At 71.3% G+C, this 114,102-nt stretch carries 100 protein-coding genes and 1 pseudogene (1 of these 101 only partly in view); 49 read left to right on the top strand and 52 right to left on the bottom strand.

What is annotated here, in order from left to right:
- From ACZ7OU_RS25690 to ACZ7OU_RS25660, 7 genes are all read right to left on the bottom strand, one after another.
- Positions 1-264, bottom strand: the start of a protein-coding gene (locus ACZ7OU_RS25690; protein ID WP_470257040.1) for a proline racemase family protein. The gene continues 711 nt to the left of window position 1, outside the view; the window shows 264 of its 975 coding nt (coding positions 1-264); it begins with the start codon at positions 262-264; the stop codon falls past the left edge of the window.
- Positions 261-1,184 carry a threonine ammonia-lyase gene (locus ACZ7OU_RS25685; RefSeq protein WP_470257039.1) on the bottom strand — a complete coding sequence of 308 codons (924 nt, stop codon included), beginning with the start codon at positions 1,182-1,184 and terminating at the stop codon, positions 261-263. Before ACZ7OU_RS25685 ends, ACZ7OU_RS25690 begins: the two co-directional genes overlap by 4 nt.
- A complete protein-coding gene (locus ACZ7OU_RS25680) occupies positions 1,177-2,583 on the bottom strand; it encodes a serine hydrolase domain-containing protein (RefSeq protein ID WP_470257038.1) in 1,407 nt (468 codons plus the stop codon). Before ACZ7OU_RS25680 ends, ACZ7OU_RS25685 begins: the two co-directional genes overlap by 8 nt.
- A complete protein-coding gene (locus ACZ7OU_RS25675; protein ID WP_470257037.1) occupies positions 2,580-3,422 on the bottom strand; it encodes an alpha/beta hydrolase in 843 nt (280 codons plus the stop codon). The genes ACZ7OU_RS25680 and ACZ7OU_RS25675 overlap by 4 nt, the downstream gene beginning before the upstream one ends.
- 14 nt (positions 3,423-3,436) lie before the next feature.
- Positions 3,437-4,651 carry a copper resistance D family protein gene (locus ACZ7OU_RS25670; RefSeq protein ID WP_470257653.1) on the bottom strand — a complete coding sequence of 405 codons (1,215 nt, stop codon included), beginning with the start codon at positions 4,649-4,651 and terminating at the stop codon, positions 3,437-3,439.
- 179 nt (positions 4,652-4,830) lie between these two features.
- Positions 4,831-5,733, bottom strand: coding sequence for a MurR/RpiR family transcriptional regulator (locus ACZ7OU_RS25665; RefSeq protein WP_470257036.1), 903 nt, complete (start codon positions 5,731-5,733; stop codon positions 4,831-4,833).
- Between the two features lie 34 nt (positions 5,734-5,767).
- Positions 5,768-6,595 (bottom strand): alpha/beta hydrolase family protein, encoded by an 828-nt coding sequence (locus ACZ7OU_RS25660; RefSeq protein WP_470257035.1) that lies wholly within the window; start codon positions 6,593-6,595, stop codon positions 5,768-5,770.
- A gap of 144 nt (positions 6,596-6,739) precedes the next feature.
- On the opposite strand from ACZ7OU_RS25660, the gene ACZ7OU_RS25655 reads away from it, so the two are divergent.
- From ACZ7OU_RS25655 to ACZ7OU_RS25640, 4 genes are read left to right on the top strand one after another with little or no spacing between them, the layout of a single operon-like run.
- The gene (locus ACZ7OU_RS25655; protein WP_470237546.1) at positions 6,740-7,477 is read left to right on the top strand and encodes an amino acid ABC transporter ATP-binding protein; all 738 of its coding nucleotides are present in this window, start codon (positions 6,740-6,742) and stop codon (positions 7,475-7,477) included.
- A 23-nt stretch (positions 7,478-7,500) separates the two neighbouring features.
- Positions 7,501-8,442: a transporter substrate-binding domain-containing protein gene (locus ACZ7OU_RS25650; protein ID WP_470257034.1), complete on the top strand. Its 942-nt coding sequence runs from the start codon at positions 7,501-7,503 to the stop codon at positions 8,440-8,442.
- A 12-nt stretch (positions 8,443-8,454) separates the two neighbouring features.
- A complete protein-coding gene (locus ACZ7OU_RS25645; RefSeq protein WP_470257033.1) occupies positions 8,455-9,099 on the top strand; it encodes an amino acid ABC transporter permease in 645 nt (214 codons plus the stop codon).
- Positions 9,096-9,953: an amino acid ABC transporter permease gene (locus ACZ7OU_RS25640; RefSeq protein ID WP_470257032.1), complete on the top strand. Its 858-nt coding sequence runs from the start codon at positions 9,096-9,098 to the stop codon at positions 9,951-9,953. Before ACZ7OU_RS25645 ends, ACZ7OU_RS25640 begins: the two co-directional genes overlap by 4 nt.
- A gap of 61 nt (positions 9,954-10,014) precedes the next feature.
- Here ACZ7OU_RS25640 and ACZ7OU_RS25635 read toward each other — a convergent pair whose 3' ends face one another.
- From ACZ7OU_RS25635 to ACZ7OU_RS25625, 3 genes are read right to left on the bottom strand one after another with little or no spacing between them, the layout of a single operon-like run.
- Entirely contained in the window at positions 10,015-10,941 is a 927-nt protein-coding gene (locus ACZ7OU_RS25635) for an ornithine cyclodeaminase family protein (RefSeq protein ID WP_470257031.1), read from the bottom strand.
- A complete protein-coding gene (locus tag ACZ7OU_RS25630) occupies positions 10,938-11,759 on the bottom strand; it encodes a MurR/RpiR family transcriptional regulator (protein ID WP_470257030.1) in 822 nt (273 codons plus the stop codon). Before ACZ7OU_RS25630 ends, ACZ7OU_RS25635 begins: the two co-directional genes overlap by 4 nt.
- A gap of 7 nt (positions 11,760-11,766) precedes the next feature.
- Positions 11,767-12,735, bottom strand: coding sequence for a threonine/serine dehydratase (locus ACZ7OU_RS25625; protein ID WP_470257029.1), 969 nt, complete (start codon positions 12,733-12,735; stop codon positions 11,767-11,769).
- Between the two features lie 40 nt (positions 12,736-12,775).
- Between ACZ7OU_RS25625 and acnA the strand changes: the two genes are divergently transcribed.
- From acnA to ACZ7OU_RS25600, 5 genes are all read left to right on the top strand, one after another.
- Positions 12,776-15,340, top strand: coding sequence for an aconitate hydratase AcnA (gene acnA, locus ACZ7OU_RS25620; protein WP_470257028.1), 2,565 nt, complete (start codon positions 12,776-12,778; stop codon positions 15,338-15,340).
- Positions 15,333-15,971, top strand: coding sequence for an MBL fold metallo-hydrolase (locus ACZ7OU_RS25615; RefSeq protein ID WP_470257027.1), 639 nt, complete (start codon positions 15,333-15,335; stop codon positions 15,969-15,971). Before acnA ends, ACZ7OU_RS25615 begins: the two co-directional genes overlap by 8 nt.
- Positions 15,968-18,172 (top strand): aminotransferase class III-fold pyridoxal phosphate-dependent enzyme, encoded by a 2,205-nt coding sequence (locus ACZ7OU_RS25610; RefSeq protein WP_470257026.1) that lies wholly within the window; start codon positions 15,968-15,970, stop codon positions 18,170-18,172. Before ACZ7OU_RS25615 ends, ACZ7OU_RS25610 begins: the two co-directional genes overlap by 4 nt.
- Positions 18,173-18,276: 104 nt before the next feature.
- Complete coding sequence (locus tag ACZ7OU_RS25605; protein WP_470257025.1) at positions 18,277-18,945, top strand: GntR family transcriptional regulator; 669 nt, start codon at positions 18,277-18,279, stop codon at positions 18,943-18,945.
- A 301-nt stretch (positions 18,946-19,246) separates the two neighbouring features.
- Positions 19,247-20,824: a hypothetical protein gene (locus tag ACZ7OU_RS25600; RefSeq protein ID WP_470257024.1), complete on the top strand. Its 1,578-nt coding sequence runs from the start codon at positions 19,247-19,249 to the stop codon at positions 20,822-20,824.
- Between the two features lie 9 nt (positions 20,825-20,833).
- Here ACZ7OU_RS25600 and ACZ7OU_RS25595 read toward each other — a convergent pair whose 3' ends face one another.
- The 19 genes and pseudogenes from ACZ7OU_RS25595 to ACZ7OU_RS25505 all read right to left on the bottom strand — a co-directional run bounded on the left by ACZ7OU_RS25595 (position 20,834) and on the right by ACZ7OU_RS25505 (position 43,194).
- The gene (locus tag ACZ7OU_RS25595; protein WP_470257023.1) at positions 20,834-21,133 is read right to left on the bottom strand and encodes a nitroreductase family protein; all 300 of its coding nucleotides are present in this window, start codon (positions 21,131-21,133) and stop codon (positions 20,834-20,836) included.
- A 199-nt stretch (positions 21,134-21,332) separates the two neighbouring features.
- Entirely contained in the window at positions 21,333-23,780 is a 2,448-nt protein-coding gene (locus ACZ7OU_RS25590; RefSeq protein ID WP_470257022.1) for a glycoside hydrolase family 3 N-terminal domain-containing protein, read from the bottom strand.
- 354 nt (positions 23,781-24,134) lie between these two features.
- Positions 24,135-24,374, bottom strand: coding sequence for a hypothetical protein (locus ACZ7OU_RS25585; RefSeq protein WP_470257021.1), 240 nt, complete (start codon positions 24,372-24,374; stop codon positions 24,135-24,137).
- A gap of 437 nt (positions 24,375-24,811) precedes the next feature.
- Entirely contained in the window at positions 24,812-25,411 is a 600-nt protein-coding gene (locus ACZ7OU_RS25580; RefSeq protein ID WP_470237561.1) for a TetR/AcrR family transcriptional regulator, read from the bottom strand.
- A 42-nt stretch (positions 25,412-25,453) separates the two neighbouring features.
- On the bottom strand, positions 25,454-26,395 hold the full coding sequence (locus ACZ7OU_RS25575) for a quinone oxidoreductase family protein (protein ID WP_470257020.1): 942 nt from the start codon (positions 26,393-26,395) through the stop codon (positions 25,454-25,456).
- Between the two features lie 41 nt (positions 26,396-26,436).
- Complete coding sequence (locus ACZ7OU_RS25570) at positions 26,437-27,300, bottom strand: alpha/beta fold hydrolase (RefSeq protein WP_470257019.1); 864 nt, start codon at positions 27,298-27,300, stop codon at positions 26,437-26,439.
- Positions 27,301-27,524: 224 nt separating this feature from the next.
- Positions 27,525-28,552 (bottom strand): annotated as a pseudogene (locus ACZ7OU_RS25565) (NAD(P)-dependent alcohol dehydrogenase).
- 21 nt (positions 28,553-28,573) lie between these two features.
- Positions 28,574-29,665 carry a sugar ABC transporter substrate-binding protein gene (locus ACZ7OU_RS25560; RefSeq protein WP_470257018.1) on the bottom strand — a complete coding sequence of 364 codons (1,092 nt, stop codon included), beginning with the start codon at positions 29,663-29,665 and terminating at the stop codon, positions 28,574-28,576.
- Positions 29,666-29,706: 41 nt separating this feature from the next.
- Entirely contained in the window at positions 29,707-30,681 is a 975-nt protein-coding gene (locus ACZ7OU_RS25555; RefSeq protein WP_470257017.1) for an ABC transporter permease, read from the bottom strand.
- Complete coding sequence (locus ACZ7OU_RS25550; RefSeq protein ID WP_470257016.1) at positions 30,678-32,171, bottom strand: sugar ABC transporter ATP-binding protein; 1,494 nt, start codon at positions 32,169-32,171, stop codon at positions 30,678-30,680. The genes ACZ7OU_RS25555 and ACZ7OU_RS25550 overlap by 4 nt, the downstream gene beginning before the upstream one ends.
- 37 nt (positions 32,172-32,208) lie before the next feature.
- Positions 32,209-32,952 carry a hypothetical protein gene (locus tag ACZ7OU_RS25545; protein WP_470257015.1) on the bottom strand — a complete coding sequence of 248 codons (744 nt, stop codon included), beginning with the start codon at positions 32,950-32,952 and terminating at the stop codon, positions 32,209-32,211.
- A 3-nt stretch (positions 32,953-32,955) separates the two neighbouring features.
- The gene (locus ACZ7OU_RS25540; RefSeq protein WP_470257014.1) at positions 32,956-33,876 is read right to left on the bottom strand and encodes an acetamidase/formamidase family protein; all 921 of its coding nucleotides are present in this window, start codon (positions 33,874-33,876) and stop codon (positions 32,956-32,958) included.
- Between the two features lie 26 nt (positions 33,877-33,902).
- Positions 33,903-34,577 (bottom strand): class II aldolase/adducin family protein, encoded by a 675-nt coding sequence (locus tag ACZ7OU_RS25535; protein WP_470257013.1) that lies wholly within the window; start codon positions 34,575-34,577, stop codon positions 33,903-33,905.
- Positions 34,578-34,932: 355 nt separating this feature from the next.
- On the bottom strand, positions 34,933-36,264 hold the full coding sequence (locus tag ACZ7OU_RS25530) for an MFS transporter (protein ID WP_470257012.1): 1,332 nt from the start codon (positions 36,262-36,264) through the stop codon (positions 34,933-34,935).
- A gap of 30 nt (positions 36,265-36,294) precedes the next feature.
- Complete coding sequence (locus ACZ7OU_RS25525; protein WP_470257011.1) at positions 36,295-37,518, bottom strand: xanthine dehydrogenase family Fe-S subunit; 1,224 nt, start codon at positions 37,516-37,518, stop codon at positions 36,295-36,297.
- Positions 37,515-38,405 (bottom strand): FAD binding domain-containing protein, encoded by an 891-nt coding sequence (locus tag ACZ7OU_RS25520; protein ID WP_470257010.1) that lies wholly within the window; start codon positions 38,403-38,405, stop codon positions 37,515-37,517. The genes ACZ7OU_RS25525 and ACZ7OU_RS25520 overlap by 4 nt, the downstream gene beginning before the upstream one ends.
- A gap of 9 nt (positions 38,406-38,414) precedes the next feature.
- Entirely contained in the window at positions 38,415-39,194 is a 780-nt protein-coding gene (locus ACZ7OU_RS25515; protein WP_470257009.1) for an enoyl-CoA hydratase/isomerase family protein, read from the bottom strand.
- Positions 39,195-39,196: 2 nt separating this feature from the next.
- Positions 39,197-41,635, bottom strand: coding sequence for a xanthine dehydrogenase family protein molybdopterin-binding subunit (locus ACZ7OU_RS25510; RefSeq protein WP_470257008.1), 2,439 nt, complete (start codon positions 41,633-41,635; stop codon positions 39,197-39,199).
- 5 nt (positions 41,636-41,640) lie between these two features.
- Positions 41,641-43,194, bottom strand: a complete 1,554-nt coding sequence (locus tag ACZ7OU_RS25505; RefSeq protein ID WP_470257007.1) for a class I adenylate-forming enzyme family protein — start codon at positions 43,192-43,194, stop codon at positions 41,641-41,643.
- A gap of 77 nt (positions 43,195-43,271) precedes the next feature.
- On the opposite strand from ACZ7OU_RS25505, the gene ACZ7OU_RS25500 reads away from it, so the two are divergent.
- Positions 43,272-43,844 carry a PadR family transcriptional regulator gene (locus tag ACZ7OU_RS25500; RefSeq protein WP_470237576.1) on the top strand — a complete coding sequence of 191 codons (573 nt, stop codon included), beginning with the start codon at positions 43,272-43,274 and terminating at the stop codon, positions 43,842-43,844.
- A gap of 281 nt (positions 43,845-44,125) precedes the next feature.
- Positions 44,126-44,428, top strand: a complete 303-nt coding sequence (locus ACZ7OU_RS25495) for a putative quinol monooxygenase (protein ID WP_470237577.1) — start codon at positions 44,126-44,128, stop codon at positions 44,426-44,428.
- Between the two features lie 276 nt (positions 44,429-44,704).
- On the opposite strand, the gene ACZ7OU_RS25490 is transcribed toward ACZ7OU_RS25495, so the two are convergent.
- Positions 44,705-45,454: an IclR family transcriptional regulator gene (locus tag ACZ7OU_RS25490; RefSeq protein WP_470257006.1), complete on the bottom strand. Its 750-nt coding sequence runs from the start codon at positions 45,452-45,454 to the stop codon at positions 44,705-44,707.
- A gap of 74 nt (positions 45,455-45,528) precedes the next feature.
- On the opposite strand from ACZ7OU_RS25490, the gene ACZ7OU_RS25485 reads away from it, so the two are divergent.
- Genes ACZ7OU_RS25485 through dmpG form a run of 3 tightly spaced genes read left to right on the top strand, consistent with a single transcriptional unit; the run spans position 45,529 to position 48,241 of the window.
- On the top strand, positions 45,529-46,320 hold the full coding sequence (locus tag ACZ7OU_RS25485; protein WP_470257005.1) for a 2-keto-4-pentenoate hydratase: 792 nt from the start codon (positions 45,529-45,531) through the stop codon (positions 46,318-46,320).
- Positions 46,317-47,243 (top strand): acetaldehyde dehydrogenase (acetylating), encoded by a 927-nt coding sequence (locus ACZ7OU_RS25480; protein WP_470257004.1) that lies wholly within the window; start codon positions 46,317-46,319, stop codon positions 47,241-47,243. The genes ACZ7OU_RS25485 and ACZ7OU_RS25480 overlap by 4 nt, the downstream gene beginning before the upstream one ends.
- On the top strand, positions 47,240-48,241 hold the full coding sequence (gene dmpG / locus ACZ7OU_RS25475; protein WP_470257003.1) for a 4-hydroxy-2-oxovalerate aldolase: 1,002 nt from the start codon (positions 47,240-47,242) through the stop codon (positions 48,239-48,241). Before ACZ7OU_RS25480 ends, dmpG begins: the two co-directional genes overlap by 4 nt.
- Here the strand turns inward: dmpG and ACZ7OU_RS25470 are convergent.
- From ACZ7OU_RS25470 to ACZ7OU_RS25460, 3 genes are all read right to left on the bottom strand, one after another.
- Complete coding sequence (locus tag ACZ7OU_RS25470) at positions 48,238-49,224, bottom strand: LLM class flavin-dependent oxidoreductase (protein WP_470257002.1); 987 nt, start codon at positions 49,222-49,224, stop codon at positions 48,238-48,240. The two genes, dmpG and ACZ7OU_RS25470, sit on opposite strands and share 4 nt — an antisense overlap.
- Positions 49,221-50,528 (bottom strand): MFS transporter, encoded by a 1,308-nt coding sequence (locus ACZ7OU_RS25465; RefSeq protein ID WP_470237583.1) that lies wholly within the window; start codon positions 50,526-50,528, stop codon positions 49,221-49,223. The genes ACZ7OU_RS25470 and ACZ7OU_RS25465 overlap by 4 nt, the downstream gene beginning before the upstream one ends.
- Positions 50,529-50,600: 72 nt before the next feature.
- Positions 50,601-51,410, bottom strand: coding sequence for an alpha/beta fold hydrolase (locus tag ACZ7OU_RS25460; protein WP_470257001.1), 810 nt, complete (start codon positions 51,408-51,410; stop codon positions 50,601-50,603).
- 206 nt (positions 51,411-51,616) lie between these two features.
- Here ACZ7OU_RS25460 and ACZ7OU_RS25455 point away from each other — a divergent pair, with 206 nt between their 5' ends.
- From ACZ7OU_RS25455 to ACZ7OU_RS25440, 4 genes are all read left to right on the top strand, one after another.
- Entirely contained in the window at positions 51,617-52,450 is an 834-nt protein-coding gene (locus ACZ7OU_RS25455; RefSeq protein ID WP_470237585.1) for an IclR family transcriptional regulator, read from the top strand.
- A 61-nt stretch (positions 52,451-52,511) separates the two neighbouring features.
- Positions 52,512-54,044: a class I adenylate-forming enzyme family protein gene (locus tag ACZ7OU_RS25450; RefSeq protein WP_470237586.1), complete on the top strand. Its 1,533-nt coding sequence runs from the start codon at positions 52,512-52,514 to the stop codon at positions 54,042-54,044.
- Positions 54,045-54,116: 72 nt separating this feature from the next.
- Positions 54,117-56,237, top strand: coding sequence for a CaiB/BaiF CoA-transferase family protein (locus tag ACZ7OU_RS25445; protein ID WP_470257000.1), 2,121 nt, complete (start codon positions 54,117-54,119; stop codon positions 56,235-56,237).
- A gap of 11 nt (positions 56,238-56,248) precedes the next feature.
- Positions 56,249-57,016: an enoyl-CoA hydratase/isomerase family protein gene (locus ACZ7OU_RS25440; protein WP_470256999.1), complete on the top strand. Its 768-nt coding sequence runs from the start codon at positions 56,249-56,251 to the stop codon at positions 57,014-57,016.
- Between the two features lie 35 nt (positions 57,017-57,051).
- Here ACZ7OU_RS25440 and ACZ7OU_RS25435 read toward each other — a convergent pair whose 3' ends face one another.
- Complete coding sequence (locus tag ACZ7OU_RS25435; RefSeq protein WP_284748205.1) at positions 57,052-57,387, bottom strand: indolepyruvate ferredoxin oxidoreductase subunit alpha; 336 nt, start codon at positions 57,385-57,387, stop codon at positions 57,052-57,054.
- A gap of 17 nt (positions 57,388-57,404) precedes the next feature.
- Complete coding sequence (locus tag ACZ7OU_RS25430) at positions 57,405-58,382, bottom strand: NAD(P)/FAD-dependent oxidoreductase (protein ID WP_470256998.1); 978 nt, start codon at positions 58,380-58,382, stop codon at positions 57,405-57,407.
- A 198-nt stretch (positions 58,383-58,580) separates the two neighbouring features.
- On the opposite strand from ACZ7OU_RS25430, the gene ACZ7OU_RS25425 reads away from it, so the two are divergent.
- The 10 genes from ACZ7OU_RS25425 to ACZ7OU_RS25380 all read left to right on the top strand — a co-directional run bounded on the left by ACZ7OU_RS25425 (position 58,581) and on the right by ACZ7OU_RS25380 (position 69,197).
- A complete protein-coding gene (locus ACZ7OU_RS25425; protein WP_470256997.1) occupies positions 58,581-59,804 on the top strand; it encodes an aromatic ring-hydroxylating oxygenase subunit alpha in 1,224 nt (407 codons plus the stop codon).
- Positions 59,804-60,736, top strand: a complete 933-nt coding sequence (locus ACZ7OU_RS25420; protein WP_470256996.1) for a DODA-type extradiol aromatic ring-opening family dioxygenase — start codon at positions 59,804-59,806, stop codon at positions 60,734-60,736. Before ACZ7OU_RS25425 ends, ACZ7OU_RS25420 begins: the two co-directional genes overlap by 1 nt.
- A complete protein-coding gene (locus tag ACZ7OU_RS25415) occupies positions 60,733-61,986 on the top strand; it encodes a M20 family metallopeptidase (protein WP_470256995.1) in 1,254 nt (417 codons plus the stop codon). Before ACZ7OU_RS25420 ends, ACZ7OU_RS25415 begins: the two co-directional genes overlap by 4 nt.
- Positions 61,983-62,849 (top strand): alpha/beta fold hydrolase, encoded by an 867-nt coding sequence (locus ACZ7OU_RS25410; RefSeq protein WP_470256994.1) that lies wholly within the window; start codon positions 61,983-61,985, stop codon positions 62,847-62,849. Before ACZ7OU_RS25415 ends, ACZ7OU_RS25410 begins: the two co-directional genes overlap by 4 nt.
- A 106-nt stretch (positions 62,850-62,955) precedes the next feature.
- The gene (locus tag ACZ7OU_RS25405) at positions 62,956-63,810 is read left to right on the top strand and encodes an alpha/beta fold hydrolase (protein ID WP_470256993.1); all 855 of its coding nucleotides are present in this window, start codon (positions 62,956-62,958) and stop codon (positions 63,808-63,810) included.
- The gene (locus tag ACZ7OU_RS25400; protein ID WP_470256992.1) at positions 63,807-64,760 is read left to right on the top strand and encodes a quinone oxidoreductase family protein; all 954 of its coding nucleotides are present in this window, start codon (positions 63,807-63,809) and stop codon (positions 64,758-64,760) included. Before ACZ7OU_RS25405 ends, ACZ7OU_RS25400 begins: the two co-directional genes overlap by 4 nt.
- A 60-nt stretch (positions 64,761-64,820) precedes the next feature.
- Positions 64,821-65,591: an IclR family transcriptional regulator gene (locus tag ACZ7OU_RS25395; RefSeq protein ID WP_470256991.1), complete on the top strand. Its 771-nt coding sequence runs from the start codon at positions 64,821-64,823 to the stop codon at positions 65,589-65,591.
- Between the two features lie 51 nt (positions 65,592-65,642).
- Complete coding sequence (locus tag ACZ7OU_RS25390; RefSeq protein WP_470256990.1) at positions 65,643-67,250, top strand: carboxylesterase/lipase family protein; 1,608 nt, start codon at positions 65,643-65,645, stop codon at positions 67,248-67,250.
- 356 nt (positions 67,251-67,606) lie between these two features.
- A complete protein-coding gene (locus ACZ7OU_RS25385; protein WP_470256989.1) occupies positions 67,607-68,032 on the top strand; it encodes a hypothetical protein in 426 nt (141 codons plus the stop codon).
- A 175-nt stretch (positions 68,033-68,207) separates the two neighbouring features.
- On the top strand, positions 68,208-69,197 hold the full coding sequence (locus ACZ7OU_RS25380; RefSeq protein WP_470256988.1) for a Dyp-type peroxidase: 990 nt from the start codon (positions 68,208-68,210) through the stop codon (positions 69,195-69,197).
- A gap of 97 nt (positions 69,198-69,294) precedes the next feature.
- Here the strand turns inward: ACZ7OU_RS25380 and ACZ7OU_RS25375 are convergent, their stop codons facing one another.
- Together ACZ7OU_RS25375 and ACZ7OU_RS25370 are read right to left on the bottom strand one after the other, a co-directional pair.
- Positions 69,295-70,455: a serine hydrolase domain-containing protein gene (locus ACZ7OU_RS25375; protein ID WP_470256987.1), complete on the bottom strand. Its 1,161-nt coding sequence runs from the start codon at positions 70,453-70,455 to the stop codon at positions 69,295-69,297.
- 10 nt (positions 70,456-70,465) lie between these two features.
- Positions 70,466-71,983, bottom strand: coding sequence for a D-alanyl-D-alanine carboxypeptidase/D-alanyl-D-alanine-endopeptidase (locus tag ACZ7OU_RS25370; RefSeq protein ID WP_470256986.1), 1,518 nt, complete (start codon positions 71,981-71,983; stop codon positions 70,466-70,468).
- Positions 71,984-72,073: 90 nt separating this feature from the next.
- Here ACZ7OU_RS25370 and ACZ7OU_RS25365 point away from each other — a divergent pair, with 90 nt between their 5' ends.
- The 3 genes from ACZ7OU_RS25365 (at position 72,074) to ACZ7OU_RS25355 (ending at position 75,244) form a co-directional block, all read left to right on the top strand.
- Positions 72,074-72,733, top strand: a complete 660-nt coding sequence (locus tag ACZ7OU_RS25365; RefSeq protein WP_093954156.1) for a response regulator transcription factor — start codon at positions 72,074-72,076, stop codon at positions 72,731-72,733.
- Positions 72,730-73,917 (top strand): sensor histidine kinase, encoded by a 1,188-nt coding sequence (locus ACZ7OU_RS25360; RefSeq protein ID WP_470256985.1) that lies wholly within the window; start codon positions 72,730-72,732, stop codon positions 73,915-73,917. The genes ACZ7OU_RS25365 and ACZ7OU_RS25360 overlap by 4 nt, the downstream gene beginning before the upstream one ends.
- An 88-nt stretch (positions 73,918-74,005) precedes the next feature.
- Positions 74,006-75,244 carry an ROK family protein gene (locus tag ACZ7OU_RS25355; RefSeq protein ID WP_470256984.1) on the top strand — a complete coding sequence of 413 codons (1,239 nt, stop codon included), beginning with the start codon at positions 74,006-74,008 and terminating at the stop codon, positions 75,242-75,244.
- A 24-nt stretch (positions 75,245-75,268) separates the two neighbouring features.
- Here ACZ7OU_RS25355 and ACZ7OU_RS25350 read toward each other — a convergent pair whose 3' ends face one another.
- Complete coding sequence (locus ACZ7OU_RS25350) at positions 75,269-76,648, bottom strand: MFS transporter (RefSeq protein WP_470256983.1); 1,380 nt, start codon at positions 76,646-76,648, stop codon at positions 75,269-75,271.
- Positions 76,645-77,490, bottom strand: coding sequence for an alpha/beta fold hydrolase (locus tag ACZ7OU_RS25345; protein ID WP_470237605.1), 846 nt, complete (start codon positions 77,488-77,490; stop codon positions 76,645-76,647). Before ACZ7OU_RS25345 ends, ACZ7OU_RS25350 begins: the two co-directional genes overlap by 4 nt.
- A gap of 76 nt (positions 77,491-77,566) precedes the next feature.
- Here ACZ7OU_RS25345 and ACZ7OU_RS25340 point away from each other — a divergent pair, with 76 nt between their 5' ends.
- The 3 genes from ACZ7OU_RS25340 (at position 77,567) to ACZ7OU_RS25330 (ending at position 80,411) form a co-directional block, all read left to right on the top strand.
- Complete coding sequence (locus ACZ7OU_RS25340) at positions 77,567-78,517, top strand: LysR family transcriptional regulator (RefSeq protein ID WP_470256982.1); 951 nt, start codon at positions 77,567-77,569, stop codon at positions 78,515-78,517.
- 479 nt (positions 78,518-78,996) lie between these two features.
- Positions 78,997-79,422 carry a MarR family winged helix-turn-helix transcriptional regulator gene (locus ACZ7OU_RS25335; protein WP_470237607.1) on the top strand — a complete coding sequence of 142 codons (426 nt, stop codon included), beginning with the start codon at positions 78,997-78,999 and terminating at the stop codon, positions 79,420-79,422.
- 98 nt (positions 79,423-79,520) lie between these two features.
- Positions 79,521-80,411, top strand: coding sequence for an NmrA/HSCARG family protein (locus ACZ7OU_RS25330; protein ID WP_470237608.1), 891 nt, complete (start codon positions 79,521-79,523; stop codon positions 80,409-80,411).
- Between the two features lie 321 nt (positions 80,412-80,732).
- On the opposite strand, the gene ACZ7OU_RS25325 is transcribed toward ACZ7OU_RS25330, so the two are convergent.
- On the bottom strand, positions 80,733-81,632 hold the full coding sequence (locus ACZ7OU_RS25325) for an endonuclease/exonuclease/phosphatase family protein (RefSeq protein WP_470256981.1): 900 nt from the start codon (positions 81,630-81,632) through the stop codon (positions 80,733-80,735).
- A gap of 261 nt (positions 81,633-81,893) precedes the next feature.
- On the opposite strand from ACZ7OU_RS25325, the gene fabG reads away from it, so the two are divergent.
- The 8 genes from fabG to ACZ7OU_RS25285 all read left to right on the top strand — a co-directional run bounded on the left by fabG (position 81,894) and on the right by ACZ7OU_RS25285 (position 91,699).
- Entirely contained in the window at positions 81,894-82,655 is a 762-nt protein-coding gene (gene fabG, locus ACZ7OU_RS25320) for a 3-oxoacyl-ACP reductase FabG (protein WP_155542942.1), read from the top strand.
- A gap of 5 nt (positions 82,656-82,660) precedes the next feature.
- Positions 82,661-83,113, top strand: a complete 453-nt coding sequence (locus ACZ7OU_RS25315; RefSeq protein ID WP_284740217.1) for a MaoC family dehydratase — start codon at positions 82,661-82,663, stop codon at positions 83,111-83,113.
- A gap of 105 nt (positions 83,114-83,218) precedes the next feature.
- A complete protein-coding gene (locus tag ACZ7OU_RS25310) occupies positions 83,219-84,235 on the top strand; it encodes a phosphotransferase family protein (RefSeq protein WP_470256980.1) in 1,017 nt (338 codons plus the stop codon).
- Entirely contained in the window at positions 84,236-85,459 is a 1,224-nt protein-coding gene (locus ACZ7OU_RS25305; RefSeq protein WP_470256979.1) for an acyl-CoA dehydrogenase family protein, read from the top strand.
- Complete coding sequence (locus ACZ7OU_RS25300) at positions 85,456-86,640, top strand: acyl-CoA dehydrogenase family protein (RefSeq protein ID WP_470256978.1); 1,185 nt, start codon at positions 85,456-85,458, stop codon at positions 86,638-86,640. Before ACZ7OU_RS25305 ends, ACZ7OU_RS25300 begins: the two co-directional genes overlap by 4 nt.
- Positions 86,637-87,728 (top strand): acyl-CoA dehydrogenase family protein, encoded by a 1,092-nt coding sequence (locus tag ACZ7OU_RS25295; RefSeq protein ID WP_470256977.1) that lies wholly within the window; start codon positions 86,637-86,639, stop codon positions 87,726-87,728. Before ACZ7OU_RS25300 ends, ACZ7OU_RS25295 begins: the two co-directional genes overlap by 4 nt.
- Before the next feature lie 170 nt (positions 87,729-87,898).
- Positions 87,899-90,631, top strand: a complete 2,733-nt coding sequence (locus tag ACZ7OU_RS25290; RefSeq protein WP_470256976.1) for a hypothetical protein — start codon at positions 87,899-87,901, stop codon at positions 90,629-90,631.
- A gap of 180 nt (positions 90,632-90,811) precedes the next feature.
- A complete protein-coding gene (locus tag ACZ7OU_RS25285; protein WP_470256975.1) occupies positions 90,812-91,699 on the top strand; it encodes an alpha/beta fold hydrolase in 888 nt (295 codons plus the stop codon).
- Here ACZ7OU_RS25285 and ACZ7OU_RS25280 read toward each other — a convergent pair.
- The 4 genes from ACZ7OU_RS25280 to ACZ7OU_RS25265 are packed head-to-tail and all read right to left on the bottom strand — an operon-like array spanning position 91,696 to position 97,404.
- Positions 91,696-94,122, bottom strand: a complete 2,427-nt coding sequence (locus ACZ7OU_RS25280) for a hypothetical protein (RefSeq protein ID WP_470256974.1) — start codon at positions 94,120-94,122, stop codon at positions 91,696-91,698. The two genes, ACZ7OU_RS25285 and ACZ7OU_RS25280, sit on opposite strands and share 4 nt — an antisense overlap.
- Positions 94,119-94,742 carry a TetR/AcrR family transcriptional regulator gene (locus ACZ7OU_RS25275; RefSeq protein ID WP_470237618.1) on the bottom strand — a complete coding sequence of 208 codons (624 nt, stop codon included), beginning with the start codon at positions 94,740-94,742 and terminating at the stop codon, positions 94,119-94,121. Before ACZ7OU_RS25275 ends, ACZ7OU_RS25280 begins: the two co-directional genes overlap by 4 nt.
- A 41-nt stretch (positions 94,743-94,783) precedes the next feature.
- On the bottom strand, positions 94,784-95,752 hold the full coding sequence (locus tag ACZ7OU_RS25270; protein WP_470256973.1) for a phosphotriesterase family protein: 969 nt from the start codon (positions 95,750-95,752) through the stop codon (positions 94,784-94,786).
- Positions 95,752-97,404, bottom strand: coding sequence for an AMP-binding protein (locus ACZ7OU_RS25265; RefSeq protein WP_470256972.1), 1,653 nt, complete (start codon positions 97,402-97,404; stop codon positions 95,752-95,754). Before ACZ7OU_RS25265 ends, ACZ7OU_RS25270 begins: the two co-directional genes overlap by 1 nt.
- Positions 97,405-97,692: 288 nt before the next feature.
- Between ACZ7OU_RS25265 and ACZ7OU_RS25260 the strand changes: the two genes are divergently transcribed.
- A complete protein-coding gene (locus ACZ7OU_RS25260) occupies positions 97,693-98,511 on the top strand; it encodes a hypothetical protein (RefSeq protein WP_470256971.1) in 819 nt (272 codons plus the stop codon).
- A gap of 3 nt (positions 98,512-98,514) precedes the next feature.
- On the opposite strand, the gene ACZ7OU_RS25255 is transcribed toward ACZ7OU_RS25260, so the two are convergent.
- Together ACZ7OU_RS25255 and ACZ7OU_RS25250 are read right to left on the bottom strand one after the other, a co-directional pair.
- The gene (locus ACZ7OU_RS25255) at positions 98,515-101,562 is read right to left on the bottom strand and encodes a glycoside hydrolase family 2 TIM barrel-domain containing protein (RefSeq protein ID WP_470256970.1); all 3,048 of its coding nucleotides are present in this window, start codon (positions 101,560-101,562) and stop codon (positions 98,515-98,517) included.
- 98 nt (positions 101,563-101,660) lie between these two features.
- Positions 101,661-102,101 (bottom strand): MarR family winged helix-turn-helix transcriptional regulator, encoded by a 441-nt coding sequence (locus tag ACZ7OU_RS25250; protein WP_470256969.1) that lies wholly within the window; start codon positions 102,099-102,101, stop codon positions 101,661-101,663.
- A 90-nt stretch (positions 102,102-102,191) separates the two neighbouring features.
- On the opposite strand from ACZ7OU_RS25250, the gene ACZ7OU_RS25245 reads away from it, so the two are divergent.
- Together ACZ7OU_RS25245 and ACZ7OU_RS25240 are read left to right on the top strand one after the other, a co-directional pair.
- On the top strand, positions 102,192-103,409 hold the full coding sequence (locus ACZ7OU_RS25245; protein WP_470256968.1) for an amidohydrolase family protein: 1,218 nt from the start codon (positions 102,192-102,194) through the stop codon (positions 103,407-103,409).
- A gap of 58 nt (positions 103,410-103,467) precedes the next feature.
- The gene (locus ACZ7OU_RS25240; protein WP_470256967.1) at positions 103,468-104,265 is read left to right on the top strand and encodes an enoyl-CoA hydratase-related protein; all 798 of its coding nucleotides are present in this window, start codon (positions 103,468-103,470) and stop codon (positions 104,263-104,265) included.
- On the opposite strand, the gene ACZ7OU_RS25235 is transcribed toward ACZ7OU_RS25240, so the two are convergent.
- A complete protein-coding gene (locus tag ACZ7OU_RS25235) occupies positions 104,250-104,711 on the bottom strand; it encodes a hypothetical protein (RefSeq protein WP_470256966.1) in 462 nt (153 codons plus the stop codon). The two genes, ACZ7OU_RS25240 and ACZ7OU_RS25235, sit on opposite strands and share 16 nt — an antisense overlap.
- 158 nt (positions 104,712-104,869) lie before the next feature.
- Here ACZ7OU_RS25235 and ACZ7OU_RS25230 point away from each other — a divergent pair, with 158 nt between their 5' ends.
- Entirely contained in the window at positions 104,870-105,199 is a 330-nt protein-coding gene (locus ACZ7OU_RS25230) for a hypothetical protein (RefSeq protein WP_470256965.1), read from the top strand.
- Positions 105,200-105,310: 111 nt separating this feature from the next.
- Positions 105,311-105,538 (top strand): hypothetical protein, encoded by a 228-nt coding sequence (locus ACZ7OU_RS25225; protein WP_470256964.1) that lies wholly within the window; start codon positions 105,311-105,313, stop codon positions 105,536-105,538.
- 3 nt (positions 105,539-105,541) lie between these two features.
- On the opposite strand, the gene ACZ7OU_RS25220 is transcribed toward ACZ7OU_RS25225, so the two are convergent.
- On the bottom strand, positions 105,542-105,793 hold the full coding sequence (locus ACZ7OU_RS25220) for a hypothetical protein (protein WP_470256963.1): 252 nt from the start codon (positions 105,791-105,793) through the stop codon (positions 105,542-105,544).
- A 44-nt stretch (positions 105,794-105,837) separates the two neighbouring features.
- Positions 105,838-108,498 (bottom strand): lectin, encoded by a 2,661-nt coding sequence (locus ACZ7OU_RS25215; protein ID WP_470256962.1) that lies wholly within the window; start codon positions 108,496-108,498, stop codon positions 105,838-105,840.
- A 192-nt stretch (positions 108,499-108,690) separates the two neighbouring features.
- Between ACZ7OU_RS25215 and ACZ7OU_RS25210 the strand changes: the two genes are divergently transcribed.
- Complete coding sequence (locus tag ACZ7OU_RS25210; protein WP_470256961.1) at positions 108,691-109,206, top strand: dihydrofolate reductase family protein; 516 nt, start codon at positions 108,691-108,693, stop codon at positions 109,204-109,206.
- Here ACZ7OU_RS25210 and ACZ7OU_RS25205 read toward each other — a convergent pair.
- Genes ACZ7OU_RS25205 through ACZ7OU_RS25195 form a run of 3 tightly spaced genes read right to left on the bottom strand, consistent with a single transcriptional unit; the run spans position 109,203 to position 112,269 of the window.
- Positions 109,203-110,750 (bottom strand): acyl-CoA carboxylase subunit beta, encoded by a 1,548-nt coding sequence (locus ACZ7OU_RS25205; RefSeq protein ID WP_470256960.1) that lies wholly within the window; start codon positions 110,748-110,750, stop codon positions 109,203-109,205. The two genes, ACZ7OU_RS25210 and ACZ7OU_RS25205, sit on opposite strands and share 4 nt — an antisense overlap.
- Entirely contained in the window at positions 110,747-111,520 is a 774-nt protein-coding gene (locus ACZ7OU_RS25200) for an SDR family oxidoreductase (RefSeq protein WP_470256959.1), read from the bottom strand. Before ACZ7OU_RS25200 ends, ACZ7OU_RS25205 begins: the two co-directional genes overlap by 4 nt.
- Positions 111,517-112,269 (bottom strand): SDR family oxidoreductase, encoded by a 753-nt coding sequence (locus ACZ7OU_RS25195; protein WP_470256958.1) that lies wholly within the window; start codon positions 112,267-112,269, stop codon positions 111,517-111,519. Before ACZ7OU_RS25195 ends, ACZ7OU_RS25200 begins: the two co-directional genes overlap by 4 nt.
- Positions 112,270-112,595: 326 nt before the next feature.
- Between ACZ7OU_RS25195 and ACZ7OU_RS25190 the strand changes: the two genes are divergently transcribed.
- Positions 112,596-113,966: an SMP-30/gluconolactonase/LRE family protein gene (locus ACZ7OU_RS25190; protein WP_470256957.1), complete on the top strand. Its 1,371-nt coding sequence runs from the start codon at positions 112,596-112,598 to the stop codon at positions 113,964-113,966.
- The last annotated feature ends 136 nt before the right edge of the window (positions 113,967-114,102 follow it).

Raw genomic sequence — 114,102 nt, 5'->3', positions numbered from 1 at the left:
GCACGCCGTCGAGTAGCCGTCCTTGTGCCAGAACAGGACGCCGAACTCGGCGCCGTCGTCGTCGGGCGGGACGAGGAAGCAGCCGTACATGTCCGCGTGCCCGCGCGGCTCCCGCACCAGCAGCTGCCGGACGGCGTCGATCTCCGCCGACGTCTGCGCGGCGGCCCGGCGTTCGAGCACGGTCGTGCCGGGGATCTCCGGTACGCCCGCCGTGACGATCCGGAAGGGCTCGCCGGCGGTGTGGTAGTCGGTCGTCGTGATCATCGCTCTCCCAGGATGGTGGTCAGCAGGCCCAGGTCGATGTTGCGGCCGGAAACGACCAGCACCACGGGCCGGTCCAGCGGCACGAGCCCGTCGCGCAACGCCGCCAGCGACGTCGCCGAGGCGCCCTCGGCGACGAGCCCGGCGGTCGTCACGAACTCGCGGACCGACCGGCGGATCGACGACTCGGCCACGGCGACCATGGTCACCCCGCGGTCGCGCACGATGCCCGGCGTCCGGGACGACGGTTCGAGGTTGCCGGCCAGCCCGTCGGCGATGGTCTCCCCCATCTCCACGGGCACCACGCGCCCGGCCGCCACGGCGGTCGACAGCGCGCGGCACGCCTCGGCCTCGACACCGATGACGCGGACGTCCCGCGCCGCCCGGCGCGCGCCCAGCGCCACGCCGGACAGCAGGCCGCCCGCGCCGGCCGGGACGACCACCGTGAAGTCTTCGTCCAGCACGCGAGCCACCTCCGTGAGGAGGGTGCTCTGCCCCGCGATGACGTGCGGGTCGTCGTACGCGGACACGTACTGCCCGGGCAGCCCGAGCGCGTGCCGCTCGGCGCCGTCGAAGTCGTCGCCCGCCAGGACGAGGTCGATCGGGTACCGCCGCAGTGCCTCGACCTTCACCGCGGCCGCCGTCTTCGGCACCACCACGGTCGCCTCGCCCGACAGCAGCCGGGCAGCGTAGGCGATCCCGAGCGCGTGGTTGCCCGCCGACGCCGTCACGACCGGCTGGCCCGCGTACGCCGTGAGAGCCGCCAGCGCGCCCCTGATCTTGAAGGCACCGATCGGCTGGGCGCCCTCGTACTTCAGGTACACCGGCACGTCGAGCCCCGCCTGCGGGTACCGGATCAGCGGCGTCGGCGGCAGGTGCCGGGACACGACTTCCCACGCCCGGTCGAGGACGGCGTCAAGCACGGGCGGTCCCCCTCGCGGGCGGCAGCACCGTCGGGCCCGAGTTGCAGTTCACCCGGTGCTCCAGGACGACGTCGTCGCCCTCGAACCGCAGCGTCAGCCGGTCGATGAACGGGCCCTCGAGGAAGTGCCAGGTCAGCTCCAGCACGTCCGCCCCGGCCCACCGCGCGCCGGCCAGGACGGGCGCCGCGTCCTCCTGGTAGGAGTGGTGCAGCCGCCAGACGCTCACGCCGGTGCTCTGCCGCACCCACTCCCCCAGGCCGTGCTCGATCTTGTGCGTTCCCCGGTCGTCTTCGATCCCGAGCCGCACGACGCCGTCGCCGACCTCGACCGACAACGAGCCGACGCCTTGGTCGTTGGGCTCGAAATCGTACGCCCGCGGCGACCGCGAACCGTCCACAGCGGACTCGAGTGGTTCCGGTTCACGGGCCCGTGAGACCCAGTGCGAAAGGGACTCGACCTCATCCGCGGCGAATGCCCGGCGGAACGCTTCGCGCAGCATGCCCGGCAGATCGTGGTACGTCGGGTCCGGCATCGCGCCGGTGACCACGACGACCCCGTCGTGCTCCGGGAACACCATGCACTCCTGCCCGAACAGGCCGGACGCGGAGTAGACGCCGTTCTCGCTGGCCCAGAACTGGTAGCCGTACCCGGAGTCGGCGACGGCGTCCGGGCCGGGCGGAACCAGCTCGGTGCCGTTCCACTCCCCGCTGACCGCCTTCCGGACGTGCAGGCCCGACGCCTTGCGCACCCACCCGGCGGGCAGCACGCGACGACCGTCCCAGACGCCGTCCTGCAGGTAGAGAACGCCGAACGACAGCAGATCTCGCGGCCGCAGCGACAGCCCGTTGCCCCCGCTGGAGACGCCGGCCGGATCGCGTTCCCACGTGGAGTCCGTGATGCCCAGGGGCTCGAACAGCCGCGGCCGCAGGTACTCGTCGATCGGCTCGCCCGCGACCTCCTGCACGATCGCCGACAGGACGTGGCTGGTCGTGCTGCTGTAGCGGAACCCGCGCCCGGGCCGGTCGACGACGGGTTCTTCGAGGAACTCGCCGGCCCAGCCGGTCTTGCGCAGCCGGGTCGTCGCGCCGGAGAGCCCGCGCGCGTGCCCGGTCCGCATGGTCAGCAGGTCGCGCACGCGCATCCTGGTGTCGAGGTCGCGGCCGGGGAAGAAGTCCGCGACCGGGTCCTCGAGCTCGAGCAGTCCTTCGGCCTCGGCGAAGCCGACGGCGGTGGACGTGAAGCTCTTGGTGGCCGAGTGCAGCTTGTGCCGCAGCGACGGCTCGTGCGGCCACTGCCACAGGTCGTGCACCAGCTCGCCGTGCCGGTGCACCAGCAGGGAGTGCACCCGCATGCCGCGCGCGGCGAGGGTGTCCAAAAGGGACCCGAGGGTTCCGGTCACCGCGTGCTCCGGGCTTCGGCCAGCAGGCCGCCGAGGAAGTCCTGCACCACCGGCACGACGCCGGTGCCGCGGTGCGCGACGCCGGGAACCACGTCGAAGCGGACGGGGATGTCCTGCGAGACGAAGTTGTCGCGCAGGGTCTCCAGCCGCGCGACCCGGGTGTCGCCGGTCGCCTCGACGCCGTCCATCCAGTTGGGACCGCCGGGGTTCATGATCTCCCAGGTCTCGACGTCTTCGGCGCCGACGACCAGCTGCACCGGCACCCGGCGCAGCGCGTCGAGGTCGATGCGGATGCCGAAGCGCTCTTCGAAGCCGCCGGTGCCCAGCCACCAGGGCAGGCTGTCGTCGAGCTGGGTGATCCGGCCCGGCGCGCCGATCGACACGCCGGCGAGGCGGTCCGGGTGCGCGTAGAAGAAGCGGTGCGCGAACTGGCCGCCGCCGGAGAAACCGTGGAGGTAGAACCGGTCGCCGCGCGCGTTGAACGTGGCGGCGGCCTCGTCGACGATGTGCAGCAGCTCCTCGTCGAAGCGGATCCCCTGGTACTCCAGGAACTTGAAGCTGTGGAGCTCGCCCTTGTCGATCAGGCCCGCTGGGAACAGGGGCGTGAGGATCACGCACCGGTGCTCGATCGCGAACTCCTTCCAGCGGTCGCGGTAGAGCTCGGCCGACCGCCCGGTGCCGTGCTGGATGACCACGAGCGGCAGCGGATCGGCCTCCGGTGTGTGGTCCTTGGGCACGTACAGCGCGTAGAACAGGCGCTGGTCGTGCTGCGAGGCGAAGAAGGGCGTGCCCCCGACGAAGTGGGCGCGCTCGGAGGCGAGGTCGGTCGTGCCGGTCATGGAGAGGTGTCCTCCTAGGACGAGGGGTTCGAGTACTCGGGGACCGCTTCGGCGGCGGGCGCCGGGGCGGCGGGCCGGGACAGCCGTGCGCTCACCTTCGCCGTGGTGACGAAGGAGACCGCGAGCAGCACGGCCAGCAGGACGCCGATCCCGACGATGCCGCCGCTGAGCGTCGGGTCGGGCTCGCCGGCCTCGACGCGGGCCGAACCGGTCAGGAACGACAGGACGAAGAGCACCCCGACCGCGAGGACCACCTCGACGGCGACCAGGCCGGGGAACACGCGCAGGGCGAGCCGGAACACCGAACCGTCGTCCCCGGCCGCGCGCGCCCGGGCGATGCGGGGCATCAGCACGAACTCGTTCAGCCCGCCGACGGCGATCATGGTCGCCACCAGGCAGACCTTGACCAGCAGGAACCGGCCGAAGCTGGTGGTGAACAGCTCGCCGGGGCTGCCGACGAGGCTCCAGGCCAGGTACAGGCCGCTGATCAGCAGGCAGCCGACCGCGCACAGCGCGACGGTGCTGAACCGCGTCCAGATCTGCGCCCACGTCGCACCGGCGCGCGGGGTGAGCCGGCGGCGGGCCGTCGCGAGCACGACGAGGGCGGCGATCCCGCCGACCCACGTGGAGACGGCGGAGACGTGCGTGTGGTCCAGCAGGCCGTCGACGAGGGTGTCGGCCGTCTCCTTCGAGAAGTCGGTCGGCAGCAGGGTGACCTGGTAGGCGACGAAGTTGAGGACCAGCGACGTCAAGGCGACGCCGGTCAGGTGCGCGCGCACCCGCGGCGACCACAGGAGCATCAGCACGAGCGCCGACGCCGCCCAGAGCAGGTACTGGGTGAGCGTCTGGGCCCCGGTCGAGAGCCACTCCCCCTTCTTGGCGGGCACGGTGACGTACTTCCAGATGCTGCCCGGCTGCAAGGCCCGGCCGTAGGGGATCTCGACACCCTTGACGCGGGCGGCCTTGCCCGCGATCTGGAAGTACAGCGCGACGAGGAACCAGGAACCGGCGACGGCGAGCAGCAGGCTCGTCCGGCGGTGCAGCACCGTGCGGTCGGCCTCGTCGACGGACGGTCGCTTGAGGACGGGCCGCAGCACGATCAGATGGAGCATCGTGGCGCCGATCGTCCCGATGAGGCCGGCGAAGTAGGCCATCTTCGTGACGATCCGCCACAGCGCGGGCGTGGGGTTGGCGACGGCGGCCGGAACTTGCGCGAGCAGGAACGACATCACGGCGATCTCCTCGGCGGGGGCTGGGGTGATCCGATCGTAGCTGAAACTTCCACAATTGGAAGTACGAAGTATCCACTACATCGTTGGCGGGCAACGATCATCGTTCGTCCACTGTGGATCGAGCGCGCGCCGGCGGCACCGCCGGGCGGTCGCCCGGCGGTGTGCGGAAACCGGCGTCAGGCCCGCTTCTTGCGCCGCCGCTTCGGAATGGCCGAACGCTCGTCGCCCTGGACCAGCTCCGAACGCAGCGACGTCAGCAGCTCCGAGGCCCGCGTCGCCCGCGTCTCGTCGCCGGACCCCAGCTGCAGCAGCAAGGCGTCGGTCAGCACCTCGGCGCTGAGCATCTCGCCGGTGAAGTTGCTCGTCGACTGCGGCGCGGCGAGCGTGACGTCCACGCGGTCGGCGAACTGCGCCCCCAGCGAGCTGGAAACGAGCAAGACCCGGGCGCCCACGGCGTGCGCGTGGTCGAGCACGACCTCGATCTCGGCCAGCAGCCGGGCCGGGGTGTAGAGCACGACGACGTCGTCGGCGCGCAGGCCCAGCAGGTCGTCGGCGAGCTGGAACCCGGTGGCCCAGCTCGCGCGGGCGCGGCGGCCCATGCGCGTCAGCCGCAGCGCGAGGTAGCGGGCGAGCAGCCCGGACCCGCCGAGCCCGAAGGCGAGCACTTCGCGCGCTTCGTCGAGCAAGCCGACCGCGGCCGCGAAGTCGTCCTCCTCGACCAGCCGCCAGGTCGCGGCGAGCCGTTCGGCCGCCTCGGTGAACACCCGCGCGACCGCCGAGCCGCCGTTCTCGCGCTCGTCGTGGAACTGCCGCACCGGGCTGGTTTCGACCACGACCTCCGCGGCCAGGGTGCGCCGCAGGTCGAGCAGGCCGCTGAAGCCGAGCGACTTCGCGGTGCGGACGACGGTCGCGTCACTGGTCTTGGTCGCGCTGCCGATCTGCTCGGCGGTCGCGAAGATCGCGTGCCGGGCGTGGTCGCGCAGGTACTCGGCCACGATCCGCTCCGCCCGGGACATCCCGGCCAGGTTGCGGTTGATCCGGGCGCTCAGCGACAGGTCTTCGCCGGCCGGCTCGCTCATCTGGTCTCCCCTCGGCACCGCCGCATCGTAGTGGTCACCGCCCGGCGAGCACGCCGGCGAAGAACTCCTGGACGACCGGCTGCAGCAGCAGGCCCCGGTGCGCGAGCTCCGGCACGACGTCCAGGCGCACGTCGACACCGTGCGCCGCCCAGTTGTCGCGCAGGGAGGTGAGCCGTTCGACGCGGGTGTCGCCGCCGGCGTCGACGCCCGGCTCGGCGATCTCCCACGTCTCGGTGTCCTCGGCGCCGACGATCATCTGGACGGGCACCGCCCGCAGCGCGTCGAGGTCCAGGTCGGTGCCGAACCGCTCGCGCAGGTCGGCCGTGCCCGGCCACCACGGCACCTCCGGGTCGATCCGGGTGACCCGGCCCGGCGCTCCGACCGACAGCGCCGACAGCCTCCGCGCGTGCAGATAGGCGAAGCGGTGGACGAACTGGCCGCCGCCGGAGAAGCCGTGGAGCGCGAACCTCGTCGCGTCGACCCGGTAGCGCTGCGCCACCTCCTCGACGATGTCGAGCAGGACCCGGTCGAACCGGACGCCGCGGAAGCTCAGCCGCTTGAAGCCGTGCAGGTCGCCCGGTTCGCCGATGCCGGCCGGGAAGAGCGGGGCGAGCACCACCGTCTCGTTCTCCTCGGCGAAGCCGCGGTAGGCGTCGCGGTAGCGCTCGGCCATCCGCTGCGTCCCGTGGACCACGACGGTCAGCGGGAGCGGCTTCGTCGCCGTGCGGTGCACGCCGGGAACGTAGAGGCAGTAGGAGAAGCGCTGGTCCCGCTGCGAAGCGAAGAAGGCGGTCGGGCCCGAGTGGTAGTACTCGACCGGATCCAGGACGCGCGCGTCGGCGCTCGGGCGCGGACTCGACATTGACTGCTCCTCGGGTGTGTAGCGGCGGGTGTAGCGACTACGACAGGTGTTGACATCTCGGTAGCACCGTCTATCTTATCGGTAGCTGATGCTACAACAACTTGTGAACTGTAGCGAACGCTTCCAAAAACCCGGAGGAAGCCGATGACCCCGCTGGTGAGCATCCGCGGTCTGTGCAAGAGCTTCGGTGACATCGAAGTCCTGCACGACGTCGATCTCGACATCCACCACGGTGAAGTGGTCGTCGTCGTCGGGCCGTCCGGCTCGGGGAAGTCGACCCTCTGCCGGTGCGTGAACCGCCTCGAACAGATCAACTCGGGGACCATCACCCTCGACGGCGAACCCCTGCCCGCCGAAGGCCGCCGGCTCGCGCAGCTGCGGGCCGACGTGGGCATGGTCTTCCAGTCGTTCAACCTCTTCGCCCACCGCACGATCCTCGACAACGTCACCCTCGGCCCGATCCAGGTCCGCGGGCTGTCCAAACGCGACGCCGAAACCGAAGCGCGGCGGCTGCTCGACCGCGTCGGCGTCGGCGACCAGGCGGAGAAACGGCCCGCCGAGCTCTCCGGCGGGCAGCAGCAGCGCGTCGCGATCGCCCGCGCGCTGGCGATGAGCCCCAAGCTCGTGCTGTTCGACGAGCCGACCAGCGCGCTGGACCCGGAAATGGTGCACGAGGTCCTCGACGTGATGACCGCGCTCGCCGCCGACGGCACCACGATGGTCGTCGTCACCCACGAAATGGGCTTCGCCCGCAAGGCCGCCAACCGCGTCGTGTTCATGAGCGACGGCCGGATCGCCGAGCAGGGCACGCCCGAAGAGTTCTTCGACCGCACCGGCACCGCCCGGGCGCGGGACTTCCTGTCCAAGGTCCTCCAGCACTGACCGCCACGAATCCGGGAGCCATCATGAGAATCCGCACGACCACCGGCATCACAGTGGTCACCACCGCCCTGCTGGCCACGCTCACCGCGTGCGGCAGCGCCCCCAACCAGGCGCCCGGCGCCGCCGCCAAGCCGGCCGGCGCGGAGATCGCGGGCCAGATCGACCAGACGTCCGTGGTGGACGCGGGCCCGGTCGGGCAGAACCTGCCCAGCACGCCGATGCTGGACAAGATCCGCCAGAAGGGCGAGCTGTCGTTCGCGGGCAGCCGCAACACGATCGGCTTCTCCCAGCTCGACCCCGCGTCCGGCAAGCTGTCCGGCTTCGACGCCGGGATCGCCCAGCTGCTCGCGAAGTACCTGCTCGGCAAGCCGAACGCCAAGCTGCAGAGCGGCGGCTCGGACACACGGGAAGCGTTGCTGGGCAACCACACCATCGACACGGCGATCCAGACGTACACGATCACGGAGGACCGCGCGAAGCTCGTCGACTTCGCCGGGCCGTACTACATGGCGGCCAGCGGCATCGTCGTGAAGACGTCGGACACGACCACCAAGCAGGCGAGCGACCTCGCCGGCAAGAAGGTGGCCACCGAGTCCGGCGCCGCGAAGGACGCGCTCCTGAAGGCCGTGCCGACCGCGCAGCCGGTCCTGTTCGACACCGCCGCGCAGTGCGTCGCCGCCGTCGAGCAGGGCCGCGCCGAAGCGATGACGCTCAACAACGCGTCGCTCTACGGGGTGGTCGCCACGAAGAACGACGTCAAGCTGCTGGACGCGACGTTCGGGTCGAACCCGTTCGGCATCGGCCTCCCGAAGGACGACCCGGCGTTCAAGGACGTCGTCAACGGCTTCCTGAAGGCGATCGAGGCCGACGGGACGTGGACGAAGCTCTGGCAGGCCACGGTCGGCAAGCTCATCAAGACCCCCGCACCGCAGCCGCCGCAGATCGGCTCCGTGCCCGGTTCCTGAGAGGCCACCACCATGTCCGTCCTGTTCGATCACATCGGTGAGCTGCTCACCGGTCTGCTGGTGACCCTCGAGATCGCCGTGCTCGCCTTCCCGCTGGCGGTGCTGATCGGCACCGTGCTCGGCGTCTGCCGGGTCGGCCCGATCGGCCCGCTGCGGGCGGTGGCCGGGTGCTACGTCCAGTGCCTGCGCAACTCGCCGTTGCTGCTCGTCCTGGTCATGGTGGTGTTCGGGCTGCCCTACGTCGGGGCGACCGTGCCGTTGTTCGGCTCGGTCGTCCTCGGCCTGGGGCTGTACTTCGGCGCGTACGTCTGCGAGACGGTCCGCTCGGGGGTCGCGGCCGTCCCGACCGGGCAGATCGAGGCGGCCCGCGCGCTCGGGCTGACCTTCGCCGGCGTCCTGCGGCAGGTCGTGCTGCCGCAGGCGTTCCGGTCCATGGCCCAGCCGCTGGGCTCCATCTTCATCAACGTCTGCCTCGCGTCGGCGCTCGGCGCGGCCGTCGGCGTGCAGGAGCTCACCGGCTCCGCGCGGCAGTTCAACCTCGACCACGCGCAGCCCATCCCGAGCTTCGTCGCGGCGGCGATCGGCTACCTGCTGATCACGCTCACCGCGGGCCAGCTGACCGGGGTCGTCGAACGGAAGGTCCGGATCCGCCGATGAAGACCACGGTGTTGTTCGACGAACTCGGCCCCCGCGGGAAGAAGCGACTGCGGATCGCGACGATCGTCGCGGTCGTCGTCGTGCTGGGCGCGCTCGTCGGAGTCTTCCTGCAGCTGCGGCACGTCGGCCAGCTCGACGGCCGGCTGTGGGCGCCGCTGGCGTCGTGGCCCAACATCCGCTACCTGCTCGACGGCCTGGGCATGACGCTGCGGATCGGCCTGTCCTGCGCGGCGATGTCCCTGGTGTTCGGCACGGTCTTCGGCCTCGGCCGGCTTTCGCCGCGCCGCTGGCTGTCGGTCCCGGCCGCGGCGGCGATCGAGCTGTTCCGGGCGATCCCGCTGATCCTGCTGGTGTACTTCTTCCTGATCGGCCTGCCGGCGTTCGGCTGGAACCTGCCGCCGTTCTGGGTGCTGTCGATCCCGATCGTGCTGCACGCGGGCTCGGTGTTCGCCGAGATCGTCCGCGCGGGCGTGAACTCACTGGACCGCGGCCAGTTCGACGCGGCGGCGGCGATCGGCCTCCGCCGCGGCCAGGCCCTGCGCCTGGTGGTGCTCCCCCAGGTGTTCCGCGCGCTGCGGCCGGCGCTGGTGACGCAGGTGATCCGGACGCTCAAGGAGTCGAGCCTCGGGTACGTCGTGAGCTACCCCGAGCTGCTGCGCAACGGGCAGGTCCTGGGTGAGTACAACGCGAACTTCATCCAGGCGTACGCATTGACGGCGGCGTTCTACATCGTGATCAACTTCGGGCTGTCCCGGATCGCGGAGCTGATGGACCGGCCGCCGCGACGACGCCGCCGCCGGGCCCGGGTGGTTGCGGTGGACTCACCGGCACCCGAGCTTGAGAGCGTTTCCTGAGTCCCCTTCAGACCGGCCTCGCCGGGGCGGCTTGCCACCACCGCCCCGGCGAGGCTTTCCATTACGCGCGAAGCGAAGTGAACACCGCCGAGGCGACCGCGGCGTCCGCGACCCCCACCCCGGTCAGGTCGGCGATGCTCAGCCCCGACCGCACGATGCCGTCGCGCAGGACGGCGCCCGCGGCGATGTCCACTTCGGACCCGATCGTCCCGGCCCGGACCGCGTTGCCGAAGTCGCCGTGGTCGAGGCACTGCGCGTGATCGTCGGTCACCACCAGGCCGGCCCCGGCGAACAGCTCCGGCGGCAGCTCCCCCTTGCCCGGCAGGTCCGTGCCGATCCCGGTGACGTGCAAGGCCCCCGCGAACGCCGATGCCGGAGCGAGCGGGCTCGTGGCGGGCGTCGCCGTGATGACGCACGGCGAACCCGCCGCCTCCTCGACCGTCGCCGGGCGGGCGTCCAGGTCCAGCTCCGCGCACAGCTCCCGGACCGCCTCGGGCCGGCGGCCCCACACCCGGACCCGGGCCAGCGGCCGCAGCGCGTGCAGCCACTCCACCTGCAAGCGGGCCTGCAGGCCCGTGCCGAGGACGCCCACCTCGTCGACGTCCGGCGGCATCAGCGCGTGCGTCACGAGGGCGCCCGCCGCGGCCGTGCGCCACGCCGTCAGCCAGCCTTCGTCGGCCAGGACCGCCGCCGGGACGCCGGTTTCCGCTTCCAGCACCAGGATCAGGCCGTTGTTGCTGGGCAGGCCACGCTCGGCGTTGCGGTAGAAACCCGCGGCCACCTTCACCGCGAAGTACGGCGAGCCGGTCACGTGCCCGGCCTTCACGTGGCAGTCGCCGTCCACCGACGGGAACACCATGGCGATCGGCGGTGGGAGCTGCGTACGGCCCTCGGCGTGCGCGATCAGCGCGTCGCGGACCGCCGCGAACACGAGGTCCCGGGAAGCGACCTCGCGGATCCGGCCGAGGTCCACAGTGGACAACGTCATTGAAGGTCCTCACGCAGTTTCGTCAACAGGGCGTAGGTGCCGCCGTCGCCGAGGGTGCCGAGCACGAGCAGGTCGGCGACGAGCATCGAGCACAGCGGTTCGGCGGTGAGGCTGCCCGGCGAACCCGGGTCGCGCAGGACGACGTCAGCCGGGAGCTCGCCGGCGAGGTGTTCGGTGACGAGGATCAGCCGGGCGCCGACTTTCTGCGCGTGCGCGGCGAGCACTTCCAGCTCGGGCAGCAGCCGTCCCGGCGCGAAAGCCACGACGACGTGCCCCGGCGCGAGGTCGGCCAGATCGTCCGCGAAGGCCACGCCGGTGGCCCCGGAAGCGTCGGCGGGCTTGCCGGCGCGATCGAGCTTGAGGGCCAGGTAGCGCGCGCTCAGTTCGTTGACGCCCCAGCCGTAGCAGAACACCCGCGACGCCGAGCCGACGAGCCGCAGCGCCTCGGCCAGCTCCGCGGGGTCGAGGCCGCGACCGAACGCGCCGATCCGGCCCAGCGCGTCCCGCACCACGTGCGCGGACGCGCTTGGCAGGTCCTGGGCCAGCTGCAGCCGCAGGCCGAGCTGCGGCGCGGCCGCCGCCGGCCCGAGTGAGGCCTTGAGCGCCGTCAGGCCCGGGTACCCGAGCCGGCGCGCGGTACCGACGACGGCCGCGTCGCTGGTGCCGGTCCGGCGGCCGAGCTCGTCCGCCGTCGCGAACACGATCCGCCGCGGCGGCGCCGTGACGAGGTAGCGCGCGACGGCCTGTTCGGTCTCGCTCAGCCTGCTCCACTGGTGGTTGACGCGGCCGGCCAGCGAGAGCGGTTCCGGAGTTCCCATGGTGGGCTCAGCTCTCCGCGCGAGCCATCGCGTCCAGGAATGTCGCCAAAGTGACATTCCGGCCGCACAGCACCACCGCCACCTTCTTCCCGCGGTACCGCTCCGCGCTCCGCACCAGACCCGCGACCGCCACCCCCGCCGCCCCTTCGATCATCCAGCGCTCCCCCTCGGCGATCCGGCGCATCGCGCGGGCGATCTCGTCCTCCGACACCGTCAGGGTCTCGTCGATCACGTCCTGGCAGATCGGGAACGTCACCGATCCCGGCTCCACCGCGCCGGTCGAACCGTCCGACAGCGTCGGGAACTCCGGCGTCTCCACGATCCGGCCCGCCTTCAGCGAATCCAGCAGGCACGTCGACGCCTCGGGCCAGACGCCGACCACTCGCGTGTGGGGGCTCAGCGCCTTCAACGCCGTCCCCACGCCACCGATCAGCCCGCCGCCGCCGACGCAGAGGAACACCGCGTCCAGGTCCGGGGCCTGCTCCGCCAGCTCGACACCCAGCGTGCCCTGGCCCGCCACCGTGTCGAGGTCGTTGTACGGCGCCACGTACGGCTTCCCCCGCCGCTCGGCCTGCCGGCGCGCCTCCACCTCGGCGTCCAGCGCGCCGCCGGGGACCACCACCAGCTCCGCGCCCAGTGCCTCGATCGCGGCCATCTTCGCCCGGGTGGTCGTCTGTCCGACATACACCGTCACCGCGACGCCGGCCAGCTTCCCGGCGCGCGCGACGCCCTGGCCGTGGTTGCCCGTCGACGCCGTGATCACCCCGGTGCGCTTCGCCGCCTCCCCGAGCACACGGATCTTGTTCGCCGAGCCGCGCACCTTGAACGAGCCGGTCGGCATCAGGTGCTCGGTCTTCAGCCAGACGTCGCAGCCCAGTTCGTCCGACAGCAGCCTGCCGCGTTCGAGGGTGCTCACCGGCACGTCGGGGCGGATGCCGCGGTGCGCGTCCATGATCCGGTCCAGAAGAGAAGGCATGCTGATATTATAGCCTATAAGCTATGCGGAAGGGATCAGCGTGAAGACGACAAGCAGGGCGGACAGCTACGCCAGCCTCGCCCGGCTCGAGCTGGCCGGGGAGCGGTACCGCGTGCACCGCCTCGACGCCGTGCCCGGCTCGGAACGGCTGCCCCTGAGCCATAAGATCCTGCTGGAGAACCTGCTCCGCCACGAAGACGGCCACACGGTGACCGCCGGCCAGATCGCCTCGCTCGTGGACGGGAAGCGAGCCGTCGTCGCGTTCTCGCCGTCCCGGGTCTTCCTGCACGACACCAACGGCGTCCCGGTGCTGACGGACCTGGCCGCGCTGCGCGACGCCGTGGCCGAGGCGGGCGGCGACCCGGCGGCGGTGCGGCCCCGGATCCCCAGCCACCTGACGGTCGACCACTCGATCGCGACCGAGGTGTCCGGCCGGCCGGACGCGCTGCGCCGCAACGTCGAGATCGAGTACGCGCGCAACGCCGAACGGTTCCGCTTCCTCAAGTGGGGCGAGCGGCTCGACGGCGTCCACGTCGTCCCGCCCGGCACCGGGATCATGCACCAGATCAACCTCGAGTACCTGGCCACGGTGGTCGACCGCCGGGACGGCTGGGCGTTCCCGGACACCTGCGCCGGCACCGACTCCCACACCACGATGGTCAACGCGCTGGGCGTGCTCGCCTGGGGCGTCGGCGGGGTCGAGGCCGAGGTCGCGCTGCTCGGGCAGCCGCTGAGCCTGCTCGTCCCGCCCGTCGTCGGCGTCGAGCTGACCGGCGAGCTCGGCCCCGGCGTCACCGCGACCGACCTGGTGCTCACCATCGCCGAAACGCTGCGCGCGCACGGCGTCGTCGGGAAGTTCGTCGAGTTCACCGGCTCCGCGGTCGCCCGGATCCCGCTCGCCCACCGGGCCACCATCTCGAACATGTGCCCCGAGTTCGGGGCCACCGCGGCGATGTTCCCGATCGACGCCGCGACGCTCGGCTACCTGCGGCTCACCGGACGCGCGCCCGGCCACGTCACCGCCGTCGAAACCTATGCCAAGGAACAGGGCCTCTGGCACGACCCCGCCGCCCGCCTCCGCTACGACGAGCGGGTCTCGATCGACCTCACCGCCGTCACGCCGTCGCTCGCCGGGCCGCGGCGGCCGCAGGACCGCGTCGCGCTCGCCGGCGTCCCGGCGAACGCGCGAGCGGCCATCGGGTCCACATCGGACGGTCCGGTCCCGGACGGTGCGGTCGCCATCGCGGCGATCACGTCGTGCACCAACACGTCCAACCCGCACGTGATGGTCGCCGCCGGGCTGCTCGCCCGCAACGCCCGCGCCCGCGGCCTGACGGCCAAGCCGTGGGTGAAGACGAGTCTCGCGCCGGGCTCGAAGACCGTCACCGGGTACCTGCACCGGGCCGGGCTCGACGGGCCGCTCGACGAGCTCGGCTTCCAGCTCGTCGGCTACGGCTGCATGACGTGCATCGGCAACTCCGGGCCGCTGCTGCCGGAAGCCGCCAAGGCGGTCGCCGGGGGCACGGTCGTCGCGTCGGTGCTGTCCGGCAACCGGAACTTCGACGGCCGGATCAACAACGACGTCTCGCTCAACTACCTCGCCTCGCCGCCGCTGGTGGTCGCGTACGCGCTGGCCGGGTCCATCACCCACGACCTCACCACCGAGCCGCTCGGCCGCGACGCGCACGGCGAGCCGGTGTTTCTCGCCGACCTCTGGCCGGACGACGCCGAGGTCGACGCCGTCGTCACCGCCCACCTCACCCCGGAGCTGTTCCGCGACGCCTACGCGGACGTCTTCGACGGCGACGATCTCTGGGCCGGCGTGCCCGCGGCGGGCGGCGCCCGGTTCGAGTGGGCGGCCGGCTCGACGTACCTGCGGCGCCCGCCGTTCCTCGACGAGGTCGCGCCGCCACCGCAAGACTTCCGCGGCGCGCGCGTGCTGCTGATGCTCGGCGACTCCGTGACCACGGACCACATCAGCCCGGCCGGGCGCATCCCGCCGTCGAGCTGCGCCGGGAGGTACCTGACCGGGCTCGGCGAGCGGGACCTCAACACCTACGCCTCCCGCCGCGGCAACTTCGAGGTGATGGTGCGCGGCGGGTTCGCCAACCCGCGGCTGAAGAACCGGCTCGCACCCGGCGGCTCGACCCTCGACGCCGAGGGCGCCGCCGCGCCGGTGTACGAAGCCGCGAAGTCCTACGCGGGCACTCCTCTCCTGGTGATCGCGGGCCGGGAGTACGGCACCGGGTCGTCCCGCGACTGGGCGGCGAAGGCCACCGCGCTGCTGAAGGTGCGGGCCGTGCTGGCCGAGTCGTTCGAACGGATCCACCGGTCGAACCTCGTGCAGCTGGGCGTGCTGCCCCTGCAGTTCGCCGACGGGCAGAGCGCGGCTTCGCTCGGCCTGGACGGCACCGAGGAGTTCGACCTGCTCGGCATCCCCGAGGCCGTCGACGATCCGACCCGGCCGATCACCGTGCGGGTCCGGTCGCGGGACGCGCCCGCGTTCGCGTTCGAGGTCCGCGCCCGGCTGGACACCCCGCAGGAGGCGGTCTACTACGCCCACGGCGGCGTCCTCCCCTACATCCTCGGCGAGTTCCGTGCCTGACGTCGATCCCCTGCTCCACGGCCAGGGACAAAGCTCGGACCAGGGCAGCATCGGCTTCTGCGGGGTGTACCTGGTGCACGCCGGCGGACGGCGGATCCTCTTCGACTCCGGGCACGCCGGGCGGCGGCGAGCCCTGCTGCGCGCCCTCGACCGCCGCGGGCTGGCTCCGCGCGACATCGACCTCCTGGTGCTCTCGCACGCGCACTGGGACCACATCCAGAACGCCGACCTCTTCCCGGAGGTCCTCATCCACCCGGACGAAGACCTTGCGCCCCGGGGAAATCCCGTCCTGCCGCCGTGGACCAGGTTCATCCTCGGCGAAGTTGCGGTGCATCCCGCGTCGGACGGGCTCGAACTCGCCCCCGGCGTCACCGTCACTGCGCTGCCCGGGCACACCGCGGGCTCGATCGGGCTGACCGTCGCCACCGCCGCGGGTACCGCGCTGCTGACCGGTGACGCCGTGCCGTCCGCCGGTGCCCTGCGGCGGGGACGTCCCAGCAGCGCCGTCGACGACGAGGCCGCGGCGCGGTCGATGGCCCTGGTCCGCGCCCGCGCCGACGTCGTCTACCCCGGCCACGCCCGGCCGTTCACCCTGGAAGCCGGCACCCCCGGAAAGGACCTCCCCGCATGAGCACCTTCACCGAACCGGCCCCGGCGTTCTCCCCCGACAGCCTGCGCACCGCGTTGCGCGAGCACTGGCGGCTGACGGACCCGGTGCTGAAACCGCTCGACAGCGAGCGCGACCTCAACGTCCTCGTCGACGACCGGTTCGTGCTCAAGATCTCCAACCCCGCCGAGCGCGCCGACGTGGTCGACATGGAGGTCCGCGCGCTGGAGCACGTGCACGTCGCCGACCCCGGGCTGCCGGTCCCGGAGGCGGTCGGGGACGTCGCGCAGCTCACCGACGACACCGGCCGCGCCTGCCTCGCCCGGCTGATCACGCTGCTGCCCGGCCAGCCGCTCGAAGGGAGCTGGGTCGACGCCGCGACGGCCGCACGGGTCGGTGCCGTCGCCGCCCGGGTTTCCGTGGCGCTGCAGGGGTTCTTCCACCCCGCGGCGGGCCGGGAGCTGCTGTGGGACGTCCGCCGGATGCCGGCCGCGGTGGCCGGTTCGGGGCTCGCCGGCTTCGGCGAACTGGTCGCGCGGGTGACGCCGGCGCTCGCCGCGACCGCCACGCTGCCCGCCGGGGTGCAGCACGCCGACGTCACGCTCACCAACGTCCTGGCCGAGGCGGGCGCGGTCACCGGCGTCATCGACTTCGGCGACATGCACCACACGGCCGCCGTCACCGACCTGGCCGTCACGCTGACGTCGGTGCTGCGCCGGGCCGAGGACGTCTGGCACGCGACCGAAGCCGTGCTGCGCGGCTACCAGCGGCACCGCGAGCTGAGCGCGGCCGAGGTCGCCGTGCTCGGCGAGCTGGTGATCGCCCGGCTGCTCACGACGCTGGCGGTGTCGGCGACGCGGCGCGAGGCGCACAGCGACAACGAGCGGTACATCACGCAGTACGACGACACGAGCGAGCGCGTGCTGAACCTCCTCGCCGCGCTCACCCCGGCCGAGCTGGGCGAGCGGCTGGCCCGGCTGGCCGGCACGCGCGACCTCGCCGGGGCCATCCCCGCGCCCGAGCTACCGGGACGGCGCGCGGCGGCGATGGGCGGTGGCCTGTCCCCGCTGTTCTACCGGCGGCCCCTCGAGCTGGTCCGCGGCGAGGGCGCCTGGCTGTACGCCCGCGACGGCGCCCGCTACCTCGACGCGTACAACAACGTGGCGGTCATCGGGCACGCGCACCCCGCCGTCACCCGGGCCGTCGGGCGGCAGCTGGCGCAGCTGAACACGCACTCGCGGTACCTGCACGGCGGGATCGTCGGGCTCGCGGAGCGGATCCTCGCCACGATGCCGCCGGAGCTGGACACCTGCCTGTTCACGACGTCGGGCACCGAAGCGAACGAGCTCGCCTGGCGGCTGGCGACCGAGTACACCGGCGGCGACGCGGCGATCATCGCCGAGCACGCGTACCACGGTTCGTCGAAGTGGATGGCGGACCTCAGCTCGAACGAGTGGCCGCCGGGGTACCGGCCCGCGGGCGTGGGGACGTTCGCGGCACCGCGTGAACCCGGTGCGGTGCCCCGGATCGAGGCCGCCGGCCTGCGTCCGGCTCTGGTGCTCGCCGACTCGCAGTTCACCTCGGAAGGCATTCTCGACGTGCCCGCCGAGTTCCTGGCCGGGCTGGTCGACGGCGCCCACGCGGCCGGCGCGCTGTACCTGGCCGACGAAGTCCAGTCCGGCTACGGCCGCAGCGGACCCCAGCTGTGGCGGTTCGCGCTGGCCGGCATCACGCCCGACCTGGTGACGCTGGGCAAGCCGATGGGCGCGGGCTACCCGATCGGCGCGCTGGTGACCCGCCGCGAGATCGCCGACGTCCTGGCGGGCCGGTACGAGTACTTCTCGACGTTCGCGGCGACGCCGGCCGCCGCGGCCGCGGGCCACGCGGTCCTCGACGTCCTCGAGCTGACCGGCCTGCCGGAGCAGGCGGTGACGGTCGGCGAGCACCTGCGCCAGGGCTTGCGCTCACTGGCGGAGGGTTCGCCGGTGCTGGGCCCGGTGCGGGGAACGGGGTTGCTGGCGGGCGTCGACGTGCTCGCGTCCGGCGGTTCGACGTCCCGCGAGGTGGCGCGGAAGCTGCTGGACGACCTGGTCGGCCGCGGGGTGCTCGCGGGTCTCACCGGTCCCGGCGGCGACGTGCTGAAGGTGCGCCCGCCGCTCGTGTGGGAGCGGGCGCACGCGGACGAGTTCGTCGCGAGGCTGGCCGAAGCCCTTCCGCGGACGTGAGGAAGCGCCGGCTCTCGGCACCTTCGACAGGAAGGACCGCAGCCGCTCGGTCCGCGGGTCGGCAGGTGCGGGCGCCGCGAGGCTATGGGCTATAGGATCGGCCGATGAGCGCGCTCCCCCGCCCGGCCCTCACCAAGAACGCCTACGTCTACCAGGAGCTGCACCGCCGCATCCTCGCCGGCGAGCTGACCCAGGGACAGACCATCTCCCAGGAACAGCTCGCGGCGGAGCTCGGCGTCAGCACGACGCCGCTGCGGGAGGCGCTCCGGCGGCTGGACGCCGAGGGCCTGGTCACCCTCGACGCGCACCGCGACGCGCGGGTCACGCGGCTCAACGCCGAGGAAGCGCGCAGCCTGTTCGAGATCCGCGAGAAGCTCGACCCGCTCGCCGCCAAGCTCGCCGCGACCCGCCGGACCGACGCCGACGTCGCGGCCATCGGGTCGGCGCTGAAGGACCTCGAGCCGCTCAGCGCGTCGACCAGCTTCGAGTCCCTCCTCGTGCACCGCGCCTTCCACCGCAGCGTCTACACCGCGTCGCACAACCCGCTGCTGTCGTCGCTGCTGGAAGGCCTGTGGGACAAGGCCGACCGGTACCGCCAGGTCGGGCTGCAGTCCAAACCGGACTCCGCCGAGGACCGGGAACGCGTCCGCCGCGAGCACATCGCCATCGCCGAGGCCGTCATCTCCGGGGACGCCAAGGAAGCGGAACGGACGATGAAGAAGCACGTCCTCGGCAGCCTCGGCCGCCGGGCGATCGCCGCGCTGGAGGCCTGACCCGGCCGACTGCCCCGGCACGCGGGACGTCAATGGGTCTCCATGACGCCTCCCCGGACAAAGACGACTTTCCCGGATACTTCACCGACATCCGCCCAGTCGGCAGCACAGCAAAGTCAACCGGCCGCGCGACGAGTCAGCGGCACCCTTTCCCCGTCCGAAACTCCGTGCAACACCACTGGACACCCGGGCGCGGAAGCGCTACAGGCGAACGCACCCGGCGCCCGTTCAGCGGCTTGCCACCGGCAGCGAACCGAGGGACGGTGGCTGGTCCACCCCCGTCGAGCACCGCGGAACCCCGATGACGTCGACCTCCCAGCCGATCAGGCGCCGGCCCGCCCCGTCGTCTCCGGTTTCCGCGCGGGCTCGGGTCGGGTGGCTTCTGCGCGTCAACCGGACTCTCGGCACCCACTCGCGTCACAAAAGCCTCAACGGCTTCGCGCACGACTTCGCGCCGGACCAGCGCATCGCCCCCAGCACCCTCTCGCGCTGGGAAACGGGAAAGGTCACCATCCCCCACTGGGTGCCCGCGCGCTACGAAGCGACGCTTTCCCTGCCGCCCATGCTGCTCTCGGCCGCGGCGGACACGTCCTACCGGTACCACACGCGGCCTTCCGCGCCGACCCCGAACCGGGCACAGCGACGGCCCACGTCCGGACCCGTCCTGGACCAGCTGATGGACCGCGCGGTCGGCGACGACACGATGACCGCCGGCGACTGGGACCGGCTCAGCGAGCTCATCGCCCGGCGCCCGCACCTCGTGCTCTCACCCGCGACGACCTGGTCCCGGCTGACCGAGCGCTTGCTGACCGAGCTGAGCATCGCCGACGGCGTGCAGTGGATGGTCCGAGCCGAGGCCTACCACCGGCTCATCGCCCACCCCCACGGCCAGCAACCCGCGATCTTCACCGCGACCGCCGCCGCCGACGACAACTCGGCGCAGAGCATGATCGGGCACTTGTCGGTCTTCACGGCCAGCTCCCACCCGGCGGCCAGCAGCTCCGTCATCCGGCACGTCACCGATCCCGCCACGATCCGGACCTTCTACGGCGCCCTGCTGACCAGCGTCAAGAAGCTGCGCTACGGCCACTTCAGCCACGCGCAGGTCCGGTCCTTGCTCCCCGTCCTGCTCGAACTGCTCACCGGAAGCCAGGAGGAAGCCGGGCTCGCGGTGCGGATGGTCGCCACCCTGCCGAGTGACCTGCGCGCACAGCTGCCCCGGCGAATCCGCACGGCAGCCGGTCTCGCCGCGGCCGCCACTGCCGACGAATCAGTCGTCCGGCTCTGCGACAGCGTGGTCAGCGCCGCAGCCGGCGAAGACCCGCTGCCGCCGGATCCCGTACTCCCGCTGCTGGTCCACGAGATGCTGGCCGACCCGGTCTTCGACGTCCGGCTCTGCGCCATGTTCCTGCTCTACGCCAGCCCCTACCGACCACACCTCGCCCGGGCACTGGCCGCCGAACTGGTCACGCTGCTGCGTCGCCGCACCGACCGGCTTCGCACGCTTCGCATCCTCGAATCGTTACGCGTGCTCGGCGGGCCACCCCAGCGCGCGTTCGTCGAACGGCTGTTGCTCGCCCGGGACATGCCCGCCGAGATCCACGACATGGCCGCCTACACGCTCGGCCACATCGGCGGCCGAAGCACCGTCACCTTCTACCGCACGGCATTCTCGCGATACTCGACCCACTGGACCCGCGCGTCCGATGCGCACGACGCCAGCGTGCTCGACCGGCTCGTCTACGCCTTCGGAATTCACCACAACGACGGTTTGCTCCGCCGGGCGGCCACGGACCAGACGCTGCCGGGCAACGTCCGCACCGCGGCCGCGTGGTGGATCCGCCTGCCGCCGCACCTGCGGCACAGCGCGACACTGTGACCGGACCGTTCAAGGCGTGGACGACGCGGCGATGCCGCTCAACGGTGGCGCGGTGAGCTTGGTGGCGTCCCACCCGTCCCAGTGGATGATCTCGTCGGCGTCCGGCCGCTTGGCGGGGCTGAACTTCTCCCCTCGCGTGAACGCCAGAGGGGTCAGGCAGACCTGCTGCACGCTCTCGTACGGAATGCCCAGCAACTCGGCGACGTCCTTCTCGCGGGAGAGGTGCATCGTCGTCCAGCAGGTGCCCAGGCCGCGAGCGCGAGCCGCGAGCATGAAGCTCCACGTCGCCGGCAGCACGCCGCCGAGCATTCCCCCGTCGTCTCGACCCGGCCGATGTAGCCGGCCGACGCACGGTAGGAGTTCTGGTAGACGTCGGAGTAGATCGTCGCCACCGCCGCCCGCAGCCGCGGATCAGGTCCTCGGGAACGTCCCGGCCGGGGTCTGGCCGTTTCCGGACCGCCCGGCATCGCGGGGCGACGCGCCGCCGTCGCCCCGCAACCGAGCCCCGCTACCGGATCACGAACGGCGCCGACACGTCCACCGCGTACGGTGTCGTGCCGTTCTTGTCCAGCTGCAGCACATAACTGCCCGGCACCACGGCAGGCGGACCGGACGCGTTGATGTCCCCCGCGCTTTCGGCCAGCGCCGTCGCCGGGAAGGACACGCGCACGACCTGGGACCGGCCCGGGTCGAGCGTCACCCGCGCGAAGCCGACCAGCCGTTGCGGCGGGACGACCACGGGGCTCACCGGCTGGGCCACGTACACCGGCACGATGTCGGTGCCGGCGCGGGTTCCGGTGTTGGTGACCGTGAACGTCGCCGTGGCGGTGCCGTCGCGCGCGACCTTCGGCGTCACCGCCAGGTTCGTGTGGCTGAACGTCGTGTACGACAGGCCGTAACCGAACGGGAACTGCGGGTTGTACGCGTTGCCCTGACCGGACGCGGTGCTGGGCAACTGGTCGAAGAACTTCGGCTGGTCACCCAGTGGCGACGGCGCCGTGCCGGCGAAGTCACCGCCGACGGCCGGCGCGTCGGACGGCCAGCTGATCGGCAGCTTGCCCGCGGGGTTCGTCTTGCCGAACAGCACATCCGCCACCGCCGTGCCGGCTTCCGTGCTGCCCTGGTAGGCCATCAGCACCGCGTTCGCCTTCTCCGCCGGGCCCAGCCCGACCGGCCGGCCCGCGACGACCACGACGACCACCGGTTTGCCGGTCGCCTGCAGGGCCGAGATGAGGGCCTGCTGGTCGGGCGCCAGTGCGGGAGCCGGGTTGTCGCCCAGCCCTTCCGCGTAGGCCTTCTCCCCCACCACCGCCACATAAGCGCTGGTGTCCGCCGCGGCCGCGACGGCACTGGCCTGGTCCGGCGCGTAGACCGCGGCCGGGTTCGCGGCCCGGATACCGCCCAGCACGGTCGTGCCCGGCGGGATCTGGTTGTCGGGGCCCATGCAGCACACGTGCCCGGCACCGGCCACGCCCTGCCAGCTCACGCTCCAGCCGCCGAGCTGGTTGGTCATCGAGTCGGCACTCGGGCCGGTCACCACGACCTTCGCACCGGCCGGCAGTGGCAGCGCGTTGTTCTCGTTGCGCAGCAGGGTGATCGACTCCCGCGCGGCCTTCAGCGTCTGATCGCGGCCAGCCGTGACGGCGGCGTCGGCGGCGTTCGCGTCGACGCACGGTTTCGCCGGGTCGGCCACGCACGGCTGGTCGAACAGGCCGAGCTGGAACTTCAGGGTGAGGATGCGGCGCACGGCCTGGTCGATCCGCGCGTGCGAGATCTTGCCCGTGTTCACGGCCTGCAGGATCGCGGCCTGCCACCCGGCCGCGTCGGAGACCTGCATGCTCATGTCGACGCCCGCGTTCACGGCGGCGGCGATGGCACCGGGGAGGTCCGCCGCGATGTGGTAGGCGGTCTGCAACGCGGTGACGTCCTGGTAGTCGCTGATGACGACGCCCTGGAAGTGCATCTGGTCGCGCAGGACGTCGGTCAGCAGGTACTGCGAGGAGGTGGCGGGAACGCCGTTGATCGAACCGGAGTTGACCATCACCGTCCCGGAGCCGGCGTCGATCCCGGCCGCGTACGGCGGCAGGATCGTCGTCTGGAGGTAGTTCATGGGGAGCAGCGCCTCGGCCCGGTCGTGGCCGTTGACCGACTGCGAGTAGCCGGCGAAGTGCTTGACCGTCGCGCTGACGTTCAGCTCACCGCGCTTGCCGGGCGTCTGCATACCCTTGATGTTCGCGGCGCCCATCGCGGCCGACAGGACCGGTTGCTCGGCCCACGTCTCGTAGGTGCGGCCCCACCGGTTGTCGCGCGCGATGTCCTGGACCGGGGCGAAGTTCCAGTTCCAGCCGGTGGCGCGCAGGGCGTCCGCGGTCGCCTTGCCACCGGCCTGGGCGAGCGCGGGGTCCCAGGTGGCGCCCATGCCGAGGGACTGCGGGAACAGCGGCGCCTGCCACGGGTGGCCGAAACCGTGCACCGCGTCGACGCCGAACACGACCGGGAGGTGCAGGCGGGAGTTCTTGATCGCGAACTGCTGGATGATGTTGTATTCGGTGGCCCAGTCGTAGCCGGTGTTGCCCACGCCGCCCTTGCCCGTGGTGTCGACCGGATTCTCGGTACCACCCGCGAGAATCGAACCGACATTGGCGTCGACCAGGATTTTTCGCATGCATTCGGGATTCGGCAGGTTGAATCCGTTGTTCCCGCACGTCGCGCTGTTCGAATCGGTCAGCGTGGTGACCAGTTGCTGGTCCATCTGGCCGACCTTCTCGGGCAGCGTCATCGCGCGAAGCAGCGCCTCCACCCGCGCCGGCACCGGACGATGGGTGTCCAGCCAGGGCGCGGCGCCCGGATCGATGGCGGCGCTGCTACTGGCGGTGAACGCGGAAACCGCGAGTGAGACCGCCGCCGCGAGCACCGTGACGGTGGCGCGGGTACTGCGTCTGTGTTTGCGGAACACCTGACCTCCTTCAGCCGTGGTCGGCACGGACCGGCCGCGTGGATGCGAGCGCACCGTAGGCGTGTTCCGTCCGGGCTGTAAAGCGCCGAACGGCGGCCCGGTACTTGTTCGTCCACACCGTGAAGGAAGGGAAGTCGCTACGAACGTCGATCGACGACATGCCTGACAAGCAGCCAGATTGCCAAAGACAGCAACCCGGCGATCAGAATCCATAGCGTACGAAGCGGTTCCGAGTCGATTAGACTCCGCCCGGCAAATGCCACCACAAGAAACGTGACGAACGACCCCGCGGCGTATGCCCCATTGGGTTTATCGGACATATCTTCCGCCACTTTTCTCGCCGGGGACGTCAACTCACGACCAGGTTAGCCCGGCATGGATCCACCGCGCCACATCCGCGTCCTCGAGGTAGCCGCTGATTCCGTGCCGGTTCTCGGTCGGGTTGTCGACGTCCGTCTTGTTCTCCACCAACGGCTCCACGGGGAAATGGGCCGCATCCAGCGGGTGGAGCGCGACGACATCGCGGGGGTCGAACGCGTTGAACCACCGACCGACGCAGTCCGGGTGCCGCACCGGGCTCAACTGGCGCTGCATCCGCAACGCATCGGTGTCGGGTGCATGGCCAAGACGTGCGGGGCCAAGCCGGCCAGCCGAGTCGCGACTGCGGCGCCTCGCCACCGACCGGTTCCTCGGGCACCAGCTGCCACCGCACTCGATCCGCGGTCGCCCGCGCGGTCAAGAGCACCGCGCACCGCTACACGCGCTCCTCGCCCGATTCGGTCACGGCCACGATGCCCTGCCGGGCCAGGCCGCCGAGGAACTGCTCCCCCAGCGCCTTCTCGAAGAACGCGGCCTGTCACAGGTGGTGACCCCGCAGGAGGTCACGCAGCCGGCGTTCGCGATCTTGGTCGGCGGGTGCGTCCGCCCGCCAACGCACTGACCACGGCGGTGCTGCGGCTGGTGACCTCGACCGGCGGTCTACGGCATCGGCGGCGCCGTCGCACTCGCGCCCGTCGAAGCGCTGATGTCCATCAGGGACCGATGTGCGCACAGAGGCGGCCGCCGTCGGCCGTGCCCACTCCGGACAGGACGCCGCCTATGACGTCGCGCACGAACTCCTGGTCGAGTTTCCGGTGCCCGAAGAGCACGCGGAACACGATCGGAGCGGCGAAGAGGTCGATGAGGAGGTCGATGTCGAGTCCGGGGCGGATGTCCCCACGCGCCTCGCCCTTCTTCAGGGACTCGACGCACGCCTCCCGGCGAGGCTCCCAGACGACGGCGAGAAAGGTCTCCCGCAGTTCCGGGTCGTCGGCCAGGTCGGCCATCAAGGCCGGCAGCACGTGGCCGAAAGCCGGGTCGGACATCCCGAGCCGGAGCGCCTCGAGATGTCCGAAAAGGTCACAGCAGGTGCACCCCGTGTCGACCTCCACGACCCCGGTGCGCTCCTCGGCCAGCGCGGCGACGACGACGTGTTTCTGACTCTTCCACCGGCGGCGGATGGCGGGCTTGGTGGTGCCCGCGCGCTGGGCGATGGCCTCCATGGTCAGGCCCGGGTAGCCGACCTCGCGCAAGAGCGTGATGACGGTGGCCAGCACGGCCTGGTCGATCCGCTCGTCCCGCTGGCGTGCCATCGAACTCTCCCACCCGTGATCGCGCCCACCGCTCGCGCGATCCTACCCTTGGCGCAGGACGACCTTGCCGAACGACTTCCCCTGCTCCACCCGCTCGAGTGCCGTGGCGGCGTCGGCGAGCGGGTAGCTCCGGTCGAGTACGGCGGAAAGCGAGCCACCGGCCAGCAGGCCGACGACGCGATCCCAAGACCGACGGCGATCTTCCGCCGCCAACGAGTTCAGGCTGAACGCCAGCAGCGTCGGCGAATTGTGGAAGCCGCGGAGCAGCGAGTCGAGCACCTGGGCCCCCGGGGCCCCGGCGGCGCCGCCGCAGAGCACGTAACGCCCGTTGGGGCGCAGCAGTTCCAGGTACTCGTGCACCTGCGGGCCCGCCACGGTGTCCACGATGACGTCATAGGTCTCACCGGGCAGGGCGGACCGGGTGCGGTCGACGACGTTCGCGGCCCCGAGCTGCCGCAAGCGCTCCCCGCTCTCCGCGGACGAGGTCACCACGGTGACCTCCGCGCCGCGGGCGTGCGCGATCTGGGTGGCGAGCACGCCGATCCCGCCGCTCGCACCACGGATGAGCACCCGTTCACCGGAGGTGACCCCGGTCCGGTTCAGCGCACCCTCGGCGACCAGTGCGTTCAGGCCCAGCCCGACCACGTCGGCCGGGTCGGCGCCGTCCGGGGCGAGGAGCAGCTGATCCGCGCCGACGGCGACCCGCTCCGCGTAACCCCCGAACTCGGGGAGCGCCAGCACCCGCTTCCCGACCAGGTCCCGCGGCACGCCGGGGCCGGCTGTCCGCACCCGGCCCACGACCTCCAGGCCCAGGACGGACCCGACACCGGCAAAAGGCGCGTACTGGCCCCGGAGTGCCATGACATCGACGTATCCCACTCCGATCGCCTCGGCATCGACCACGGCCCGCCCGGCACCGGCGACCGGTTCCGGCACGTCGGCCAAAGCGAGTTCCTGCGAGGCCTCGACGACCACCGCTTTCATGGGTGCACTTTTCCCGATACGTTCCGTTCCGCATCAGAACGTTATTCAGTGGAACGATCCCTGTCAAGGCGGGCCAGGACCGCCGACACCAGCACCTCCGGTGCGACTTCGGGGATCCAGTGCCCGACCTCGCTCAGTTCGACGAACCGGTAGTCACCGGTCACGTACTCGCCGCACAGCTCGGCTCCCGCGCGCCGCAACGCGAGATCACCGCTGCCCCAGAGGTAGGTGGTCGGCACCGGGACCGGATCCAGCTTCGCGAAGTCGCGGCTCATCGCGCGGTAGTAGCCGAGCTGGGCGGTGAACGCTCCCGGTCGCCGCGCCGCGTCCAGGTAGTGCTCGACGAGGTGCCGCGGCACCGCCGGGGGAAACCACGCCCGCAGCCGGCGTGCGTCGTCCTCCAGCATGACGCGCTCGGCCTTGCCGGACCTGAACAGGCCGAAATAGGCCGATCGCTCCTGCTGGTCCACGTCCGTGGCGAGTGCCCGGCCAAAGGCCGCCGGGTGCGGGACCGAGGCGGCGGTCAGGCTGCGCACCCGGTCCGGGTGCCGCGCGGCGACGAACCACGACACCGTGGCGCCCCAGTCGTGGCCGACGAAGTGGGCGCTGGGGAGGCGCAGGACGTCCAGCAGGCCGAGCACGTCCTCGACCAGCGCGTCGATGCGGTAGCCGTCCCGCCCCACGGGGCGGGCGCCCGGTGAGTAGCCGCGCTGGTCGGGGGCGATCACCCGGTACCCGGCCGCGGCCAGCGGTGGGGCGACACCGGTCCAGGACGCCCGGCTCTGCGGAAAACCGTGCAACAGCAGGATCGGCTCACCCTCACCGGCCACCGACAGGTCGAAAACCTGGCTGCCCACCGTGAGTTTGGTCTGGATCCCCCAGTACGGATCCCGGACGGACAGCATGGCCACCTCCCGGTTCGGTTTCCCGCGAAGCTCCTCAGCCGACGGCTTCGGCTGTCGGACACAAGATCGCCCGGCCGAGAACGTGGCCGAGGAAGGTGAACCCGAGAAACGCGGGGGTGCTGTTCTCGTCGCGCCGGGTGGCAGGAGCTGCTCGGAGCCGGTCGGCGCGTGCCCTCGAGGGGCAGCGGCTTCCCGTCCTCGCTGGACACCGTGAAAGGAAATGACTAGGGCACCAGGATCGCGCGGCCCCGGACCCGGCCGGCCGCGAGGTCCCCGAGCGCTTCGACCGCGTCCTCGAGCGCGTACCGGCGCGTGTGCAAGGTGACCTTGCCGGCCTGGGCGAGCGCCATCAGCTCGACGAGATCGGTGTGGGAACCCACCATGGTGCCGACCACGTTCTTCCGCCCGGCGACCAGATCCGCCGTGGGAATCCGCAGTTGTCCACCGTAACCGACGACGAACAGCGCACCGTCCGGAGCGGTCATCGCCCACGCGTCGTTCTCCGCGCCTTGCTCGGCGACGAAATCGAACACCACGTTCGCACCCTGACCCCCGGTGAGATCCGCCACCGCCGCCACGTGATCACCATCGGCGACCACGGTCTCGTCCGCGCCGATCCGCGCGGCCAGGTCGAGCGCTCCCTGCTGCGGTCGACCACGATGATCCGCGCCGCGGTCAACGCCGCCAGCACCTGGATCCCGATGTGCCCGAGGCCACCGGCTCCCTGCACCACCGCGACCGATCCGGGCGGCAGCGACGCCACCGCCCGCCGCACCGCGTGGTACGCCGAGATGCCCGCGTCCGCCAAGGCGGCCACCTCCGCCGGATCCGTCTCGGGATTCAACCGCACACAGGCCCGCTCGGTCGTGAGCAGATACTCCGCCATGCCACCGTCGTGATCGGACACGCCGGGAAAAACCGCGTTGGCGCACCCCATGTCCCGCCCGCTCCGGCACGCCGGGCACGCTCCGCACGACGGCTGGGGATGCAGGATGACCGTGTCCCCGACCTTCACCTGGGTCACCCCTTCCCCCACGGCTTCGACCCAGCCCGCGTTCTCGTGGCCGATCGTGTAGGGCAACCGCGGGCCCATCGTTTCCGCCCACTGCCCCTCGATGATGTGCAGATCGGTGCGGCAGACGCCCGCGCCACCGATCTTCACGATCACGTCCGCCGGGCCTGTCAGCTTCGGTTCCGGCACGTCCTCGACGACCGGCTGCCGGTGGTAATCGTGCAACCGCACGGCTTTCATCTGTTTTCCCTTCTCGGTGCCCTACCGACCGAGATCGTCGTACTTCAGCAGGTAGGAGTCGGCGGGCGGGACCGGAAGGGGGGCCTTCGAGGTGTCGCCGTCGAACAGCGTGTCCACAGTGGACTTGGTCACGACCCGGAACGGGGTGAGCGTGCGGTCCGGGATCTTCTCGCCGGCCGCGATCGCCCGGCTCATCGCGAGGAGGTAGCGCGGCCACTCGGACAGACCCGGGTCTCCCTCGGCCACCCAAACCGGGTTCGTGCGCAGACCGGCCAGCGCACCGGGAACCGCACCCGTCGACGCGAGGAGGACGTCCTGCGCCCGGCCGGCCTGCTCGAGCGCCCGGAGGACACCCGGGACCATGGCGTCGTTCAGCACGTCGACGACGAGCTTCTTGCCGGGCGGAATGGTCTGCAGGACGCGCTGCGTCGCCGCGTAGGCGCCGTCGACGGTGCCGACGCCGTCGACGAACTGACCGCTGGCCCCGATACTGGTCGTGGTCAGGGAAAAGTCGGACACAGCGCGTTGGTCGAGACTCGGGAAACGCTTGGCGAACTCGGAGTAGAACCCACCGACACTGGTGATCGGAGCCATTCCGGCGGTCGTCACGCCCTCCAGCAAAACGAACATGTCGGCGGCGGCCCAGCCCCGCTCCGCCGCGATCCCGGCGACCTCGGCGCCCAGCCGGCTGCCGGCGCCGGCCTGGTCCAGGTCGTAGAGCGAGCACCCCGCGATGGGAAGGTTGACCGCGACACAGGGAATCTTCGCCCTCGCGAAGACCTGACCGACGGAACTGGTGTTTCCGGCGCCGTCCCAGTCGATCGCGACGTCGGGCTTCTGCCGCGCGATGAGGTTCGCGTTGGAAAGCGCCTGCGCGGCGTCGGCGTTGTTGTCGTAGCGCTGCAGCTTCACGCCCTTGGCGGCGGCGAGCCGGGCAAGGCCGTCGCCGAGCGCCTTGTACAGCGGGTCGGCGTCGGTCACCCCGGCGTAGGCCACGCTGAGCGACTCCGCGCCGCCCGCGACCGCATCGTGGCTTCCGGTCGAACACGCGGTGAGCGCGAGCGCGACCGTGAGCGACAGCATGGAGAGTGGGATCCGATGATCACGAGTCATGACATCTCCTTTCCCGCACGACGCCGGGCGGGGTCTGGCCATCAGGGAATTCTTCGGAGCAGTACCTCGCGCACGCGCCCGAACGCGACGGCGACCAGCAGGATGACGCCGGTCCAGATCGTTTGGCTGTAACTGTTCACCTGCAGAATGGTGAGGCCGTTGCTGATCGACCCGAGCAGCAGGATGCCCAGCACGGTACCGACCACACCACCCGATCCACCGGTCAGCGCGGCTCCGCCGACGATGACCGCCGAAATGGATCCCAAAGCGGCGTTCGCGCCGACGTTGGGCGCCGCCGCCAGCAACTGGCTGGCCGTGACCGCGCCCGCGAAACCCGCGAAGACGCCGCTGGACACGTAGACGCCTTGGGTGATCGCGGAACACCGGATCCCGGCGAGTTCGGCGGCCTCCCGGTTTCCCCCGATCGCGTAGATCGCGCGACCCAGCCGGGAGTAGCGCAACAGAACCAGGACGACCAGTGCGACCACCGCGAACGCCAGCACGCAGTACTGGAGGTCGCCGACGACGCGATCTCCCCAGAACCCGGCGGCGGCGGGCAGCTCCTTCGGCCGGCCGCCGGTCAGGACGAAGGCCGCCCCGCCCGTGACCGACAGGGTCGCCAGCGTGCAGATGAACGGGTTGATGCGCAGCTTCTCGATGATCACCCCGTTGAGGAGACCGACACCGCCGCCGACCGAGGCCGCGACCAGCGCGGCCCACCCGAAGGGCATCGAGTCGGCCGCGATGCCGAACGCGACCGCGCCCAGCGGTAGCGAACCTCCGACGGAGAGGTCGAACCCGCCGGAGACGACGGCGATCGTCTGTCCTATCGCGACTATTCCGAGCGGCGCGGCGACGGCCGCTATCCCCGCGATGTTCGACAGGGTGAGAAACGTGTCCGACCGTGCGGAGAAGTACACGCACACCACCACGAAGAACAGGCCGATGCCGACCGACTGGATGGCCGCGCGAGCTCCCCGTTCCCGGATACCCGCGCCCGTGGGACCGGACTTCACAGCGGACCTCCTGATGCCAACGACAGGGCTCTGGCGGGTGTCTTCTCATCACCGGTCAGCTCGCCGATGACCTTTCCGTCTCTCAGGATGTAGAGCCGATCCGCCAGTTCGACGGCTTCCTCGACGTCCGTGCTGGCGAACAGCACCGCCGAGCCGGAGGAGGCGAGGACGGACAGCCGCTGGTGGATTTCACGCCGGGCACCGACATCGACACCACGGGTGGGTTCGTGCAGGACGATGAGCCGGTGCCCGACCGCGATGCGGGAACCCACCAGCACCTTCTGCTGGTTTCCCCCGCTGAGGTGCCCGACCGGCTGGACCGGCGCCCGGAACTTGAGCGCGAACCCCGTCGCGATCCCGTCGAGCACCGCACGCTCGAGACGGGGTCTCATGATGCCGGCCCGGGCGAGTTTCCCGAGTTGGGGCAGCGCGGCGTTGTGCACCACGCTGCCGGTCAGGACGAGGCCGCCGCGTTGACGATCCGGCGGCACCCCGACGATTCCCCGTTTCCTGGCTTCACGAACGTTCCGGATCGTCCCGATGTCCCGGCCGTCGACCAGCACCCGGCCCCGCTGGTGCGGGCGCAGTCCGGTCACCGTCTCCAGCGCCGCCTCCTGTCCGCCGCCGCGCGTGCTGAAAAGGCCGACGATTTCCCCACCGCGTACGTGGAAGGAGGCGTCTCGCAGACCGTTCGCGCCGGTGTGGCTCGCACCTTGGAGTTCGATGACGGCTCGTTCCGTCCGAACCGATCGTGCTCGCCGGCCGGGCGCGGTCTTCCAGCGGCCGAGCATGCTGCCCACGAGGTCCCGCTCGGTGACCTCCGACGTGGGCGAGTCCAACGCGACCCGGCCGTCCCGGAGCACGACGCACGAGTCCGTGTGCGCCAGGACCTCGTCGAGGCGGTGGGAGATGCACAGCACCGTGACGTTTTCGCCGGCCAAGGCGGCCACCGTCGCGAAGAGACGTTCGGAATCCTGCTGCGACAACGCCGCCGTCGGTTCGTCGAGAAGCAGGACACGAGCGTTTCGGGCGATTCCCTTGGCGATCTCGACCAGTTGCGCGTCCGCGAGGGAGAGCTGCGACATCGGTCTGTCGAGGGAAACCCGCAGCCCCACCCGATCGGCGAAGTGCCGGGCCTGGAGCAGCGTTCCGCGCCGGGAAACGACGCCGTTGCGCCGGGGCAACCGCCCGAGCAGGATGTTTTCCGCCACGCTCAGGTTCGGCAGGTAGGCGAGTTCCTGCGGTACCAGCGCGACACCCGCACGCAGGGCTTCGCGCGGACTACCCGCCCGCAAGGGAACGTCGTCGACAGCTATTCGCCCGGCGTCGCGGCGGATGGCGCCGGCGAGTATCTTGACCAACGTCGACTTGCCCGCGCCGTTCTCACCGAGCACACCCACGACGCGAGCGGTGGGTGCGGTGAAGCTGACACCTTTCAGCACCACCGTCGCCCCGTAGCTTTTCGTGACACCCTCGACCCGCACGCTCATCCGTGCTCACCTTCTCGTGGTTGTTCGGGGGTGGGGCTCAGCCGTCTTCGAGCATGATGGTGTAGTCCGCGGCGACCCTGCCGTCGTCGGCGAGGAAGAGGATTTCCGCTCCCACCGCCACGGAGGAATCCGGGCTGTCCAGCGGAATGACGTCCCAGAGGAAGAAAACCGCGTCACCCTTGCGCATCGCGTGCCGGCGCGACCCGAACCGGATCCGGCCTTCCACGTTGTTCTGCTGGAAGGACTGCGCGATTCCGCCGGTGATCGCCTGGTGCCCCTCGGCGACGAAGTGTCCGTGGTGCAGGCCCTCCGGCGTCCAGAGCTTGCCGACCAGGCCGGCCCGGGCTCCCGGATCGGGTTCGTTGAAGACGGCGGCGAATCCGTCGGCCAGCTCTTGGGCGGCACGCTGATCAGGATCGTCATCGACGAACGTGAAGCTGTAGTCGGTCTGGATACGGCCGTCCGGCGTCGTCCTGATGACCGTCGCACCGGTCGCGAGGGGAGGGCCGGACCCGGTGACGGCGTCCCAGAGAAACATGATGAGGTTCTCGTGACTGTACACTTTGGACCCGAGCCGGAAGGCGAGACCGGCGGGCTCGACCTTTTCGACGCGCATCCGATCGATTCCGCGCACCAGCTCGTCGTGCCCCTGGGCGGAAAACCCCCCGAAATGGGCACCATCGGGGGCCCACAACGAGGTCACCGCCCCGGCCAGCGCGGCTCGGTCGGCTTCGTTGTAGGCATCGACACAGCGATCGGCGATGTTCTGTGCGTTCACCATTTGTCAGGATCCTTCCGGGAAAACCGTCAGCGGGAGGTAGGCGCTGACCATCCAGTTCGGCGCGTTGACGATCTCACTGATCTTCAGATCGGCCGCGACACTGCACAGGACGTACGCCTCTTGCCGGGTCAGCCCTCGCTCGGCGACCAGAAGATCGATCATCGACCGGACAGCCTGACGGGCACCTTCGTGGAGGTCGTCACCGATGCCGGTGGTGACGAGGTGACCACGGTCCGGCGTCCGTTCGAGGGGTTCGCCGACCAGTGCACGGGGCGAAGACGGCGCCGCGCCGGGAAGCACGTGGAACCGCAGGGTCGCCGCGACGCTGGTCTCGACGGCGGTGCCGCACACTTCACCGTCGCCCTGCGCGGCGTGCCCGTCCCCGCAGGAGAACAGGGCGCCGGAGACCTCGACCGGCAGGATCAGCCGGGTTCCCGGACGGAAATGGCGGTTGTCGAGGTTACCGCCGATGGGCCGGGGCGGAATGGTGGAATGTTCCCCGAACGCCGCCGGCGCCACGCCCATGATGCCGAGAAACGGTTCCAGGGGAACCCGCACCCCCTCTTTGATTTCGGCCATTTTGTCGACGTACCGGACGACGTGGACGTGGCACTCGTCGAAATCGTCGGCGAGCAGCCCGAAACCGGGCATGAACGCGGTGATCCCCTGTGGTGTCGTGACCCGCACGTCGAGGATGTCGATCGCGAGCGCGTCACCCGGTTCCGCGCCGCGGACGGCCACCGGGCCGGTGAGGATGTGCGGGTGGACGAAGTCCATGCCGAGCAGGTCGTCGACGGACGCGTCCGGCCCCCAGTCGAAGATCGAAGGACAGTCGAAATCGACGGTGTCACCGTCGTCGATGGTCAGGGCGATCGGCGTTTCCCGGTCGAAGACGCGGTGGGTCGTCGAGGTCTTGTGGTTCATGCTGGGCTCCCGTTTCGAGCGTCGGATCAGTCGATGTCGCCGGCGAGTCCACGCCGGCGCAGGGTCCGGAGGTGGTAGTCCCAGGTCCCCTTGATCATCACCTCGCCGCCGAGGACCCGGGAGTCCTCGATCTCCGTCGAGGTCATCAGCTCGGGCTCCCCGCACGCCATGACCTTGAGCTGCACTCCGCAGGACCGTTCCAGCTCGATGGTGGACACCACGGCATCGGCGACCGACGTCCCGGTCACGATCACGCCGTGGTGTTTCATCAGCAGAGCCTTGTTCTTCGCGAGCAGGCCAGCGACCACCGGTCCCTGCTCCGCGAGCGGCAGGCTTTCGATATCGGCCGTGAGATCGATCTCGCCCGCCCATCGCGCCGCGTTGCGATCGAACGGAACAAGATTCCGATTCAGCGCGCCGAGGGCGACCGCGTTGTCACCGTGGTGGTGCGCGATGCACAGGACGTCCGGGCGGGCGGCGTAGATCTCGCCGTGCAGGCGCAGCGATGGGTTGATCGCTCCTTCCCCGCGCACGACGTTCAGCTCGAAATCCACCTCCCGAAGATCCTCGAGGCGGACTTCCTCCACGCTTTGCCCGAACTGGTAGGTCCAGAAGGTGCCGGATCCGGGCAGCCGCGCGGTGAGGTGGGCGAGCAGGCCGAGACCGAGGCCGCGCAGGCCCAGAATCCGGTACCCGAGCACGAGGTCGTCACGGAGATCTCGACCGGGGTCAGCCACAGGAACCTCCCTGAGATACGTTACGATCCGGAACGGAACGTAAATCGGGAGCTTATGGTCGGTCCTGGCAGGTGTCAAGGTCCGAACTGGACGACCGGCGCTCGGTCGCGCGGAGTGCCGCGAGCCTGGGTTCGGCGCTGCCGGTCTCCCGTGGCGACAAACGCCCCGGGCAACGCAGCTTTCGAAACCGGGTCCGCGACGACACTCGCGTCGAGACCGTCGGCGTCCCAGGACCGCGTGGTCGCGCGGAAGGCCTTCGCCGTACCGCGCCGGCCTTGCCGGGCCGGCGCGGTACAGCCGGCCCCCGGCCCGGCCGCCGTCAGGCGGAAGTGACGTCGTCGGCGACAGCCCGGGCGCCGCGCTCGCGGTCGAGCGCCCCCCGGGTTTCCGGGCCGGCCAGGAGCGCGATGACGAACACCAAGGTCACCCCCACCAGAAAGATCGCGAGCCGCGAGGGGACGTCCGACAGCTCCGGGCTGAGCAAGCTGACCAGGGTCGGCATCAGCCCGCCGAGCATGAAGCCGAGGTTCCAGCTCACCGCGGTGCCCCGGGCGCGCAGCTCGGTCGGGTACTGCTCGTTGAGGAAGATCATCAGCGGCGCGTACGCGGCGTTGGACAGCATCACCATGACCACGCACAGCAGGGCCACGACCGCGCCGCGACCACTCCCGGCGGAGGCGATGCCCCAGGTCAGCAACGGCAACGCGAAGAGGTTGACCAGGCCGAACCCGAGCATGGTCCGGCGGCGGCCGAGCCGTTCACTCAAGTGGCCCGCGGCGATCGCGGCCCCGATCACCAAGACGCTGCTGACCAGCAGGATGGTGCCGCGCTGCCCGGCCGGGACCCCGACCACCTCGCTGAGCAGCGTGGGCAGGTACCCCGACGTCAGGTAGTACTGCGCACCGCCACCGGCGGCCACCGCGACGTTGAGCGCGAGGATCTTCTTGCCGCGGCCGCGGACCAGCTCCCGGAACGCCACCGGCGCACGCCGTTTCGCTTGGAACTCCGGGGATTCCTCGACCTTGCGCAGCACGAACAGGCTCAGCAGCGCGCTGAGCAGGCCGCAGAAGAACAGCACCCGCCAGCCCCACTCATCGAACGCCGGGCCGGGGAAGAACGCCGTCACCACGATGTACGCCACGCTGGCCAGCGCCGCACCCAGACCCGCTCCGCCGGCCCCGATCAGCCCGCTCATCAGGCCGCGCCAGCGCGCACCGATGCTCTCCGTGCCGAGGGTGTGGGTGGTCGCGGTGACGCCGCCGACGAACAGACCCTGCGCGACGCGCAGCGCCAGGAACAGGATCGGCGCGAGCACACCCACCGCGGCGTGCGACGGGACCAGCCCCATCGCGGCCGTGGTGACGCCGACGCCGCCCATCACGAGCACCATGGTTCCCTTGCGCCCCTTGCGGTCCGCCAGCTCACCGAAGATCGCGGCGCCCGCCGGGCGCATCACGACGGTGACCGCGAACGACCCGAACACCGCGGCGATGGCCAGGGTCGGGCTGGAGCTCGGGAAGATGTTCTTGCTGATCGGCCCGGCCACGTACAGCAGCAGGAACAGGTCGAACAGGTCGAAGGACCAGCCGGCGACGGAAGCGAATACCGCGGCACGAGGCGACTTTGACCGTGGTGCGATATCGGGTGCCAAGGTTTTCCCCTTACGGGATAGGGATCGGGATCAGCGGGACTTCCGGCGCAAGACGGCCCGGATCCGGTCGATCAGCGGGGCGAACAGGAGTTTCAGCGCGCTCGGCGCCTTGACCGGGCCGCTGGGCGCCTGCCCGGACGTCGCGGCTTCGCCCAGGGCGTCCGCGAACTGCTCGAACATGCGCCGGCTGACGTCCCCGGCCAGCGCCCGGCCGAACTGCGCGATGCGGCCGGTGAGGTACACCTTCGCTTCGGCCCGCAAGGCGGTGCCGGTGGCCGTGGCTTCGGTGCGCAGCACGATGTCGGCCTGGGTCTGTGCGCCCCCGGTGTCCTGCCCCTGCGCGAGGACACGCAGGCGCTGACCGGTGCGGTCGTGTTCGACGACGTGCGCGACGCCCTTGAAGGCGAGCTTGATCGGGCCGACCGACACGCGCGCGCGGCCGGCGTAGTGGTCCTCGCCCAGGTCTTCGGTGAGTTCCGCGCCGGGCAGGCAGCGGGCGAGCAGCGAGATGTCGTCGACCACGCGCCACACCGCGTCCACCGGAACGCCGATCTCGGTCTTGATGTCGACGGCGATCGTCGGCTCCCCGTCCGGCAGCACGATGTCGATCCGGCGGGTGTCCTCGGTGTGCTCGGCGGCCTCGCGGCCGTCGGTGCTGCCGCCCGCCTGACCGGTGGCCCGGCCGACGAGCGCCCGGTGCGCGCAGTTGCCCGGGGCGGGAAGGCCGTCGGGGTGTGCCGCCTGGGTTTCCTTGACCGCGGTGAGGATGTTGCGGTAGCCGGTGCAGCGGCAGATGACCCCGGACAGCTCCTCGGGCAGCTCCTCCTCGGTCACCTCGGGCTTGGTGGTCAGCAGGTCGTACGAGCTCATCAAGAAGCCCGGCGTGCAGAAACCGCACTGCAGCGCGTGGTTGCGGCCGAAGGCTTCCTGCAGCGGGTGCAGGTCGTCCGGCCGGCCGAGGCCCTCGACGGTGACGATGTCCGTCCCGTCGAGCTGGACCGCGAACAGCAGGCAGGCCCGGGCCGCCTCGCCGTCCACGAGCACCGTGCACATCCCGCACACGCCGTGCTCGCAGCCCACGTGCGTGCCGGTGAGCCCGAGGTGGTCGCGCAGCGCGTCGGCGAGCGTGACCCGCGCGGGCAAGCTGAGCACGGCGGGCGTGCCGTTCACCGTCATCCTGACCTCGACGAGGTCGTCCACCGCGGCCTTGACGGCCCGCGGCTTTCCGTTCTGTGCCACCACTTCGGTCGTCACGAGTCCACCTCACCGGCGCTCCGGCGAGCGCGCTCGTATGCCTTGCCCAGTTCCCGGACCGCCAGCGTGCGGAACAGCCGGCGGCGGTAGTCGCGCGACGCGTGGGCGTCGCCGTCGGTGTCGACGAGTTCCTCCGCCACCGCGGTGAGCGGGTCGGCCAGGGCCCGGCTCACGTCGCCGCCGCTCAGCGCGGCGCCCAGCTCACCACTGACCGAGCGGGTGACCGGGCGGTCGGACACGCCGAACCCGGTCAGCTCCGCGTCAGTCTCCGCGCCGCGCACCCGGACCCGGGCCACGACCCCGGCGAGCGCGAAGTCGCCGTGCCGGCGCGCGATTTCGGCGAACCCGAAACCCTCGCCCGTCCCGGCGACCGGGAACCGTACCGCGGTCAGGATGTCGTCCGCCCCGAGCGCGGTCGTCATCGCGCCGGAGAAGAACTCCCGCGCCGGCACCCGGCGGGCGCCGCCGGGGCCGGTCACGGTCAGTTCGGCGTTCAGGCAGCACGCCACGGCCGGCAGCTCGGCGGCCGGGTCGGCGTGCGCGAGGCTGCCGCACACGGTGCCCCGGCTGCGCAGCTCCCGGTGCCCGACCCACGGCAAGGCCATGCCCAGCAAGGGAACCGCGGCGGCGACCGGGTCCCGCTCGACCCGGCGCTGGCGCACCGTGGCGCCGATCTCCAGGTACCCGCCCGCGGCGGCGATCCGGTCGAGCTCCGCGACGGAGTTGATGTCCACCAGGGTTTCCGGGCGGGCGAGCCGCATGGCCAGTACCGGCACCAGCGACTGCCCACCGGCGATGACCTTGCCGCCGCCGCCCGTGCCCGCCAGTTCGGCGATCGCGTCGGGCAGACTCGACGGCCGGACGTAAGCGAACGGTGCGGCCTTCATGGTTTCACCTCACCGACCCTGGAACTTCGGCGCGCGCTTGTCGGTGAACGCGGCGACGCCCTCGGCGAAGTCCTTGCTGGAGCGCAGCATCGAGTACGCCTTGCGCTCCAGCTCGATCCCGGAGTACAGCGGCGCGTCGATGCCCTTGTCGAGCACCTCCTTGGCGGTGCGGGCGGCCAGCGGGGAGAACCCGAGCAGCGCGCCCACGATCCGCTCCACCTCGGCGTCCAGCGCGGCGCGGTCCTCGACCACGTTCGCCACCAGGCCCCAGTCACCGGCCTGCTGCGCGTTGATCCGCGACGCGGTCATCACGTGGTACTTCGCGCGGGAGAGGCCGATCAGCCGGGCGAGGCGCTGCGTGCCGCCGGAGCCGGGGATCATGCCCAGCCGCATCTCCGGCAGCGCGAACTCGGCGCGCTTGGTCGCCACCCGGATGTCGGTGGACAGCGCGAGCTCGAGCCCGACGCCGAAGCAGTAGCCGTCGACGGCGGTGATCACCGGCTTGGGGCTGCGCGCCGCGGCGGTGACGTTCTGGCCCAGGTCGGTGAAGTCGATCGGGTCGACCTCCATGAACCCGGCGATGTCGCCGCCGGAGGAGAAGTGCTCCCCCTCGGCCTGGACGACGACGACCTTGATCTCGTCGTCGGCGTCGATCTCGGCGAACCGGTCGGCCATCACCTGGCGGGTCTCCCAGGTGATGATGTTGTACTTGCCGTGATCGAGGGTCAGGTAGGCGACCCGGCCTTCGTGGCCGCGGTCGAGCCTGATCTCGCCTCCGGTGAGTGCCATCGTCAGTGGTTCCTTTCGTCTTCCGGAGTGCTGCCGGTCAGCAGCTCGTGGAGCACGTTTCCGTGCAGGGGCAGGCTGGTGACGTCGACGCCGGCCGGGGCGAGCGCGTCCGCGACCGCGTTGGCGATCGCGACCGGCAGGCTCATGCAGCTGCCTTCGCCACAGCCCTTCGCGCCGAGCCGGGTCAGCGGCGACGGCGTTTCCAGGTGGTCGCTGTTCAGCTCGAACGTGGTTTCGGCGGAGGTCGGGCACAGGTAGTCCATGAAGGTGGCGGTGGGCTGCCCGGCGTCGGTGTAGCGCATCTCCTCGAACAGCGCGCCGCCCAGTGCGTGCGCGAGGGCGCCGTGCACCTGGCCTTCGAGCAGGGTCGGGTTGAGGATCGTGCCGGCGTCGTGCACGGTGACCACCTGCTCGAGCTTCACCTCCCGGGTCTCCGGGTCGATCCGGACGACGGCCAGTTCGGCGACGAAGCCGTAGCACAGGCTCGAGTTGATCTGGTCCGAGCGGCTGGCCGCCTTCGACTGCGGCGGGGTGAACGCGGCCTCCTCGTACAGGCGCGCGGAGGTGCCGTCCGGCAGCGAGCCGGGGTCCCAGTGCACCAGCCCGGCGGCGTGCTTGAACGAGACCGCCCGGCCCGGCTCGGCTCGCAGCCGGATCCGGCCCTCGGCCAGTTCCACCTCGTCGGCCGTGACGCCGAGCAGGGTGGCGCCGGCGATCTTGATCGTCTCCGCGACCTTTTCCGCGGCCTCCACCAAAGCGCTGGTCAGCAGCGGCGCGAACCGCGAGGAGTAGCTGCCCGAGCTGATCGTCCACGGGGTGGTGGCGGTGTCCATCTCGACGAGCGGGCGCACCTGGTCCAGCGGCAGGCCGAGCTGGTCGGCGACCACCTGCTGGGCGACGGTGGCGTGGCCCTGGCCCTGCGGCACGGTGCCCAGCAGCACCGAGACCAGCCCGTTGGGGTCGACGCTGATCCGGACGTGCTCGGTGGACCCGGACTTGCCGCGCCCGGACGCCCGCTGCTCGGCCGGGGTGGCCAGGCCGACGTAGCCGATGTTGGTCGCGGACGGGTCGACGATGGTGGCCACGCCGAGGCCGAAGTACTCGCCCCGCGCCCGCGCTTCCCGCTGCTTTTCGCGCAGGGCCTGGTAGTCCGCGTTCTTCACGACCATGTCCAGCGCGCGGTGGTAGTCGCCGGAGTCGTAGATGCCGCCGGTCGGGGTGGCGTACGGGAAGTCCTCGTGCCGCACGAAGTTCCGCCGGCGCAGCTCGACCGGGTCCAGGCCGCAGGTTTCGGCGACCTTGTCCATCAGCCGTTCCAGGCCGAAGTACAGCTGCTGGCCGCCGAAGCCGCGGTTGAGCCCGGTGGGCGTCTTGTTCGTGACCACGGCACGCGAGCGGATCTCGACGGCGTCGATCTTGTAGGCGCCGGTGATGTTGCCGAAGCAGCGGTAGAGCGTGCTGGGTTCCGGGGGACGCAGGTAGGCACCGACGTTGTCCACCAGGTCGGCGCGCAGCGCCTGCACCGTGCCGTCGGCCGAGACGGCGGCCTCGAACCACATCGCCCGGTCCGAGCCGGCCGAGCTGGCCAGCAGGTGCTCGATGCGGTCCTCGGTCCAGCGCACCGGCCGGCCCGCGTGCTTGCTGGCCAGCGCCATCAGCGCGACGTAGGGGTAGATGCCCGCCTTGATGCCGAAGCTGCCGCCGTTGTCGGCCGGGATCATCAGCCGGATCCGTGAGGTGGGCAGGCCGAACGCGCCGGCCAGCACCGCGACCATGGAGAACGGGCCGTGGAAGTTGGCCCACGCCTGGATGGCCGGGCCGTCCCCTTCGTCCTGCCACTCGGCGACGACCGAGTAGCACTCCATCGGCGTGGACGAGTAGCGCGGGAAGTCGTACTTGCCCTTCACCACGTGATCCGCCCGGGCGAACACGCCGTCCACGTCGCCGAAGCTGAAGGTTCGGTCGGTGGCGACGTTGCCGTCCGCGTCCTCGTGCAGCCGCGGCGCGTCCGGCAGCAGCGCCTTCTCGACGTCCACCACCGGCGGCAGCGGCTCGTAGTCGATCTCGACGAGCTCCGCGGCGTCCTCGGCCAGGTAGCGGTCGTTGGCGACGACCACCGCGACCGGTTCGCCGACGAAACGCACCTTGTCCGTCGCCGTCGGGTAGTACGGCATGGGTGCCTTGAGCGCCAGGGGGAACGGGCGCAGGGTCGCCTTGACCTCCTCGGGGCCGATCACCGCGGCGACGCCGGGGTGCCGGCGGGCCCGCTCGAGGTCGACGCCGCGGATCCGGGCGTGCGGGTGCGGGCTGCGCACCACCGCCGCGGTCAGTGTGCCCGGCAACGGGTCCAGGTCGTCGAGGAACCGGCCGCGGCCGGTGAGCAGCGCGGGGTCCTCGATCCGGGCCGTCCTCCTGGCCGGTTTGTCGGCGACTGCGGTCATGCGGCTCACCTGCCTGCTTCTGCGGCGCTGTCGGACAGCGCGCGGTAGTTACCGGAGCTCAGTTCGCGGCGCAGGATCTTGCCCACGCCGGACTTGGGGATGGTGTCGACGGCGACGAACCGCTTGGGGCGCTTCAACGACGGCAGCCCGGACTGCTCACGGACGAACGCCTCCAGCACTTCCGTCGCGTGCTCGGGCGTCATGCCTTCGGCGGGGATGAAGAACGCGGTGGCGGCCTGGCCCCACCGGTCGTCGGCCATGCCGACCACGACCACCTCGCGCACCGCCGCGCAGCGGATCAGCGCGTCCTCGATCTCGTCGGGGTAGATGTTCTCGCCGCCGGAGTTGATCATGTCGTCGACCCGGCCGGCGACCCAGAGGTCCCCGTCCTCGTCGGCGCTCGCCAGGTCGCCGGGGAAGTACCAGCCGTCGCGGATGGACTTGGCGTTGGCGTCCGCCCGGTGCCAGTACCCGGCGAACGCCTCGGGGCTGGCCATCGAGACGGCGATCTGGCCCTGCTCCCCCGGCCGCACCTCGGCGTCCGGCGGTGCGGCGGGGTCCGGGTCCACCAGCCGGACGCGGGAGAAGATGCCGGCACGGCCGGCCGACCCCGGCTTCGCGAGCACGTCCGGGCCGATGGTGAAGGTGTAGATCTCGGTGCTGCCGAAGTGGTTGACGAACGACTCCGGTTCCAGCGCGCCGGCGAGCCGCTCGGCCAGCGCCGGGGTCATCGACGAGCCCGCGTAGGCCAGCCGGCGCACGGTCCGCGCCTCGGCGAGCCGGCCGGTGCGCACCAGCGACCAGTAGATCGTCGGCACCAGGTACAGCGAACCGATCCCCTCCGCGGTGATCAGTTCCAGGGCCTCGTCGGCGTCGAACTTCACCTGCGGCACCCAGGTTCCCGCGCCGACCAGGGTGGCCAGCAGGGTGCGCAGCCCCATGGTGTGGAACAGCGGCATCACGCCCAGGGTGGCGTCGAAGCGGGACTGTCCACTTTGGATCAGATGGGCGATCGCCGCGTGGTGCTCGGCGGAGTGCGTGCGCGGGACGCCCTTCGGTTTCCCGGTGGTGCCGGAGGTGTAGAGCATCACGCTGATGTCCTGGTCGGACACCCGGACGTCCGGGGCGCCGCTCGGCTGCCGCAGCGCCAGGCGCTCGATGGTGTCCTCGTCCGGCGGCCCGGAGGCGATCCGGGGCACCGGGGGCAGGTCGGCCAGCGCTTCGTCCGCGAGGGCCGCGGTCGAGACGTCGGTGATCACCAGGGCGGGCAAGGCGTCGGCGACGCAGTAGGCGAGTTCGGGCGGCGCGAACCGGTACGAGAGCGGCACCGAGACGGCACCGAGCTTCTGCGCGGCCAGGTGCAGGCTGGCCAGCGGTTCCCCGCCGGCCAGCGAGAGGACCACCCGGTCGCGGGGCCGGACGCCGAGCTCGGCCAGGGCCCGGGCCAGGCGATCGGTGTGCGCGTCCCAGTCGGCGTAGGTCATGGGACGTGCGCCACCCACCGCGCGGCGCCGGGGATAACGCTCCGCCGTCCAGCGCAGAACCGTGCCCAGATCCATGACCGTCCCTCCGTCGCGACAGTACGATACAGACCATCTGTTTCGGATGGTTGCGAACCTACGATATGGTTCGGAGCATGTCAACGGTTCGGTTGTCGACGACGTCGTACGTGGTGCTCGGGATGATCGCTCTGCGCGGGCCTTCCACGTCCTACGACCTCAAGCGCGCGATCGGCCGATCGGTGGGCTACTTCTGGAACTTCCCGCACGCGCAGCTGTACTCGGAGCCCAAGCGGCTCGAGGAGGCCGGACTCCTGGAGCTCGACGAAGAGGACTCCGGACGCCGCCGCAAAACGTTCTCGATCACCGAAGCCGGCCGCAAGGTGCTGCGCGACTGGGTGGCCGAGCCGGTGAACGAGCACTTCGAGCTGCGCGACGTGGCGGAGATCAAGCTCTTCTTCAGCGAGCTGGCCGGCCCGGACGACGTCGCGCGGCTGGCGAAGGGCCAGGTCGAACAGCACGAGCGCCGGATCGCCGAGTACGAAGAGATGCAACGCCGCTTCGGTCACATCGAAGAGGTCGCCGGCCGCATGATCACGCTGGAGCTCGGGCTGGGCATGGAATACGCCGCCCTCGAATTCTGGCGCGGAGTGTGCGAACGCGCCGCCCGCGGCGACTTCGAGATCGGGAAGCACTCACTCCAGGAGTAGCCACGCGCGTCGTCGGTTGGTTGCTGCTGTGATGGGTCACGCCTTCCTCAGGTTCGGCAGGTCGCGGCGCACCGCCGTGCGCCACAAATCATCAACTGGCCGAGCCGGTGTCGATGTTCGGCCGCGAGCACGACGTCAGCGGGATGATCGGCCTGGCCCAAGAGGTCGACAACCACGCTCGATATCGGGCCCGGCGGGCCGATGCGCCGCCCGCCCGCACCGCCTGATGCTCACCTCCGCACAGTTCGCACCAGAGATCGAACGAACCGCAGGAGGCAGGCATGTCAGTCACGGTGGGACTGCTGGTGACGCTGGAAGCACAGCCGGGCAAGGAGGCCGACGTCGAGGAGTTCCTCAACGCCGGTCGCACGCTGGTCGAGGACGAGCCGGCTACGTACCCCTGGTTCGCCGTCAAGCTCGGACCGACGACGTACGCGATCGTGGACTTCTTTCCCGACGACGCCGGCCGCACGGCCCATCTGCAGGGCAAGGTCGGCCAAGCGCTCGGGGCGAGGGCCGACGAGCTGTTCGCGAAGCCACCCGACGTCGCGCAGCTCGACGTGCTGGCGGCGAAGCTGACTTGAAGCGGCCCGGGATGGCCCTGACCCGTGCAGAGTGCCGCGCCTTGCCGGCACTCGGGGCCTCCCCGCCGGTCCCCTGAGGTTCGTCGTGGCGCCGCCGGCCCCGGCCGTCATGGCCGGCGGGGCCGATCGACGCGTGCACCCCGCCTCTTGGCCGCGTCCTCGGCGGCGCGCACCGCTTCAGTGACCTCTTGCGAGATCGTCGGTGACGATGCGGGGGCGATCGCCGCGTAGTTCTGACCGCGACACGCGGCTCTATGGGGTAATCGAGTGTCCGAATCATGCGGTCAGGCGCAGTGTCCGTGACAAGCCCAGCGCGGCCGTCCGGACCGCTGGGGCCAGGTTCGCCGGCCGGAACTGTTCGCGCGGGACCGCCACCGACAGCGCCGCCACGACCGACGCGCCGCTGAACACCGGGGCCGCGATGCAGCTCACCCCCAACGCCGCCTCCTGTTCTTCGTACGCCAAGCCGGCCACCTGCGTCTGCTCCAGCGCGGTACGCAGCCGCAGCGGGTCGAGGATCGAAAACGGCGTCAGCCGCGGTAGCGGATCCGCCAGGATCGCGTCCGTCAGCGCGGGCTCGGAGAACGCGAGCAGCGCTTTGCCGATCGCCGTGCAGGTGAGCGGGAGCCGGCCGCCGATCCGGGACGGTAGCGGCACCGCGTCGTGGCCGTGGATGCGTTCGACGTAGACGACCTCGCGATCCTCGCGGACGCCGAAGTGGACGGTCTGGCGGGTGCTCTCGAACAGGTCCTGCAGGAACGGCAAAGCGGCTTCACGGAGGTCCTGACGCCGAGGCACCAGCGAACCCAGTTCGAACAGGGTGCCGCCCAGCCGGTACTTCTCCCCCACGCGCTCCAGGAACCCGAGCCGGACGAGGTCGCCGACCAGGCGGAACGTCGTGGTCTTGGTCAGTCCGGCCCGGGCGGCGAGTTCCGTCAAGCGGAACGAACCACCATCCGGCCGGTAGACAGTGAGGACAGCGGCCGCCTTGTCGAGCATGTTTCCGTTCTCGCCGTTCCGTGTCACGGAACAGACTTTGGCATACCTCCGGCTCGCCGCCTATACCTGGCGGGTCACGATCCCTGCTCCGGAGGTCCCTGATGAACGAGGCCGTCCCCAAGGCCGCGGCGGTGCTCGCGGCCGCGGCCGCCACTGCCACGCCGTGTCCGCCGATCCGCGATCTCTTCGCCGACGGCGACCTCGACGCGGCCTACGCGGTGCAACGAATCACCACCGAGCGCGTGCTCGCGGCCGGGCACCGCCTGGTCGGACGCAAGATCGGCCTGACGTCGCCGGCCGTGCAGCGGCAGCTGGGCGTCGACCAGCCCGACTTCGGCGCGCTGTTCTCCGACATGGCCCTCGACCACGGCGGGACCGTCCCGGCCGGCCGGCTGCTGCAGCCCAAGGTGGAAGCGGAGATCGCGCTGATCCTGGGCGCCGACCTCCCCGGCCCGGAGTGCTCGGTCGCCGACGTCCGCGCGGCGACCGCGTTCCTCGCCCCGGCCCTGGAGATCGTCGACAGCCGGATCGCCGGCTGGGACATCACGATCGTCGACACCGTCGCCGACAACGCTTCCTCCGGCCTGTTCGTCCTCGGCGACACCCGCGAAGCCCTCGACGACGTCGAGCCCGCCGACGTGGAGATGCAGCTGCACCGCGGCGGCGAACTCGTCTCGCGGGGCACCGGCCGGGACTGCCTGGGCGACCCGCTCAACGCGGCCGCCTGGCTCGCCACCACGCTGGCCCGCCGGGGTGAACCGCTGCGTGCCGGCGACATCGTCCTCACCGGAGCGCTCGGCCCGATGGTGCCCGCCTCGCCCGGCGACGTCTTCACCGCCCGGATCTCCGGCCTCGGCGAGGTCGGGATCAGCTTCGAAGGGGAACCAGCATGAGCGCGAAAGTCGCCATCATCGGCTCGGGCAACATCGGCACCGACCTCATGATCAAGGTCCTGCGCCTGTCCGAGCACCTCGACATCGCGGCCATGGCCGGGATCGACCCCGACTCCGACGGGCTCGCCCGCGCCCGCCGGCTCAAGGTCGCCACCACGCACGAGGGCGTCGACGGTCTCGTCCGGCTAGACGAGTTCGCCGACGTCCAGTACGTCTTCGACGCCACGTCCGCGGGAGCGCACCGGCGCCACGACGAGGTGCTGCGGGGCGAAGGTCGCACGGTCATCGACCTCACCCCCGCCGCGCTCGGGCCCTACGTCGTCCCGCCGGTCAACCTCGGCGAGCACCTCGACGCCCCCAACGTCAACATGGTCACCTGCGGCGGCCAGGCCACCATCCCGATCGTGGCCGCGGTCGGCGCCGTGACGCCGGTGCACTACGGCGAAATCATCGCCTCGATCTCGTCGCGCTCGGCGGGGCCGGGCACGCGTGCCAACATCGACGAGTTCACCGAGACCACCGCGGCCGCCATCGAAAAGGTCGGCGGCGCCACCCGCGGCAAGGCCATCATCGTGCTCAACCCGGCCGAACCGCCGCTGATCATGCGCGACACCGTGCACTGCTTAGTGTCCGAAGTAGACAGAGAGGCCATCACGGCGTCGATCGAGGAGATGGTCTGCCGGGTGCAGGCCTACGTCCCGGGCTATCGGCTCAAGCAGAAGGTCCAGTTCGAAACGGTCGCCGCCGACGATCCCCTGCACCGCCTGGTCCCTGCGGGCGACGCGGTCAAGGTCTCGGTGTTCCTCGAAGTCGAGGGCGCCGCGCACTACCTGCCCGCCTACGCCGGGAACCTCGACATCATGACCTCGGCCGCGCTGCGCACCGCCGAACGCATGGCCACCCACCAGGAGGCGCTCCGATGACCGACCTGTACATCCAGGACGTCACCCTGCGGGACGGTATGCACGCCATCCGCCACCGCTACACCGTCGAGCAGGCGCGCGCGATCGCCGGCGCACTGGACGCCGCGGGCGTGGCCGCCATCGAGATCGCCCACGGCGACGGCCTGTCCGGCTCCAGCATCAACTACGGCGTCGGCGCCCACACTGACTGGGAGTGGATCGAAGCCGTCTGCGACGTCACCCGCAACGCCATCCCCACCACGCTGCTCTTGCCCGGCATCGGCACGCTGCACGACCTGCGGAAGGCCCACGGGCTCGGCGTCCGCTCGGTCCGCGTCGCCACCCACTGCACCGAGGCCGACATCTCCGCCCAGCACATCGGCGCCGCGCGCGAGCTGGGCATGGACGTCGCCGGGTTCCTGATGATGTCCCACATGGCCGAGCCGGCCGAACTGGCGAAGCAGGCCAAGCTCATGGAGTCCTACGGCGCCGCGTGCGTCTACGTCACCGACTCCGGCGGCCGGCTCACCATGGACGGCGTCCGGGACCGGGTGCGCGCGTACCGGGAGGTCCTCGAGCCGGAGACGCAGATCGGCATCCACGCCCACCACAACCTCGCCCTCGGCGTCGCCAACAGCGTGGTCGCGGTGGAGAACGGCGTGGTCCGGGTCGACGCCTCCCTCGCCGGGCAGGGCGCCGGAGCGGGCAACTGCCCCCTCGAAGCGTTCATCGCGGTGGCCGACCTGATGGGCTGGGACCACGGCTGTGAGCTGTTCCCGCTCATGGACGCGGCGGACGATCTGGTGCGCCCGTTGCAGGATCGGGAAGTCCGGGTCGACCGCGAGACGCTGAGCCTCGGCTACGCGGGCGTCTACTCGAGCTTCCTGCGTCACGCCGAGGCGGCCGCGGCGCGGTACGGCCTGGACACCCGCGCGATCCTCGTCGAGGTCGGCCGGCGCGGCATGGTGGGTGGTCAGGAGGACATGATCACCGACATCGCGCTCGACCTCGCCGGTTAGCGCCGCAGCAAAGGCAGGACACGGCCGGCGACGTCGGCGACCAGCTGCCGCGGCAAGTCGTACGAACCGACGTGCTGCAGCAGCACCGCCGACACGCCGGACCGGGCCAGCTCGGTCAGCCGCGCCGCGATTTCGGCGGCCGTGCCGTACAGACAGAACCGCCGGGCGAACAGCTCGGCGGTTTCGTCGTCCACAAAGGACTCACAAGCCCGGACCGCGGAGTCCCAGGACTCGGCGTGCAGCAGATCCGGACGCAGCTGCGGCAGCCGCTCGGGCACGCGCACCCGTACCCCCGCCGCCGCGAGGAACTCCGCACCACCATTGGCCGCGATGCTCAGGCACACCGGCTTCAGTTCCCGGGCGTCAAGCCGTACCGAGTCCGTGACGCGGCAGAACGCCGACACGGTGATCGGCACGGACCCACCGGCCGCCACCTGCCGCATCGCGGCTTCGAGGGGCTCCGCGGCCACGCCGGACAGCAGGATCGCACCGTCCGCGACCTCCCCGGCCAGCCGCAGGTTCCGCGGCCCACTCGCCGCCAGGTGCAGGGGCACGGTCACCGGGTCGCGCAGGCGCGACCGGGCGTCACCGAAATCGACCGCTTCGCCGGCCAGCAGCGACCGGATCACCCGGAGCCCGTCACGCAGCCCGGCCCGGGTCGACGGCAACAGCCCGGCCGGGACGACCGAGCTGTTGCCCACGCCGACGCCGAGCACGAACCGGCCGGGCGCGAGCTCGGCCACGGTCCGTGCCGCGCCCGCGACCACCGACGGGTGCCGGGTCACGACGTTCTTCACCGCCGTGCCGAGCCCGATCCTCGACGTGCCGGCGGCGGCCGCAGCCGCTGTGGCGAAGACGTCCCGCCACAGCAGCTGCGAGTCCGGGAACCACACGTCGTCGAACCCCAGTCGCTCGACCTCCTGGACGAAGGCCACCAGCTCGGGCAGCGGAACGCACGGTGGGACCCGGACGCCGATCCTCATACCGCCGGCGCTCCGGACTCCTCCCGGAGTACCGCAGGCTGCCCGGACCGCGCTTCCTTGAGGAACAGCCCGGCGACCAGGCTCACCGCCGACGCAGCCGCCATGTACGCGGCGATGGACACCCAGGTGCCGGTCGACTCCAGCAGGGACGCGCTGATCGCCGGGGCGAAGGCGTTGCCGAAGATCGTGCCGAGGGTGAACCCGATCGCCATCCCGCTGAACCGCAGCGAAACCGGGAACGCCTCGGAGAAGAAGACCGGGAACATCGCGTAGTTGCCCGCGTAGCCGGCGTACAGCAGGGCGAAGCCGAGCAGCATCAACCACGAATTCCCGGTGTTCAGCAGGGTGAACCAGACGAAGGGCAGCACGACCATCGACGCCGCGGTGGCGACGAAGACCGGCTTCGGCCCGATCCGGTCGGCCAGCCTGCCGTACAGCGGAGCACCGATCACGACCACGACCAGGCCGGGCAGCAGGACGTCGAGCATCGCCGAGGTACTCAGGCCCAGCGCGGTCTTGCCGTACGTCAGCACGTACACCGACGTCACGGTGATCATGACGCCCGCGCCGAGCGTCGCCAGCGTCACCAGGACGACCGTGCCACCGCACTTGCGCAGGACGTCCACCAGCGGCAGCTTGTGCACCGCGCCGGCGCCCTTGACGTCGGCGAACTCCGGGCTTTCCCGCAGTCCCAGCCGGATCACCAGCCCGGCGATGACGAGCAGCACGCTCACCAGGAACGGGATCCGCCAGCCCCAGGCGACCAGGTCGTCCTCGGGCAGCCGCGCCACGAGCAGGAACATCGCGTTGGCCAGGATGGTCCCGACCGCGGTGCCGGTGTTGAGGATCCCGCCGAAGAACCCGCGCCGGTGCTTCTCGGCGTGCTCGACGGTGAGCAGGACGGCGCCGCTGGACTCACCGCCCAGGGACACGCCCTGCACGATCCGGAGCGCGACCAGCAGCACCGGCGCGGCGATGCCCCAGGTGCCGTACGACGGGAGCAGCCCGATCGCGGTGGTCGCGACGCCCATCATCATCAGCGTGGTGATCAGGATGGACTTGCGGCCCATCCGGTCGCCGAGGTGCCCGAACAGCAGGGCGCCGAACGGGCGCGCGACGTACCCGACCCCGAAAGTGGAGAGGGAAATCAGCGTGCCCACCACCGGATCGGCGGCGGGGAAGAAGATCTTCGGGAACAGCAGCGACGCCGCCAGGCCGTAGACGAAGAAGTCGTAGAATTCGACGGCGGTGCCGAACCACCCGGCCAGCGCGGCCCTGGTCTGTTGCCGTTGTGGTTGTGTCATAGCTGCCTCCGGGAGAGCCGGTCGAGTTGCCGTACTTTTGTTGGTGTGCCGGGGCATCGGCAACGCGCGGGTTCAATCAGCGGACCGGGTGAACCGGCGCAGGAAGGGCAGCACCACGGCCGCGACCTCGTCGGCCTTGTCCTCCATGAGCGCGACCGTGCCCCGCTCGATCACCGCTCGGTCCACGACGGCGGCCGCGGTCAGGTTCTGCTTCAGGGGTTCGAGGTCCGGCAGAGCGAACGGATCGTCGCCCGCGCCGAGGAGCAGCACGGGTGCACGCACCTCGCCGATCCGGCGCTCCATTTCGTACCGCGCGCACGCCAGGTGCCCTTCGCGTGGGTCGACGCCGGGGGCCAAGGCGTCCCGGACGAACCGGTCGAGCAGGCCGGTCGCGGTCTTCGGGTAGTAGGGGCGCCGCTGCTCCCACCACGCGAGCAGGTGTCCGCCGCCGGGTTCGCGGGCGGCGTCGTCGACCCCGGGTCCGTCCACATGCGACGCACGGTAACCCGCGTCGGCCCACGGGGTGGACGACAGGACGACGGCCGTGATCCGGTCGGGCGCCGCGGCGGCCAGTTCGACCGCCACCACGCCGCCGGTGTGGTGGCCGACCACCGCCGTGCGGTCCACCCCGAGGGCGTCCAGCGCCGCGAGGATGCCGCGGGCGTAGTCCTCGATGTGCTGAGGAGCCGGCAGCGGGGAGCTGTTGCCGAACCCCGGCATGTCGATCGCGATGACCCGGTGTTCCGCGGCCAGCAGTGGCCGCAGCTCGCGGAACTCGTCGAGTGAGCGGGGGGTCTGGTGGAGGAGGAGCACGGCCGGGCCGCTCCCCTGCACCGCGTAGTGCACCTGGCCGCCGGGCACCTCGGCGTAGCCGTATTCCACTGCGGCTCCCTGGGGGGTTCGGAAGGACGTGCGGGGAGTGTTCGCCCTCACCGCCGCCGGACCCACCCCCACGGTCCGCCTACCGAACCGCGTCACCAGACCGTTTCACGACGGTGCCGGCCGGAAACGCGCGGGTAACGGAGGGTGACCACGGCTGGACTTGGATCTTTCCGGATGGTGATAATCCGAAGCGGCGAGGAGGTGCCATGTCCACCGAGGACGAAGGCCGGCCCAATTCGGTGCTCGGCAAGGCGCAGCTGCTGCTCGGCGCCTTCGAATCCGGCGCCTACCAGCTGGGGCTGACCGATCTGAGCCGTCGGTCCGGCGTGCCGAAGGCGTCGGCCTACCGGCTGGCGCAGGAGCTGGTCGAGTGGGGGCTGCTCGAGCGCCGCGGCGACTGCTACCAGCTCGGCCTGCGAGTGTTCGAGCTCGGCCAGCGGGTGCCGGCGTCGGCGGTGCTGCGCGCGGTCGCCCGGCCGGCGCTGGCCGACCTGTTCGCCGCGACCCGCGCGACGATCCACCTGGCCGTGCTCGACGGCGCCCACGTGCTCTTCCTGGAGAAGGTCGCCGGCGAGGCGAACATCCACTCGCACTCCCGGATCGGCGGGCGGCTGCCCGCATCCGCCACAGCGACCGGCAAGGTGCTGCTGGCCACCTCCCCCGATGTCGAGGAGCAGCTGGCTCGGTTCGACGCGGCCGGGCTGACGCACCTGACCTCGCGCACGGTGTCCTCGGTGGACGATCTGCGCAAGCAGCTCACCGTGGTCCGGGCGAAGGGGTTCGCCCTGGAGATCGAGGAGACGATGCCGGGGGTCGGCAGCCTCGCGGTGCCGATCACCGGCGCCGACGGCACGGTCCACGCGGCGGTCTCGACGACCGCGCCGGTCGCCCGCCTCGCCCCGAAACGCCTGCTGCCCGAGCTGCGCACGGCCGCCGCCGCCATCGCCCGGGCGCTCGACCGCGCCCTGCTCACCGCCTCCGAGGTGCGCAACGAGCCGTTCACCGTCGTCCAGGCCCCGGCGAAGCGGGCGGCCGGCTGACCGGTCCGCTCAGCGGACCGGCCGGTTGGGCCCTCTCCGCGCCAGAACGACGATCACCCGGGTGAGTGAACTTCGGGCAAGCACCCTGGTCGACCTGCTGAACGTCCGCTCCCGGCAGGATCCGGACCGCGAGCTGGTCCGCTTCGACGATGGCACGCGCCTGCGGATCGGCGACGTCGACAACGGCTCTCGGGCGCTCGCCTCCCGGCTTCGCGTCACGCCTGGTACTCGCGTGCTCACCTGCGTGCGGCCGGGACGCGCCGCTGTAGAGCTGCTGTTCGGGCTGGCCCGGCAAGGAGCGGTGGAGGTGCCGCTGGCCCTCGACGTCACGCTCCCGGCCGCCGAAGCGATCCGGCGCTCCACGAGGGCCTCGGTGCTGATCGCCGGAACGTCGGCGCTCACCGCCAACCCAGCCCTGCTGAACCTCGTCGAGCTCGTTCTGCTGGTCCGCGAGGACGACCCTGGACCGGCCGGGCATCCGTTCCTCGACGAACTGCCCGCGGCGGGCGTCCCGGAACACCGTCCCGCGCCGGGGGATGTGCTCGTCGTACTGTCCACTTCGGGCACCACCGGCCGGGCCAAAGCCGCCGAGCTCCCGCACTTCGCGGCTCTGCGGCACGCGCAGCGGGTGGCGGCGACCATGGGCTACGGCCCCGGGGACGTCCTGTTCAACGTCTTCCCGTGGCACCACGTCAACGTCCGGCACACCGCGCTCCTGCCCGCGCTGCTGACCGGTGCCCGGCTGGTCGCCCACCGCCGGTTCTCGGCCTCCGGATTCTGGGACACCTGCCGGAACGAAGGCGTCACGGCGTTCAACTTCATGGGCGCCATGCTGGCCATCCTCGACCGGCGGCCGGGCACCGACCGCGACCACGCCGTCCGCCTGGCCTACGGCGCCCCGGCCCCCGCCGAACTGGTCGCACGGTTCCTCGACCGCTTCGGCGTGAGAGCCCTCGAGGCCTACGCCAGCACCGAGCTCGGCGACGTCGCCGCGAACACCCCGGGCGACTGGCGGCCGGGCACAGCCGGCCGGGTGGTACCCGAGTACGACGTCGCGATCCTGGACGAGGACGGACGTCCCCTGCCACCGGGACAGACCGGGCAGATCACCGTCCGGGCCAAGCTGCCGCACATGCGGTTCCGCGGCTACGCGGACGAACCCGGCGCCACCGCGACGGTGCTGCGGGACGGCTGGTTCCGCACCGGCGACCGCGGCCGCCTCGACGCCGACGGCTATCTCACGTTCGCCGGCCGGCGCGGCGACGTCGTCCGGCGGCGCGGCGAGAACATCGCGACCTGGGACGTCGAGCAGGTGCTGCGGGCACTGCCCGGCGTGGTCGACGCGGCCGCGGTCGGGGTCGAGTCGGACCTCACCGAACAGGAGCTGCTCGTCGTGCTGGCCACCGACCGGCCGCTCGACGGGCCCGCCGTCCGGGACTGGTGCCGCACGCGGCTGCCGCGGCACGCCCAGCCGCGGTACGTGCGGATCGCGCGCGAACTGCCGCGCAACGGCAGCGGCAAGGTCGTCAAGGCCCTGCTGCCGTCCACTGTGGACGAGTTCACCTGGGACGCCGAAGCCCGGTCCGCTCAGTGAACCGTGGCTGACCGGACGAGGGCCGTCGCTGCCTACGGTCGGCCGACATCCCCGTTCCGCAGGAGGACACCGTTGCGCGTACTCGACCTCACCGACGAACTCGCCCGGCAGGGCGCCCGGCTGCTGGTCGGGCTCGGTGCCGACGTCGTACGCGTCGACGACGACCTGACCGGGCCCGAGCGCGTCCACTGGCACGCCGGGAAGAAGCTGGCGTCAGACCTCGACGCCCTGGCGCGGGACGCCGACGTCGTCCTGGAAAGCGGTCCGGTGGCGAAGCTGCGCGGCCTGCACGCCGACGGAACGTCACGGTGGCCGCACGCCGTCCACGTGGTCGTGACACCGTTCGGGCTCACCGGCCCGCGTCGCGACTGGGTCGGCGGCGACCTCGTGCTCGCCTCCGCCGGCGGGATGACCTGGCTCGGCGGGAAGCCGGACGGCCGGCCCAAGCCGCCACCGCGCGAGCAGGCCTGTCAGCTGGCCGGGGCGCACGGCGCGATCGCCGCCCTGCTGGGTGTCCTCGCGGGGACCGGGCAGCTGATCGACGTCTCGGCCCAGGAAGCGGTCGCCGCGACCCTGGAAACGGCCGCGATCTCGTGGATCCACGCCGGCACGTTCCCGGTCCGCAACGGCGGTGTCTACGAGCACGTCGCGCACCGGATCTTCGCGGCCGCCGACGGGTACGTCGCGGGTGGCTACTCCGGCAGCGAGCGCATGTGGACCGGCTTGCTGAACTGGCTGGCCGAGGAGGGCGAAGCCGGTGACCTGCTGGACGAGCGGTTCGCCGACCAGGTGGTGCGCTGGGCCGAGCGGCCGCACGTCGACGACGTCATCGCCCGGTTTGTCGCCAAGCGGACAGCCGCGGAGGTCGCCGAGCAGGGCCGTTCCCGGTCCCTGCCGTGGGCCGAGGTGACGCCCCCGGCCGAGCTGACCCGCAACCCGCAGCTGCGCGACCGGCAGTTCTTGGTCTCGGTCGACGGCACCGAGGACGCCGGGTTCCCCTGGGACGCTCCCGGTTTGCCCCGGCCGGTCACGCTCTCCCCGCTCACCGAGGGCACGTGGACCACCGCGTCGACCGGAAAACGCCCTGCGAAGAGCCGCCCGCTCGACGGCGTCCGGGTGTTGGACCTGACCTGGGTGCTGGCCGGGCCCTACGCGACCAAGATCCTCGCCGAGCACGGCGCCGACGTGATCAAGATCGAGTCGAAGCACCGGCACGACCCGACCCGGTTCTCGACGTCCATGCGGCTGCGGCCGGGCGCCGGCCCGGACGACTCGGGGTACTTCCTCAACTTCAACCGCGGCAAGCGCAGCGTCGCGCTCAACCTGCGTACTGAGGAGGGGCAGGCCGTTCTGCGGGAGCTGGCCGCCCACTGCGACGTCGTCATCGAGAACTTCAGTCCCGGCGTGCTGGCGAAGTGGGGTCTGGACTACGAGTCGCTGCGGGAGATCAACCCGAACGCGGTTCTGGTGTCGATGTCAGGCGTCGGGCACACCGGGCCGTGGCGGAAGGCCGTCACCTTCGCCGACACGCTCGCCGCGATGTCCGGGCTGTCCGCCGAGACGGCCGATCCGGAGGAGCCACCGCAGGGCCTGGTGTTCGGCCTGGGTGACATGGTCGCCGCCAACGCGGCCGTGCTCGGGGCCCTGGACCTGCTGATCCGCGGCGAAGGCGGGCACGTCGACCTCTCACAGCTGGAGGCGATGGCGGCCACGATGGGCCCGGCGGTGCTCGGCGCCAGCAGCGATGACCCGCACGGCGTCTACCCCGCGGCCGGAACCGATCGGTGGGTGGCCATCACCGCGCAAGACGAGACACAACGGGCAACGCTGCGGAACTTGACGGGGTCGTCCGAGGACGACGCCGCTCTCGCCGCGTGGACCCGAACTCAGGACGCTGACGAACTCGCCGCCCGGCTGCAGGCCGCCGGTGTCGCCGCGGCCGTGGTGGCGACCGGCCGTGACCTCGTCCAGGACGAGCACCTGGCCGACCGCGGCTTCTACGTACGCCTCGACCACCCGATCGCCGGCGCGGTACTGCACGAAGGCATCGTCGCCCGCCTGACCGCGACGCCGGGTGCCGTCACCTCGCCCGCTCCCCTGCTCGGCCAGCACACCGAACCGGTGCTCCGGGAGCTGCTGGGCTTCGACGACGACCACCTGGCGGCCCTGCGCGCCGCCGGGATCACCGAATGAGAGGAACACGCATGCCGGTCCTGACCACCACCCGGGACGCGGGGGTCGCGACGATCCGGGTCGACCGGCCCCCGGCCAACGCCGTCGACCCCGCTCTGATCGCGGAGTTCCTCGAGGTCCTGCCGCCGCTGGCCGAAGACCCGGACGTGCGGTGCCTGGTCATCACCGGCACCGGGAAGTTCTTCATCGCGGGGGCGGACATCGCCGTCATGCGGGACCTGTCCGACGCGAACCAGGCCCGGATGCGCGGCTGGATCGAAGTCCAGCGGCTGCTGGAACTGGCCCCCAAGCCGGTGATCGCCGCCATGAACGGTCACGCGCTGGGCGGCGGCGCCGAGCTGTCGCTGGCCTGCGACCTGCGGATCATCTCGGCCACGGCGAGCTTCGGGTTCCCGGAAATCACCCTCGGCCTGTTCCCCGGGGCGGGCGGCAGCCAGCGGCTCCCCCGGCTCGTCGGGCCGCACCGGGCCAAGCGGCTGATGATCGACGGCACCCGCCTGTCCGCCCAGCAGGCCCTCGAGCTCGGTCTGGTCGACCGCGTGGTCGATCCCGGGCTGTTCGACGCCGCGGTCGCCGAGGAAGCTCAGCTGCTCGCGGCCAAACCGACCGCGGCGATCGGCATCCTCAAGCGGGTCGTCGACGAGGGCTACGGCCTCCCGATCGAGGACGCCCTGCTGCGCGAGGAGAAGGGCGTCGCGGAGCTGACCCGCACCGCCGATGCCGCCGAAGGGCTGCAAGCGTTCCTGGACAAGCGCCCGCCGTCGTTCACTGGACGCTGAGAAAGGGGCGGCGCCTTCGCGGCGCCGCCCCTTTCTCAATACTGCGCGACCATCGGGGTGTCCACGCCGAGGTCGCCGACCGTGCCGGCGCCGCCGGGATCGCCCAGCGGCGCGTCCCGGCCGGGCAGGGGCTGCTCGAAGAAGGCGATCGAGTCGGTGACGAACACCGCCTTGCTCTCGTCGCCGCGGGCCTTGCGGTCGACGAAGATGGCGTCCACCGGGCACTCCGGCTCGCAGGCGCCGCATTCGATGCATTCGTTGGTGTTGATGTAGCTTTTGCGCTCGCCGACGTAGATGCAGTCGACGGGACAGACGTCCAGGCAGGCGCGGTCGGTGACGTCGATGCAGTTGGCGCCGATGACGTAGGCCATGGTCAACCTTTCCGGGTTCAGGAGTTCTCGGTCGAGTGGCCGGGGAAGAGGGACAGCTCGGGGTCGAGGGCGACCGCGGCGTTGTTGACCGCCGTCGCGACTTCGCCGAAGCCGACCGACATCAGGCGGACCTTGCCCTCGTACTCCGTCACGTCCCCGGCGGCGTAGACGCGGTCGAGGCTGGTGCGCATCCGCGAGTCGACGAGGATCGAGCGGCCGCGCAGCTGCATGCCCCAGCCGGTGAGGGGCCCGAGGTTGCTCACGAACCCGAGGGCGGCGATCACACTGTCCACTTCGAACAGTCGTGGCCGCTCTTCGCCCCGCACGCGGACGTGGGCCAGCCGCAACGTCTCCTCACCGGTGAGCGCCTCGACTTCCGCGTCGGTCACGATTTGCGTTCCGCCTTCGGCGATAGCCGTGACGCTCGCCGCGTGCGCGCGGAACGCCGACCGGCGGTGCACGAGGGTGACGGACTTCGCGATCGGCTCCAGGGCCAGTGCCCAGTCGACCGCGCTGTCCCCACCGCCCACGACCAGCACGTTCTGCCCGGTGTGCCGGTCCAGGTCGGTGACGAAGTAGCTGAGGCCCCGGCCGAGGTAGTCCTCCCCGGCGGGCAGCTTGCGCGGGGTGAACGTCCCGATCCCGGCCGTCAGGATCACCGCGCCGGCCCGGACGACCGAGCCGTCGGACAGGGTGACCTCGGGCCGTCCGTCCTCGGCACGGCCCAGTGCCACGGCCTGACGGCCCAGCAGGTACTCGGGGTCGTAGCGAGAAGCCTGGTCGAGCAGCGCGGTCACGAAGTCGCGGCCCCGCGCGCGCGGCAACCCGGCGACGTCGAGGATCTCTTTCTCCGGGTACAAGGCGGCGATCTGCCCGCCCGGCTGCGGTAGCCCGTCGACGACGACGGTGCGCAGCCCGCGGAAGCCCGCGCAGTAGGCGCCGTAGAGCCCGGTCGGTCCGGCGCCGACCAGGAGGATGTCGGTGTCGAGGGCCATGAGTCCTCCGTGAAGTGTCGAAAGTGGACAACGCCGGACGTTAGGCGGGCACTGTGGCGCGGGCCCGGATCGCGGACCGGTGAGCGGACCACGTCCCGGTTTTCGGATCGGGTTCGGTGAGCGGACCGGAGGCGTTGGCCCGCGGCGCAGGCGGTGGTGGACTCGCGTCGGCTTCGGCACAACGAACTTGGAGCGGTCATGAGCGTGCAGAACGGCGAGACGGCCACCACCCCGGCCCGGCGGAGCCGGCGACCGGCGAGGCTCCCGGGCCGGCAGGACTGGTCGAGCTGGCCGCACTACCAGGCCGCGGCGGCCGGGTTCCGCGGCTACTGGTACCCAGTGGGGTACTCGTCGCGGTTCACCGGCAAGCCCCGGCAGATCACGCTGCTCGGGCAGAAGATCGTGCTGGTGCGCGACGGCGGCAACGTGTACGCGCTGAAGGACCGCTGCCCGCATCGCGGGGTGCCGTTGTCGGAGGGCAACCAGCAGTTCGCGGGCACGATCTCGTGCCCGTACCACGGCTGGACGTTCGACCTGAAGACCGGCGACCTCAAGGCCGCGATCACCGACGGCCCGGCCTCCCCGATCTGCGGCAAGGTCAAGCAACCCACGTACGCGGTCGAAGAACGCCTGGGCATGGTGTGGGTGTTCGTCGGCGACGGTGAAGAGGCCCCGCCGATCGACGAACAGCTGCCCGAGGAACTCGTGCACAACGAGGCCATCGTCGGCTCCCGGATCCAGCCCCGCGAAGGCAACTGGCGCTTCGCGTGCGAGAACGGCTACGACGAAGGCCACGCGAAGTACCTGCACCGCACGGCGTTGTGGCGGCTGTTCAAGGCGATGCCGGTGTGGAACGAGACCCGGATCATCCAGCGTGGCCGGTGGATCTACCGCGTCCAGGACAAGCAGTACTGGACGGCGGACTTCCCCGGCCTCGGCAAGTGGGACAACCAGGCGTGGTTCAAGCTGCGGCCGCCGAAGGAGGTCGGCAACGTCGGCAACACCAGCACCCACCGCGAAACCAACCCGGTGATCGCGGCGCAGGAGTTCCCCGGTTTCGCGTCGGTGAGCATGCCTGGCGTGCTGCGGATCGTCTACCCGACGTTCATCCACTACGAGTTCTACGTCCCGGTCGACGCCGACAACCACCTCTACGTCGGCGTGCTGGCGAGCTTCCAGCGTGGGCTGAAGGCATTGCCGTTCTACGCCAAGTACCTCGGCTTCGTCCGGTGGCTCTTCCACGGCCAGTTCTCCGGGCAGGACAAGTGGATGGTCGAGGTGACCGACGCCCCGCCGGAGAAGCTCTACCGGCCCGACGACTCGCTGCTCAAGTGGCGCAAGCTCGCCGAGGACACCTGCGAGGAACGCGTCGACCGGCTGGGCGCGCAGGGCGTCACCGTCCCGGTCCCGGAGGCGAACTGATGGCGCGCGTGGTGCTCGGCGTCGGGGCGTCCCACTCGACGTTGATGAACACCCACTGGGACAAGGTCGTGCACACCGACCGCGCGGAACGCTTCCGCGACGCGCTGCGCGAGGCGCGGGACGAGATCGCCGCGGCGAAGCCCGACCTCGCGATCATCGTGGGTTCGAACCACTTCCGCGGGTTCTGGCTGGACATGATCCCGCCGTTCACCCTCGGCGTCGGCGAGGTGATCGGCTCGGGCGAGGCGAAAACACCGTCGGGGCCACAGAAAACCGCACCGGAGTTCGCCCAGCGGCTCGCCGAAGACCTCGTCGAACGCGGCACCGAGGTGGCGATCTCGGCGCGGCTGCAGATCGACCACGGCCAGACCCACGCCATCCAGTACCTCCTGGACGGCATCGACGTGCCCGTGGTCCCGTTGGTGGTCAACGTCTTCGCGGCCCCGCTGCCCCGCACCGACCGCTGCGCCGAGCTGGGCCGCAACATCGCTCTAGCGATCGCTTCTCTGCCCGAAGACCTGCGAGTGGTCGTGATCGCGTCCGGCGGCCTGTCGCACCAGCTGCCGTGGCCCGACGACTGGCGTGCGCCCGAAGGCGAGGACGAAGAGTTCCTGGTGGAGGCCTGGCTCAACGGCCGCGGCGACTGGGAAAGCTACGACGGCCGCCGTCGCGAGATCATCACCGCGGCCCGCCCGGTGCTGTTCCCCGAGTTCGACGAGGCGTTCCTGGCCGACCTCGAACGCGGCGAACTCGAGAAGTACACGTCGCTGACCACCGAGGAGATCGGCAAGGCGGCCGGCAACGGCGGCCAAGAGCTGCGCACCTGGCTCGTCATGGCCGCCGCACTGGGCTTCAAGCCGGGCCGCGCGCTGGCCTACTCCCCCATGCCCGAGTGGCTGACCGGGATGGGGGCCGCGGTGATCCGGCCGTGACGACCCTCGACACCGTCCTCGCTCGTATCACCGAGGACCGGCTCCGCGAGGCCGCGCACGCGGTCACGGCGATCCCCAGCCCGACCGGCCGCGAAGCACCCCTGGCCCGCATGCTCGCCACGCGGTTGTCGGCCGCCGGGTTCGCCGCTCAAGCCCAGCACCTCGACGAGTTCCAGGCCAACGCCGTCGGCCGGCTGCGCGGGTCCGGCGGCGGCGAGGACCTGATGCTCTACGCCCCGATCGACACCCTCACCACCGGACAGTCCGAATTGGACGTTCCCTGGGTCGGGCCGGAGCTGCGGCCGGACATGCAACCCGAGCCCCGCGACGAAGGTCCGTTCGTCTCCGGCCTCGGGGCGAGCAACCCGAAGGGCCACGCGGCCTGCATCCTCGTGCTCGCCGAGGCTCTGGGCACGGTCCGGCCCGAGCTGACCGGTGACGTCGTCGTGGCGTTCGGTGCGGGCGGCATGCCCACCAACGCGATCGAGGCACCCGGCTACCCCGCGCGGGCCAACACCGGACAGGGCGTCGGCTGCTCGTTCCTGCTCGAACGCGGCTGGCACACCGACTACGCGGTGATCGCCAAGCCCGGGGACTTCGTCGCCCACGACGAAGTCGGGTTGTGCTGGTTCGAGATCACCGTGCCCGGCATCCACACCTACGTCGGCAGTCGCCACCGGCTGCCCTACCGCAACCCGATCGTCACGGCCGCCGACGTGGTGACGCGCCTGGAGCGGTGGCTCGCCGACTACCCGGCCCGCCACCGCACGGCCACCGCGGCTCCCCAGGGCATCATCGGATCGATCGCCGGCGGCTGGGAACGGATGCTCGCGGTCACTCCGGCGGCCTGTCGGATCCGCCTCGACCTCCGGATCGCGCCGGGCACGACACCGTTGTCCGTCAAACGGGAACTGGCGGCGTTCCTGGACCAGTTCGACGTGGAGCTGGAGATGGTGCTGGCCATCCCCGGCACGTCCACCCCGCCCGACTCGCCGATCGTGCGTACCGCGATCGAGGCCTGGGAACGCACTTCCGGCCGACCGCACGAGCCCGTGCCGGACAACAGCGGGGCCACGGACGCGAACATCCTGCGCGCCCGCGGCATCCCGACCGTCCGGACCGGCATGCCGAAGGCGACCTCCGAGGATTTCAGCCGCGGCATGAACACCGTCGACGTCCGCGCGATGCGCCGCCTGTGCGAGGTCCTCGCCCGCACGACCCTCTCCACCACCGGGAAGGAAACAGCATGACCCCACCACCCGAGAGCCACTACGCCGACGGCGGCGGCGTCACCTACCACTACCACGACCTCGGCTCCGGCCCGGACACCGTGTTCCTGCACGGCGGCGGCCCCGGCTGCACCGGGTGGAGCGACTTCGGGCCGGTGGCGCCGCTGTTCGCCGAAGACCGGCGGTGCCTCCTGGTCGACATCCACCAGTACGGCCGCTCGGCGAAAACCCCGATCACCGGGCCGATGTGGGACCACCACGCGGCCAAGACCGTCGCCCTGCTCGACACCCTGGGCGTCGAGCGCGCGGACTTCGTCTGCAACTCCTGGGGCGGCACCATCGCGCTCAACCTCGCCGCGAAGTACCCGGACCGGGTGCGCTCGCTGGTCGTCACCGGCAGCATGCCGGTCTTCTACGGTCCCCTTGCTCCCCTGCCCGAGGGCGGCCGACGCGGCCGCAACGCGCGTGACGCCTACTACGGCGGCGAAGGCCCGACGCGCGAGAAGATGCGCCACCTGATCACCACCCTCGAGTGGTACGACGCCGACCAGCTCCCCGACGAGACCCTCGACCTGCGCTACGAGCAGAGTCTCGACCCCGGCGAGCGCGAACTGGCCGCGATGTCGGACTCGCCCCGCGGCGAGTGGCAGGACCTGACGGCCGAGCTGGGCCGCGTCCAGGCGCCCACGCTGTTCATCTGGGGCATGCAGGACGCGTTCCTCACCCCCGACTACCCGCTGATGCTGGCGCGCATGGTGCCCCACGGCAACCTGCACGTCATGGACCACGTTTCCCACCACCTGCAGGAAGAACGGCCGCACGCCTACCACGCCGTCGTCGACGGCTTCTTCCGTTCCCTGGTCCCGCAAGGAGTTCCGGCATGAAGGTCCTGCTCGTCTCGATCGCTACCGCGGCGACGCTGGCCGCCCTGCGCAAGCTCGCCGCGTACAGCAACACCCAAGTCCACCGCATCAACACCAAGGAGCACGCGTGAGCATCTGGACCGAACTCAGTCCCATCCCGCACCGCGTGGAGTACGTCGACGCCGCCGGCGTCCCCACCCGGGCGCTGCGGGCCGGGAGCCCGGACGCCGACGCCGTCGTGTTCCTGCACGGCACCAGCGGGCACCTGGAAGCGTTCGCCCGCAACATCGTCGCCCACAGCGAATTCGACGTCCACGCGATCGACATGCTCGGCCACGGCTACACCGGCAAGCCCGCCCAGCCGTACGAGATCGCCGACTACGTCAAGCACCTCCTGGACTACTTCGACGCCGTCGGCATCCACGCCGCGCACATCGTCGGCGAATCCCTGGGCGGCTGGGTCGGCGCGCGCGCCGCGGTCGACCACCCGGAGCGGGTGCTGAGCCTGCAGCTGCTGTGCGCCGGCGGGACCGTGGCCAACCCCGAGGTCATGGACCGGATCCGCACCAGCACGAAGAACGCCGTCGCCACCGACGACGTCGAGCTCACCCGCAAACGCTTGCGCCTGCTCATGGCGAGCGAGGAGAACGCGACCGAAGAGCTCGTCGAGGTCCGGCACGCGATCTACCACACGCCGGAGTTCGTAGCCAATGTGGACAACCTGCTTTCGCTGCAGGACATGGAACGGCGGCAGCGCAACCTGCTGCGCCCGGAGCAGCTGGCCCGCATCACGCAGCCGACGCTGATCGTGTGGGGCCGCCAGAACCCGTTCGGCGAGGTCCCGGAGGCCACGAAGATGCACGAGAACATCCCCGGTTCGCAGCTGGAGCTGTTCGAGGAGTGCGGGCACTGGCCACAGCACGAGCAGGCCGCCCGCTACAACCCGCTGAGCGTCGAGTTCCTCCGCAAGGCCGCTGCGTGAGGGCCGCGCGGTTCCACACGTGGGGCTCGGCCCCGGTCGTGGACGAGGTTCCCGAGCCGGTCCGCGGCGAGGGCGAGGTGCTGGTCGACGTCCAGGCGGCGGCGGTGGCGCACCTGGACGTCACCGTCGCGAGCGGCACCTTCAACCTGAAGCCACCCCTCCCCTACGCCGGTGGCGTGGAGGGCGCGGGGATCGTCGTCGAAGCGGATGCCGGTTCGGACCTCGAGCCGGGCGACCAGGTGATGCTGCGCGGCGCCGGTCTCGGCCTCCTGCGTGACGGGACCTGGACCGAGCGGCTGAGCGTGCCGGCCAAGGCCGCGAACAAGCTGGACGCCCCGCTGCCCCCCGAGGTCGCGGCGACGTTCTACGTGCCGGCGACGACCGCGTTCGTGGTCCTGCACGACGTGGCCCGGCTGAGCGAGGACGAGCACGTGGTCGTCGTCGGCGCCGCGGGCGCGGTCGGGTCGATGGTCGCCCAGCAGGCCCTGCTCGCCGGAGCGAAGGTCACCGGGATCGTGGGCCGCGCGGAGCAGCTCGCCGATGTGCCCGACGGCGTCACCGGTGTCTGCCTCGATTCCACCGAGGACATCGACCGGCTCGCTGCCGACCGACCCGTGTCCCTGCTGGTCGACACGCTCGGCGGCGATGGCCTGGTGGCCCGGACCCGCTGGGTGCGCCAAGGCGGCCGGGCGGCGGTGATCGGGTACGTGACCGGGACCGAGGTCCGCGTCGACCTGCCGTCCTGGCTCCTCGACGACGTCGCGCTGCTGCCAGTCAACATGATCCGACAGGAGCGCCGGGCTCGTGAGGTCGCCGGTGACCTCGTGAAGAAGCTCTCCGCGGGTGAGCTTTCGCTGGCCGTGCAGAAGTACGAGTTCGCCGACGCCGCGCTCGCGCTGGAGGACCTGCGGGCCGGCCGGGTTCGCGGCCGCGCGGTGCTCGTCCCCTAGCGGTTCGGTGAGCGGACCGGTCCGTTGGCCGGACCGGTTCCGCTCACCGAACCTGGTGCCATGGAAGCGAACAGCGTCCTCGGCAAGGTCCAGCTCATCCTCGAGGCCTTCGGCCCCGACGACGAGCACCTGAGCCTCACCGAACTGGCCCGCCGCTCCGGCGTGGCGAAGGCGTCGGTGCACCGCCTGGCGCAGGAGCTGCTGACCTGGGGCGTGCTGGAGCGGCGCGGCAGCGACTACTGGCTCGGCATCCGCCTGTTCGAGATCGGCCAGCGGGTGCCCCGCCAGCGCATCCTGCGTGACGCCGCCCGGCCGTACATGGAGGACCTCTACCAGGCGACGAACGAGACGATCCACCTCGCCGTCCCCGACGGCCGGGAGGTCCTCTACCTGGAGAAGGTGTCGGGCCACAGCCAGGTGACCAAGCCGTCGCGGGTGGCCGGCCGGATGCCGATGCACTGCACGGCCACCGGCAAGGTCCTGCTCGCGTTCGGTCCACGCGCGCTGGTCGACGAAGTGATCGCGTCGCCCCTCGACCGGGTCACCTCGCACACCGTCAACGCTCCCGGCCTCCTGCTCAACGAGCTGGCCCGGGCCCGCGCGAACGGCTACGCGGTCGAATACGAACAGACCCGCGTCGGCTTCGTCAGCGTCGCGATTCCGCTGACCGGCGCGACCGGCCTGACGACCGGCGCGCTGTCCATCACCGCGCCGCTGTACCGCGCCGACGTCGGCAAGTACGCCGGGCTGCTCACGATGGTGGGCCACCGGATCACCAAGACGGTCAGCGCCCTGCGGTCCGGTGATCGGACCACGTCGGCCACCCGATGAGCCCGGGCACCCCATCCTTCTCCGACACCCCACTCAATTCCGGGAGGATCGGTGCGGAAAAGACTCAAGTGGCTCGGTGCCGCGGTCGCGTTGACGGTGACCGCCGCGTCCGTGGCCGCGGGCGCCCCGGCGGCGGCGAACGCGGTGCACTCGCTCGTCGTCCAGACGGAAGCGGGCAAGGTCCAAGGGAAGACCAGCGGGGCGGTGGATTCGTTCCTGGGCATCCCGTTCGCCGCCCCGCCGGTCGGCGGGCTGCGGTGGCAGCCACCGCAGCCCGCGCCGTCGTGGCCGGGTGTCCGGCCCGCGACGGGCTACGGTCCGGAGTGCCCGCAGGGTTCCGGCTCGACGGAGGACTGCCTCTACCTGAACGTCTACCGCCCGGCGCGGGCAACGAATGAGCGACTCCCGGTGCTGCTGTGGATCCACGGCGGCGGCTTCTCATCCGGCTCCGGCAGCGCGTTCGACGGCTCGCTGCTGGCCGAAACGAACAACATCGTCGTCGTGACGATCAACTACCGGCTCGGCGCGTTCGGCTTCCTGAACCTGCCGGGCCTGAGCAAGTCCGGTGCGGGCAACTACGGCCTGCTCGACCAGGTCGCGGCCCTGAACTGGGCCAACAAGAACATCGACCGCTTCGGTGGCGACCACAAGGCGGTGACCGTCTCCGGGCTCTCCGCGGGCGGCCACTCGGTGTGCGCGCTGCTTTCGTCGCCCCTGACGCACGGCCTGATCGACGGCGCCATCATCCAGAGCGGCGGCTGCCCGAGCCACACCGTCGCCGAGTCCCAGGCAGCGGGCGCGCGGTTCGCCACCGACGCGGGCTGCACCACCGACTCGGTCAGCTGCCTACGCGCGAAGTCCGCGGCCGAACTCCAAGCCGCGAGCGCCGGCTTCCGCGGCGGCATCCTCAGCGGCCCGCTGCCCACGGCCGGCGTGCCCGAACTGCCCATCCCTCCGTCCGACGCCGTGCGGACGGGCCGCTTCGAGCGGGTCCCGCTCCTGATCGGCAGCACCCGCGACGAAGTACGGGGTTGGGCCCAGTCGTTCGCCACGGCCACGCCTGCCCAGTACTCGAAAAGCCTCGAGTACCTCTTCGGCGATCGCGCGGCGGACGTCGAGAAGGTGTACCCGCTGAGCGCTTTCTCCGCCCAGGACACGGCGGCATATGCCTTGGGTGCCGTGTGGACGGACTCGAGTGTCTTTTACGGACTGGGCGGCTGCCAGTACGCCCAGCTGGCGCAGCAGGTGTCGAAGTACCAGCCGAAGACGTTCCTGTACCGCTTCGACGCGCGAAGCCCCACTGCCCCCGCTGCTCCGGGCGCCTTCGACGTCGGCGCCTCGCACGCAGCGGACCAGGCCTACCTCTGGCCCACCGCGACCAGCCTCTACGACCGGGACAAACTGCGGCTGTCGGCCGAAATGGTCAGGTACTGGGGCGCGTTCGTCCGCCAGGGCACCCCGGACGCACCCGGGCAGGCGGAATGGCCGAGCGTCAAGGAGAAATGGGCGATGGTCCTCCAGCCGGGCGGTAGCTCGACGGTGACGTCGACCGCGTTCGCGGCCGCGCAGCACTGCGACCTGTGGAACAGCATCGGCTACCAGTGGCTCGACATCAATCCCGACCAGCTGGCCCAGCAGCTCGGAGTGGTACGCCAGTAATCCGGCCGGCGCCGGCCGACGAAATCCGGACAACGTCGGCCGGCGCCACAGCCTGGACACGGCGTTCGCTGCGAGTGCCGCCGAGAAGCGGCGCGCCAGCAGGACGGCGGTCGTGGCACGCCCACCTGCCAGGGTCGAACGCAGGCCCGAGGCCGTTTCGCCCAGGCCGCGGAGCAGGCCGACCAGGATGTCCTGCGTGCCCTTGCTGTACTGCTGGACGACGGCGAACACCAGCAGCGTCGCTCATGGAACTTCCCGGGTTTCGTGGGTGGATTCTTCAAGGCCTGCGCACGGGGCTCAAGGCCAGCGCCTGCAGTGCGGTCACCAGCTCGGCCAGGTCCCGCGGGTCGGTCGGCGTGGCAGTGCATGACCTGTGCCACCTGCTCGGACGACCCGCCGGCGGCGAAGTACTCCCGCAGGCCGGCGTCGTGTCGCTGCGCGACGACCAGCGCGACCCCATGCTGACCGTGCTCCAGGACGGCGCGGGCGTGAGCCCCCTCTACCGGTCGCTCGCCGAAACCCCGCGAGCGCTGCACCTGGCCCGGACCGCGCTCGCCGGGCTCCCCCCAGGCAAGCCGGAGGTCCGGGCGTTCAGTCCCAGCCCGCTCGCCGCCTTCCTGGCCTACGACCCGGACGAGGGACAGCGGCTGGCCGAGGACGTCCTGGGCGCGGTCCTCGACCAGCCCGCGGAGGAACGCGACGTCCTCCGACCGGGCCGCGCAGCCTCTGCACTGCCACGCCAACACCGCCTGGCGCCCGGACGCCGCACTCCCGAACCGTGACCGGCCGTTGTCGGCCGGCACAACGTCCGCTGTCGGTGGCGCCAGAACTCGCCCGTGGATGGATGACCACGTGCGAGACACCGGCCGGCGTGCCAGGCTGACGCGGAGCGTGGGGAACCCGCGCAGAAGGTGACAGGGTGATGCGGTGGGACGGCGAGCGCAACCGCAACGAGTAGTGGCACCGCCGGCCATGGCGGCGATCTTCATGGTGGTCACCGTACGGGCGGGCGCCGAAGACGACGTGCACGACGTGCTCGCCGACGTCGCGGGCCTGACGCGCGCCGTCGGGTTCCGCGCCCCCGAGGGCGATCTGAGCTGCGTCGTCGGGATCGGCGCGAAGCTGTGGGACCGGCTGTACGACTCGGCGCGCCCGGCGGAGCTCCATCCGTTCCGGGAACTGACCGGCGCCACGCACAAGGCGGTGTCGACACCCGGCGATCTGCTGTTCCACCTGCGTGCGACGCGCCTCGATCTGTGTTTCGAGCTGGCCGGCCACATCATGACCGCACTCGACGGCCACGCCGACGTCGCCGACGAAGTGCACGGGTTCCGGTACTTCGACGAACGAGACCTGCTGGGTTTCGTCGACGGCACGGAGAGCCCGTCCGGCGCGGCGGCCGTCGCCGCGGTGCAGGTCGGCGACGAGGACCCGGACTTCACCGGGAGCAGCTACGTCGTCGTGCAGAAGTACCTGCACGACCTCGACACCTGGGCGACGCTACCGGTCGAAGAGCAGGAACGGGCGATCGGCAGGCACAAGCTCAGCGACATCGAACTGCCCGACGCGGCCAAGCCGCCGAACTCGCACCTCGCGTTGAACACGATCACCGACGAGGACGGCACCCAGCTTCAGATCGTGCGGGACAACATGCCGTTCGGCACGATCGGCACCCGCGAGTTCGGCACCTATTTCATCGGCTACACCAGCCATCCCGCCATCATCGAGCAGATGCTGCGGAACATGTTCCTCGGCTCCCCACCGGGAAACCACGACCGGATCCTCGACTTCTCCACGGCGGTCACCGGCGGCCTGTTCTTCGTGCCCACCGAGGACTTCCTCGAGAACCCGCCGGCACCCACCACGACCGAGGCCGCCGCGGCAACCGAGATTCGTCCGGACGGCTCCTTGGGGATCGGCAGCTTGCGGGAGACCAGCACGTCATGACCAACCGGCACCGCGACATCCGACGAGATCAGCCACCCGGTCGAACCGACGTAGCTTGACAAGATCCAGGCGCGGATCCTCGGCTGCGGCTGCGGGCTCACTCCCGACAGACCGCCGACCCGACCAGCTCCTGCGCCAGTTCGACGATCGGCCGGATGGAGGTGTCGTAGTTGCTCAGCACGACGACCACCCAACCGGCCTCCGGGAAGACGTCGATATTGGTCGACCGGCCGGGGCCGCTGCCGGAATGGCCGACTATGCGGTTCTTTCCCGCGATCGTCTCGACGTGGCCGTAGCCGTAGAGCTGTAGTTGTCCGGCGAATGCCGGCCGGTCGGTCGGGCTGAGCGGGTGCCTGCCGCTGGTGACGAGGTGTGTGCAGGCGGGGTCGAGCAGCTTCTCCCCGTGCAGTGCGGTGGCGAACCGCAGGAGGTCGGGCGCTGACGAGAACGCGCCGTGGTACGGGCTGCCGAGGTAGGGCAGGTACGGCGTGGTCGTGATGTCCACGCGGTCGCCTGTCGGTTGGCTCAGGTAGCCGTGGGCGATGGTTCGGTCCGCGATGACTTGCGGGCGGGTGTAGAAGTCGGTGTGTGTCAAGCCTGCCGGCGCGAACACGTTTCGGCGTATGTAGTCGTAGTAGGTCACTCCGGCCACCGCCGCCGTCACGGCGCCGAGCAGGAAGTAGCCGTCGTTGCTGTAGCTCCACTGCGAACCCGGCGTGAAGCGCAGCGGAAGTGTGCGCAGGTAGGCCAGCATGCCTTGCCAGATATCGGTTTCGCTGTCCCACTCGTCCTCGCCGGGCGGGCGCTGATTGGTGAGACCGGGCCGTCCGGCGCCCGCGGTGTGGGTGAGCAGCTGGTGGATCGTCACCCGTGCGACGTCGGCCGGGAAGCCGTCGAGGTAGTCACCCAACGGCGCGTGCAGTGCCACTTTTCCCCGCTGTACCAGCTGGGTGAGCGCGACCGCGGTGAACGACTTGGTCATCGACGCCAGGTCGATGGCCGTGTTCTGGTCGTTGGCGATGCCACGGCTCCGGTCGGCCATGCCGTGAGAGCTGATCAGCACGGGGCGGTTTCGGTGTGCGACCAGGACGGTGCCGGAGAACTGGTCGGCAGCCGCGCGGTCGGCGACGAACCGGTCGAGGCGTCCGCCGGGGCGCAGGTCGGAGCCGGTTTGGGCGACAGCCGGACCGGCCATGGCGAGCAGACCGCCGGTCGCGCCGAGCAGGCCCAGTGCCGACCGTCGGGAGTGGAGGGTCATGGGTTTCCTCTCAGTGGACAAGGGACTCGTAGACGGCGGTGACGATCTCGCCCTGCGCGACGCCGACGCGTCCTTCCAGCGCGAACGCCTCTTCCGGCGAGCTGACCGGTTTCTCCGTGAACTGCGCGAACGCGACCAGCGTGCCGTCGGGCAGGCACAGGTAGCCGGCCATCGCCTTGTACAGGCCGGTGCCGGTGCCGCCGGTGCCGGTCTTGGCGAACACGCGTCCCGCGGCGGGAGAGTTCGGCAGGACGTCCGCCAGGGTGCCGTCCCGGCCCATGACCGGCAGCCCCTCCCGGTACCGGGTGAAGTAGGGCTGCCGGGCCATGTGCTCGAGGAACCGGACGAAGTAGTCCGGCGTGTAGCCGCCGTTCGCCGGGTCGTCCGGGTCGAGGCCGGCCCGGACGACGAGTTCACGTCCGAGCCGCCGGCCCGTCGCTTTCGGTGTGTCCGGGTCACCGCCGGCTATCGCGCCGACCAGGTAGGGGAAGTAGACGGTGTGCACGTTGGAGCTGAGCTTGAGCATCACCTTCACCTCCTCCGAGAGCGGGAGCGAGACGTGCTCGGCGAGCCTGACCATGCGACGGTCCACTGTGGTCACCGAATTTCCGGTGACGTAGATGCCCTCGTCGGCGAGGGCTTGCGTGAACGCGACCTCGGCGAAACCGGCGGGGTCGGGCACGAAGTACGGACACAGCAAGGGTGACGCGCCGAGAGCGACCTCCCCGGTCAGCCGTACCACCCCGGCGGACGTGCTGAAGGCCAAGCGCCGCGACGGGATCGCGACCGTGGTCACCTCGTTGACGATGTCCACGTAGCCGAGCTCCGGTGTCACCCGGAGTGTGGCCGGCGCGCCGATCCGGTCGCCGGGGCGTACCACGACGTCGACGATGTTGTCGTTGATCATCATGGGAGAGACCGGCAGCCGGAGGTCGCCCTGTGGGAGTGCCTCGGTGCCCTGCCGGAACAACGAGGTGTCCACCCGCACGGTGCCGTCGACGCGGCGGACTCCGTGGCGGGCGACCTGGCGGGCGAGGTGGCGCAGCTGCCGGAGGGGATCGCCGGCGATCGGGTGGCCGGCGGTGCCGTAGGAGTGGTCCGGGACGGGCAACGCGAGCGAGCCGTCCCGCTGGACGCGCGGGCCGAGCAGCAGGTCTCCGCCGGCCACCACCGTCAGGTCGCCCCTCAGCGTGCCGAGGACGACCGGGCCGGTGCGGTGCACCGTGGTGCGGAACCGGTGACCGGGCCCGAGGGCGTCGAACGCCGAACCCGCGATGAACAGCTTGACCGCGGAGGCGGGCTCGAACCGTTGCTGTGGGTTCAGCACGTGGATGGGCTCGGCGGCGCCGTGCACCTGGAACCGCATGCCCCAGCGTGAGCCCGCGAACTCCGGCCTGTCGGTGACCGCCCGGATCCGGCCCGCGAGGCCGGAGTCGGCGTGTGCCGTGGCGAGGCCGGGAAGGAGTCCGGCGGCGAGGGGTGCCGCACCGAGCATGCCGAGCACGGCGCGTCGTGAGTGGTGGGTCATGATCACCAGGAGTACGCGGGTCGTGGTTGCACCGTGGTTACAGCCGCGATGTAACCACGGTGCAACGTCTGGTGCGGCACGCTGTCGCGTGTGCGCGTGCTGGTGATCGAGGACGACGTGGAGCTGGCCGAGGCGATCGGCGCCGGGCTGCGTCGCGAGCGGATGGCCGTCGACGTGGCGTTCGACGGCGTGACGGGACTGGCGGCGGCGCAGGTCCACGACTACGACGTGATCGTGCTCGACCGGGACCTGCCCGGCCGGCACGGCGACGACGTGTGTGCGCGGCTGGCCGCCGACGGCTGCCGGGGCCGGGTGCTCATGCTGACCGCGGCGGCGACCATCGAGGACCGCGTCGACGGTCTCGGCCTCGGCGCGGACGACTACCTGCCCAAGCCGTTCGCGTTCGCCGAGCTGGTCGCGCGGCTGCGGGCGTTGTTCCGGCGGGCCCAGCCCGCGCTGCCACCGGTCCTCGAGGCGGGCGGTCTCGTGCTCGACGCCGCACGGCGGTCCGCCAGCCGCGACGGTCGGCTTCTCGACCTCGGACCGAAGGAGTTCGGCGTGCTGGAGCTGCTGCTGGCCGCACGAGGCAGGATCGTGCCCGCCGAGGAGCTGCTGGAGCGGGTGTGGGACCAGATGGCCGACCCGTTCACGACCGCGGTGAAGGTGACGGTCAGCCGGTTGCGGCGCAAGCTCGGCGAGCCCTCGCTGATCGAGACCGTGCCGCAGGCCGGGTACCGGATCGGCCCATGAGGTTCACCCCGACCGTGCGGTGGCGGCTCACCGCTGTCCACAGCGGACTCTTCCTCCTGTCCGGAGCCGGGTTGCTGCTCATCACGTACCTGTTGGTGGCCGGCGGTTTCCCGGTGGTGAAGCTGCGTGCGGGCCCGGCGGACGTGATCGAGGTCTGCACACTGTCCGGTGAGACGACCGCGACCGGCACCGACTTCGACGCGTGCGCCGCACGGGCCCAGCGGCTGATCGCCGCCCAGCAGGACGAGACACTGCGACTGCTGCTGTTCCGGTCGGGCGCCGCGCTCGCGATCATGACCGTGGTGTCGGTCGGTCTCGGCTGGTTCTTCGCCGGACGTGCGCTACGGCCGTTGCGGGTGATCACGGCCGCGGCTCGGCACATCTCCGCGAGCGACCTGCACCAGCGGCTCGCGATGACCGGCCGCCGCGACGAGCTGCGCGAGCTCGGCGACACGTTCGACGGTTTGCTCGCCCGGCTGGACGACGCGTTCACCGCGCAGCGGCAGTTCGTGGCCAACGCGTCGCACGAGCTGCGGACGCCGCTCGCCAGGCAGCGGACGGTGCTGGAGGTGGCACTCGCCGACCCCGGCGCGACCGTGGCCGGGCTGCGGACGGTGTGCGGACGGGTGCTCGCGGCCGGGGAGCAGCAGGAACGGCTGATCGAGGCGTTGCTGACGCTGGCACGCAGCGAACGCGGCCTCGCCCGCCGCGACCCCGTCGACCTCCGCGCCGTCACGGCGTCGGTCGTGTCGTCGCACCCGGAGATCCGGACGTGCCTGTCGCCGGCGCCGATACTCGGCGACGCGCGGCTGGCCGAACGCATGGTCGCCAACCTCGTGGACAACGCCGTCCGGCACAACATCCCGGACGGGACGGTCGAGGTGACGATGGAGTCCGAGGCGGCCACCACGACGCTGAGGGTGACCAACACGGGCCCGGTGATCCCGCCGGGTGAGGTCGACCGCCTGCTGCAGCCGTTCACCCGCCTGACGGGGGGACGCACCGCACGCGACGGGCTTGGCCTCGGCCTCCCGATCGTGGCGGCCATCGTCACCGCACACGGCGGCGACCTCGATGTCCGGCCCGGCCGGTCCGGCGGCCTCGTCGTGACGGTCCGACTCCCCGCGAGTGACGGCGTGCGGAGCCAGGTCGCCCGACGCCAGAGGTACTCGAGCGGCCGGTAGCGGCGGGCGCGTCCGGCCGCATCGCGGGATTGCGTGAAGGGCGCGTTGGTGCGAGTCTGGCCCGCACACCCTACGCATCGGACACGACATGGAATTGACGCCATGGGACGGCTCGAGAACCGGGTTGGACCAGGAGGAGATGCGTCGGCACAATCGCGGTACTTTTCTTCGCCTTGTCCACCTGAGCGACGGAATCTCGCGGGCTGAACTCGCGAGACGGATGAACCTCAACCGAAGCACGATCAAGACGTTGACGGCGGAACTGAGCGCGGCGGGCCTGGTCCGGGAAGTGTCGCAGACGGACAATCGTCACCAGGGCCGCCCTTCGCTCATCGTGCGGCCGGAGACTCAGCGTTTCCATGTTTTGGCGTTCGACGTCGCGGTGGACCGGCTGGTCGCCGCCCGGATCGGCCTCGGCGGTGTCATCCTGGACCGCAAGGTCGCTGCCCGGCGCCGGTCCGGAGTCGATCTCGACTACGTGGTCACGACGCTCGCGGAGCTCGGCCGCCAGGTGACCGAGGCGGCGCCGTCGACGTCGACTTGTGTGGGGCTCGGGGCCTCGTACTGCGGAATGATCCGTCCCGACGACGGGACCGTCCGTTTCGGCCCCGACCTCGGATGGGTCGACCAGGCGTTCGGCGCTGAACTGGCGCTCCGGCTGGGGCTGGGACTGCGGGTGCCGGTGGGAAACGAGGCGCATCTCGGAGCGCTCGCGGAGCACCTTCGTGGGGCCGGGATGGGTGTGCAGAACCTTGTCTACCTGCACGGCGACGTCGGCGTCGGGGGCGGGATCATCGTCGGCGGCACGGTGCTGGACGGCGACGCGGGGTACGGCTGCGAGCTGGGCCATATGGTCGTCAACCCGCACGGCGGGCGACCTTGTGGCTGCGGCTCCAGCGGGTGCCTCGAGGCGGAAGCCGGTGAACGGGCCTTGCTGGACGCCGCACGCCGACCGCCGGAGGTCTTCGGTCGTGACGCCGTGCGGGCGGTGGCCGCCGGCGCTGCCGCGGGCGATGCCGACGCTCGGGACGCGCTCGACTACGTCGGGGATTGGCTGGGCATCGGCGTAGCGAATCTCATCAATCTCTTCAATCCGGCGGTGGTCGTCTTCGGCGGAATGTTGCGGGATGTGTACGCCGGCGTACTGCCGCGGGTACGTAGTCGCGTCGCACGCAATGTGTTGCCGGTGGCGAAGGAAAAAGTGCGCCTGAGCGTGTCGGCTCTCGGGGACGACGCCACCCTGATCGGCGCCGGCGAGCTCGGATTCGAGCGGCTGCTGCGCGATCCGTTGAGGGAAACGCCGCGGGTTTCGCCGACCGCCCGGTGATCCGGCCGCGACGCCTCGCCCTGGCTACGGTTCGCGTTCTAGGCGCATTTCGGCAAGGTCGTCATCTGCCACTGACCAGCCTGGTCCCGGTTTCCGGTGCAGGCGTGCCGTCGCCACCGCCGTGAGCAGGAACACGACGGCCTCGTAGACCATGGCCGCGTCCATCGCTCCGGCGGCGTAGACGACTCCCGCCAGCGCCACCCCGAGCGTGCCGCCGAGCTGCTGCGCGGTGGGCAGCAACCCGGACACGGAACTGGCCACGGGCACCGGAACCCGGTTCAGCACCAGGGAGAACGCCGACGCGGTGAAGACCCCGAACGCGAAGCCGCCGGCGCCCAGCACCATCCACAGGACCGGCGCCGGCCCGGCCAGCGCCGGCACGACGAGCAGGGACACCACGGCCAGCCCTCCGGACGCGGCGGCGAGGGCCGTGGCGCCGAACCGACGGGCCGCGGCCTCCGCGATCGCGCTGCCCAGCAGGGCGCCGACCGCGTACGGCGCGACGGTCACCGCGGTCACCAGCGGGTCACGGTGCAGCACGCCCTGCAGGTGCAGGGACAGCAGCAGGCTGAACGACGGGATCCCGGCGTTGAACAGCAGCACCGCGCCGATGCCCCACCGGGTCGTCGCCGCGGTCAGGGCTTCCGGGCGCACCAGCGGATGCCGCACCCGCCGTTGGGACACGGCGAACGCGGCGAGCAGGCCCAGCCCCATGGCCAGGCTCGCCCACGTCCAGGCCGGCCAGCCGGCGTCCTGGCCGAGGGTCAGCGGGAGCACGAGCAGGATCAGCCCGGTCAGCGACAACGCGGCGCCGACCGGATCCACCCGGTTCGCCTCCGCCGGACCACGCCCGCCGGGCAGGATCCGGACCAGGGCCAGCGACACGACCCCCACCGGTACCGGCAGAGCCAGTGCCAGCCGCCAGCCCACCCCGAACGGGTCGAAGTGCAGCAGGACGCCGCAGCACAGCGGACCGGCCAGCGACGCCACGGCCATCGTCGCCCCGTAGCGGCCCAGGACCCCGGCCCGCCGGTCCGCGGGCACCGCCGTCTGGATCAGCGACAGGATCTGCGGGGCGACCAGGCCGCTGCCGGTCCCCTGCACCAGCCGGGCGACCACCAGCGTCCCGGCCTCCGGCGCGGCCGCCGCGGCCAGCGACGCCAGCGTGAACACGACCGTGCCGGCGACGAAGACCCGCCGGTAGCCGAACCGGTCGCCGACCCGGGCCGCGGTGATCAGCGCGCAGGCGTAGGTCAGCGTGTAGCCGACCAGCGCGAGCTGACCGGTGCCCGAGCCGGCGGCCAGGTCGTGGCGGATGCGCGGAACCGCCAGCTGCATGACGGTGACGCTCATCAGCTGGACGAACGTGCCCGACAGCAGCACGGCCTGAGCCGCGGGCCTCATGCCTGCTTCGCGATCCGGCCGAGGAGCTCGGCGAGCTCGACCGGCCGGGTGAGAAACGGCGAGTGGCCACCGGGCAGGGAATGCACCGCGAACGGGTGCTCCGGTGTCAGGCGGTCGGCCTCGGCGATCATCAGGTCCTGCGTGGCCGGCGGCAGCGCCAGGTCGCCGGTCAGCCGGACGTAGCTGCGTGGCACCCGGCCCCACCGCCCGGCGGTCACCGGGAACGTCCCCGCCAGCGACGCCACCGGCTCGTCGGGGTGCAGCGTCAGCCGCCAGCCGGGCCGGTCCGCGGGCCAGTCGGCCAGGAACGCCCGCCGGATCGCCTCGACCTCGGCGTGGTCGGGTGAGAGCGGGTTGATCCGGAAGGCGCCGAGGACCTCGGGGTCGCCGGTCCGGGGGGCGTGCGCCGCGCCGGCGTTGACCGGGTCGGTCACGTAGTCCCCGAAGCGCGGGCGTCCGGCGGGGACGAACGCCGACAGGTACACGACGTGGTCGACCAGGTCCGGATGGCGTTCCACCGCGGCCGAAGCCGGGCCACCACCCGCGCTGTGCGCGACGAGGACGACGCGGGCGAACCGGCGGCGCACCTCGGCGAGCTCGGTGACCAGTGCGTCGGTGAGCACCTCGGTGGTGAGCCCGGCGAGCGCGGAGGGTTCGGTGGCCAGCCCGGGCTGCCCGGGCCGCAGGTAGCCGCTCGGCAGCGGCGCCGTCACGCCGTGGCCGGGCAGGTCCACGGCGATGCCGGCGGTGCCCTGGGCAGCCAGTGCCCGCTGGGTCGCGGCCCAGTGCAGTGAGGAGTGCCAAGCACCGTGGACGAACACGCAGGCGGTGGTCTCGTTCATGACGCCCACTCCACCGCGCACCGGACGCGCTATCCAGTTTCATAACTTAATCACCCTTGAGCGATATTCTGTACGTATGGAGTCCCGTCATCTCCGCTACGCACTGGCGCTGGCCGAGCACCAGCACTTCGGCCGCGCGGCCGCGTCCCTCGGCATCGCCCAGCCGCCGCTGTCCACGCAGATCGCCGCCGTCGAACGCGAAGTCGGCGAGCGGCTGTTCGACCGCACACCCCGCGGGGTGTTCCCGACCGCGGCCGGCACCGCCTTCCTGGCCCGGGCCCGGCGCGCGCTGAGCGAGATGACGGCCGCCGCGGTCGAAGCCGGCCGCGCGGCCCGCGGCGAGACGGGGCAGCTGCGCATGGGCTTCATCGGCTCGGCCCTGCTCGATCCGCTGCCCGGCGTGCTGGGCCGGTTCCGCGTGGCCCGGCCGGACGTCCGGCTCGATCTGCGCGAAATGAACAGCCTCGACGGAACCGCGGCCCTCGTCGCGGGCGAGCTCGACGTGGCGGTCGGCCGCGGCGCCCCGCGCGGCGCGGGGGTGGACGGCCTGGTGACCGTCCCGATCGGTGCCGACCACCTGGTCGCCGTGGTCGGCACCGCGCACCCTTTCAGCGGCCACGCGGAGATCCGGCTGGAGCAGCTCGCGGCCGAGCGGCTGATCATGTCGGCGCCCGCGCAGGAACCCGCCGTGGCCGCGCGCCTGCGCGACCTGCTCGGCGCCGACGCGGCCGCGCTGGACGCCGCCACGATCTCCCGGGACGTCCACACGATCATCGGCCTGGCGGCGTGCGGCGTCGGCGTCGGCCTCGGCCCGGCCCGGATACGGCTCGTCACCCGCAAGGACGTCCGGTTCTGCGACATCGCCCCGCACGTCCGCCTCCCGGACCTGCAGCTGTCCTTCCGCGCGGCCGACGACTCACCGGTGCTCGCGGCATTCCTGGACGTCGTCCGCGCCAACTGCGCCGAAGTCGGCTCCCGCCTCGACGACGTCCTCGCCCGCCGCGAAGCCCGGTCGATCAGGCAGTAGGCGCGGCCACGCTCACCGCGTCGGGACACCTGCGCCTGACCGGTCCTGTCGCTTCAGCTGGTCCGGCGCGCGGCGCACCACCGGCTCCGAGAGCGCGGGGCACAGCGGGCGGGCCGGCCGTTCGAAGCCGTCGGAGACCGCGGAGGACGGCGCGACGGTGACACCGAGACCTTCCGCGGCCGGCCGCACCGCGGTGGAGATCCGCGAAGCCCGGCCGACCGTCCGCGGAGCGAGACCGCGGTCGGCGAGCAGGCGCGCCAGGTACTCGTCGAGCTCGCTGGTGCGACGGAAGGCGTACCGACGAGGTGTTCTTCGCCGTGCACCACGTGCACGTTGTGGTCGGGAACGCACCAGCACGCGCTCGACGCGGCGCGCGCTCGTGAACGCTGAAGCCGGACCTCACCAGCAAGCCAGCGGTCGGGCGGGCCGGTCCGCGGCCGGTAGGCTGGGCGTTCGGCATCGGAAGAGAGGGGGCGGGTGTGGACTACGGCGACAAGCTGTTCTGGCTCTCGGTCCTGATCCAGCGCAGGTACGCGCAGATCTGCGCCGAGTACGACCTGACCCCCTCGCAGGCCACACTGCTGTGCGCGATCAAGGACGAGCCGCGGCAGATGGCGTACCTTGCCACCTCGCTCGGCATGACCAAGAACGCGCTGAGCCAGCTCGTCGACCGCACCGAGCGGCGCGACCTGGTCCGCCGGGCGAACTCGGAGCAGGACCGGCGGGTCATCATGCTCGGCGTAACGCCCGCGGGGAAGGTGCTCGCCGAAGCCATCTACGCCGAGACGACCAAGCGCCTGCCCGACGTCGCGGAGAACCTCGACGCCGACGATCAGCGCGACTTCGAACGCGTCGCCACCGCCATCGTGGACGCGGCGGGCGTTCCGGGGTCCGCCTCCTCCTGACCTACCGCGCGGAACCCTCGGCGGACCCGTGCGCCTTGCGGAGGTTCACGCCGTGAACTAATGTTGTTCACGACGTGAACCAATGAGAGGTGGGCGACATGAACACGCAGGAAACCGGCGCGATCGCGGTCTTCGGCGGGACAGGGCAGCAGGGCGGGGCGGTCGTCGACGCACTCCTGGCCCGAGGAGCGCGGGTGCGGGCCCTCGTCCGCTCCCCCGATTCCGACCGGGCGCGGGCGCTGGCCGCCCGAGGCGTCGAGCTGTCGACCGTCCGGATCGACGACCCGGCATCAACGGTCGCCGCGCTGGAGGCGGTCGACGCGTTCTATTTCATGACCCCGGAGGCGAACAGCCTCGAGGAGGTCGAGGAGGAGGTCCGAGTGGGCACCGCCCTCGTCGATGCGGCGGCCGCGGCGCGCGTGCCACACGTCGTGTTCAACTCGGTTTTCGGGGCGGATCGCGAAACGGGCGTGCCGCACCACGACTCGAAGCACCGGATCGAGGAATACCTGAAGCATTCCGGTCTGCGGGCCACGATGGTCCGCCCGACCGCCTTCATGGAGAACTTCGCGACCGTGATGGCGCCGAGCGTGGAGGACGGAACGATCGTGCTGAAGCTGCCGCTGCCGAACGACATCGCCCTGAAGATGATCTCGGTCAAGGACATCGGCCAGGTCGCCGCCTCGATCCTGCTCGGCACAGCGGACGTGCCCGGCGGAGCGGTCGAGCTCGTCGGCGACGAGCTGACGGGCAGCCAGATCGCCGCCGCGTTCGGCGCGCACGCCGGGCTCCCGGCGCGCTACGAGGCCTTACCGCTGAGCGTCCTCGGCAACGACCTCGACAAGGCGATGTTCCGCCAGTTCGCCACGGCGTCCGAACACCCGTCGGACCTCGCGGCGGTGCGGGCGATCGAGCCGGCCACCCGAGACCTGGCCGAGTGGATCCGCTCCACCGGCTGGACCGCGCCCACGGACCGGGTCCGTTCCTGAGCGCTGCGCGGGCCACTTCGCCCGCCTGCCCACGCCGCTGGAGTGCGGAGCGTTCGACAGCCGCCACCCGTAGCCGGCAGTGAGGAGCTGCTTGGTCTCGCGCGCACTCCGCCGCTGAAATCCGCTACTGCCGAATTGCGGACGTAGCGCATTGCTCGCCGAGCGCCGGCTGGCGGAGTGGGCCAATCCGGACGTCACCGTCCAACACTCGCCCTGAGGCCGCAACGCCGCAGGCTCGAAAGACGGCGTTCGATCGTTCCAGCGCATCTCGCACTGTCCCTGAACGCACTCTCACGCCGCTGAGTGTGTGTTCGGTCTGCGTCAGTAGCGCAGTTCGACCAACACCCCGTAGTGGTCGGAGGGCACGGCAGCGCCGGCTGCCGCAGTGCCGAGGGTCTCCGCCCGGAGGGGCTGCCCGGCCCCGCCCCGGTGGAACGATGTCGAGAAGACGTAGTCGATGCGCCGGTCGCGGGGGAACACCGCCGCAGCCCAAGGGTTTTCGGTGGACCAGGTGTACCCCGGGCCTGCACCGGCGAATTCCCAGGCATCGTGCCAGCACGTCCTGGTGCCCGCCGCGCGGCCGGTCAGCATCCGGATCTCGTCGCAGTCCGGCGAGGCGTTGAAATCGCCGCACACCACGGTCACCGGGCCGCGGCCCGGTTCACGCACCCGCCGCGCGAGCTCGGTGACCTGTTCCTGCCGGACGTGGGTGTGGTGCAACGGCCAGTCGAGCATGACGTTGACCAGCCGGACCGGGCCGCGTGGACCGTCGATGTCGACCCGGACCGCGCTGCCCTCGTGGCCCGCGGGTCCGGGCAGAACCCAAGTTTCCACCGTGCCGATCGGCCAACGCGAGATCACCGCACTTCCCGACGTCACACCGTCTTCCACCCGGTCGCCGGAAAATCGGTAGTGGTGCAGCCCCGCCGCGGCGGCAAGCTCGCGCGCCTGGTCGCGATCCGGCGCCGACCACGCCTCCTGGAGCGCCACGACGTCCGGTGCGTGCTCGGCGAGGACCGCGGAGATGCCGGCCTGTCGTTGCTCCCACGGCCCGAACCGACCCCAGACATTCCAGGTGAGCAGCCGAAGCCGCGAGTCGATCAGCGGACCGTACGGCTGGAGGGGATCGACGGTCACGCCCCGAGACGATACCGCCGCGGGACGGCGGTGCTCTCGAACGCCGCCACAGGGAGACTGCCCGACCACGCCTGCCTGACCCACTAGCGGCCACCACAGCAGGGCTCGAGAGCGGCCGGACGTGCGGCTCTACAGGAGCCGACTATGGCGAGTCAAGACCACGGTGAACCGGACTACCTGAAGCGGTTCGCCCAAGCGGAGCAATCACCTTCCGGCCCTCGGCCGTGGCTATGATCCTGCGCATGCCATCACCACTTCGGGGACTGATCACGCGTATCCTCCACAAACCAACCGCTTAGTAGGCTGACGAGCACGAGCCCGTTTCTCAACGACGAGGAGGTCCCCGTGACCGATTCCCCTTCCCGTGTCGCCGTGGTCACCGGTGCCGGCCGTGGCATCGGCGCCGCCGTTGCGGCGCGGCTGGCCGATGATGGCTTCGCCGTCGCGCTGCTGGACTTGGATGAGGCCGGTGTCAAGCAGGGTGCCGAAGCCATCGTCGCCAAGGGTGGCAAGGCCGTCGGTGTCGCGCTGGACGTCAGCGATGCCGAACAGGTCGAGGCGGCCGTCACCCGGGTTGCCGATGAGCTCGGTCCGCCCGTTGTGCTCATCAACAACGCCGGCATCACCCGCGACAACCTGATCTTCAAAATGACCGAGCAGGACTGGGACTCCGTGCTCGGCGTGCACCTCAAGGGCTCGTTCCTGATGACCCGCGCGGTGCAGAAGTACATGACCCAGGAGAAGTACGGCCGGATCGTCAACCTCTCCAGCACCTCCGCGCTGGGCAACCGCGGCCAGGTCAACTACTCCGCCGCCAAGGCCGGCATGCAGGGCTTCACCAAGACCCTCGCCATCGAGCTGGGCAAGTTCAACGTCACCGCCAACGCGATCGCGCCCGGCTTCATCGCCACCGACATGACCGCCGCGACCGCCGAGCGCCTCGGCATGGGCTTCGAGGACTTCAAGGCCGCCGCCGCGACGCAGATTCCGGTGCAGCGCGTCGGCACGCCCGACGACATCGCGAACCTGGCCTCGTTCCTGGTCAGCGAGGGCGCCGGGTTCATCTCCGGCCAGGTCATCTACGCCGCCGGCGGACCGAAGGACTGAGGCAGATGCGCGAGTTCGCTTCCCTGGACGAGTTCGCCGCCGCGGTCGGCGAACACCTCGGCTACAGCGAGTGGCACACGATCACCCAGGACCGGGTGAACAAGTTCGCCGACGCCACCGACGACCACCAGTGGATCCACGTCGACGAGGCGATGGCCGCCGCCGGCCCGTTCGGCGGCACCATCGCCCACGGCTTCCTGACGCTGTCGCTGCTCTCGGCGTTCGGGCCGAAGATCTACAAGGTCAACGGCATCAAGATGGGCATCAACTACGGCCTCAACAAGGTCCGCTTCCCGCAGCCGGTGAAGGTCGGCTCGAAGCTGCGCGCGGGCGCGGAGCTGATCGAGATCACCGACATCCCCGGCGGCAAGCAGGCGGTGTCGAAGTGGACGGTCGAGATCGACGGCGAGGCGAAGCCCGCTTGCGTCGCCGAATGGGTGACGCGGTTCCTGGCGTGACGCCGCGTGGTGGGCGGCACTTCGGCGAGAAGTGCCGCTCGCCACGTCTCTGTACGTCATACCGACTAGTCGGTATGCTCCCCTGACTGAGCTTGAGGAGGCCGGATGAACCCGCCAGGACTCGACCTGGACCGCCTGCGCGCGCACCTGGACGCGCACCGGCCCGGCCTGGTCGCCGGGGAGCTGACCGCGGACGTCGTGGAAGGCGGCCGCTCGAACCTCACCTACGTGGTGGGTGACGGCCGGTCACGCTGGGTGGTGCGCCGCCCGCCGCTCGGGCACGTGCTGCCGACCGCGCACGACATGACCCGCGAGTTCCGGGTGATCTCGGGCCTGCGCGACACCGCCGTGCCGGTGCCCGACGCGCTCCTGCTCTGCGAGGACGCCGACGTCGTCGGTGCGCAGTTCTACGTCATGAGCTTCGTCGAGGGCACGCCCTACCGGACCGCGGAGGAGCTCGCGCAGCTCGGCGAAACGCGCACGCGCGCCATCGCCGACGCGCTGGTCGACACGCTCGTCGACCTGCACGCCGTCGACCCGGCCGCGGTCGGGCTCGGGGACTTCGGCCGGCCCGAGGGCTTCCTCGAGCGGCAGCTGCGGCGCTGGAAGAAGCAGCTCGACGCCTCCCGCAGCCGCGACCTGCCGGGCATCGAGGAGCTGCACGACCGGCTCGCCGCGGCGGTGCCGGTGTCCGGGACGCCGTCGATCATCCACGGCGACTACCGCCTGGACAACGTGCTGGTCGACCGGGACGACCGGATCTCCGCCGTGCTCGACTGGGAGATGTCGACGCTCGGCGACCCGCTGACCGACCTCGCGCTGCTGGTGGCCTACGCCGAGCGCGACAAGGTGTCGCTGCAGTTCGTCTCCAACGCCAGCTCGGCGCCCGGCTACCCGACGACCGACGAGGTCGTGCGGCGCTACGCCGAACGCTCCGGGCGCGACGTCTCGCAGCTGAACTGGTACGTCAGCTTCGCGTTCTTCAAGCTGGCCGTGATCCTGGAGGGCATCTACTACCGCCACCAGAAGGGCCAGACGGTCGGGGCGGGCTTCGAGGGTGTCGGGGCCGGCGTCCCGCTGCTCATCACGCACGGCAACGAAATTCTCAAAGAGGAGAAGTAAATGGACTTCGCGTTCGACGAGAAGACCGAGGAGATGCGCGGGAGGCTCCTCGAGTTCATGGACTCGCACATCTACCCCGCCGAGCCCGTGTTCGAACAGCAGCTGGCCGAACGCGACGACCCGTGGGCCATCCCGCCGGTCATGGACGAGCTCAAGGCCGAAGCCCGCAAGCGCGGCCTGTGGAACTTCTTCCTCCCCGGCGACCACGGCGCGGGCCTGACGAACCTGCAGTACGCGCCGCTCGCGGAGATCACCGGCCGCAGCATCCGGCTGGCGCCGACCGCGGTGAACTGCGCGGCCCCGGACACCGGGAACATGGAAGTGCTCTCGATGTTCGGCAACGAGCAGCAGCAGAAGCAGTGGCTGGAACCGTTGCTGAACGGCGAGATCCGCTCCGCGTTCGCGATGACCGAGCCGGACGTCGCCTCCTCCGACGCCCGCAACATCGAGACCGCCATCCGGCGCGACGGCGATGAATACGTCGTCACCGGCCGCAAGTGGTACATCTCCGGCGCGATGAACCCCGCGTGCAAGATCTTCATCGTGATGGGCAAGACCGACCCGGACGGCCCGCCGCACAAGCAGCAGAGCATGATCCTCGTCCCGCGTGACGCGGCGGGCGTGACGGTCAAGCGCGGCATGCACGTCTTCGGCTACGACGACAGCGACCACGGCGGCCACGCCGAGGTGCTCTTCGAGGACGTCCGCGTGCCGGTCGAGAACCTCATCGCCGGCGAAGGCGACGGCTTCGCGATCGCCCAGGCCCGGCTCGGCCCGGGCCGCATCCACCACTGCATGCGCGCCATCGGCATGGCCGAGCGGGCGCTGGAGCTCATGTGCAAGCGGGCGATCTCGCGTGAGGCGTTCGGCAAGCCGATCGCCCAGCAGGGCGTCGTGCAGGACTGGATCGCCGAGTCGCGCGTGAAGATCGAGCAGCAACGGCTGCTCGTGCTCAAGACCGCGTGGCTGATGGACACCGTCGGCAACCAGGGCGCGCACACCGAGATCCAGGCGATCAAGATCTCCACGCCGGCCGCCGTCGAGTGGATCCTCGACAAGGCCGTGCAGGTGCACGGCGCCGGCGGCGTCAGCCAGGACTTCCCGCTGGCCGCGATGTGGGCCGGGAACCGCACGCTGCGCCTGGCCGACGGGCCGGACGAGGTCCACAAGCGGTCGCTGGCCCGGCGTGAGCTGAAGAAGTACCTCTCGGAGGGCGCGAAGTGACTGTCACCGCCGAAGACCTGACCCGCCAGGCGACGGAGTTCCTCGCCTCGCACGCCCCCCGGACGACCGACCGGATGGACTTCCTGCGCGCCCGGTTCGACGCCGGTCTCGCCTGGATCCACTTCCCCGCCGGCCTCGGCGGGCAGAACGCGCCGCGCGCCCTGCAGTCCGTTGTGGACGGTGTGTTCGCCGACGCCGGCGCGCCGGACAACAACCCGCGCCGGATCGGCATCGGCCTCGGCATGGCCGCCCCGACCATCCTCGCCTTCGGCACGCCGGAGCAGCACGAGCGCTTCCTGCGTCCACTGTGGACCGGCGACGAGGTGTGGTGCCAGCTCTTCAGCGAGCCGGGCGCCGGCTCCGACCTGGCCGCGCTGGGCACCCGCGCGGTGCGCGACGGCGACGACTGGATCGTCACCGGCCAGAAGGTGTGGACGTCGGGCGCGCACGAGTCGCAGTGGGCGATCCTGGTCACCCGCACCGACCCGGACGTGCCGAAGCACCAGGGCATGACGTACTTCCTGTGCGACATGACCGCCCCCGGCGTCGAGGTCCGGCCGCTGCGCCAGATCACCGGCGAGGCCGAGTTCAACGAGGTCTTCCTGACCGAGGTCCGGATCCCGGACACCCAGCGCCTCGGCGCCGTCGGCGAAGGCTGGAAGGTCGCGCAGACGACGCTGATGAACGAGCGCGTCGCGATCGGCGGGCACGTCCAGCCGCGCGAGGGCGGGCTGATCGGCATCGTCGCCAAGACCTGGCGCGAACGTCCCGAGCTGCGCACGCCGGAGCTGCGTGACCGCCTGGTCCAGCGCTGGGTCGAGGCCGAGACGCTGCGGCTGGCCGGCACCCGGCTGCGCCAGCAGCTGACCGCGGGCGCGCCCGGGCCGGAGGGTTCGGCCATGAAGGTCGCGTTCTCGGAGCTGAACCAGGCGCTCACCGGCCTGGAGGTCGAACTGCTCGGCGAAGAAGGGCTCGCCTACGACGACTGGACGTTCCGGCGCCCGGCGATCGTCGACTTCACCGGCCGCGAAGCCGGCTACCGCTACCTGCGCGCGAAGGGGAACTCCATCGAGGGCGGCACCTCGGAGGTCCTGCGCAACATCATCGCCGAGCGCGTGCTGGGGCTGCCCTCGGAGCCGCGCGTCGACAAGGACGTCGCCTGGAAGGACCTCCCCCGATGACTGACCTGCTGTATTCGGACGTCGAGGAAGACCTGCGGGCTTCGGTCCGGGACCTGTTGAAGGCGAAGGCCTCGCCCGAGGCGCTGCTCGCGCGCGTCGAGACGGCCGAGGGCTACGACCTTCCCCTGTGGCGCACGCTGGCCGAAGAGGTCGGCGTCGCCGGGCTGGCGGTGCCCGAGGAGCTGGGCGGGCACGGCGCGTCGGCGCGTGAGGTGGCCGTGGTGGCCGAGGAGCTGGGCCGCAGCGTCGCGCCGGTGCCGTTCCTCGGGAGTGTCGTGCTCGCGACGACGGCGCTGGTGCGTGCTTCGGCCGGTGACTTCGTCCGGCAGCTGGCTTCGGGTTCGGCGATCGGTGCGCTGGCCGTGCCGCTGTCGACGGCGCCGGGTGCGGGCTTCCCGTCTTCGGTGACCGCTTCCGGCGGCCGGCTGAGCGGCCGCGTCGGCACGGTGGCCGACGCGTCGGTGGCGGACCTGCTGGTCGTCCCGGCCGCGGGTCCGGACGGGCCGGCGCTGTACGTGGTCTCGGCCGCCGACGCCTCGGTGACGGAACTGGTGTCGTTCGACCTGACGCGCCGGGTGGCGGATGTGGTCCTGGACAACGCCCCGGCGACGCTGGTGGCGTCCGGTCCGGACGCGGCGTCGGCGCTGGAGGAGGCGCTGCTGTTCGGCGCGGGGATCCTGGCGTCGGAGCAGACCGGCGTCGCCGAATGGGCGTTGACCGAGACGGTGACGTACCTGAAGGGCCGGTACCAGTTCGGCCGTCCGGTGGGCGGGTTCCAGTCGCTGAAGCACCGGCTGGCGAACCTGTACACGGACCTGGTGCTCTCCCGCGCGACGGCCCGCAACGCGGCCGACGCGCTGGCCACGGGCGTCGACGTGCCGATCGCGGTGGCGGTCGCGCAGGCGCGGGTCTCGCCGATCGCGGTGCACGCGACGGAGGAGGCGATCCAGCTGCACGGCGGCATCGGCATGACGTGGGAGCACCCGGCGCACCTGTACCTGAAGCGCGCCAAGGCGGACGAGCTGGCGCTGGGGACGCCGGGTAAGCACCGGGCCCGGCTCGCGGATCTGGTGGACCTGCCCGCCTGAGACCCGTCCGATCGCGCGTGGCACCGCCGTGACACCCGGTGTTCCGGTTGTGTCACGCGTGATCCGGTCCGTCCCGGTGATCCCTTGACGCCCCGGTCGTCCGGGTGCTGAGGTGAACACGCCTGGGGGTGGCTACCGGTTGCCCCCGCGTTTTCGAGGGGGATCCACCGATGGTGCGCACCGACGTGCGGCGCTCGACGCTGCCCGGACGAAGAAGACGCGTGGTCACGCTGCTGACCGCCGCCCTGCTGCTCACCGGGACGGCGGCCGTGCTGCCGGCCACCGCCTCGGCCGCCGAACCGCCACCGCTGCCCGTGAAGACGCTGACGCGGTCGTCGTGGGCCTACACCGACGCCGCGGATCCCTTGCACATCAAAGTGAACGCCTCCGGTGACGCCCCCGTCGGCGCCAGTGTGGACGCCAAGGGGCCGCACCTCTCACGCGCGTACTACACGCTCGACCTGACGTCGTTGCGCGGCAAGCACGTCACGGCCGCCGCCCTGACCATCCCGGAGAAGCGCGCCACCGACTGCGCGCGCCGCGCGGTCGAGTTGTGGTCGACCGCCCCGGTCACCGGGAAGTCGTCGTGGGCCAAGCCGCCCGCCGAGCTGACCCGGCTGGCCACGGCCGGGGCGCCCGCCGGCGGCTGCCCGGCCGACCTGACCGATCTCGACCTCACCACCGCCGTCGCGAAAGCCGTGCAGGCCGGGGAAAAGACGCTCACGCTCGAACTGCGCGTCGCGCCCGCCCACGAACTGGACCCGCGCTACGGGCGCTGGTTCGCCGACGACGTCAGCCTGAAGGTCACCTACAACACGCCGCCGGGCATCCCGGCGAACCTGCGTACGGCCTCCCCGGACGCGCCGTGCGCGACAACCGCGCCGGGTGTGTTCACGCGGGCTTACGAGATCACCGGGCACTACGCCGACGTCACCGACCCCGATCCCGGCCAGGAGCTGACCTCGCACTGGGAGATGTGGTCCGTCGACGACCCGGCGGTCCGCCTCGAAGCGGACTGGGGAGTGACCGACGGACACGCCTACGCCCAGTTCGACAACCCCGGGCTGCCGCCGGACCACACCTACGCGTGGCGGCTGCGCGTCACCGACGGCGTCGACACCTCGGACTGGTCGCCCACCTGCTACCTGACCCCCGACAGCGTCAAACCGGAGATCCCGGACGTGACCTCCGAGGTCTACCTGACCGGCAACCCGTGGGAGCCGCGCGGCGGCATCGGCGTGCCGGGGCGGTTCACCTTCACCGCCCACGGTTCCCCGGACGTGGCTCGCTACGAGTACACCTTCACCGGCCAGTCCGGGTGGACCTCGGTGCCCGCCGAATCCCTCGGCGGACCGGCGACGGTGACGTTCACGCCTGCCGACTCCGGCTCGTTCTCGGTCGGGGTGCGCAGTGTGGACCGGGGGAACAACTACTCCTGGGAGCAGTACCGCAGCTTCACCGTCAAGGACATCCGGCCGTACGTGTGGTCGACGCTCTACCCACCCGAGTACCCCAACCGCGGCGGCAACGTCGGCGTGCCCGGCGTGTTCGACCTCAGCCCCGGGCTGAAGGACACCGTGAGCTACACCTACCACCTGGAGAACGCGCCGGAGCAGACCGTGGCGGCCGACGCGGACGGCAACGCCCACGTGACGCTGGCGCCGACGCACGGCGGGGAGAACGTGCTGTACGTGCGCAACACCGGCGCCGACGGAACGGTTTCGCGCTACCGCGAGTACAAGTTCCAGGTCGACACGGCACCCGACGTCACCATCGAGGGCGGGCTGCAGGTCGGCTCGGAGAGCACGTTCCGGCTCGCGCCCCGGCTGGCCGGCACGACGTCGTACACCTACACGTTCAGCAACTTCCAGAGCGGGCCGATCGGCGACCCTGTCACCGTCCCCGCGGCCGCGGACGGCACCGCGTCGTTCACCTGGACCCCGCTCGACACCCGGGCGGACGCCGTGCAGGTGCGCAGCACGGCGGCGGACGGCACGCGGTCCGAGCGGCGCTACCAGAGCTTCATGGTCGACGGCGCGGCGCCGTACGTCACGCGCATCGGTGGCGCGGACGCACCCGGCCAGGCGGGCACGTTCACGTTCCGGTCGCCGATGAAGAACATCGCCGAGTACGTCTACTGGTCGTCCACCGACCCCGCGCACAAGCTGACCGTGCCGGCCCGGCCGGACGGCTCCGCGGAGGCCACGTGGACACCGGCCGAGGCCGGGAACGTCTGGCTCACCGTCCAGGCCCGCAACACCGCCGGCGTCCTGTCGTCCGAGGGCTCGACGTCCTTCACCGTCTACGACAGCCCGGTCGTGACCTCGGCGGACTTCGTCAGCTGGCCCTACGGGCCGATGCTGCCGGGCTCGTTCCAGCTGCGGTCGCGGCTCGCGGGGACCGTCGCGTTCGAGTTCGCGGTGGACAGCTACACCACCGCGGACGTGCCCGCGGGACCGGACGGCACGGCGAGCGTGAGCTACACGCCGGGCCTTTCCGGGTACCACACCGTCTACGTGCGGGCCCGCGCGGCGGACGGCCGGACGTCCGGCTGGGGGTACTACTCGTTCACCGTGACCGACCGGCCGCTCGTGTCCTCGGCCGACTACCCGGGTGACTACGCCGGCGGCCCCGGCGTCACCGGGACGTTCGCGTTCGCCCCGGGCGTCGCGGGGGTCACCGCGTACGTCTTCCACGTGCACGACGACAACCAGGGCACCGACGAGCCGGAGCAGACCACGCTCGCGGACGCCGCCGGGAAGGCGTCGGCCGAGTGGACCCCGCGGCACGGCGGCAGCTACTCGGTGGCGGTGCAGGGCCGCAAAGCGGACGGCAGCCTGACCGAGGCGGCGTACTACACGTTCTCCGTCGCGTATCGGGTCGAGGCGGAAACGGGCGACTGAGCGAACGGGGGCTCTCGGCCAGCCGGGAGCCCCCGTTCGTGAATACTCTTCATTTTTCTTCCGAATTTTCGCTCATCTGAGCGAATATTCTGTGAGCCAGACCACTCGTAGGGCAAAAGGGTGGCAAAAGTGCCCGGGTTCCCATGGTTCTCCCCACCTCTCGCGATCTAGCCTGGCGCCATGGAATTCGCCGTCGCGCCGACGGATGCCGGTACGCCCGCCGCGCTGGAGGAATCGACCGTCGTCGTCGGCGGTCACCGGCACAGTGCGCTCGCGGCCGGGCCCGAATCGGGCGAGCTCGTCCTGCTGCTGCACGGCTGGCCCGAATTCGCCGACGCCTGGACCGAACAGCTGCACGCCCTCGGCGAGGCCGGTTACCGCGCCATCGCCGTCGACCAGCGCGGCTACGCCCGCCAGGCACGGCCCGACGGCGTCGAGCACTACTCGATCGAGCACCTGGTCGGCGACGCCCTCGCCTTCGCCGACAGCCAGGGCGCCGACCGGTTCCACCTGGTCGCGCGCGACTGGGGCGGCATGGTCGCCTGGGCGCTGGCCACCGCGCACCCGCACCGGCTGCGGTCGCTGACGGTGCTCTCGACCCCGCACCCCTCGGCGCTGCAGCGCGCGGCCGCCACCGACGACGGGCAGTTCCACGACCTCGGCTACATCCGCTTCTTCCGCCGCGGCGTCGGCAAAGCCGAGAAATTCCTCTTACGCGACGAAGCCGCGCAATTACGCGCTGTCTACAACCGCCGGATTCCGGTCGAATTCGTCGAGAGCGCCGTCGCCCGCCTTTCCGAACCGGGCGCGCTGACCGCGACGCTGAATTGGTACCGCGGCGCGACGAACGACGTATTCGACGTCCCGGCCGGCCGGATCACCGTGCCGACGCTCTACCTGTGGGGCAGCGAGGACCCGTACCTCGGCCAGAGCGCCGCGGAGCTGACGGTCCACCACATCGACGCGGAGTACCGCTTCCAGATCGTCGAGGGCGCGAGCCAGTGGATGGCGATGGAGGCCCCCGACGAGGTGAGCGCCCTCCTGCTCGACCACCTCCGGCAGTACTAGGCGGTCTTGCGGACCAGCCCGGTGTAGCCGACCAGGGCGAGCGTCGCGAGCGCCCAGATCGCGGCCTGCACCAGCCAGATCGCCACTGTGAAGACCTGCCCGGCGGGGATCCCGGTGTTGAGGTCGCACCGCCCGCGCACCCCCGGCGACAGCGGCAGCCCGCGATCCAGGCCGACGCCGACGAGCTCCACGGTCGTGCAGGGCGTGCCCGCGGCGGCGGTGAGGTCGGCCGTTCGCTCGGCCGCGCGATGACCGCCGTCGCCGACGTGCCCGGCCCAGAGCCCCAGTCCCCCGGCGGCGACGACCGCGAGCAGCAACGCCGCGGCCGTCCGGCGCGCGCGGTAGCCGTACCCGGCGAGGGCTCCCCACAGCCAGTGGAACCGGCGTGCCGGCCACCCGCCGATGGTTTCGGGTGCCCACCGCTGGAGGTCCCGTTGCTGGGCGATCAGCACGTGCCGGGCGTTGCCGTCCTGCCCCGCGGATCGTTCCGCGGCGGCGAGGCGCTGGTAGGGCCCGGGACGGTAGGTCTCGGTGTGGTCGCGGATCAGCGTCAGCCACTCCCGCCAGGTGACCTCACCGAGCGAGCCGAACCGGAAGCCGTCGAGGACGACCTGACCGGTGGCGCCCACGAGCTCGGCGGGGAAGAAGATCGGGCCGTCGACGACGGCGTCTTCGAGGCTGACGAGCGTCCCCTCGTCGCGGTGGGCCAGCGTGGCGCCGGAGAAGGTCAGCTGACCGCCGATGTGCGCCCCGAGCAGGTGGATCGTGGCGTCCTCGCCGGCGCCGGTCCCCCGCAGGCCGCCCAGCGTCAGGCTGTCCCGGACCTCGCAGCGGTCGGCGACCAGCACCGGACCCGCGTCGTTGGTGACCTCGGCGTCGGCGAGGGTGGCCGAGCCCTGGACCCGGGCCGAGCGCAGGCTCAGCGCGCCCAGCTCGGACGAGCAGGTCACCTTCACTTCGAGGAGCTCGAGGTAGCTGCCGACCCGCAGGTCGTCGGCGCTGAAGGCGGGGCCGGTCGCGTTGGCCAGTTCCGCGCCGGGGAGCCGCAGCTGGCTGCCGACCTCGGCGTTGTGCAGCCGGAGTGCCCCTTCCTCCCCGGCTCCGGCGACGGACGCGCCCGTCAGGTCCAGGTTGCCGCCCACGGACAGGCTGTCGGCGTGCAGCGCCGGACTGGCGTCGTTGGCGATCCGGGCGCGTTCGAGGTAGAGCTCCCCCGCGATGTGGGCACTGAGCAGGCGGATCGTCCCCGGCGCACCGGACCCGGTCGCGCTCACCTCGTTGAGGTTCACGTTGCCGTCGACCCGGAGCCGGTCGCCGCTGAACGCCGCCCCGGCGTCGTTGGCCAGCTCCGCGCCTTCGAGGTAGAAGTTCCCGCCCACATGCGCGTTGAGCAGGCAGAGTGCTCCGTACTCGCCCGAGCCGCGCACCTTCATGCCTTCACCGGAGAAGCTGTCCTCGACCCGGATGCCGTCGGCGCTCAGCCCCCGGCCCCGGCCGGTGGTGAGCACGGCGCCGCCGAAGTCGGCCTGGCCGCCGATCCGGGCGGCGGTCAGCTCGATCGCGGCCCCGGTACCGGCGGTCACGGTGACGCCGGTGCAGCGGAGGTCACCGGCCCGGAGGCGGTCGGCCTCCAGACCGGGCCCGCTGTCGTTGGTGAGGACGGTCTCGCCCAGCTCGACCTCACCGCCGATCCGGGCACCGAGCAGGCGGAGCGCACCGTCGTCGCCGGCGCCGATCACCGTGGCCCCCGCCAGCCTCAGGTCACCGTCGACGACCACGCCGTCGGCGTGCACCGCGGGCCCGGATTCGTTGGTGAGCACCGCGTCGTCGAAGTCGGCCGGGCCGGACACGTGGGCACCGAGCAGCCGGACCGCGCCGAGCTCGCCGCTGCCGGTCGCCCGCAGGCCCATGCCTTTGAGGGCCCGGCACTCGAGGTCGTCGAGGTACAGCGCGGGTCCGTCGCCGCTGCGGATCTCCGCGTCGGCGAGGATGGTCAGGCCGTCGACGCGGGCGTCGCGCAGGCAGATCACGCCGAAGTCGCCGGAGCCGGTCGCGCGGACTCCGGTGAGGTCGACGTCGTGGTCGATGCGGGCGCCGGTGCCGTCGAACCCGGCGATCCGGCTGCCCGACAGGTCGAGCCACGGGAGCCGGGCGTGGCGCGCGCTGATGGTGTTCACGACCACGCAGCCGGCCAGCGCGAGGCCGGTGCCGGCCTCGACGTGGTCGAGGTTCAGCGTCCCGGCGATCCGGGCGCCGCCGACGCGCACGCCGCGGGGGTCCACCGGACCGCGGAGGCCGAGCAGCAGCTCGCGCAGCACAACGGCCCGCACCGGGGCGTCGGTCTCGTACGCGAGACCGCGACGGGCGGCGTCGACCAGCTCTCGCTCGGCTCCGGTCAGCTTGTCGAGGACGGGCAGCGTCACCCGGGCGGCCGCAGCGCGTCCAGCAACAGGTCCGCGTAGTGGTCACCGACCTGGCGCGCCGACAGCGTCCCGCCGCGGCGGTACCACGAGCCCAGGTGGTGGACCGAGCCGAAGAAGAAGTCGACGACCACGTCGGCCGGCTTGTCCGTGCGGAACTCGCCCGAGGCCTGGCCTTCCTCGACCAGCCCGCGGAAGCGCTCGTGGTACTTGCGGCGCTCCGCCCGCACCGCCTTCTGCTTGTCCGGCGACAGCTGGTGCATCGACTGCAGGAAGATCGTGTTGTCGTCCAGGTTGTCGATGCTCGACACGACGACGTCGGACGCGGCGGCGCCGAGGCGTTCGCGCAGCGGGGCGCTCGAGGAGGCGACGCTCTCCAGCTGGCGGGTCTGCTCGCGCAGGACGCGGGCGTAGATCTCGTAGAGCAGGTCGTCCTTCGAGCCGAAGTAGTGGTACATCGCGCCCTTGGTGACGCCGGCGGCCTCGACGATCTCCTGGACCGACGTGCGGTCGAAGCCCTTCTTCGCGAACAGCTTCGTGGCGTGCTCCAGCAGCCGCCGCGGCACGGCGGCCTGGTCGTCACCACCCGCTTCGCCCGGCTTGCGGGTGCTTGCTCGGGTCACGGCAAGACCCCCTTCCCAAGTCGAACGCACAGGATAACGGCTCAGTCCGCCCAGGACAGGAACCGCCGCGGGTTGTCCACAAGCATCGTCGATATGTCCGTTTCGGACACCCCGCGCTCCCGCAGCGCGGGCAGCACGTCGCGCGTGATGTGCAGGTAGTGCCAGTTGGGCGTGAGCACCGGCAGCTGGTCTTCGGGCAGCCAGTCGATGTAGCAGGACGCGTCGTGCGAGAGCACCATGCTGCCCGCGTACCCGCGTTCGCACAGCGCCGCGACGGTGTTCACGCGCTCCTCGAACGGCAGCAGCAGGTCGAGCCCGAACCGGTCCATGCCGAGCAGCGACCCGCGGTCGGCCAGCTCGGTCAGGTAGCCCAGGTCGGTCGAGTCGCCGGAGTGCCCGACCAGCACCCGGCTCAGGTCGACGCCCTCCTCCTCGAAGATCGCCTGCTGCTCCAGCCCGCGCCGGGTGCCGGCGTGCGTGTGCGTCATGATCGGCGCGCCCGTCTCGACGTGCGCCTTCGCGACCGCCCGCAGCACGCGCTCGACGCCGGGGGTCACGCCCGGTTCGTCGGTGGCGCACTTGAGCAGCCCCGCCTTGACGCCGGTGCCCGAGATGCCTTCGCGGAGGTCCCCGACGAACATCCCGACGAGCGGGTCCTCGCCCTGCAGCATCGTGCCCGGCCCGCGGAAGTGCAGGTAGTGCGGCACGTCGTTGTAGGTGTAGAGCCCGGTCGCGACGACGATGTTGACCTCGACCTCGGCGGCGACCCGCTGCACGCGCGGGATGTAGCGCCCCAGCCCGATCACCGTCGGGTCGACGATCGTGTCGATCCCGGCTTCCTTCAGCTCCTTGAGCCGCCGGATCGCCTCGGGGACGTGCTCGTCCTCCTTGAACCCTTCGTGCTCCGGGTAGTTGACGGCGAATTCCGGGCTCAGCACGAAGAGGTGCTCGTGCATCAGCACCCGGCCCAGCGCTTCCGGCGCGATCGCGCCGCGAACGGTTTCGACCATCAGCCACGCGCCCGCAGTTCGCGGCGCAGGATCTTGCCGCTGGTCGTCTTCGGCAGTTCGTCGACCACTTCGATGGTGCGCGGGTACTTGTAGGCGGCGAGCCGTTCCTTGCACCAGGCCACCAGCTCCGCCGGATCGGCGGTCGCCCCGGGCGCGGGACTCACGTACGCCTTGACCGTCTCGCCGCGGTACTCGTCGGCGATCCCGACGACGGCGGCTTCGCGGACCGCCGGGTGCGTGTACAGGACGTCTTCGACCTCGCGCGGCCAGACCTTGAAGCCGGACGCGTTGATCATGTCCTTCTTGCGGTCGACGACGTAGACCCAGCCGCGCTCGTCCATGAACCCGATGTCGCCGGTGAGCAGCCGCCCGCCGGGCAGCGCCTCGGCCGTCGCGTCCGGGCGGTTCCAGTAGCCGGAGACGACCATCGGGCCCTCGACGGCGATCTCGCCCGGCTGCCCGAACGGCAGTTCTTCGCCGTTCTCGCCGAGGATCCGCACGATCGTGTCCGGCACCGGCAGGCCGATCGAGATCGTGCCGGACTCGGGGTCGATCGGCGCCTCGAGGGTGCCCGGGACGACGACGCAGCCGGCCGTCGTCTCGGTGAGGCCGTAGCCGTTGTGGATGTAGTGGCCGGTCTTCGCGCGGAAGGCCTCGACGACGGCGGGCGGCAGCGCGGCGCCGCCGGAGTAGAGCAGCGCGAACGACGCGAAGTGGTCGCGGCTGAAGGACGGGTGGGCCATCAGCGCCATGTAGGCCGTGGACGGCCCGACCGTGTACGACGGCCGGTGCTCGAGGAACGCGTCGAGCACGACGCCGGCGTCGAAGCGGTAGGCGAGGGCGAGCGTGCCGCCGATGTCGATCGCGGAGCCGACTTCGCAGACCATGCCGGTGATGTGGAACAGCGGCGCGAGCCCGAAGAGCGTCGAGCCCTCCGGCAGGCCGCTGAACGAGCCGAGCGCCGCGGCGTTGGTGCCGACGTTGCCGTGGGTGTTGGTGGCGCCCTTGGGTGTGCCGCTCGTGCCGGAGGTGTAGCTGATTAGCGCGACGTCGTCGAGCGCGAAGGCGGGTTCGGGCGGCTTCGGGCCCGGCGTGGCGGCGGCTTCCAGGAGTTCGACGGCGCCCGGCGTCTCTTCGCGGGTGACTTTGCCCAGCACGCGTTCGTCGTTCCGCGTCTGGAACTCCAGCTCGCTGGTGGTGAGCTTGATGGCGACGCCGTTGTCGGCCGCGGTTTTGCCGATGTAGGCGTTCCAGCCGCGCTGGGAGCAGACGACCGCCTTGACGCCGGCGTCGGTGAAGACGTGGGTCAGCTCGCGCTCGCGGTACATCGGGTTGACCGGCACCACGATCCCGCCGGCCTTCCACGCGCCGAGCAGCGCGACGACGAACTGCGGGATGTTCTGCAGCACCAGGGCGAGCCTGTCGCCGCGGGCGAAGCCGTTCCGCGTCAGGTAGCGCGCGACGCCGTCGGAGAGTTCGTCGACCTCGCGGTAGCTCAGCCGCCCGTCGAAGTAGGCGATCGCGGCCCGGTCGGGCACGTGGTCCACGGCGCGGCGGAACGTCTCGGGCAGCGTCGTCGGCTTCGCCGGTTCCGCGGTCCGCGCCCGTTCGTCGTAGCTCGCGAGCCAGGGCTTCGCGTCGTACCAGCTCATCCAGTGACCTCCTTTGGACACCGACCGGTCGGTATGGCGACGCTAGGAGGCCGTGGCGGTCCGCGTCAAGACCCGGCTGGGGCGGGGAAATGCAGACCACGCGTTTCACCGCTGAATACGGACGCCGGTTCGAAATGGTTCAGCATCTCTCCTTTTCTCTTCTCACTCTGGACAAATCCCTGGTGGAGCCGCCACGATGACATCCGCGACCGGCTCGGCCGCACCATTCGGAACAACCGCGCGCTGCCCGTGTGGACCCTCTATGTTCACGCTAACTTGGAGTGATTCATGCCTGCTACCGGTGGACGACACCGCCTCTCGCGGCGGACGAAGATCGCGACGGCGGCCCTCGGCCTCGGGATCGCGGCGGGGGCACTGGTCATCGCGACGACCGTCGGCGACCCCGGCGCCGCCAACGCCGCCGGCGCCGCTTCGAGCGGGCAGATCACCTGCCCCGACGTCGCCTCGCGGCTCCCCGCGATTCCCGCTCAGGCCCAGGCCGAGGTCCAGCGCAACCTCGACCTGCTCAACACGCAGATCACCGAAGCCAACAACCGCCTCGTCAGCACGGCCGGTCAGGGCGGCCCGAACTTCGTCCAGAACGCCATTCTCGGCCCGCTGAAGGACAAGCGGACGTCGACGATCGACCGGATCGCCATCGCCATCGGCCGCCAGGGCGAGAAGCCGCAGAACCTCGGCGGGCTCGCCGCGTGCTCGCTGGGCGGGCAGGCGAACACCGGCGCGGGCACGGTCACCGCCTCGACCGCACCGGCGCAAGGGACGGGAAACACGGGCAACACCGGGAACACGGGTGGCACCGCCGGGCAGATCTCCTGCCCCGACGTCGCCTCGCAGCTCCCCGCGATCCCGGCGTCGGCCCAGGCCGAGGTCCAGCGCAACCTCGACCTGCTGAACACCCAGATCACCGAGGCGAACAACCGGCTCGTCACCAGCGCCGGCGAGGGTGGCGCGAACTTCGTCCAGAACGCCATCCTCGGCCCGCTGGAGGACAAGCGCGTCGCGACGATCAACCGCATCGCCACGGCGATCGGCCGCACCGCCGACAAGCCGCAGGGCCTCGACGCCCTCGCTCCCTGCGGCTTGTGACGGTCAGCGGGCGACCAGCGCGCTGATCCGCAGGAAACCCCGGGTCTTCATCGTGATCCGGACCTCCGTGGTGGTGACCGGCTCGAACGAGAACGTCGTCGGGTCGTTCGGCCCGGTCCCCCACGCGATCTTCAAGCCGCGCACCGGTTCGAAGCCGCGAACCATCCGGTACGCGACTTCGGCGGTCTCCGGCAGCACCAGCGTCGCGTCCACGACGAAGTTCGCCGTGAGCGTGCCGAAGCGCTGCGGCCGCGGCCAGACCAGCGACACCCAGTCCTCCGGCCGGGGCCGGCTCACCGCTTTGAGCGCCGCCGTCGCCTGCTTGACGTAGTGGTTCGACCAACCGGTGGCCGGATCGCCGTCCAGCATCGCGGCGGGCAGCGTGTCCGGGGCGCCCGAATAGCTCGCGTCGGCGGCCAGGACGACCGGAACCTCCGGCCGCTCCCCGGCTCGCGCGCCGGGACCGTTGCGCTGCCCGAGGTTCGTCCCCGGCATCGTCGTCTTCCCCGGCGTCAGGCCCGGTGCGCTCGCCGTGACGGTGATCGGACCGCGGCCGCCGGTCGCGGCGATGACGGCGACGGCCCGGCCGTGGAACGCGGGGATCGTCGGCTGCTGGTAGCTCTGCGCGAGCTCCTGCCGTCCGTTGTCGACGCCGGCGACCCGGCCCGGACCGCGGACGGTGAACCGCAGCACCGGCTCGGCCCCGGGCACGACGACGCCGCGGGCGTCCACGACCGACGCCGTCACGAACGCCATCGCGCCGTCGCCGCGTGGCTCGGCGGTGAGGGTGACCGCGTGCGGCGGCCCGGCCGTGACAAGCCGGTCGCGGGCCACCTCCCGGCCGCCGGACCGGGCGATCGCGGTCAGCGTGCCGGGTTCGAACGGCACGGACCACGTCAGGTGCAGCTTGCCGGTGCTGCCGTTCGGACTGGTGTAGCTGCCGGATGGGTCGTTCTTGTCGTCGCCGACCGGTTCGGTCGTCTCGAGGTACGAGCGTCCGTCCACAGTGGTCTTGCGGTCGAACTTCTTGACGCCGAGCGACCGTCCGTTGAGGACCAGCTCGACGGTGTCCACAGTGGAGTAGACCCACACCGCGACGGGCTCGCCGGGGCGGTGGGTCGTCCAGTCCATCGGGGTCAGGTGCACCATCGGCGCGGTGGTCCACTGGCTGCGGAAGAGGTGGAAGGCGTCCTTGGGCAGGCCCGCGCTGTCGACCGCGCCGAAGAACGACGTCTTGACCGGGAAGACGTCGTACGGCGTCGGCTCGCCCAGGTAGTCCTGGCCGGCCCAGAGGAACTGGCCCAGGCAGAACTTCCGGTCGCGGTCCTTCTTCAGCGAGTACTCGCCGCTGAACGTCCACGAGGCCAGGTTGTTGTCGTACGACGACGTCGCGCGCTTGCCGGGTGTGTGGTTCTCCCCCGTGTTGAGCAGGTCCGGGTCCTGGTACGCCCCGCGCGTCGAGGTCTCCGACGACGACTCGGACTCGAAGAAGAACTTGTCCGGGTAAGCCGCGTGCAGCCCGTCGATCGACTGGGCGGTGTTGTAGTTGACGCCGAGGCCGTCGAGCTGCCGCAGGATCAGGTCCTGGGGCGAGCCCGGCGCGGGCACGCTCCGGTAGCGGTCCGAGCCCATGATGACGGGCCGGGTGCTGTCGATCCCGCGGACCACCTTGATGAGCTCCGCGGCGATGGCCGGGCCGCCCGCCATCGACGCGTCCGGCACCTCGTTGCCGATCGACCACAGCACGACCGACGGCGAGTTCTTGGCCGCGTGCACCATTTCCGCGATGTCGCGCGCGCTCCACGCGTCGAAGTCGCGGTGGTAGTCGAACTCGAGCTTTCCGGTACGCCAGCAGTCGAACGCCTCGACCATCATCAGGATCCCGAGCCGGTCGCAGGCCGCCACCAGCTCGCGCGCGGGCGGGTTGTGCGCGGTCCGCAGCGCGTTGACGCCCATCGCGAGCATCCGCCGCAGCTGGCGCTCCAGCGCGGCGGCGTCGATCACGGCACCGAGCGCGCCCTGGCTCGCGTGCAGGTTGACCCCGCGCAGCTTCATCGGCACGTCGTTGAGCGAGAACCCGTGCTCCGGATGGAACTCGGTGTACCGGAAGCCGAAGTCCGTGGTGGTCGTGTCGAGCACGCGCCCGGCCACGACGTCCGTGCGCACCCGGTACAGCACGGGCTTCTCGACCGACCACAGCCGCGGGCCGGCGACGGTCTGCGTGGTGACCGCCGTGGTGGTCTTCCCGGCGGGAACCGACACGGTCACCGCGCCCTTCGCCACCACCCGGCCCGCGGGGTCGGTGACGGTGGTGCGCACCTCGGCCGTGACCGCGGCGGCGGAGTCGTTCACGACGTCCGTGGCCACCTTGGCGGTGCCGCGGCCGGCGGCGACGTCGGGGGTGGTGACGAAGGTGCCGTGCCGGGCGACGTGCACCGGCTCGGTGACGACCAGCCGGACCTTGCGGTAGATCCCGCTGCCTGAGTACCAGCGGCTGCTGGGCAGCGGGTTCGTCGCCCGCACGGCGAGGACGTTCGGGGTCCGGCCGTCGGTGTGCAGGCGGCCGGTGAGGTCGAAGGCGAAGCCGGTGTAGGCGTACGGGTGGTTGCCGAGCAGCTCACCGTTCACGTGAACATGCGCGTCCGAACAAACACCGTCGAACTCGACCGACACGCGTTTGCCGGCGAGCGAGGGCGGCAGGGTGAACGTCCGGCGGTACCAGCCGAGGCCGCCGCGGAAGAAGCCGGACCCGCTCTGGGTACCCCGCGCGGTCGGCGGGAGCTCGATGCTCCAGTCGTGGGGGACGTCGACGACCTGCCACTTCGAGTCGTCGAAGGCGGGCTTCGCGGCGTCGGCGAAGCGGCCGTCCGGGTCGGTGACGCCGTCGGGGTTGGCGAGGGCGAACCGCCAGTCCGTGCCCAGGTCGATCTCCCGGCCGAGGTGCGCTCCGGCGTCCGTTTCGGCGGCGTTCGCGGCCGGGGCGAGTGCGGAGGTGACGACGGCGGCGCCGAGGCCACCGAGGACCTGGCGTCTGCTGGGAGTGGTCGGCATCGGCGAAGTCCTTCCGGCGGGCGGACGCGGCGGAAAGCACTATTGCACAAGGGTTTCCGAGCGGACAAAGGGTTCGACATTTTCGAACCGCGACGCCGTCAACGGCCTCGCCGGCTCCGGGACCAGGCGCCCGCGTCGGCGCTGTAGCGGACGAGGAGCCGGGCGAACTGGGTGCGATCCTCCGGCGACCAGCCGGCGGTGATGGCTTCGAACGCCTGGCGCTGCTCGGCCGCGAACCGGTTTCGCTCCGCTTCGCCGCGTTCGGTGAGCTCCAGCACGGTCCGGCGGCCGTCGGCCTGGGACGCCGCCCGCCGCACCAGGCCGTCGGCGATGCAGGCCGCGACCGTGCGGCTGGCCACCGGCTGCGCGACGCCCATTTCGGCGGCGAGCCCGCCGACCGTCAGCTCGCCCGGAGCGTCGGCGACCACGTTCAGCACCAGGTTGCGGGACAGGTCCCGGCCCGAGGCCGGGGTGCGGCGGCGCAGCCGCGACAGCGCAGGGCCGATCCGGTCGAGCAAGGAGTCCTCAGCGCTGTCCACCCCTGAATCGTAGTACCCCCCGCATTTGCATGCCAGTCGTAAACTGCATAGCATTGGGTATGTAACTGCGAACGAGAAAGCGAGGCCACCATGGCCACCACCGCCATCACCGGAGCCCGGGTCTTCGACGGGGAGAAGGCCCTCGGGGTCCGGACCGTCGTCCTCGACGGCCCGAAGATCCGCCGGATCGGCGGCGACGTGCCCGCCGGCGCCGAGGTCGTCGACGGCCGGGGCGCCACCCTGCTGCCCGGGCTGATCGACGCTCACGTCCACTCCGCGCCCGGCTCCCGGGCGCTGGCCCTGCGGTTCGGCGTCACCACCGAGCTGGAGATGCAGGGCATGAACACCCGCGAGAACCGGGCGCGCTCCGCCGAGGACGACACGGTGGCCGACATCCGGTCGTCCGGCTTCGCCATCACCCCGCCGGGCGGGCACCCCAGCGAGCTGATGCCGGAAGGGTTCCGGCCGGGCGGCGACCTGCCGCCGGTGATGCCGCTGATGCCGTTCTCCACCACGCCGGAAGAGGCCGCCGCGTTCATCCCGCGGCTGCTCGCGCGGGGCTCCGACTACATCAAGTTCATGATCGACGACGGCAGCGTCGAGGGGCATCCCGGGCTGCCGATGCTCGACCAGGCCACGCTCGAGGCGGGCGTCGCCGAGGCCAAGAAGTACGGCGCCCTCACCGTGGCCCACACGCTGACCCTCGACGCGACCCGGATGGCCGCCGAAGCCGGCATCGACGGGGTCGTCCACGTGTTCATGGACCGGCCGCACACCGCGGAGATCGTGGACCTCGTCGCCGGTGCGGGGATGTTCGTCGTGCCGTGCATCTGCCTCGACGCGTCGATGATGGGCATCACCGGCAGCGACCTCGCCGACGACCCGCGGGTCGCCCGCCGCCTCGACGGCAAGTGGGAGGAAACGTTGCGGGCCAGCTACGACCGCTACCCGCAGGGCAAGCTCGAGGACGTGCTGGAGACCGTCCGGGCGCTGGACGCCGCGGGCGTGGACATCCTGGCCGGCACGGACGCTTCCATGGCGGAGACCTTCTTCGGCGGCCTGGCGCACGGAGCCAGCTTGCACCGAGAGCTGCGGTACCTCGTGGCCGCCGGGCTGACGCCCGAGAAGGCACTGCGCGCCGCGACGGCGACCACCGCCCGCCGCTTCGGCCTCGGCGACCGGGGCCGCATCGCCGAGGGGCTCCGCGCCGACCTCCTGCTCGTCGACGGCGACCCGACGGCGGACATCGACGACACGCTCGACACGCGCGCGGTGTGGCGGCGGGGCACCCGGCTCGGCGAGTCGTGACACACCTGGCCTTCTTCCAAGCGACCGCTTAGTATGGTGGCGATCCCGAGGAGGTCCCATGTCCACTGTGGACGGAGTCCGGTACGCGTCGGACGGCCGGGTCGCCACGCTGACGTTCGACAAACCGGAGCGCAGCAACGCGATGGACGTGCCGATGCAGGCCCGCTACGGCGGGCTGCTACGCCAGGCGGACGCGGACCCCGACGTGCGGGCGGTCGTCGTGACGGGCGCGGGCAAGGCGTTCTGCCCGGGCGCCGACCTGGGGTTGCTGGACGACATCGCGGCCGCACCCCCGGCTTCCGGCGGCGGACACGAGAACTTCCGCGACGTCCTGGCGGCATCGTCGGTGGGAGTCCCGGTGGTGGCGGCGATCAACGGCGGCTGCGCGGGCCTGGGGTTCGTGATCGCGTGCTCGGCGGACGTCCGCTTCGCCGCGGCGGGCGCGAAGTTCACGACGGCGTTTTCCCGGCGCGGGCTGATCGCGGAGTACGGGATCGCGAAGCTGCTGCCGTCCCTGGTGGGCGAGGGGCGCGCCCGTGACCTGCTGCTTTCGGGGCGGACGTTCACGGCGGAGCAGGCCTTGGACTACGGGCTGGTCCAGGAGGTCGTCGCGGCGGAGGAGCTGCCGTTGCGGGCGCATGCGTACGCGACGGAACTGGCGACGTACAGCGCACCCCGGTCGATGGCGGTGATGAAGGCGCAGTTCCCGCGGGAGGCTCGGTTGCCGTTGGAGGAGGCGGCTCGGGAGGCTACGGCTTTGATGATCGAGTCGTTCGGGCGTCCGGAGCTGGTTGAGGGGTTGGCCAGCTGGAATGAGCGGCGGGAGCCGAAGTTCCCGCCTTATCCGGCGGACTGAGTGCGCTGGTTCGCTTCGCAGCGCTTGAACAGGTAGTAGCCGACGACTTCGCCCTTGACAGCGACGTTCTGACCCGATGACAAGAACTTGTCCCGGCTTTGCTGTCCCTGCTCGACGAAGACGAACGAACCGTTCACGAGCTCCCAGCCCTCCCGGCACACCGAGTTGAGGACCGCCACTGGATCGCTCGTCCGCTGGCTCGTCGAGCTTCCCACCATCGCGACGATGACCGCCGCCTGGTTCATCACGTCGATGGAGTACTGGAACACGTGATCGCCCCGGTTGAACCCGGCCCGAGCACGGCCGGCCGGAGATCGGTCAAAGGCTTCTCGTTCCTTCGCCGCCTGCTGGGCTCGCTTGCGCTCCTCGAGCTCTTGACGCTGCCGCTCCTTCGCGGATGTCTCCGCCGCCACCTCTTCGGGTGTCTTCTTCTTGAGCAGCGCCACCTGTGACCTCCGACAGTGTCTGCACCTCCAGCGGGTGCCGTGGTGATGTCGGCGTTCAGGCGCCGGAAGTTACTCGCGGTAGATCTCGATTCAGGCAAAGCCAAGCCCGCCGGAACGCCCGCACTCCCCCGACCCGACTGTTACATTGCCGACAGATCGTGTCACACGGGGAGGAAACCGGTGGGGTTCGAGGTCGATGTCGAGGACATCCGCAAGGCCGCGGCCAAGCTCGGTGCGGGAAACCGCCCACTCTCGCCGCCGGTGGGTCACCCAATGTCGGGGCCACTGATCGGGCCGGTGGGTTCGCCGGGGACTACGACGTCTGGCTGACCACGCGGCAGGAAGACCTGCAAGCCGCGCAGCAGCAGGTCGAGAACCTCGTCGAAAGCATCAACTCCGCCGCCAAGGCCTACGATGCCACCGACAGCGGCGCCCGCGATGCCTTCCTCAAGACCCTCGACAGCGGCCTCGGGCGGATCGACCGGTGACCGCGATCTTCGACCGGATCCACGATCTCGCCGGCAAGGTCGAAAAGGGCAGCACCACCGACCTCGACGACCGGGCCCGCGCCTGCCGGACCACCAAGGAAGCCGTCCAGGATGGGGACCGACAAGAAGCACTTCTGGAACCTGGCGATCCGCACCGACTCGACCGTGAACCCCGAAGCGCTGGGCCAGCGCGCCACGCTCGAGGTCCGGGACACGGACATGCGCGACCGGATCTACGCCGAGATAACCCGGTACGCCGCCGCGCACCCCGACCAGCACCTCACCGTCACGAAGGGCTCAGACGACCCGCCCACCCTGAGCTACGACTGGCGGAAGTGACGATCAGTAGCCGGTCAGCGGCTTGAACTCCCACTCGCCGTCGTCGTTCCGGTCGTCCCGGCGCGCGGGGGCCGCACGCTCGGTGAGGCCGTCGAACACCCCGGCGACGTCGATGAGCGCGGCGACCTCGTCGGCGGCGTGCTGACCGTGCCGGGCTTCGATGTCCTCCAGCCCTTCGCGCAGGGCCGTGGTCGCGGCGCTCCGGGCCTGGCCTCGCAAAACTCGGGCCAGTTCCTCCGGGGTCGAGTCGCTCATGGCCTCAGCCTAAGCGACCCGGCCCCGGAGGCCGCACGACGGCGTCAGCCGTGGGTCCACTTCTGGGCCGCGCTCTGGTTGCAGTCGTAGATCTGCAGCTGGGTCCCGTCCGTCGTCGTGCTGCCCGGGTCGTCCAGGCAGCGGCCCGACTGCGGGTTCACCAGCGACCCGCCCGCGCCCGCCTGCCACGTCTGGGCGCCGGAGGCGTTGCACTGCCACAGCTGGACCTTCGTGCCGTTCGCCGTGCCGCTGTTGCTCACGTCGAGACACCCGCCCTGCGCCTGGAACGTCCCGCCCGGGCCGGCGAACCACTTCTGGGCGCCGCTCGAGTTGCACGTGTACAGCTGCACGTGCGTCCCGTTCGCCGTTCCGCTGGTCGCCACGTCCGCGCACTTGCCCGCGACTCCCGACGACAACGGGCCCAGGTGCGGCAGCGTCCCGTCGTACGACGGTGGCGGGTTCGACGCCGCCCAGGACGTGTTCGCCGAGGTCCCCAAGGTGAACGCCAGCGTCCCGCCCGACACGAGAGCCGACGTCGGCACGTAGGCGTTGTTCCACGCCGAGCCGTTCCACGACGCACTCTGGACGTACGGCGCGTTGTCCGCCGCCGCCGGCGCGTTCACCGTCAGCGTGTTCCCGCTCGGCAGCGTCACCACCGCCTGCGTGAACAGCGGGCTGCCCAGCGCCAGGTCCGCCGTCCCCGGCGTCATCGGGTAGAAACCCAGCGCCGAGAACACGTACCACGCGCTCATCGCGCCGAGGTCGTCGTTGCCGGCCAGCCCGCCCGGCGCGTCGGTCCAGATCTGGTCCTGCACCTGCCGGACGACCTTCTGCGTCTTGTACGGCTGCCCGACGTAGTCGTACTCCCACGGCAGCTCCAGGCTCGGCTCGTTGCCGAGGTCGGCCTGCGACCCGCCGCTGCCGTGGAACCCGGCCAGCACGCTGTCGAGGTAGCTGATCAGCGACGCGTTTCCGCCACGCGCGGCGGCGAGGCCCGCCACGTTGAACGGCACCATGCCGGTGTACTGCCACGACGTGCCCTCGACGAAGTTCGAGCCGCTCGCCGGGTTGAAGCCGCCGGTCCAGCCGCCGCCCGCGTCCTTGGGCTGCATGAACCCGCTGGCCGGGTTGAAGGTGTTCTTCCAGTTCTGCGCGCGCCCGGCGTAGAACTGCTGGTTCGCGGTGTCCCCCAGCGCGCCGGCGAACGCCGAGAGCGCGAAGTCCGCCGTGTCGTACTCCAGCTGCGTCGAGACCGGGCCGTAGAAGTTGCAGCACTGGTAGGTGCCGTTGGCCGGCAGGTACCCCGGCGCGTTGGTCGCGTTGAGCCCCGGCCGGACGTTGTTGAGCACGCTCGCTTCCTTCAGCATCGCTTGCAGCGCCGCCGAAGTGTCGAAGTTCCGGGCCCCGAAGGCGTAGTAGCTCGCGAGGATCGCCGTGCCGGGGTCACCGACCATCACGTACGTCTCGCCGTTGTTCTGCGACCACTTGGGCAGCCCGCCGCCCTGGGCGTAGTCGGCGATCATCGACTGCGCGATGTCGCTCGTCTGCGCGGGCGCGAGCAACGCGGACAGCTGCGCCTGCGTGCGGTAGATGTCCCAGCCGGAGAAGTTGGCGTAGTGCGCCGAGTGTCCACTCGCGACGGTGTGGACCTGGTTGTCGAAGCCGATGTACTGGCCGTTGCGGTCGGAGAACACGTTGGGGTGCAACAGCGAGTGGTACAGCGCGGTGTAGAAGACGCGCTGCTGCGCCGCCGTGCCGCCGGCCACCTGGATCCGGCCGAGCAGGGAGTTCCAGCTGTCGTGCGCGGCCTGCTTGGTCGCGGCGAAGTCGAACGCCGGGATGTCGGCGGCGCGGTTCGCGACGGCGTTGGCCACCGAGACGTAGGAGATGCCGACCTTGGCCTGCACCGTCGGGTTGCTCGTCGTGTCGAACCGGACGTACGCGCTGCCCGGGCCGGCGTCCGGGGCTGCCGCGACCTTCGAAGCCGCGGTGCCGTGCAGCTTGCCCGGCGACGCCTTCGGGGTCACCGCCGTCGCCGCGGCCGTGCCGCTGGAGCTGAACGCGCGGTCGAACACGACGTCGAAGTAGAGCGTGTAGGTGAACCCGGCGCCGCAGAAGTGCCCGGAGGTGACCGAACCGGAGACTTCGGTCGGGCTGACCACCGTCCACGTCTGGTTGGACGTGCCGTTCTGGCTGCCGTTGAGCTTGAACTGCAGGTTCGCCTGGGAGGTCGAGGGGAACGTGAACCGGCCGATCCCCGACCGCAGCGCCGCGGTCAGCTCGGTGTTCACGCCGTTGCCGAGGTTCACCGAGTAGGCCCCGGGGCTCGCGGATTCGTTGCCGTGGCTGAAGGACACGCTCGCGCCGGTGTTCACCGCGCCGACCGTCGGCAGGATCGGGACGTCGCCGTCGGCGCCGCAGCCCGGGCCGGACAGGTGCGTCAGGCTGAAGCCGGTGATGGACGAGTCCTTGTACTCGTACCCGCCGCCGTCGGGGCGGCTGGGTGTGTCGGGACTCCACTGGAGCATCCCGAACGGGACGTCCGCGCCGGGGAAGTCGTCGGCGGCGTTGGAGGTGCCGATGAAGGGGTTCACCAGGGACGCCGGATCGGTGACCAGTTGGGCCGCGGACGCGGGCGTCGGGATCAGGCCGGCGGCGGCCAGGGCGGTGGCGGCGGTGAGCCGCAGGAGGGTACGCAAGACCATGTCACTTGTCCTTCGCCGTTGAGCACAAGTAATCGAGCCACTGCGTTCCGGAACGGTCCTCGCGGGCTGACACCGTTGTCAACGGTCCGTGGTGATCCTGTCGCGTTCCGGACACGGCCGGGTGAAGCCGATGACTTTTCCCGGCCCCGGCCGTCAGTACTGAAGTCCGCGAACCGGCCCAAAGGAGACATCATGGCGAAACTGCTCTACGGCTTCAGCTGCTCGATCGACGGCTTCATCGCCGGCCCTGGCGGCGACATGTCCTGGCTGACCCCGTACCTGGGCCCGGACCCGCTGGTCGACGAGCTGATCCCGGAGATCGGCGCGCTGCTCGTCGGCCGCCGCACGTACGGCGGCGACGACCCGCACCGCGGCGACCCGGAGCGCGAGGGCAAGGCCTTCGGCGGCGGCTGGGAGGGACCGCAGGTCGTGCTCACCCACCGTCCCGCGGCGCCGGCCCCCGGCGTCACGTTCGCCGACAACCTTGTCGGCGCCGTCGCGGCGGCGAAGGAGGCGGCCGGCGAGAAGTACGTCAACGTCCTCGGCGCCGACATCGCCCGGCAGTGCCTCGAAGCCGGGTTGCTCGACGAGATCCTCGCGATGCCGGTCCCGGTGCTGCTCGGGGACGGGGTCCGGATGTTCGACCGGCCCGGCGGCAAACCCGTGGGCCTCGAAGAGCTGCGGCCGCACTGGTACCGGGTGGTCTAGGGCCGCATGCCGAACGACGGGCGGCCGAGCAGCTTCGGCAGCACCGCGTACGCGTCCGGTACCCAGTCGCACAGGCGGGCGCGGGTTTCGCGCGGGTCGATGACGTCCTCGACCGAGAACCGCTCCGCCGTGCGGAATGGTGAGCGCACCGCGTCCAGGCGGTTGCGGATCTCCTCGATCCGCGCCTCGCGGTCGTCGGCCGTGTCGAGTTCGGCGCGGTACGCCGCTTCGATGCCGCCCTCGATCGGGAGGGATCCCCAGTCGCCAGACGGCCACGCCCAGCGGCGGACCAGCCGGTGGCGGTTGACCTGGCCCGCGCCGCCGACGCCGAACACGCGCCGGACGATCACCTCGGCCATCGGGACCCTTGCCTGGTAGACCGCCGTCACCGCGCGGGCGCCGTGGCGGATCGCGCCCGCGCGTTCGGCCGCCGCGCCGATCACCATGCCCGCCTGGTCGGTCAGCGACACCAGGGGCAGGTGGAACGTCTCGCAGAGGTCGACCAGCCGCGTCATGACGTCGGCGCCCTCCGGGGTCAGCGTCGCGCCGCGGTACGGGTCGGTGGCGAGGACGCCGACCGGGTGGCCGTTCAGCCGCGCGAGGCCCGCGTAGGCCGAGCCGCCCGACACCGCGTAGTCGAACACCGAACCTTCGTCGAAGACGCCGTCGAGCAGCGGACGCAGCCGGTAGGGGTGCCGGCGGTTGCGCGGCACCAGTGACAGCAGTGCCTCGTCACGCCGGTCCGCCGGGTCCGAAGTGGACCCGACCGGCGGCAGTGCGTCCACAGAGGACGGAAGGTACGACAGGAACTGTTTCAGCACCGCGAAAGCCTCGGCTTCGGACGCCACGATCCGGTCGATCGCGCCGCTGCGGCGGTGGACGTCCGCGCCGCCCAGCTCCTCCTTGGTGAGGTCCTCCCCCGTCGCGTGCTTCACCACCGGCGGCCCGGCGACGAACAGCTGCCCGACGTCCTCGACCAGGAGGTTCAGGTGGGCCATCACCGCCCGGGCGGCGCCGAGCCCGGCGACCGGCCCGAGGCAGAGCGCGACCACCGGCACCGTCGAAAGGTTGTCCACCACGAGGTCCCAGCCCGGGTTGACCGGGACGTAGGTGAACCCGTGCTGCTCCAGCATCTTGACGCTGCCGCCGCCCCCGGTGCCCTCGATCAGCCGCACCATCGGCAGGCCGAGCTCGTTCGCGAGCCGCTCGGCGTGGACCTGCTTCTCCATGATCGCGGCGTCGGCGGCGCCACCGCGGACGGTGAAGTCGTCGCCGCCGATGGCGACCCTGCGGCCGTCGAGCCGCGCGGTGCCGATGACGAAGTTGGCCGGGGTGAACGACTCCAGCGCGCCGTCCACATAGGACGCCGTGCCGGCGAGCGCCCCGATCTCGTCGAAGCTGCCGGGGTCGACGAGGGCCGCGATCCGCTCGCGGACCGTCGAGCGCCCGGCGGCGTGCTGGCGGGCCACCTTCTCCGGCCCGCCCATGCGCTCGGCCAGCTCGCGCCGCCGCGCGATCTCGTCGACCTCCGGCTGCCAGTTCATTCGGCCTCGAGGGCCGCTTCGACCTTGCGCTGCAGCTTGTTCATCCCGCCGAGCCAGCGGTCGGTCTGCGTCGCTCGGGCCGCGTAGTAGTCCGCGACCTCCGGGTGCGGCAGGACGAGGAACTGCTTCGCCTCGATGGCCGCGAACAGCGCGTCCGCCACCTGCTCGGGCTCGATCGCCGACGCGCCCATCAGCAGCTGCCCGGCGGTGCCGGTGCTCTCCAGCATCGCGGTGCGCACGCCCTGCGGGCAGATCGCCTGCACCGTGATGCCGCGGTGCCGGTAGGTCGCCGAGAGGTACTCCGCGAAGGCCAGCGCGCCGTGCTTGGTCACCGAGTACGGCGCCGAGCCGAGGCTGGTGAGCAGGCCAGCCGCGGAGACCGTCGCGATGAAGTGGCCCTGACCGCGCTCGAGCCACGCCGGGAGCAGCTGGTTCGCCGCGCGGACGTGGGACATGACGTTGACTTCCCACGTGCGCGCCCAGACCTCTTCGGGGCTTTCCGCGCCGCCGAAGGGCGCGATGCCCGCGTTGGCGCAGAAGACGTCGATCTCGCCGCCGAACGTGCTCCGCGCGCTCTCGATCAGCTTCGCGACGCCGTCGACGCTCGCGACGTCGCCCGCGAACGCCGTGCCCTTGACCTCCGCGGCCACCTCGGCGGCCTTGTCGCCGTCGAGGTCGGCCACGACGACCTGGGCGCCGTCCGCGGCGAAGCGGCGGGCCAGCGCGGCACCGATGCCCCCGCCACCCCCGGTGACGACGACGCCGGTCACAGGCCACCACCCAGGGTCACGCCACCGTCGAGGACCATCGTCTGGCCGGTGATCCAGCTCGCGTCGTCGGACAGCAGGAACGCGACGGCGCCGGCGATGTCGGCCGGCACGCCGAGGCGCTTCATCGGGTACGCCGCCGAGACCTCTTCTTCGCGGCCTTCGTAGAGCGCGGTGGCGAACTTCGTCTTGACGACGGCGGGCGCGACGGCGTTGACCCGGATCTTCGGCCCCAGCTCGGCGCCGAGCTCGACGGTCAGCCGGATCAGCGCGGCCTTGCTGACGCCGTACATGCCGATGCCGGGCGACGCGCCGAGGCCGGCGACGGAGGCGACGTTGACGACGGCGCCGCCGTGCTCGCCCATCCACGCGTCGCGGGCGCGCTTGGTCCAGCCGAGCGGCGCGAGGACGTTGACGCCGAGGATCTTCGCCGCGGCGGCGGGGTCGATGTCGAGGGTGGACCCGTAGACGGGGTTGATGCCGGTGTTGTTGACCAGGTAGTCGAGCCGGCCGAAGGTCTCGATCGTCTTCGCGACGGCCTCGTCCTGGTGGTCGGTGTCGTCGGACTTGCCGGGCACGAACATGGCGACGTCGGGGCCGCCGAGCTCGTTGACGGCTTCCTCGAGGGCCTCGGGCTTGCGCGCGGTGATGCACACCTTGGCCCCGCGCTCGACGAGCGTCTTCGCGATCCCGAGGCCGATGCCCCGGCTGGCCCCGGTGACGATCGCGACGCGATCCTTGAACGAGTTCACGGCTGTGTGTCTCCTTCGCGGTGTGGTACCCGGCACATGCTAAGCGGTCGGTCAGGTGCTCATTATGCGCGATGGGGTCATCCTCTCAAGCCGACCCACGTCACACCGGACGCGATCCGGCCGGCTCTTCCGCCCAGTGGAAGCGCGAGTCTTGACACCGAAAATCACGAGTACTTACGATCATCCTCACGCCTTCAAGCCGGGCCGGTTTCCCGAGCTTCCCGACAGCCGCCACTGTCTCCGCATTCGTGAGGAGTGGCATGGTCTCCCCGTCCGGTTCCCGAAAACCGCCCGCCCGTGTGAGAGTCCACTTCGGACGGTGGGCCGTGGCCGCCGCCCTCGCCGCGGGCGGCCTGGCGGTCGCCGTCCCGGCCGCGGCGGCCGGCCCCGGCCCGATCACCGGCATCGGCGGCAAGTGCGTCGACGTCCCCGGCAGCGCCGACGGCACCCGCGTGCAGCTCTGGTCGTGCACCGGCGGAGCGGCCCAGCAGTGGACCACCGGCACGGACGGCACGGTCGTGGCCGCGTCGGGCAAGTGCCTGGACGTGGCGGGCGGGTCGACCCGGAACGGCGCCGCGGTGCAGGTCTACGCCTGCAACGGCACCGGCGCCCAGCGCTGGGCGGCCCAGGGCGACGGCCTCGTCAACACCGCGTCCGGCAAGTGCCTCGACGCGACCGGCGGCTCCGGCGCGGACGGCACCCGGCTGCAGACCTGGACCTGCACGGGCGGCGCGAACCAGGCGTGGAAACTGCCCGGCGGCACGACCCAGCCGGCCGGCGGCCCGTGCCCGCCAGGCCCGTTCGGCTCCCCGCTGCCGTCGGCCCACCTCAACGCGACCGAGATCCGCGACGGCTTCAACTTCCTCGAAGGCCCGACCTGGGACAAGGCGAGCCAGACGCTGCTGCTGACGAACATGCACGACGGCGCGGGCGCGGAGAACGTCCAGCCGTCGGACGTCCTGCGCTACTCCCCCGCGACCGGCGCGTTCACCACCGTCATCGCCGACGCGGGCAGCAACGGGCTGGCGCTGGACCGCGACGGCACGTCCCTCATCGCGGCGACGCACGACCGGCGCAGCGTCTCCCGCTACGACCTCGCGACCGGGCAACGCACCACGCTCGCGGCGAACTTCCAGGGCCGGGCGTTCAACTCGCCCAACGACGTCACCGAAGGCCCGGACGGCACGGTGTACTTCACCGACCCCGACTTCCAGCGGGCGGACCGCCCGGACGGGATGGCCGGCAAGACCGGGGTGTTCCGCGTCCGCGACGGCGTCGTCTCCCTGATCGACGACACCATCCGCGAACCCAACGGCATCGAGCTGTCCCCCGACGGCAAGACGCTCTACGTGGGCGGCAACGCCACCGGCAAGATCTACCGCTACCCGGTCGACGCCGACGGCAGCACCGGCGCCCGCGGCGACTTCGCGTCCCTGGGCGGCACCGACGGCGGCACGATCGACTGCGCGGGCAACGTGTACCAGGTGACCTACGGGGACGGCGTCGTCCACGTGTTCGCCCCGTCCGGTCAGGCCCTGGGCACGATCTCCGCCGGGCCGAACGCGACCAACGCCGCGTTCGGCGGCCCGGACGGCCAGACGCTGTACATCACGTCCGGCACGCCGTCCGCCGGGAACGAGAGCGGGAACTTCGGGCTCTACAGCGTTCGGCTGACTGTGCCGGGCTGGCCCAACTGAGGCAAAGGAGCGGGCCGGCGCGCCGAGGGGGAGGGGGCGCGCCGGCCCGCAGGGAAGACAGTAACCCGGCGGCTACGACTTCGCGCGCTCATCCGCGGATCGGACGCCGGATTTCGCAGAAGAGTGGCATTGCGCG

Source organism: Amycolatopsis sp. NPDC114505 (assembly GCF_055633615.1).
This window is presented reverse-complemented; position numbering and strand designations above follow the sequence as displayed.

What these genes read in the sequence shown, in the direction of transcription:
- ACZ7OU_RS25570 (WP_470257019.1), bottom strand. Translation starts at nt 27,300, where the DNA reads ATGCTGTCCGTCCGGGATCCGTACTGGGGGATCCAGACCAAACTCACG.
- ACZ7OU_RS25640 (WP_470257032.1), top strand. Translation starts at nt 9,096, where the DNA reads ATGAAGACCACGGTGTTGTTCGACGAACTCGGCCCCCGCGGGAAGAAG.
- ACZ7OU_RS25455 (WP_470237585.1), top strand. Translation starts at nt 51,617, where the DNA reads ATGTCCACCGAGGACGAAGGCCGGCCCAATTCGGTGCTCGGCAAGGCG.
- ACZ7OU_RS25355 (WP_470256984.1), top strand. Translation starts at nt 74,006, where the DNA reads ATGGAATTGACGCCATGGGACGGCTCGAGAACCGGGTTGGACCAGGAG.
- ACZ7OU_RS25515 (WP_470257009.1), bottom strand. Translation starts at nt 39,194, where the DNA reads ATGGCACTCACCGGAGGCGAGATCAGGCTCGACCGCGGCCACGAAGGC.
- ACZ7OU_RS25545 (WP_470257015.1), bottom strand. Translation starts at nt 32,952, where the DNA reads ATGGTGAACGCACAGAACATCGCCGATCGCTGTGTCGATGCCTACAAC.
- ACZ7OU_RS25245 (WP_470256968.1), top strand. Translation starts at nt 102,192, where the DNA reads ATGGCCACCACCGCCATCACCGGAGCCCGGGTCTTCGACGGGGAGAAG.
- ACZ7OU_RS25660 (WP_470257035.1), bottom strand. Translation starts at nt 6,595, where the DNA reads ATGTCGAGTCCGCGCCCGAGCGCCGACGCGCGCGTCCTGGATCCGGTC.
- ACZ7OU_RS25270 (WP_470256973.1), bottom strand. Translation starts at nt 95,752, where the DNA reads ATGGTCGAAACCGTTCGCGGCGCGATCGCGCCGGAAGCGCTGGGCCGG.
- ACZ7OU_RS25550 (WP_470257016.1), bottom strand. Translation starts at nt 32,171, where the DNA reads ATGAGCGTGCGGGTCGAGGGTGTCACGAAAAGCTACGGGGCGACGGTG.
- ACZ7OU_RS25410 (WP_470256994.1), top strand. Translation starts at nt 61,983, where the DNA reads ATGACCCCACCACCCGAGAGCCACTACGCCGACGGCGGCGGCGTCACC.
- ACZ7OU_RS25630 (WP_470257030.1), bottom strand. Translation starts at nt 11,759, where the DNA reads ATGGGAACTCCGGAACCGCTCTCGCTGGCCGGCCGCGTCAACCACCAG.
- ACZ7OU_RS25480 (WP_470257004.1), top strand. Translation starts at nt 46,317, where the DNA reads ATGAGCGCGAAAGTCGCCATCATCGGCTCGGGCAACATCGGCACCGAC.
- ACZ7OU_RS25295 (WP_470256977.1), top strand. Translation starts at nt 86,637, where the DNA reads ATGACTGACCTGCTGTATTCGGACGTCGAGGAAGACCTGCGGGCTTCG.
- ACZ7OU_RS25345 (WP_470237605.1), bottom strand. Translation starts at nt 77,490, where the DNA reads ATGAACGAGACCACCGCCTGCGTGTTCGTCCACGGTGCTTGGCACTCC.
- ACZ7OU_RS25375 (WP_470256987.1), bottom strand. Translation starts at nt 70,455, where the DNA reads ATGACCCTCCACTCCCGACGGTCGGCACTGGGCCTGCTCGGCGCGACC.
- ACZ7OU_RS25290 (WP_470256976.1), top strand. Translation starts at nt 87,899, where the DNA reads ATGGTGCGCACCGACGTGCGGCGCTCGACGCTGCCCGGACGAAGAAGA.
- ACZ7OU_RS25260 (WP_470256971.1), top strand. Translation starts at nt 97,693, where the DNA reads ATGCCTGCTACCGGTGGACGACACCGCCTCTCGCGGCGGACGAAGATC.
- ACZ7OU_RS25315 (WP_284740217.1), top strand. Translation starts at nt 82,661, where the DNA reads ATGCGCGAGTTCGCTTCCCTGGACGAGTTCGCCGCCGCGGTCGGCGAA.
- ACZ7OU_RS25670 (WP_470257653.1), bottom strand. Translation starts at nt 4,651, where the DNA reads ATGTCGTTCCTGCTCGCGCAAGTTCCGGCCGCCGTCGCCAACCCCACG.
- ACZ7OU_RS25370 (WP_470256986.1), bottom strand. Translation starts at nt 71,983, where the DNA reads ATGACCCACCACTCACGACGCGCCGTGCTCGGCATGCTCGGTGCGGCA.
- ACZ7OU_RS25500 (WP_470237576.1), top strand. Translation starts at nt 43,272, where the DNA reads ATGTCAACGGTTCGGTTGTCGACGACGTCGTACGTGGTGCTCGGGATG.
- ACZ7OU_RS25585 (WP_470257021.1), bottom strand. Translation starts at nt 24,374, where the DNA reads ATGCAGCGCCAGTTGAGCCCGGTGCGGCACCCGGACTGCGTCGGTCGG.
- ACZ7OU_RS25425 (WP_470256997.1), top strand. Translation starts at nt 58,581, where the DNA reads ATGAGCGTGCAGAACGGCGAGACGGCCACCACCCCGGCCCGGCGGAGC.
- ACZ7OU_RS25420 (WP_470256996.1), top strand. Translation starts at nt 59,804, where the DNA reads ATGGCGCGCGTGGTGCTCGGCGTCGGGGCGTCCCACTCGACGTTGATG.
- ACZ7OU_RS25635 (WP_470257031.1), bottom strand. Translation starts at nt 10,941, where the DNA reads ATGACGTTGTCCACTGTGGACCTCGGCCGGATCCGCGAGGTCGCTTCC.
- ACZ7OU_RS25580 (WP_470237561.1), bottom strand. Translation starts at nt 25,411, where the DNA reads ATGGCACGCCAGCGGGACGAGCGGATCGACCAGGCCGTGCTGGCCACC.
- ACZ7OU_RS25625 (WP_470257029.1), bottom strand. Translation starts at nt 12,735, where the DNA reads ATGCCTTCTCTTCTGGACCGGATCATGGACGCGCACCGCGGCATCCGC.
- ACZ7OU_RS25215 (WP_470256962.1), bottom strand. Translation starts at nt 108,498, where the DNA reads ATGGTCTTGCGTACCCTCCTGCGGCTCACCGCCGCCACCGCCCTGGCC.
- ACZ7OU_RS25610 (WP_470257026.1), top strand. Translation starts at nt 15,968, where the DNA reads ATGAGCACCTTCACCGAACCGGCCCCGGCGTTCTCCCCCGACAGCCTG.
- ACZ7OU_RS25305 (WP_470256979.1), top strand. Translation starts at nt 84,236, where the DNA reads ATGGACTTCGCGTTCGACGAGAAGACCGAGGAGATGCGCGGGAGGCTC.
- ACZ7OU_RS25255 (WP_470256970.1), bottom strand. Translation starts at nt 101,562, where the DNA reads ATGCCGACCACTCCCAGCAGACGCCAGGTCCTCGGTGGCCTCGGCGCC.
- ACZ7OU_RS25340 (WP_470256982.1), top strand. Translation starts at nt 77,567, where the DNA reads ATGGAGTCCCGTCATCTCCGCTACGCACTGGCGCTGGCCGAGCACCAG.
- ACZ7OU_RS25575 (WP_470257020.1), bottom strand. Translation starts at nt 26,395, where the DNA reads ATGAAAGCGGTGGTCGTCGAGGCCTCGCAGGAACTCGCTTTGGCCGAC.
- ACZ7OU_RS25285 (WP_470256975.1), top strand. Translation starts at nt 90,812, where the DNA reads ATGGAATTCGCCGTCGCGCCGACGGATGCCGGTACGCCCGCCGCGCTG.
- ACZ7OU_RS25520 (WP_470257010.1), bottom strand. Translation starts at nt 38,405, where the DNA reads ATGAAGGCCGCACCGTTCGCTTACGTCCGGCCGTCGAGTCTGCCCGAC.
- ACZ7OU_RS25485 (WP_470257005.1), top strand. Translation starts at nt 45,529, where the DNA reads ATGAACGAGGCCGTCCCCAAGGCCGCGGCGGTGCTCGCGGCCGCGGCC.
- ACZ7OU_RS25440 (WP_470256999.1), top strand. Translation starts at nt 56,249, where the DNA reads ATGCCGGTCCTGACCACCACCCGGGACGCGGGGGTCGCGACGATCCGG.
- ACZ7OU_RS25510 (WP_470257008.1), bottom strand. Translation starts at nt 41,635, where the DNA reads ATGACCGCAGTCGCCGACAAACCGGCCAGGAGGACGGCCCGGATCGAG.
- ACZ7OU_RS25655 (WP_470237546.1), top strand. Translation starts at nt 6,740, where the DNA reads ATGACCCCGCTGGTGAGCATCCGCGGTCTGTGCAAGAGCTTCGGTGAC.
- ACZ7OU_RS25220 (WP_470256963.1), bottom strand. Translation starts at nt 105,793, where the DNA reads ATGAGCGACTCGACCCCGGAGGAACTGGCCCGAGTTTTGCGAGGCCAG.
- ACZ7OU_RS25265 (WP_470256972.1), bottom strand. Translation starts at nt 97,404, where the DNA reads ATGAGCTGGTACGACGCGAAGCCCTGGCTCGCGAGCTACGACGAACGG.
- ACZ7OU_RS25600 (WP_470257024.1), top strand. Translation starts at nt 19,247, where the DNA reads ATGACGTCGACCTCCCAGCCGATCAGGCGCCGGCCCGCCCCGTCGTCT.
- ACZ7OU_RS25225 (WP_470256964.1), top strand. Translation starts at nt 105,311, where the DNA reads ATGGGGACCGACAAGAAGCACTTCTGGAACCTGGCGATCCGCACCGAC.
- ACZ7OU_RS25505 (WP_470257007.1), bottom strand. Translation starts at nt 43,194, where the DNA reads ATGGATCTGGGCACGGTTCTGCGCTGGACGGCGGAGCGTTATCCCCGG.
- ACZ7OU_RS25310 (WP_470256980.1), top strand. Translation starts at nt 83,219, where the DNA reads ATGAACCCGCCAGGACTCGACCTGGACCGCCTGCGCGCGCACCTGGAC.
- ACZ7OU_RS25650 (WP_470257034.1), top strand. Translation starts at nt 7,501, where the DNA reads ATGAGAATCCGCACGACCACCGGCATCACAGTGGTCACCACCGCCCTG.
- ACZ7OU_RS25560 (WP_470257018.1), bottom strand. Translation starts at nt 29,665, where the DNA reads ATGACTCGTGATCATCGGATCCCACTCTCCATGCTGTCGCTCACGGTC.
- ACZ7OU_RS25435 (WP_284748205.1), bottom strand. Translation starts at nt 57,387, where the DNA reads ATGGCCTACGTCATCGGCGCCAACTGCATCGACGTCACCGACCGCGCC.
- ACZ7OU_RS25465 (WP_470237583.1), bottom strand. Translation starts at nt 50,528, where the DNA reads ATGACACAACCACAACGGCAACAGACCAGGGCCGCGCTGGCCGGGTGG.
- ACZ7OU_RS25495 (WP_470237577.1), top strand. Translation starts at nt 44,126, where the DNA reads ATGTCAGTCACGGTGGGACTGCTGGTGACGCTGGAAGCACAGCCGGGC.
- dmpG (WP_470257003.1), top strand. Translation starts at nt 47,240, where the DNA reads ATGACCGACCTGTACATCCAGGACGTCACCCTGCGGGACGGTATGCAC.
- ACZ7OU_RS25430 (WP_470256998.1), bottom strand. Translation starts at nt 58,382, where the DNA reads ATGGCCCTCGACACCGACATCCTCCTGGTCGGCGCCGGACCGACCGGG.
- ACZ7OU_RS25675 (WP_470257037.1), bottom strand. Translation starts at nt 3,422, where the DNA reads ATGACCGGCACGACCGACCTCGCCTCCGAGCGCGCCCACTTCGTCGGG.
- ACZ7OU_RS25210 (WP_470256961.1), top strand. Translation starts at nt 108,691, where the DNA reads ATGGCGAAACTGCTCTACGGCTTCAGCTGCTCGATCGACGGCTTCATC.
- ACZ7OU_RS25395 (WP_470256991.1), top strand. Translation starts at nt 64,821, where the DNA reads ATGGAAGCGAACAGCGTCCTCGGCAAGGTCCAGCTCATCCTCGAGGCC.
- ACZ7OU_RS25665 (WP_470257036.1), bottom strand. Translation starts at nt 5,733, where the DNA reads ATGAGCGAGCCGGCCGGCGAAGACCTGTCGCTGAGCGCCCGGATCAAC.
- ACZ7OU_RS25595 (WP_470257023.1), bottom strand. Translation starts at nt 21,133, where the DNA reads ATGCTCGGCGGCGTGCTGCCGGCGACGTGGAGCTTCATGCTCGCGGCT.
- ACZ7OU_RS25330 (WP_470237608.1), top strand. Translation starts at nt 79,521, where the DNA reads ATGAACACGCAGGAAACCGGCGCGATCGCGGTCTTCGGCGGGACAGGG.
- ACZ7OU_RS25540 (WP_470257014.1), bottom strand. Translation starts at nt 33,876, where the DNA reads ATGAACCACAAGACCTCGACGACCCACCGCGTCTTCGACCGGGAAACG.
- ACZ7OU_RS25240 (WP_470256967.1), top strand. Translation starts at nt 103,468, where the DNA reads ATGTCCACTGTGGACGGAGTCCGGTACGCGTCGGACGGCCGGGTCGCC.
- ACZ7OU_RS25350 (WP_470256983.1), bottom strand. Translation starts at nt 76,648, where the DNA reads ATGAGGCCCGCGGCTCAGGCCGTGCTGCTGTCGGGCACGTTCGTCCAG.
- ACZ7OU_RS25205 (WP_470256960.1), bottom strand. Translation starts at nt 110,750, where the DNA reads ATGAACTGGCAGCCGGAGGTCGACGAGATCGCGCGGCGGCGCGAGCTG.
- ACZ7OU_RS25360 (WP_470256985.1), top strand. Translation starts at nt 72,730, where the DNA reads ATGAGGTTCACCCCGACCGTGCGGTGGCGGCTCACCGCTGTCCACAGC.
- ACZ7OU_RS25605 (WP_470257025.1), top strand. Translation starts at nt 18,277, where the DNA reads ATGAGCGCGCTCCCCCGCCCGGCCCTCACCAAGAACGCCTACGTCTAC.
- ACZ7OU_RS25470 (WP_470257002.1), bottom strand. Translation starts at nt 49,224, where the DNA reads ATGAGGATCGGCGTCCGGGTCCCACCGTGCGTTCCGCTGCCCGAGCTG.
- ACZ7OU_RS25645 (WP_470257033.1), top strand. Translation starts at nt 8,455, where the DNA reads ATGTCCGTCCTGTTCGATCACATCGGTGAGCTGCTCACCGGTCTGCTG.